This is a genomic window from Candidatus Krumholzibacteriota bacterium, from assembly GCA_016932415.1.
Taxonomy (GTDB): domain Bacteria; phylum Krumholzibacteriota; class Krumholzibacteriia; order Krumholzibacteriales; family Krumholzibacteriaceae; genus Krumholzibacterium.
Map to the genome: position 1 here is coordinate 1 of JAFGCX010000008.1, position 86,290 is coordinate 86,290.

The 86,290-nt window shown below is 50.3% G+C and carries 80 protein-coding genes and 2 rRNA genes; 56 read left to right on the forward strand and 26 right to left on the reverse strand.

Annotated elements, in window-relative coordinates; translation table 11 throughout:
• Both JW814_01935 and rrf read left to right on the forward strand, forming a co-directional pair.
• Positions 1-80 (forward strand): 23S ribosomal RNA (locus JW814_01935); the annotation flags it as partial.
• A 68-nt stretch (positions 81-148) separates the two neighbouring features.
• Positions 149-265 (forward strand): 5S ribosomal RNA (rrf, locus tag JW814_01940).
• Positions 266-390: 125 nt separating this feature from the next.
• Here rrf and JW814_01945 read toward each other — a convergent pair.
• Positions 391-2,046: a hypothetical protein gene (locus JW814_01945; protein MBN2070190.1), complete on the reverse strand. Its 1,656-nt coding sequence runs from the start codon at positions 2,044-2,046 to the stop codon at positions 391-393.
• Between the two features lie 111 nt (positions 2,047-2,157).
• Here JW814_01945 and JW814_01950 point away from each other — a divergent pair, with 111 nt between their 5' ends.
• Positions 2,158-2,442, forward strand: a complete 285-nt coding sequence (locus JW814_01950; protein ID MBN2070191.1) for a TMEM165/GDT1 family protein — start codon at positions 2,158-2,160, stop codon at positions 2,440-2,442.
• 63 nt (positions 2,443-2,505) lie between these two features.
• Here the strand turns inward: JW814_01950 and JW814_01955 are convergent, their stop codons facing one another.
• Positions 2,506-3,360, reverse strand: a complete 855-nt coding sequence (locus tag JW814_01955; GenBank protein MBN2070192.1) for an aminotransferase class IV — start codon at positions 3,358-3,360, stop codon at positions 2,506-2,508.
• A 169-nt stretch (positions 3,361-3,529) separates the two neighbouring features.
• Here JW814_01955 and JW814_01960 point away from each other — a divergent pair, with 169 nt between their 5' ends.
• The 32 genes from JW814_01960 (at position 3,530) to JW814_02115 (ending at position 33,984) form a co-directional block, all read left to right on the forward strand.
• Complete coding sequence (locus JW814_01960) at positions 3,530-4,756, forward strand: tyrosine--tRNA ligase (GenBank protein MBN2070193.1); 1,227 nt, start codon at positions 3,530-3,532, stop codon at positions 4,754-4,756.
• Positions 4,757-4,815: 59 nt separating this feature from the next.
• Positions 4,816-5,214, forward strand: a complete 399-nt coding sequence (locus JW814_01965) for a carboxymuconolactone decarboxylase family protein (GenBank protein MBN2070194.1) — start codon at positions 4,816-4,818, stop codon at positions 5,212-5,214.
• Positions 5,171-6,172, forward strand: a complete 1,002-nt coding sequence (locus JW814_01970; protein MBN2070195.1) for a hypothetical protein — start codon at positions 5,171-5,173, stop codon at positions 6,170-6,172. The genes JW814_01965 and JW814_01970 overlap by 44 nt, the downstream gene beginning before the upstream one ends.
• Positions 6,173-6,252: 80 nt before the next feature.
• On the forward strand, positions 6,253-7,431 hold the full coding sequence (locus JW814_01975; protein MBN2070196.1) for a hypothetical protein: 1,179 nt from the start codon (positions 6,253-6,255) through the stop codon (positions 7,429-7,431).
• Between the two features lie 136 nt (positions 7,432-7,567).
• Complete coding sequence (locus JW814_01980) at positions 7,568-8,956, forward strand: hypothetical protein (protein MBN2070197.1); 1,389 nt, start codon at positions 7,568-7,570, stop codon at positions 8,954-8,956.
• Positions 8,957-9,060: 104 nt separating this feature from the next.
• Complete coding sequence (locus tag JW814_01985) at positions 9,061-11,073, forward strand: hypothetical protein (GenBank protein MBN2070198.1); 2,013 nt, start codon at positions 9,061-9,063, stop codon at positions 11,071-11,073.
• A 236-nt stretch (positions 11,074-11,309) separates the two neighbouring features.
• Complete coding sequence (locus tag JW814_01990) at positions 11,310-12,548, forward strand: glycosyltransferase family 2 protein (protein MBN2070199.1); 1,239 nt, start codon at positions 11,310-11,312, stop codon at positions 12,546-12,548.
• Positions 12,549-12,657: 109 nt separating this feature from the next.
• Positions 12,658-13,974, forward strand: a complete 1,317-nt coding sequence (locus tag JW814_01995) for a polysaccharide biosynthesis C-terminal domain-containing protein (GenBank protein MBN2070200.1) — start codon at positions 12,658-12,660, stop codon at positions 13,972-13,974.
• A gap of 52 nt (positions 13,975-14,026) precedes the next feature.
• Entirely contained in the window at positions 14,027-15,238 is a 1,212-nt protein-coding gene (locus tag JW814_02000) for a glycosyltransferase (protein ID MBN2070201.1), read from the forward strand.
• A 101-nt stretch (positions 15,239-15,339) separates the two neighbouring features.
• Complete coding sequence (locus tag JW814_02005; protein ID MBN2070202.1) at positions 15,340-16,452, forward strand: PDZ domain-containing protein; 1,113 nt, start codon at positions 15,340-15,342, stop codon at positions 16,450-16,452.
• Between the two features lie 255 nt (positions 16,453-16,707).
• Positions 16,708-17,454, forward strand: a complete 747-nt coding sequence (locus tag JW814_02010; protein ID MBN2070203.1) for a YIP1 family protein — start codon at positions 16,708-16,710, stop codon at positions 17,452-17,454.
• A 114-nt stretch (positions 17,455-17,568) separates the two neighbouring features.
• Positions 17,569-19,644 carry an elongation factor G gene (gene fusA / locus JW814_02015; GenBank protein MBN2070204.1) on the forward strand — a complete coding sequence of 692 codons (2,076 nt, stop codon included), beginning with the start codon at positions 17,569-17,571 and terminating at the stop codon, positions 19,642-19,644.
• 27 nt (positions 19,645-19,671) lie between these two features.
• Positions 19,672-20,427, forward strand: coding sequence for a YebC/PmpR family DNA-binding transcriptional regulator (locus JW814_02020; GenBank protein MBN2070205.1), 756 nt, complete (start codon positions 19,672-19,674; stop codon positions 20,425-20,427).
• A gap of 90 nt (positions 20,428-20,517) precedes the next feature.
• Positions 20,518-21,012: a crossover junction endodeoxyribonuclease RuvC gene (gene ruvC / locus JW814_02025; GenBank protein MBN2070206.1), complete on the forward strand. Its 495-nt coding sequence runs from the start codon at positions 20,518-20,520 to the stop codon at positions 21,010-21,012.
• An 83-nt stretch (positions 21,013-21,095) separates the two neighbouring features.
• Positions 21,096-21,701 carry a Holliday junction branch migration protein RuvA gene (ruvA, locus tag JW814_02030; protein ID MBN2070207.1) on the forward strand — a complete coding sequence of 202 codons (606 nt, stop codon included), beginning with the start codon at positions 21,096-21,098 and terminating at the stop codon, positions 21,699-21,701.
• 21 nt (positions 21,702-21,722) lie between these two features.
• On the forward strand, positions 21,723-22,763 hold the full coding sequence (gene ruvB, locus JW814_02035) for a Holliday junction branch migration DNA helicase RuvB (protein MBN2070208.1): 1,041 nt from the start codon (positions 21,723-21,725) through the stop codon (positions 22,761-22,763).
• 21 nt (positions 22,764-22,784) lie between these two features.
• Positions 22,785-23,840 carry a tRNA preQ1(34) S-adenosylmethionine ribosyltransferase-isomerase QueA gene (gene queA, locus JW814_02040; protein ID MBN2070209.1) on the forward strand — a complete coding sequence of 352 codons (1,056 nt, stop codon included), beginning with the start codon at positions 22,785-22,787 and terminating at the stop codon, positions 23,838-23,840.
• A gap of 18 nt (positions 23,841-23,858) precedes the next feature.
• A complete protein-coding gene (gene tgt / locus JW814_02045; protein MBN2070210.1) occupies positions 23,859-25,010 on the forward strand; it encodes a tRNA guanosine(34) transglycosylase Tgt in 1,152 nt (383 codons plus the stop codon).
• A 32-nt stretch (positions 25,011-25,042) separates the two neighbouring features.
• A complete protein-coding gene (yajC, locus tag JW814_02050; protein MBN2070211.1) occupies positions 25,043-25,366 on the forward strand; it encodes a preprotein translocase subunit YajC in 324 nt (107 codons plus the stop codon).
• Positions 25,367-25,389: 23 nt separating this feature from the next.
• Positions 25,390-25,905, forward strand: coding sequence for a peptide deformylase (gene def / locus JW814_02055; GenBank protein ID MBN2070212.1), 516 nt, complete (start codon positions 25,390-25,392; stop codon positions 25,903-25,905).
• A 4-nt stretch (positions 25,906-25,909) separates the two neighbouring features.
• A complete protein-coding gene (locus JW814_02060) occupies positions 25,910-26,854 on the forward strand; it encodes a methionyl-tRNA formyltransferase (GenBank protein ID MBN2070213.1) in 945 nt (314 codons plus the stop codon).
• Positions 26,855-26,856: 2 nt separating this feature from the next.
• Positions 26,857-27,603, forward strand: a complete 747-nt coding sequence (locus tag JW814_02065; GenBank protein ID MBN2070214.1) for a PASTA domain-containing protein — start codon at positions 26,857-26,859, stop codon at positions 27,601-27,603.
• Between the two features lie 10 nt (positions 27,604-27,613).
• Positions 27,614-28,264 carry a ribulose-phosphate 3-epimerase gene (rpe, locus tag JW814_02070; protein MBN2070215.1) on the forward strand — a complete coding sequence of 217 codons (651 nt, stop codon included), beginning with the start codon at positions 27,614-27,616 and terminating at the stop codon, positions 28,262-28,264.
• Between the two features lie 95 nt (positions 28,265-28,359).
• Positions 28,360-29,685, forward strand: a complete 1,326-nt coding sequence (ffh, locus tag JW814_02075; protein ID MBN2070216.1) for a signal recognition particle protein — start codon at positions 28,360-28,362, stop codon at positions 29,683-29,685.
• A 31-nt stretch (positions 29,686-29,716) separates the two neighbouring features.
• Entirely contained in the window at positions 29,717-30,226 is a 510-nt protein-coding gene (rpsP, locus tag JW814_02080) for a 30S ribosomal protein S16 (protein MBN2070217.1), read from the forward strand.
• A 107-nt stretch (positions 30,227-30,333) separates the two neighbouring features.
• Entirely contained in the window at positions 30,334-30,573 is a 240-nt protein-coding gene (locus tag JW814_02085) for a KH domain-containing protein (GenBank protein MBN2070218.1), read from the forward strand.
• 8 nt (positions 30,574-30,581) lie between these two features.
• Positions 30,582-31,106 carry a 16S rRNA processing protein RimM gene (gene rimM, locus JW814_02090; GenBank protein ID MBN2070219.1) on the forward strand — a complete coding sequence of 175 codons (525 nt, stop codon included), beginning with the start codon at positions 30,582-30,584 and terminating at the stop codon, positions 31,104-31,106.
• Between the two features lie 11 nt (positions 31,107-31,117).
• On the forward strand, positions 31,118-31,813 hold the full coding sequence (trmD, locus tag JW814_02095) for a tRNA (guanosine(37)-N1)-methyltransferase TrmD (protein ID MBN2070220.1): 696 nt from the start codon (positions 31,118-31,120) through the stop codon (positions 31,811-31,813).
• 102 nt (positions 31,814-31,915) lie between these two features.
• A complete protein-coding gene (gene rplS, locus JW814_02100; protein MBN2070221.1) occupies positions 31,916-32,269 on the forward strand; it encodes a 50S ribosomal protein L19 in 354 nt (117 codons plus the stop codon).
• Positions 32,269-32,895 carry a ribonuclease HII gene (locus tag JW814_02105; protein ID MBN2070222.1) on the forward strand — a complete coding sequence of 209 codons (627 nt, stop codon included), beginning with the start codon at positions 32,269-32,271 and terminating at the stop codon, positions 32,893-32,895. The genes rplS and JW814_02105 overlap by 1 nt, the downstream gene beginning before the upstream one ends.
• Positions 32,896-32,909: 14 nt before the next feature.
• Positions 32,910-33,275, forward strand: a complete 366-nt coding sequence (locus JW814_02110) for a YraN family protein (protein ID MBN2070223.1) — start codon at positions 32,910-32,912, stop codon at positions 33,273-33,275.
• Between the two features lie 76 nt (positions 33,276-33,351).
• Positions 33,352-33,984 carry a hypothetical protein gene (locus JW814_02115; GenBank protein ID MBN2070224.1) on the forward strand — a complete coding sequence of 211 codons (633 nt, stop codon included), beginning with the start codon at positions 33,352-33,354 and terminating at the stop codon, positions 33,982-33,984.
• A 357-nt stretch (positions 33,985-34,341) separates the two neighbouring features.
• Here JW814_02115 and JW814_02120 read toward each other — a convergent pair whose 3' ends face one another.
• The 3 genes from JW814_02120 to JW814_02130 form a co-directional block, all read right to left on the reverse strand.
• Positions 34,342-36,051, reverse strand: coding sequence for an alanine:cation symporter family protein (locus JW814_02120; GenBank protein ID MBN2070225.1), 1,710 nt, complete (start codon positions 36,049-36,051; stop codon positions 34,342-34,344).
• A gap of 52 nt (positions 36,052-36,103) precedes the next feature.
• Entirely contained in the window at positions 36,104-37,450 is a 1,347-nt protein-coding gene (locus JW814_02125; GenBank protein MBN2070226.1) for a sodium-dependent transporter, read from the reverse strand.
• 145 nt (positions 37,451-37,595) lie between these two features.
• Complete coding sequence (locus JW814_02130) at positions 37,596-38,504, reverse strand: DMT family transporter (GenBank protein MBN2070227.1); 909 nt, start codon at positions 38,502-38,504, stop codon at positions 37,596-37,598.
• Between the two features lie 189 nt (positions 38,505-38,693).
• On the opposite strand from JW814_02130, the gene JW814_02135 reads away from it, so the two are divergent.
• Positions 38,694-39,020: a hypothetical protein gene (locus JW814_02135; GenBank protein ID MBN2070228.1), complete on the forward strand. Its 327-nt coding sequence runs from the start codon at positions 38,694-38,696 to the stop codon at positions 39,018-39,020.
• Positions 39,021-39,323: 303 nt separating this feature from the next.
• Entirely contained in the window at positions 39,324-40,640 is a 1,317-nt protein-coding gene (locus tag JW814_02140; GenBank protein MBN2070229.1) for an L-lysine 6-transaminase, read from the forward strand.
• Positions 40,641-40,782: 142 nt separating this feature from the next.
• Here the strand turns inward: JW814_02140 and JW814_02145 are convergent, their stop codons facing one another.
• The 4 genes from JW814_02145 to JW814_02160 all read right to left on the reverse strand — a co-directional run bounded on the left by JW814_02145 (position 40,783) and on the right by JW814_02160 (position 44,048).
• Positions 40,783-41,067 carry a hypothetical protein gene (locus JW814_02145; GenBank protein ID MBN2070230.1) on the reverse strand — a complete coding sequence of 95 codons (285 nt, stop codon included), beginning with the start codon at positions 41,065-41,067 and terminating at the stop codon, positions 40,783-40,785.
• The gene (locus JW814_02150) at positions 41,067-41,855 is read right to left on the reverse strand and encodes a class I SAM-dependent methyltransferase (protein MBN2070231.1); all 789 of its coding nucleotides are present in this window, start codon (positions 41,853-41,855) and stop codon (positions 41,067-41,069) included. Before JW814_02150 ends, JW814_02145 begins: the two co-directional genes overlap by 1 nt.
• 75 nt (positions 41,856-41,930) lie before the next feature.
• Positions 41,931-43,811, reverse strand: a complete 1,881-nt coding sequence (locus JW814_02155) for a carbamoyltransferase (GenBank protein ID MBN2070232.1) — start codon at positions 43,809-43,811, stop codon at positions 41,931-41,933.
• Positions 43,812-43,826: 15 nt separating this feature from the next.
• Positions 43,827-44,048, reverse strand: a complete 222-nt coding sequence (locus JW814_02160; protein ID MBN2070233.1) for a hypothetical protein — start codon at positions 44,046-44,048, stop codon at positions 43,827-43,829.
• Positions 44,049-44,219: 171 nt separating this feature from the next.
• Between JW814_02160 and JW814_02165 the strand changes: the two genes are divergently transcribed.
• Positions 44,220-45,164: an aminopeptidase gene (locus tag JW814_02165; protein MBN2070234.1), complete on the forward strand. Its 945-nt coding sequence runs from the start codon at positions 44,220-44,222 to the stop codon at positions 45,162-45,164.
• A 24-nt stretch (positions 45,165-45,188) separates the two neighbouring features.
• Here JW814_02165 and JW814_02170 read toward each other — a convergent pair whose 3' ends face one another.
• The 14 genes from JW814_02170 to JW814_02235 all read right to left on the reverse strand — a co-directional run bounded on the left by JW814_02170 (position 45,189) and on the right by JW814_02235 (position 60,576).
• Complete coding sequence (locus JW814_02170; GenBank protein ID MBN2070235.1) at positions 45,189-46,658, reverse strand: O-antigen ligase family protein; 1,470 nt, start codon at positions 46,656-46,658, stop codon at positions 45,189-45,191.
• A 67-nt stretch (positions 46,659-46,725) separates the two neighbouring features.
• On the reverse strand, positions 46,726-47,904 hold the full coding sequence (locus tag JW814_02175) for an aminopeptidase P family protein (GenBank protein ID MBN2070236.1): 1,179 nt from the start codon (positions 47,902-47,904) through the stop codon (positions 46,726-46,728).
• A 24-nt stretch (positions 47,905-47,928) separates the two neighbouring features.
• The gene (locus tag JW814_02180) at positions 47,929-49,965 is read right to left on the reverse strand and encodes a hypothetical protein (GenBank protein MBN2070237.1); all 2,037 of its coding nucleotides are present in this window, start codon (positions 49,963-49,965) and stop codon (positions 47,929-47,931) included.
• 23 nt (positions 49,966-49,988) lie between these two features.
• Positions 49,989-51,278: a UDP-N-acetylglucosamine 1-carboxyvinyltransferase gene (locus tag JW814_02185; protein ID MBN2070238.1), complete on the reverse strand. Its 1,290-nt coding sequence runs from the start codon at positions 51,276-51,278 to the stop codon at positions 49,989-49,991.
• 116 nt (positions 51,279-51,394) lie between these two features.
• On the reverse strand, positions 51,395-52,306 hold the full coding sequence (locus JW814_02190; GenBank protein ID MBN2070239.1) for a glycosyltransferase: 912 nt from the start codon (positions 52,304-52,306) through the stop codon (positions 51,395-51,397).
• Entirely contained in the window at positions 52,293-52,859 is a 567-nt protein-coding gene (locus JW814_02195) for a GNAT family N-acetyltransferase (protein ID MBN2070240.1), read from the reverse strand. Before JW814_02195 ends, JW814_02190 begins: the two co-directional genes overlap by 14 nt.
• Positions 52,860-52,889: 30 nt before the next feature.
• Entirely contained in the window at positions 52,890-53,579 is a 690-nt protein-coding gene (locus JW814_02200) for a WbqC family protein (protein ID MBN2070241.1), read from the reverse strand.
• On the reverse strand, positions 53,576-54,244 hold the full coding sequence (locus tag JW814_02205) for a PIG-L family deacetylase (GenBank protein ID MBN2070242.1): 669 nt from the start codon (positions 54,242-54,244) through the stop codon (positions 53,576-53,578). The genes JW814_02200 and JW814_02205 overlap by 4 nt, the downstream gene beginning before the upstream one ends.
• Positions 54,241-54,873: an acetyltransferase gene (locus JW814_02210; protein ID MBN2070243.1), complete on the reverse strand. Its 633-nt coding sequence runs from the start codon at positions 54,871-54,873 to the stop codon at positions 54,241-54,243. The genes JW814_02205 and JW814_02210 overlap by 4 nt, the downstream gene beginning before the upstream one ends.
• A gap of 43 nt (positions 54,874-54,916) precedes the next feature.
• Entirely contained in the window at positions 54,917-56,077 is a 1,161-nt protein-coding gene (locus tag JW814_02215; GenBank protein ID MBN2070244.1) for a LegC family aminotransferase, read from the reverse strand.
• 17 nt (positions 56,078-56,094) lie between these two features.
• Positions 56,095-57,081 carry an NAD-dependent epimerase/dehydratase family protein gene (locus tag JW814_02220; GenBank protein MBN2070245.1) on the reverse strand — a complete coding sequence of 329 codons (987 nt, stop codon included), beginning with the start codon at positions 57,079-57,081 and terminating at the stop codon, positions 56,095-56,097.
• A gap of 1 nt (position 57,082) precedes the next feature.
• A complete protein-coding gene (locus tag JW814_02225) occupies positions 57,083-58,600 on the reverse strand; it encodes a nucleotide sugar dehydrogenase (GenBank protein MBN2070246.1) in 1,518 nt (505 codons plus the stop codon).
• A gap of 6 nt (positions 58,601-58,606) precedes the next feature.
• A complete protein-coding gene (locus JW814_02230; protein ID MBN2070247.1) occupies positions 58,607-59,302 on the reverse strand; it encodes an NTP transferase domain-containing protein in 696 nt (231 codons plus the stop codon).
• Between the two features lie 278 nt (positions 59,303-59,580).
• Positions 59,581-60,576 carry a flippase-like domain-containing protein gene (locus tag JW814_02235; GenBank protein ID MBN2070248.1) on the reverse strand — a complete coding sequence of 332 codons (996 nt, stop codon included), beginning with the start codon at positions 60,574-60,576 and terminating at the stop codon, positions 59,581-59,583.
• Positions 60,577-60,837: 261 nt separating this feature from the next.
• On the opposite strand from JW814_02235, the gene JW814_02240 reads away from it, so the two are divergent.
• A complete protein-coding gene (locus JW814_02240; protein MBN2070249.1) occupies positions 60,838-62,568 on the forward strand; it encodes a hypothetical protein in 1,731 nt (576 codons plus the stop codon).
• 153 nt (positions 62,569-62,721) lie between these two features.
• The gene (gene murB / locus JW814_02245; protein ID MBN2070250.1) at positions 62,722-63,669 is read left to right on the forward strand and encodes a UDP-N-acetylmuramate dehydrogenase; all 948 of its coding nucleotides are present in this window, start codon (positions 62,722-62,724) and stop codon (positions 63,667-63,669) included.
• A 129-nt stretch (positions 63,670-63,798) separates the two neighbouring features.
• Here the strand turns inward: murB and JW814_02250 are convergent, their stop codons facing one another.
• The 3 genes from JW814_02250 to JW814_02260 all read right to left on the reverse strand — a co-directional run bounded on the left by JW814_02250 (position 63,799) and on the right by JW814_02260 (position 68,936).
• A complete protein-coding gene (locus tag JW814_02250; GenBank protein ID MBN2070251.1) occupies positions 63,799-64,827 on the reverse strand; it encodes a nitroreductase family protein in 1,029 nt (342 codons plus the stop codon).
• A gap of 186 nt (positions 64,828-65,013) precedes the next feature.
• A complete protein-coding gene (locus JW814_02255) occupies positions 65,014-66,246 on the reverse strand; it encodes an oligosaccharide flippase family protein (protein ID MBN2070252.1) in 1,233 nt (410 codons plus the stop codon).
• Positions 66,247-66,353: 107 nt separating this feature from the next.
• Entirely contained in the window at positions 66,354-68,936 is a 2,583-nt protein-coding gene (locus tag JW814_02260; GenBank protein MBN2070253.1) for a hypothetical protein, read from the reverse strand.
• Between the two features lie 309 nt (positions 68,937-69,245).
• On the opposite strand from JW814_02260, the gene JW814_02265 reads away from it, so the two are divergent.
• The 16 genes from JW814_02265 to JW814_02340 all read left to right on the forward strand — a co-directional run.
• Positions 69,246-70,502: a glycosyltransferase family 4 protein gene (locus JW814_02265; GenBank protein ID MBN2070254.1), complete on the forward strand. Its 1,257-nt coding sequence runs from the start codon at positions 69,246-69,248 to the stop codon at positions 70,500-70,502.
• Positions 70,503-70,622: 120 nt separating this feature from the next.
• The gene (locus JW814_02270) at positions 70,623-71,609 is read left to right on the forward strand and encodes an NAD-dependent epimerase/dehydratase family protein (GenBank protein MBN2070255.1); all 987 of its coding nucleotides are present in this window, start codon (positions 70,623-70,625) and stop codon (positions 71,607-71,609) included.
• Positions 71,610-71,628: 19 nt separating this feature from the next.
• Positions 71,629-72,231, forward strand: a complete 603-nt coding sequence (locus JW814_02275) for an N-acetyltransferase (GenBank protein MBN2070256.1) — start codon at positions 71,629-71,631, stop codon at positions 72,229-72,231.
• Complete coding sequence (locus JW814_02280; GenBank protein ID MBN2070257.1) at positions 72,228-73,190, forward strand: glycosyltransferase family 2 protein; 963 nt, start codon at positions 72,228-72,230, stop codon at positions 73,188-73,190. The genes JW814_02275 and JW814_02280 overlap by 4 nt, the downstream gene beginning before the upstream one ends.
• The gene (locus JW814_02285; GenBank protein ID MBN2070258.1) at positions 73,187-74,308 is read left to right on the forward strand and encodes a DegT/DnrJ/EryC1/StrS family aminotransferase; all 1,122 of its coding nucleotides are present in this window, start codon (positions 73,187-73,189) and stop codon (positions 74,306-74,308) included. Before JW814_02280 ends, JW814_02285 begins: the two co-directional genes overlap by 4 nt.
• A 2-nt stretch (positions 74,309-74,310) precedes the next feature.
• Positions 74,311-75,582, forward strand: coding sequence for a glycosyltransferase family 39 protein (locus tag JW814_02290; protein MBN2070259.1), 1,272 nt, complete (start codon positions 74,311-74,313; stop codon positions 75,580-75,582).
• A gap of 94 nt (positions 75,583-75,676) precedes the next feature.
• Positions 75,677-76,195 (forward strand): acyltransferase, encoded by a 519-nt coding sequence (locus JW814_02295; GenBank protein MBN2070260.1) that lies wholly within the window; start codon positions 75,677-75,679, stop codon positions 76,193-76,195.
• Between the two features lie 18 nt (positions 76,196-76,213).
• The gene (locus JW814_02300; protein MBN2070261.1) at positions 76,214-77,248 is read left to right on the forward strand and encodes an HAD-IIIC family phosphatase; all 1,035 of its coding nucleotides are present in this window, start codon (positions 76,214-76,216) and stop codon (positions 77,246-77,248) included.
• 14 nt (positions 77,249-77,262) lie between these two features.
• Positions 77,263-77,529, forward strand: coding sequence for an acyl carrier protein (locus JW814_02305; GenBank protein MBN2070262.1), 267 nt, complete (start codon positions 77,263-77,265; stop codon positions 77,527-77,529).
• Entirely contained in the window at positions 77,526-78,821 is a 1,296-nt protein-coding gene (locus tag JW814_02310) for a hypothetical protein (GenBank protein MBN2070263.1), read from the forward strand. The genes JW814_02305 and JW814_02310 overlap by 4 nt, the downstream gene beginning before the upstream one ends.
• Before the next feature lie 110 nt (positions 78,822-78,931).
• Entirely contained in the window at positions 78,932-80,911 is a 1,980-nt protein-coding gene (locus tag JW814_02315; GenBank protein ID MBN2070264.1) for an oligopeptide transporter, OPT family, read from the forward strand.
• Between the two features lie 50 nt (positions 80,912-80,961).
• Positions 80,962-81,915, forward strand: a complete 954-nt coding sequence (locus JW814_02320; GenBank protein ID MBN2070265.1) for a GNAT family N-acetyltransferase — start codon at positions 80,962-80,964, stop codon at positions 81,913-81,915.
• Between the two features lie 212 nt (positions 81,916-82,127).
• Positions 82,128-83,333, forward strand: coding sequence for a hypothetical protein (locus JW814_02325; protein MBN2070266.1), 1,206 nt, complete (start codon positions 82,128-82,130; stop codon positions 83,331-83,333).
• Positions 83,334-84,548, forward strand: coding sequence for a hypothetical protein (locus JW814_02330; GenBank protein MBN2070267.1), 1,215 nt, complete (start codon positions 83,334-83,336; stop codon positions 84,546-84,548). It begins immediately after the preceding gene.
• Between the two features lie 136 nt (positions 84,549-84,684).
• Positions 84,685-85,365, forward strand: coding sequence for a tetratricopeptide repeat protein (locus tag JW814_02335; GenBank protein MBN2070268.1), 681 nt, complete (start codon positions 84,685-84,687; stop codon positions 85,363-85,365).
• A 109-nt stretch (positions 85,366-85,474) separates the two neighbouring features.
• Positions 85,475-86,290: tetratricopeptide repeat protein (locus tag JW814_02340; GenBank protein MBN2070269.1), on the forward strand; the 816-nt coding region annotated here is incomplete at its 3' end.

Consider the following 86,290-nt stretch of genomic DNA (forward strand, 5'->3'; position numbering starts at 1 on the left):
TACAAGGTTGATAGGCCGGAGGTGTAAGCATGGCAACATGTTCAGCCGACCGGTACTAATAGATCGTGAGGCTTAACCAGTTTTTTTGACTTCTTATAAAGATAGCTGTCTTTTGTATCCCTGATTCATTGTCGAAATTTATAGATTTTTCGGTGGCGATAGCGAAGGGGAAACACCCGTTCCCATTCCGAACACGGAAGTTAAGCCCTTCAGCGCCGATGGTACTGCATGGGCAACTGTGTGGGAGAGTAGGACGCCGCCGGTTTTTTAAACAGACCGCCCGGATACGAGCGGTCTGTTTTTTGTATAAAAGGCGAAGTAGAAAATTATGAGAGATATTGATCGGAACTGAAGCGTGATCGGGGGAGATGATTCTTCGCTGCCTATGGTCTAATAGGTGAATATTCTCTCCCGCGGCAGATCGCTGAACAGGTCGAGAAATGCGATCTCCGAAGGAAGAAGGAGCGTATACCCTTCACCCTCTTTTTCACGGACAAGAGGGATGAGAGCCGGGGGGATAGTGTTGAGACTGAACCCTCTCGCGTCGGCGACGATCACCTCCGAATCATCTATCATGTAGGAATGGACGAAGACCCCTTCGACTATGTTACCTTCAGAGACCTTGATCAATCGCTCGGTGGCTGCCATCGAGTATACGAGGTATCCATATGATTCCCAACTGGCAGGAATGAAGAATCGCCCGGGCGGAGAAATCGCGCCGGTCTTTCCGATTGTACCCGCGAGGAGTCTCGTCTGCATATCGCCGTACCTGTCGATTCTCTCCATCACCCTTTCGTGGTAGTAAAAAAATGTTCCGTGAGGTTCTTTCATCGAGGCTGGAGCAGCGCTGTTGTACGCCCTGTAAAGGATCTCGGGAAGAAAGATATTTAATAGCAGAGCCGCGGCGACTACCGCGAAGGTCTTTTTGGGAGACAGGTATGCAAGGAATATCTTCGCAGCTATCCAGACGGCCGCTGGAATAATAATATAGTAATGCCGGATCACGGGAACGGGCCAGAGAAGCCACAGGGCAAGGGATGGAATGATCCAGAGCAGAGCGGGAAAGAAGTTCCCTGCCTCGATTCTTTTTCCAGCGAAGCTCCGCCTGGCCAGTGCCGTGGCGATCCCCGCAAAAATTATAAATATCGTTCCTGTCCCGACTCCGAGAGAAGCCCAGACGATAGTCCTCGGCAGGCCGCTTATGGAAAGAGTGTCGTGATACATATCGGAAAAGGAATCGATAAACCCGGAGATCCCGGTGCCCGCCCCACCTGTCCTCGATGGCAGGGCGCCGAGGAGGGCGAGATATCCAGCCGCCGCGATGACGAGGATCGCTGAAAGGGCGGCAGTATCTTTTTTCCTCTCTTTTCCCATCAGGACAGAGAGAAGGAGAGCTGGAGCGATCATGACGATCTCAGTCCGGATCATTACCGCCGCCGAGGCAAGTACGGAGGTCACGATAAAACAGAAGATGCCACGCCCTGAACGTGATATTCCCCGCCAGCACGACCATGCGCAGAGAAAAAGGAGTATCGAGGGAGTCACGGGGTGGAAATATGTGCCAAGTTCCCAGGCGATCGGGCTGAAGATCACAAGAATGATCACACTCGTAGAAACAGCCGTATTGAACCAGTTTCGCAGGATGATGTATCCTGGCCAGACCGCAAGTGAAGCGCAGACGACTCCGACAGAGTTGAGAAAAGCGATGACATGGCCCGGATCGTCGTAGAATAATGGATATATCGTTTTGAATATGAAATAGAATCCCGGGTTTAATTCTCTTCCATAAAGTAGACAATCGCTGAAGACCGCGCCAGGAGTAGACATCCATGCCATTCCCGCCGCCATTACCATCGAATCGGGTTCGCTCATCCCGTTTCTGTAAATGAATAGATATCTCGTGATGAAGGCGACGGCGAGCAGCAGGGCTACCGCCGCGATATCAGCCCTGTTATGATATGAGAACCCGGGTCCCCCGGGGCCGCCTTTTGTATATTTCTTTCCTGTCACGAAAAGAGGATTAGCACGTCTTCTCTTTTCTGGCAATCATTTTCCATTCGTTATATGATGAGGGAAAGCCGATCGCTGAAAGAGACATTCTTTTATTATTACCCGATCGGATGGAATGAGATCCTGATACGAGAGGTAGAAGATAGAATGGAAATGAAAATTTTCTTTACCGTTTTCTGGACTGTCCTGGTCGCCGAGCTTGGAGACAAGACCCAGCTCGCCACGCTGCTATTTGCCAGCGACAAGGATACGCACAAGTGGTCTGTATTTGCGGGAGCTTCTCTTGCTCTGCTGGCGACATCGGCGCTCGCCGTCTTTTTCGGGAGCCTTCTTTCAAACTATCTGAGTCCGAAGGTCATGTCGATAATAGCGGGAGCAGGATTCATATTGATCGGCATATTGATTCTCACTCGCGGAGTGTCAGGGAATTAGCTGATTGAAATGCCATGAAGCGTTTCAACTCGTGACATGAATCGAGTGACGTCTGTTCGCCTGTCATTTTTCGATATACCTGGTGTAAAGCTGCTGAAGTCTTCGCGTTATCTTACCCGGCTTTCCCGAGGTCACTTTCTTGCCATCGCAGATCGTCACAGGCATCACTTCCCTCGTTGTGCTCAGTATCATCATCTCGTCGGCATAGATCAGTTCTTCCTTTTTTATCGGGCGCTGATCGACCGGTATACCGGCCCGCTCGCAGAGATCGATGACGATCTTTCTGGTAATGCCGCCAAGGATCCGCGGCGATTCGGGGTGAGTGGCGAGGGCTCCTGAAAAAACCGCGGCGAAACTCGATGATGAGCCCTCCGTGATATCACTTCCAAGGACGAATACTGCTTCATCGGCGCCCTCATCTTCAGCTTTCTGCCTGGCGAGGATATTTGGAAGCAGCGATATCGACTTGATATCGCATCTTCCCCAACGGTCGTCGGGAACGAATATAATAGCTATTCCTTCCTTCTGTTTATTTACTGGACGATCAAGCCTGCTGGCGAAGGCATAGACAGTCGGTGACACGCGTGGGGACGGTACAGTGTGCGAGCGTGGGGCTGTTCCGCGAGTCACCTCTATGTAGACAGTCGAATCGCAGGAGGAGAGATCGTTAGACTCGATCAGTTTTTCCGATATATTCTCGATCAGTGCCGGATCAAATCCTCTGATATCGAGAGCTGCAAGGCTCCGCCCAAGGCGTTCGATATGGTGGCCCGGTTCGAACAACTTTCCCCGATAGCTTCGAACGACCTCATAGACGCCATCAGCGAAAATAAACCCGCGGTCATCGGGAGAAATGCGCGCTTCATCCCTGTTGATGTAGTTGCCGCTTAGAAAAACGATTTCTTTTTTTCCCGTCATAATCAAGAATATACCGCGGAATCGACTTCTCTGCCAGAGATCTCTTTTCCGTTTTAAAGTTCAGAAAATTCTTAATATCTGACGTTTAAAATGTTATCATCTTACAGATTATCCAGGATGCTGTATAAACATGGAACCGGATCGAGTCATAAACGGGGGCCTGAAATCAATGAACGTATTTGATGTTTTCAAGGAACGTGGATTTTTCCAGCAATGTACCGATGAAGAGAGAGTCAGGGCGCTTCTTTCAAAACCTGTCACATGTTATATCGGCTTCGATCCGACCTCTGACAGTTTCCATTGCGGGAGCCTCGTTCCGATAATGGCGCTTGCCCATCTTCAACGAGCCGGCCATAGGGTCATACCTCTAATGGGTGGCGGCACATCGATGATAGGCGATCCGAGCGGCAAGACTGAACTGAGGCAGCTTATAACGATTGAAGAGATCGATTCAAATTCGGCGGGATTAAAAAAGCAGTTTGCCAGATTTATTGACTTCTCCGGGGATAAGGCGCTGATGCTTAATAACGCTGAATGGCTAAGGCCCCTGAACTATATCGAATTCCTTCGTGACATCGGCAGGCATTTCAGCGTCAACAAGATGCTCTCGGCCGAATCGTACAGGATGCGCCTGGAGACAGGGCTCAATTTCATCGAATTCAACTACATGCTGCTGCAGGCCTACGATTTCCTTTTCCTTTACCAGAATCACGGCTGCAAGCTTCAGATGGGAGGAAACGACCAGTGGGGAAATATCCTTGCCGGTACCGATCTGATCCGCAGAGTCACCGGCGGAGACGCTGAGGCTCTCACATTCCCGCTTCTCACGACGGCATGCGGTACGAAGATGGGAAAAACGGAAAAAGGAGCTGTCTGGCTTGATGGCGAAAAGACGCCGCCATATGACTATTATCAATATTGGATAAACACCGATGATCGTGACGTCGGCAGATTCCTCGCCCTTTTCACCTTTCTTCCGATGGAGGAAGTCCACAGGTTTGCAGCTCTTGAGGGAGCCGACCTGCGCCAGGCAAAGGAAGTGCTCGCGTGGGAAGCGACAAGCCTGGTTCACGGCAAGGAAGCGGCTGATAACGCGCGTGAGGCGGCGAGGTCCCTTTTCTGCGGAGATGCAGCGCTCGATTCAGATTCGGTCCCGAGATTCACTATTGAAGAGAAAAAACTCAAGGAAGGTGTCCCGGCTTTCATACTATTTGCCGAATCCGGGATCGTCAGTTCGCGCGGAGAAGCGAGACGCCTTGTCCAGCAGGGCGGGGCTTACGTCAACGGGCGAAGGATCGAGGAATTCGACGAAAAGATCACACTTTCCGATCTGAATGAAGGGTGCATGCTCCTACGGGCGGGCAAGAAAAAATATATGAGGATCGACCCCGTTTGACGTGCTGTTCTTACTGGAAAAGATCGTTCTCTCTGAAAAAGACGGGAAAGGATTAGCATATGCAGGGCGACTGGAAAAAAGATTTTGAAACGGAAAGGGCGCGTCTCAACGGCCTGGTGTTTTCAGGGGGCAATCTTGGAATAAAGAGGTTTTTTGCCCTGGACGGGCAGGCATATCTTGATGGAGCCCTTCCGGCGAAGACGAAAGAATTGATGGGGCTCGCTTCCTCAATGGTCCTTCGGTGCAACGATTGCATAGCTTATCATATCGCCAGGTGCCGCGAGGAAGGAGTGACGAAAGAGGAGTTTTACGAGGCTTTCAACGTCGCTCTGGTGGTCGGAGGTTCGATCGTCATCCCGCATCTCAGGGTAGCGGCGGAGAAGATGGAGGCTCTTTTCGAGCAGGAGAATAATAATGAGGGTGATAACGGCGATTCTTGTCGTTCTGATAGTCGCTAACGGGTCGCTGGCTGCTTCCGAGAAGACGCTGGTATTCAGTTTCAGGGGAACGGGAGTCTATGAGGATCTGATCGACGCGTCCGAAGTGCTTTTTGCCCGGGCTCTGGATCAGCAGGGCAGGTATCAGGCAGTCAGAGCTATTGACGCGGTCGGCGACATCGATTGCCAGAATGTCATTTGCGCCGCGGAAACGGCGCGCCGCGCCGGGTATGAAAAAGCGCTTACAGGGAGCCTGACCAGGCTGGGGTCAAAGGTAATAGCCGGGGTGACTCTTATCGACGCTTCGGATGGCGAAGTACTCTTTACGGCCGAGGGTACCGCGTTGAGCGAGGAAGATCTCGACATTGTCCTGAAAAGACTCGCCATATCGATCTCCGAAGGAAAAAACAGCGATGATACCGCCCGGGTAGGACTTATAACGGAAAATGAATATGATGACGTGAGAAGAAGGAATTCGTACAGCACCGGCGGGCTTCGGGCCGGATTTATATGGCCTGTTGAGAGATCGTTCGGCGGAGTCGAGAGGATGACGGTGATCGATGTGGTATTTCAGCACGACACGAATGATTATTTTCTGGCCGGAAAATCAGGTCTTCACTGGGGCGGGGATATAGATAAAAAAGGGAACTCGGCCTTTGGATTGACGCTGTTCGAGGCGAAGATCGGAAGATACCTCAGCAGAAGCGACTTTGCCCCCTTTATAAGCGCCGGGATAGGAATATCCTGGGCGCGTATCAAGGAGGATGGTCCCGGGGGGGACGAGACAGACAGCGGATCGGGTCTCTCTCTTTCAGCGGGTACGGGGTTTGCCGCGTTCAGGACTTATGATTTTCAGTTTCAACTTGGAATCGATTATGTCATCCTGCTGGAAAGGCTCGGAACTGAATACAGTGAATTGAAAAATCCCCAGGGGATGTTTTTTACCTTCTGCATAAGAAGGAGTGGCGACGGGGATTGATCGAGGGGCCGGATCTGTTCGAAGCCTGGCAGATGGCCGGGATTGTCAGGGACAAGTACAAGATTAGCCGGGAGTGATCGATGAATTTCAGAATATTTCATTATCTGCTTATGAGAAGAAGGATGATCGGATATACCGGGCTTGTCCTGGCCATGGCCGCGCTGATCTATTTATTGATCGCCGACCCACAGTATAAATCGAAAGCACTCCTTATGCCTCCACTCGAAGAAGGGTCCGAAGGTCTTCTTGGAGCATGGATGGCCAAGATGAATCTTCCGTCCATGGTCGTTCCGATGGCCGCGGGTACGACGACGGCGGCTCTTATCGTCGATATTCTCGAGAGCCGCAGGCTGGCAGAGATGGTCATCGAATCAGTCGGCCTCATGGAATGGTACAAGGTGTCCGCGCTGGATGACGCTTTGAGAGAACTCCGTTCCAACACGGCAATATCGAGCTCGGCGACGGGGATGATCACACTCTCCGTGGGCGACCGCGATCCCGAGACAGCTCAAAAGATAGCCCTTGCTTATATATCGAAACTCGATTCCCTCAATCATCTTTTGCAGTATACAAGGTCGGAAAACACGATGGAATTCGTTGCCGTGCAGATCGACAAGTACAGAAAGAGACTGGAGAGATCGAGAATCGAGATCAGTCTTTTTCAAAAAGAGCATGGGATTGTCAATTTCGAAGAACAGGTACGCGGAGCGATAGACGTGGCGGCAGCCCTTAAGACAAGATCGGTCCTCGCCGAGATAGAGCTCGACCTGATCCGGGAATTTGCCACCGATAATGCCATCGAACTCCAGCGCAAGGAAATGGAATTCGAGTACCTGACATTGCAGATGAAAAAGCTGATGGATGATGATTCAACATCCACCGTCTTTTTTCCTCTTTCGAAGATGCCACAGATATATCAGCAATACGCGGCTATTGAGAGGGACCTTCAGGTAAATGAACAGATATATTCCTTCCTTCTGCAAAGGTATGAGGAAAGCGGGATCGAGAAGGCAAGGACAACTCCCTCAGTCCAGATAGTCGATATGCCTGATATACAATCTAGGCGCAGCGGCCTTCCGATATGGGCCAGTGTGATTCTCGCCGCGCTGGCTGGCTGGTTATGGGCCTCGATAGTGCTCGCCTGGTGGGGATGGATCAGTATGCGCGACAGGGCAGCTGAAGAAGAGAACGCGTTCAATGAGGTAGTCGCGCTTTTCAGGAAAGATATCGCGACTCTACGCGGAAGGTTCAAGCTCTGATCATATCGATCAGAGGCGCCTCGCCGCGATTTCCATCATAATATCCAGCTCAATACATTTCACCGCGGGACGGAGCGAGTCAACTTTGTCGATGAGCGCGTCCTTCTTGGAATATGAATTGCATGAAATACCTCTGATGAAGCATAAGATCCGCATAAAGACGATAATCTTCCCCCTGGTATTCACTTCCGCACTTTCAGCGGCCGTGCCACTGCTTGTTTCCGGAGCCAGGCCGTTGCCGTTTCTGGAATATTCGATCGAAATGAAAGATCCGCGACTCGATCTGATAACGGTGACTGGTACGATGCGAGGTCTTCTCGGCGAGGAGACCAGGCTGAAAATCTCACCCGATAACGGGGGAGGCAAACTTGATCCGATCGGTTTTGCCGCTTGCGGGACTGACCGGTCTCCCATGGAGGCTAAGAGAGAGGGAGATATATGGATCATCGGAAGCGGGGGAAAAGAACTGACTTTCTCCTATGACGTGGTATTGACAGTCGAAGACAGGTATTTGCCAGAAATCAGGGGGATGATGACTCTTGTCGACAGCGAAAGGTCACGGATCACCGGACGCGATATCTTTCTTGTGCCTGCCGATGAAGTCTCCGGAGGGATAATCATAGATATCGGCCTCTTTCCGGACAGAGAATTGAGGGCGACCTGTTTGAGTAATGGAAATCGCCTAATAGTTCCGGAAGCCTCTTCACTCGATGTCATGCTGGCTGTTTCCGGAGAATACAGATACTCGGAGGCCCGGATAGCCGATACCGATCTGGTACTGGCGATCGCTGGAGAATGGGCCTTTGATGACGGGGAATTTTTTGATGTGGTGAAGAATATAGTCGGCCGCGAGATAGATATGTTCGGTTCATCGCCGAGGAAGAAATATCTTTTTGTATGCGACCGGAATCCGGTGAGAGGGAGCAAGGGATACGATTTCTACGGAGTCCACTATGGTGGAGGGATGCTCCTGCTATTCGACTCGAAGATTGACAGAAGCCAGCTCTACGGTACCCCGATGGCGATAATATCACACGAATTCTTTCACAACTGGAACGGAGAATTCCTCGCGCCGGCATCTGATTCGTTCAGCTGGTTCACCGAGGGGGCTACGGTATTCTATTCTTACCAGGTGCTTCTTCAGGAGAGGATAATATCAGAAGAACAATATCTGGAAAAAAGAAGGGTAATAGAACAACGATACTTCGATAACCCGGAATTAGCATGTGTCCCGATCGGAGATGCCTGCAACAGCGATCTTTCCGACAAGGATATGGTCAACATGCTCTACGATGGAGGTTTCCTCGCCGCTGAAGCTATCGATGGATGGATATTGGAAAAGTCAGGCGGAAAGTATCATCTTATCGATATCATGAGATCGATTTACCAGAAGAATCCGGGCGGAGTGGTCATCGATGAGGAATATCTCTGCCTGTCGATCGGAGAGGTTGTCGGGTCGGATATCTCCCCATTCATCAGGGAACTGATACATACCAGCGCTACGGCAATACTGGCCAGCTCGTAAATTCTTGATTTTATCATCGTTCTGTACTACATTCTTCCCCGGAATCAGAGTCTTTGAATATCCGACCCGCGTATTCGGATATCTTCTGAAAGCAGGGACGCAAGATGTATTCTATCAGGATAAAAACCCTGGCAGTACTGCTCGTTATTTCAGTGATCATGATCGCGAGCGGATCGTTATGCCGCCTTGCCGCCCAGGACGAACTGCAGGCGCTTGAAAAGACCGAAACGGCAGGATGGTTGAAGTCGGGAAAAATAAGGGAGCTTTACCCTGTCTGGGGCAGCGGTGAAAGGCCTTCGCGCGTTTTCATCGAAAAGTACGCTTCATCTCTCAGGGTGGAGGCGCTTGTCTCGTACAGGGATACTTTGTGGATAGGAACGGAAGGCGGGCTTTACGCCTACAGCACCGTCCACGATTCTCTGTCTGGTGTCGAAGGGCCGTTCTTTGTCGCGGTAAAGGCTCTGGCTGTCGATGACGAAGGATCTCTCTGGGTCGGAGGGGATGAGGGAATAAGCGTAAGAAGAGGATCGGCCTGGTTCCATTACAGTTCAGACAACATATCCTTTTTGAAAAGAGTGACCGGCATCGTCAACGGCGACGGCAGGGTCTGGGTCACTACGTTCGGGAAAGGATGCGGCTACGTGATCTCTGATTCGTTGACAGTCCTTAGCAGAGCCGATTCCCTGCTTGATGACAGGGTCAACTGCATCATCGAAGAGAGAGATGGCATAATATGGTTTGGCACGGCGAGCGGACTCTGCAGGGCGGACAGTTTCAGCTGGCAGTCTCTTCGCTACGGAAGCAGGATTCCGACAGGCTCGATAAACGATATGAGTCTCGACGAGGAGGGAAATATTTTCCTCGCCGTTGAAGGCGCAGGCGTAGCGAGGTTGAACCTGGGACGCGTAACGAGATACGGAGCGAAGGATGGCCTTCCGGAAGGAGAGATCAACGCTTTCAGTCTCGATCCGGCAGGGCGGGTCTGGGCCGCGGGACGATCTGGCGTGAGCGTGTATGACGGGTCGGGGTGGATGCCTATGAGTTTTCCCGGGATGCAACTCTCGGAGTATGGTTTTCTCTCCATCTGCCACGATGTAGAGGGAACGGCATATACAGGCACAGACAGGGGTAGTTTTATTATCAGTAATATCGATTATGCCAGGGAGGTCGCGATCCCTCAGAGATTCCCCATTTCAATGGTATCGGTAATAGCTGAATATGATGGTGTGATCTGGATGATGTCCGGGTCGAGGATCTTTCGTTTTCGTCAGAAGATCGAGGAGATAAGACTCCCCGATCCGTGGTTTGAGGGAGCTCTGACAGGAATGACGATTGACCGGTCCGGGATCCTGTGGGTCTCTACCCGGTTCGGGATACTACAGTTCAATAACGGAGCATGGCAGATCTTCGACAAGAGGCTCGGACTCCCTACTGATCATTTCAGGTGGGTATCGAGAGGAGATGGAGATGATCTCTGGTTCGGGACATTCAACAAGGGGATCATGAGGCTGACGTCGAAGGGATGGACTCACTATACCGATCAGAACGGTCTTCCATCGAATATTATTACAGGCCTCGTGACAGATTCGGATCGCCTCCCCTGGATCCTTTCAGAATCCGGAAAGATAGCCAGATTCGTATCAGATAAATGGGAGTCGTTCGATATGTCCCCGCGCGGAAAGGCTTGGTCGACTCCCGTCGACCCCGAGCCGGAGCTCGATGCGGCGATCCGTTTCATCGGGGGGAAAAAAGATTCCGGGGTCGAGGTCTCGGCTTTGAACGGATTCGCGCTTGGAACTGACAGCGCCGGAAGGGTCCTCTTCTGCCGCTCGGATGGAATATTCAGATATTCAGAGAACAGCTGGCAGGTCATCGATATTCCCGACGCGGCAAGGAGATATTCCGTTTCATCGATAACTGGAATGGCAAACGGAGAATTATATCTCGGTACGAAGGGCTCCGGACTTCTGATCCGAAGGAGCGGGGGTTGGATCGGCCTTGGAGTGGACGATGGCCTTTCCGATGAAGATATACTGACGATCTGTCGCGACAGGAGCGGCCGTCTCTGGGCGGGCACCCGTAGTGGGGGCATAAGTATAATAAATACGGGCAAATAGAGCGCGGTCTATATTTAGATGATTGACAGGGGACTCCAACGATAATATATTATACGGGAAAAGGAGTTATATAGAAAGATCGTTACTGTTTTCTTGATTGTCTGTATCGTGTTTAAACGAGGGTGATTGAAGAGAACGATAACGTCTTTTTTTATCTGTCCTGACAGATAATGGTTGATTCCTGTTCGGCCAGGATGATACTTTACGGCCTTCGTTCATTTGCGGGAGAAAAATTAATGGATGTAATGGTCAAACTCCTTATCGCTGCGATAATATCCTATGTCCTCTATATCTATATCGGGTATCCTGCCATCCTCTTTATACTGGGTCTCTTTAAAAGACCTTCGATCCGGTCTGTCAACGGGGAACTGCCGACTGTGGCACTTATCATCTCGGCTCATAATGAAGAACGCATAATCAGGGAAAAACTCGAGAATTCACTCAAGATAGACTATCCCAGCCATCTTTTGAGAATAATTGTCGCGAGCGACGGTTCGATCGACGATACCGATAATATCGTTAGGGAATACGAAGACAGAAATGTGACACTTAAATCTTTCGATCGAAGGGAAGGGAAAAGCGCCACCCTTAATAAGGCTGTTCTCGGGATAGAAGAAGAAATCCTTGTCTTCTCAGACGCCAACGCTTTTTACCAGGAAGATTCGATCAGGAAACTTGTGCGTAACTTCGCAGACAGCGAGACGGGTTGCGTTGTTGGAAGACTTAGATATCTTGACAGCGATTCATATGTCGGACGCGGAGAAAGCCTCTATCAGAGGTATGAGGGGCTTCTTAACCGTCTCGAAAGCCGTTTGAAATCAGTCCTGATAGCGACAGGGACGATTTTCGCGATCAGGAGAGACCTCTTCAGGCCGGTAATGAAAGATGTCGCCAATGATTTTCAGATCCCCGCCGAGATCGCCACACAGGAATTCGGGATCGTATATGACGCTGAAGCGGTAGCATATGAACGATCCACCTACTTTTTTACCGAAGAATTCAACAGGAAACGCAGGATAGTGATCAGGGGATTGACCGGGTTCCGACATCTGCGCGGCGATTTTGGAGGAAGCTTCAGGATATACCAGTTTATTTCCCGAAAGATGCTGAGGTGGTGGGTAGGAGCGCTTCTCCCGGTCCTGTACATCGCAAACATATTTCTTCTTTCCGATCCGCCTTATCTTGTTTTTTTCGTCCTTCAGAATCTCTTTTATCTGTTCGCACTGACCGGAGCGCTGCTGAGAAGGGGACACATAAGGACCAGGATATTCTATATACCTTTCTATTTTGTGATGGTCAACTCGGCAGCTTTCGCCGCGATATTGACTTTCCTTGCAGGCAGGCGATTTTCATCATGGGAAAAAGCCGAGACTACGCGCGACGTCGAGAAAGACCAGTTTGAATCTCCCGCCCTGCGGGTCATCGAAGGAAAGAAAACTTCAAAACGGATCGAGAAACTAAACAAGATCACCTGACATCACCTGGTCTTTATGCTATAAAATTGCAGGGTCGGGACCTGGTTCGGCATATGATCCGGGATCCGGCCCTCTTCTGTTGTTGATACTTTATCAGGCGGGGGATCAGGTGTCATTTTTCAAAAACGCGTCATACACATTCGCTACAAAGATCGCGCTGCTGGTCATAGGCGTGGTGAGCAGCATTATAACTGTCAGGATCCTCGGAGCTGAAGGTAAGGGACTTTTTTCGCTCAGTATCATTTCGGCGTCGGTGATATTCAATTTCGCGAATCTGGGAATCGGGACCGGAGCCGGATATTATCTTGGAAAAAAAAAGGTCGATCTGGAGGTGCTCGCCGGTAACTGGCTCAGCCTGTCGGTCATCATCGGCATCTCCGTGACGATCGTCTCGATCTCGGCCGCCCCGCTGATAGCGGGGATAGTGCTGCCTGACGTACCTGTAAGGTTTATCATTATCGGATTGTTAACAATACCGTTTCTGGTATTGATCTACAATTTCCAGATGCTCAACAAGGCGAATTCCGATTTCAGGTCGTTCAACATAATAGAACTTCTTCAGCGTCTTTTCTTTCTCGCTGCTTTCCCTCTCCTTTACATTATCCTCACGCTCGATCCGATACAACTGGCGCTGGCTGTCTACCTTGTATCATTTGCCGTAACGGCATCTGTTCTTCTCGCCAGGTGGTCGAGGACAGTGAAGTTGCGTTTCAGGTGGGACAAGCGTCTTGCCGGATCATCGACGAAGTTCGGTATCCAGGGACATATGGCCAATTTTCTAGGATTTCTGAACCTGCGTCTTGATATGCTTCTGATCAACTATTTTATCGGTCCGGCAGCGGTTGGATATTATTCAATATCGGTGATGATAGCCGAGAGATTATGGTACCTGCCTGACGCCCTGGGAATAGTGCTCTATCCGAGGATAGCGCATGGAGGCGAAAAAGAATCGAATCTTGTCACGGCGGTCATCTGCAGGCAGACAGTGGCGATCTTAATGGGATCAATAACAGTAGTCCTTCTTGCCGCGAAGTACGTCATAAGCCTGTTGTACACCGATCTTTTTCTGGCCGCGCTGACCCCGCTCTTTCTGTTGCTTCCGGGAGTCCTTTCGGCCGGTATATCCAGGATCGTCTCGAATGACCTTCTGGCCAGGGGGCATCCCGCCGTTAATATGACAGCGGGAGGAGTGGCCCTGGTGATAAATATTATTTCGAATATAATACTAATCCCGAAAATGGGGATAAGCGGCGCCGCCCTGTCGACGTCGATATCATATTCTATACAACTGGCTGTTCTGCTGGCCTCTTTCAGAAGAATCACAGGGGTCGGGATGAAAGACCTTTTGATACCGCGCTATGAAGAGATGAAAGGTCTGGCCTTATCGGCCATGCGGAATATTGGTACGGGGAAGAGGCGGTGTTGATTCGGAGATCAGGTTGCGAATGTCGACATTGGCGCATAGAGGCGAAAAAGGAATGAGCGTGAGGCCAGAAAAGATACTTATTCTGACGAGTTCCCTCGGTGGGGGAGGCGCGGAAAGGCATATTCTTAACCTTTGCCGGTATCTCAACGCCTGTTCGGTAGAAGTCGAACTGATGACGATCTCTCCGGAAAAAAACCAGCTTGAGAATGAATTCCGGGAGGAAAAGATCCCTGTCAGGTATTTCCCCCTGTCATCGCTGAAAAAACTTTTGTTGCCTGGAAAGATGAGAGCCCTGAAAAAAACAGTCAGGGAGATATCGCCCGATCTTATCCACGCCCACCTTTTCCACGCCGAGGTCACCGGCGTTTTCGCGTCGTACCTTGCCGGGATCCCGCTGATAGTGACCAGGCACAGTTCCGGGATCGAGTTCGAAGGATTCAGAAGGGTCATCAGCAGGATAATATCAGGTCGGATAAGTCATGTTGTCGCGGTCAGTGCTGAAGCGGCGAGAGAAGCTTTAGCCTGTGGAAACGCCGGCAGCAGGGTGTCGACCCTGCCGAGCGGGATCGATACGGATATTTTTGTTCCGCTGGCGGAAGAAGAAAAAGTGAAAGCCAAATCGGAATGGCTCGAACGGCTGTTCACGGATAAAGCGTCAGGTAATGAGATCGTCGTTGGCACTCTGGCGAGGATGAGGAAGGAAAAGAATCACCCTCTGTTTCTGCGGATAGTGTCGAGGATCATCGAAGAACGGGGATCTGACGATCGTGCTGTCAGGTTTGTCATAATAGGTGATGGTCCGGAGAGGCAGAAACTCGAGTCGCTTCGCTCCGATCTTGGCCTGGGCGGGATTGTCTCGATGCCGGGATTCAATTCTGACGCGCCGGAGATATTACCCCTTTTTGATATATTCATCCTTACCTCCGATCATGAAGGAGTCCCTCTTGCCCTTCTTGAGGCGATGTCATGCGGCGCTGCGTGCGTGGCAAGCAACGTGGGCGGCGTGGCGAGCGTTCTGAGAGGCTCCGGGATCATCGTGGAGCCGGGTGATACCGACGGCTTTGTAAGGGAGGTATCGACCCTGATAGACTACCCCGAAAAACGATCCCTTCTCTCCAGAAAATCGAGGGGAAAGATAGTCCTCGATTATGATATCGCTGCCTGGGGCAGGAGCATGCTTGAGATCTACGGAAAAGTCAGCCGGATAGTGCCGGCAACCGGTAGCGCGCGAATAAAAATAATACGGAAAAACGGAAAAAACTGAAACTTTTATCTCCCTGATGGATATATATCTCAGAAGAGAGTTATCAGCCACTATTCATAGACCCCTGAGGAGGTGAGGGGCTGCCGGAAGCAGCCAATAATATGAGGAAGATCCTATTCATATCCCTCTCGCTGATGGCAGTGCTGACGCTGGCCATGACATCGTTCGCGCTGGCCGGCGAGAAAGTGATCATCAAGCGAGCCGGTGATTCCAAGGACGTAAAAGTCGATCTACTTGAGAAAAAAGGCGCCTATATAGGCATTTTTATGGAAAGACTCGAGAAGGAAGACAGCGGAAGACTCGACTATTCCAAATCGAACGGTGTTCTGATAGTAGAGGTAGTCGAGGACAGCCCGGCTGAGAAGGCAGGGTTCGAAGCGGACGATATCATCTACAAATTCGACGGGAAGAAAGTGGAAGACCAGGAGCATCTTCTTGAGCTTCTGGCGGAAAAATCTCCCGGTGATATGATCGATGTAGTCGTGTACAGGAACGGCGACAAGAAGGAATATAAGCTCGAACTGGGCGAACAGACGAAACAATACTATACGATAAATGTAGATGATGATGACGTCTATTTCGGCGATGAGATAGGTAAAAGAGTAGCGAAGATCAAAATGGACCTCTGCAAGGATGAATTCGGCCGAGCAAAGAAGATGGCCAGGATGCGTCTTTCAGGGGATGATGATATGGTATGGTTCTGCGAGGACAGGCTTTTCCTCGGAGTCAGGGTCGAACCTCTCAATGATGATCTTGCCGGATACTTCTCCATGAAAGGGGAGGAAGGCGTTCTTGTAATGGAGGTCTTTGAGGATTCCGCCGCTGAAAAAGGCGGTATCAAGAGCGGAGACGTGATTATACAGGTCGCAGATGAGAAGATAACCGATCCGGGGAGCCTTATCGAAGCTCTCAGTGATTTCGATGATGATGCAGAGAAAATAGACGTCACTTTGGTCAGAAAAGGCAAAAAGATGACGTTGACTTTCGATACCAAAGAGATGGAATCCGTCGATCAGGCGGCGTATTTTCCGAAAGATTTCGGGAAGTGGAATGATTCGTTCAAACATTTCAAGATGAAGCCTTTCGATGATGATCAGCATTTCCAGGTACTGAAAAAGGAGAAATTGATCGAACTCAGGGAGCTTGACGAGCTCAGGGAAGAACTTGAGATGATGAAGGAACGCCTGAAAAAACTCGAAAAAGAGCAGGATTAGTCTACGACGATCGAGAAGGCGGCCGGGGCATCGTTCCGGCCGCCATTTTATTCAACCTTTCCCAGCCACCTAACTACTTTGATATCAGACAGATCGGATATTTCGCCGACTCACCGTCCTTGAACGGTTATAAGGTGTTAAATCCTTTGACAGTCGAGGCAAAGTTGTCTATTTTAAAGCTTGTTCCCGACCTGCCGGGATCTGTCTGCAGGTGCGGCTGTTCAGATTCATTTACACTCTCAAAGGAGTAAGGAAATGGATGAAAACGGTGGAAATCGTATGGAAGGAAATGCAGTAGAGACCACCTCTGGATCGAAACAGACAGGGGGGCTTTTTGCTTCACTACTTGATATATTCATCGATCCCCCAAAGGTATTCAGGCGGATAGACCAGGGAATGGAATGGTGGAAGGGTTTCATTCCGCTTGTTATCATAAACATGGTGATCGCCTGGTTCTCGCTGCCGGTGCAGAGGGCGCTCGTAGCGCTTAATGAGCGCGGGTTGAGCGAAGAGCAGGTGCAGGCGACTATTGAAGGTATGGAGAAGCTTGGCTGGGTCGGTCTCATCGCCGTCCCGATCGTCATTATCATAATGCTTTTGATCGCTGCCGGCATCACCAACCTTGTAATCAATATCGTAAGCGCGAGATCCGATTTCAAAAAGTGTCTTTCACTTATGACTTTCGCCGGTTTTATCTCGGTCCTGGAACAGGCGATCTCGGTGATAGTCGTCAGAAGCAGGGGACTTGACGCCGTCGAATCGGCTGCCGATCTTCAGATCCAGATTGGACCTGGCGCGTTATTCACCGAAGCCGAGGGATTCATGGCGGCTTTGTGGAAGTCATTGAGTCTTTTTCAGATATGGTATTTCATAGTATTTGTTCTTGGATTGTCGGTGATTTTCAGGATCGACAGGAAAAAGGCGGCAGTCCCCGCGATAGTGATGTGGCTGATAGGCCTTGGTTTTATTTTTATCAGCCAGAAGTTTAACAGTATGGGGTGATTATTTTCCTCAGGCAGCTCTGAACCGGTATATCGCGAATAATCCTGATGGCCAGGGATCCGTTGTCTGAAAAACGAAATAAAAATCATAAATGGAAACCAGGAGGTAGTTCTGTTGAAAAAGTATGAAATCGACAACATACGAAACGTTGTTTTCGTTGGCCATCAATCCTGCGGCAAGACGATGCTCTGCGAGGCGATACTGTATAATACCGGCGTGACAAACAGAATCGGGAGGATCGAAGATGGAAATACCGTGATGGACGGATCTCCCGATGAGATAGAAAGGCAGATCACGATCAATGTCGGCCTCGCCTCCTGTGAATTTGAAAAATACAAGCTGAACCTCCTCGATACTCCCGGGTATGAGGATTTTGTCGGCGAAGTGGTGTCATGTCTCGAGGTAGCCGAGGGGAGCGTTGTCGTTATTGGCGCCGACAGCAGTGTGGAGGTCGGGACGGAAAAGAACTGGCGTTTCCTCGATCGAAAGAAGCTTTCAAGGATAGTCTGCGTCAACAGGATGGATAAGGAACATGCCGATTTCGAGAAGTGTCTGGCTGAAGCGCAAAGCAACCTCAGCTCCAAGATCATGCCACTCAACCTTCCCGTGGGAGAGGGTGAATCGTTCAAGGGGGTAGTGGACCTCGTCAACAGGAAAGCATATATTTATTCTTCCGGAGGAAAATTCACCGAGGAAGCAGTCCCTGCCGATATGGTGGATAAGGTGGATGAGTGGCGGCAGAAACTGATGGATTTTGCCGCTGAAGCGGATGATTCTCTCCTGGAGAAGTTTTTTGAAAGCGGCAAGCTTGATGACAAAGAGCTTGCTCAGGGCCTCAGCGCTGGTTGTAAGAACGGGACTCTGGTGCCCTTGGTGGTTGTATCGTCAGTCGAGAATATCGGCGTTAAACAGATGCTTAATACTATCGTATCGATGCTGCCCTCGCCCGCGTCAAGAACGGATATCGATATCAGGTCCGATTCGGGAGAGATCAGCAAAATCAAGATAGGTCCGTCAAAATCACCTCTTTCTTTCGTGTTCAAGACCCTTTCGGAGAAACATATCGGAGATATTGCATATCTAAGGACTTTTTCCGGGGATCTGGCCACAGGCAGCGAAATGTACGATTCGAATTCCGGAAATTCGGAGAGGATCGGCCAGCTGTACGTGATGCAGGGCAAGGAACGGATAGAGGCGGATTCCATTGCCGCGGGAGATCTTGGGGGCGCGGTGAAACTCAAATCGGCCAAGATCAACCATACTCTGTGCAAGAAATCGGAAAGCGTGATCCTCAGGGGAATCGAATTCCCCAAACCATCACTTCGCACGGCGATCGAGGCAAAGGCAAAGGGTGATATGGACAAGGTCGGAGCGGGACTGCACAAGCTCTCCGATGAAGATCCGTCTTTCACGATAGAGACCAATCCGGAGCTGAGGCAGACGATCCTTTCCGGACAGGGAGAACTGCATTTCGAAGTAATTCTCGGCAGGTTGAAAAGAAAATATGGAGTCGAAGTGGATATGATCCCGCCGGGGATTCCGTACAGGGAGACTATCTCGGCTGTCGCGGAAGCGCAGGGAAAACACAAGAAACAGAGCGGTGGACGCGGCCAGTTCGGCGATGTATGGCTGAAGCTCGAGCCGATGGAGAGGGAAGGCGGTTTTGAATTCGTCGACGGTATCGTAGGCGGAGTAGTGCCTTCGAAATTCATCCCGGCTGTCGAAAAGGGAGTAGTCGCGGCGATGGATGAGGGAGTAGTCGCCGGTTATCCCGTCCAGGACGTGAAGGTGACACTTTACTTCGGATCATATCACACGGTTGATTCCTCGGACGCCGCGTTCAAGATGGCCGGTTCGAAGGGATTCAAGGCAGCCGTAAAGCTGGCCAAGCCAGTGATACTTGAACCGATATATAATGTTGAGGTGATCGTTCCCGAAGAGTATATGGGTGATGTGATGGGAGATATGTCGATGAGAAGGGGCAAGATACAGGGCACGGAGCAGGAAGGTACGCGGCAGAGGATCAAGGCGCAGGTTCCTCTTTCCGAGCTTTACAAGTACGCGACATCGCTCAGATCGATGACCCAGGGAAGAGCATCGCATACGCGTGACTTCTCTCATTACGATGTGGTACCTCACGATATAGCGCAGAAACTTATCGCAAAGGCTGAAGCTGAAAAAGAAGAATAAACTCTTTTTTCCCTGATGGAGGCGTTTGTGTCTGGACATTCGAAGTGGAGTACGATCAAAAGAAAAAAAGGAAAGGCTGATGCCGAGCGAAGCAGGGTCTTTACCAGGCTGATCAAGGAGATCACGGTCGCGGCCAGAGAGGGCGGGGGAGACAAGGATTCGAATCCCAGGCTGAGAACGGCGGTCCAGAGCGCGAAAGACGCCAACATGCCGGTCGCAAACGTGGAGAAGGCGATCAAGCGCGGGACAGGGGAACTTCCCGGCGTCACTTACGAATCATGCGCTTTCGAAGGATACGCGAATGGAGGAGTCGCCGTACTGGTGGAGTCGCTTACCGATAACAGAAACCGGACGACAGCGGAAGTCAGGCACATCTTCTCGAAATTCGGAGGGCATCTCGGCGCGCCTCATTCAGTCTCATATCTCTTTGAAAGCAAAGGCCTGATAATCATCGATGAGAAAGATGCTGAAGAGGAAAGGGTCTATGAGATAGCTCTCGAAAACGGCGCTGAAGATGTAAGATCGGAAGGCGGCCAGTTCGAGATAATCTCCGCGCCCGATGCTTTTGAGAATATCAGGGAGAAGATATCCGAAGCGGGCCTGCCCTATCAACTGGCAGAGGTATCTCTGCATCCGAAGACCGTTGTCGACCTCGATTTCGACACGGGCAAATCGGTCCTCAAACTTATCAGCGCTCTTGAGGATAACGATGATGTTCAGCGCGTCAGCGCGAACTTCGATATACCGGATGATATCCTGCAGGAGATCGAGAAGGAGTTGTAGGACTTCCTGATCTTATCCGGCGGGAGCCTGTTTTTTCCGCAAGATTATTTGTGACAACTGATCGTAAAATATCTATATCGGGGTGAAAAGTTGTCTTTGACAATGGGAATTGATCCGGGAAGCCGTATTACGGGGTACGGCGTTGTGAGCAGAAAGGGAAGCAGCATAATCCATGTCGCGTCGGGAGTGATCAGGGTAGATACGAAAAACCCGAAACACTTCAAGCTCATGGAGATAAAGAAGGGATTGGATGAAGTCATAGGACGCTTCCAGCCGACTGCTATCGCCATCGAGGATATCTTTGTTGCCAGGAATCCCAAAAGTGCATTAACCTTGGGTGAAGCGAGAGGAGTTGCTCTCCTTTCCGCGGCCGAGGCGGGAATAGAACTTTTTGAATATTCTGCCAGGGAAGTCAAAAGGAGTGTCGTCGGGTCGGGCGCGGCTCACAAGAGCCAGGTCGCCCTGATGGTAGCAAAGCTGCTGGGCATGAAGAATGAACCCGCGACGGAAGATGAAACGGACGCCCTCGCGATAGCGTTCTGCCACATGCTGAGAATATCCGGTATCGCGGGAAGGATCCTGTAAGGCTGTTTTTCCGTCAGTATTCCCGAAAGGCTGGAGTAATGAACCGGTGGTGAAAGAAAGGCTGATCCTGCCGGGAGGTTGATTTGATAGCATCGATAGAAGGCATTCTGGCTAAAAAGAGAGAGAACGGTATTGTTATCGAGGTCGGAGGCCTGGGTATCGATCTGAGTGTCTCGGAGAAGACGATCTCTACCATAGGGGAGGCCGGAGAGAGGGTCCGGCTGGTTACCTGGCTATATGTCCGCGAGGATCAGCTCTCGCTATTCGGTTTCAGATCTGAATCTGAAAGAAAGATATTTCTTGCTTTGATAGGAGTCTCTGGTATCGGTCCAAAGGTCGCGATGGGGATCCTGTCGGCTGCGGACCCGGCCGAAATCGCCGCCTCGATACATCATGGCGATTCAGGGAAACTGGTGACTATGCCCGGGATCGGCAAGAAAACTGCTGAGCGGCTGATACTTGAACTGAAGGACAAGATCGATATAACACCTTTTGATCTTTCATCGGCAGAAAAAGAAAATATACCTGGCCGCCAGATGATGGATGAAGCCCTTGCCGCCCTGGTCTCGATCGGATTGAACAGAGCTGGAGCGAAAAAGGCGCTTGATGATATAGACCCGGAGGAACTTGGAGATTCATATCGAGTGGAAGATATAGTGCGTATTGCTTTAAAAAGAGTGGCGACGTAGAATCAGGGCAGGAGAATCCCGATGACTGATCGAATGATAACAGATCCCGCGCCGGCAGCGGAAGAACTGCAATCAGAGGCAAGGCTCAGGCCGGTCACTATCGCCGAGTTCGTGGGACAGGAAAAACTCAAGGAAAACCTCAGTATATTCATACAGGCGGCCAGGGAGAGGAATGAACAACTCGATCATGTTCTTCTCTATGGACCTCCGGGACTTGGAAAAACGACTCTTGCCCATATAATCGCGCGCGAACTGAACGTCAATATCCGGACTTCATCAGGGCCTGTATTCCAGTCGCCGGCAGAACTTCTGGGAATTCTGACCCAGCTCGAAGCGAAAGATGTTCTCTTTATAGACGAGATCCACAGGCTTGGCAGAGTGGTCGAAGAACATATATATCCGGCAATGGAAGAATTCAGATGCGAACTGATAGTCGACAAGGGGCCTCATGCCAGGCACTATTCTCTTACAATAGAACCGTTCACCCTTGTCGGAGCGACAACGAGGGCCGGTATGATCACTCCTCCAATGAGAAGCAGATTCGGCGTGATAATGCGGCTCGATTTCTATTCACCCGATGACATCCTGATGATAATCAAACGTTCCGCCGGGTTGCTGAATGTGTCGATCGAAGAGGAAGGAGCGGTTGAGATATCGAGAAGGTCGCGGGGGACTCCGAGGATCGCTAACAGGCTTCTGAGAAGAGTGCGTGATTTCGCGCAGATCAAGGGGAAAGGTATTATCGACCGCGAGATAGCTGACTATGCTCTCGGCATGCTCGAAGTCGACGGCAAGGGCCTTAATGAGATGGACCGGAGGATACTTGCCACGATCATAGAAAAATTCTCAGGAGGTCCAGTCGGAATAAGTTCTCTTTCCGTCGCGGTCGCTGAAGAGGGTGAGACGATCGAGGATGTCTACGAACCATACCTGATCCAGGAGGGATTGTTGCAGCGGACATCGAGAGGAAGAATAGTGACCGATTCGGGATATGAACATATGGAGATGGCAAGGGGTGGAGAGAAGGGTCCCCAGGGTAATTTCTTCAATCATGGCAGTTGATCCGGATAGCGAAGAATCTTTATGAATCTCAACGATTTCAATTATGAACTCCCCGAGGATCTGATCGCCCAGTACCCCGCCGAAAAACGCGACGACAGCAGGATGATACTATTTAACCGAAGCCTCGGCGAGATCCGCGAAACAAGGTTTTCCAATTTCGCGAGATATCTGCAGGATGGCGAACTGATCGTCGTCAACGAGACGAAGGTGATACCTGCGAGACTTTACGGTTCGAAAGAAACGGGAGCAACTATCGAGCTTTTTCTTACGCGTGACCTCGGTGGAAACAGATGGCGTGCGCTCTGCAGGCCATCGAAGAGGTTAAGGCCTGGAGATTCTTTGTACATAGGGGAAGCCGGGCACGAGGTCAAAGTCGATGAGGAGATAGGTGAAGGCGAATGGATAGTATCCCTGCCAGACACGACTTCGAACATGCAGTTCATAAAAAGGTTCGGGAATGTCCCGCTTCCTCCATATATAAAGAGGGAGATGGAAGATGATGATGTTGAAAGATACCAGACGATATTCGCCAGGGAAGACGGATCCGTAGCGGCTCCGACGGCCGGGTTGCATTTTACCGAAAAGGTCTTCAGGGATATAGCTCAGAGGGGCGGCACAGTCATTCCGATAACTCTGCATGTCGGCCCGGGGACTTTCAGGCCGCTCGAATCGGAGATCGTCGAGGAAAATATACTCTCTCCCGAATATATCATGATCAGAAAAGATTACTGGGACGCCGTCAGAGAGGCGAAAGATTCCGGACGGAGTATTGTCGCCGTCGGTACTACCGTGACCAGGACGCTCGAAGCCCTTGCTTCCGGAAAAATCATCGAAGAAAAGATAAAAGTGATCGATGAAGTGGAATACATAACCGGATGGACCGACCTGTTTATTTATCCGGGATTTGAATTCAAGGTGGTCGACGCCCTTGTGACGAACCTTCATCTTCCGATGTCGAGCCTTTTCGTTCTCGTCTCCGCCTTTGCCGGCCGGGAAAAGATGCTCAACACGTATAAATGGGCGGTTCAGAGAAGATTCAGGTTTTACAGCTACGGCGACGTGATGTTCATAAGGTAGGCCAGGGAGGGACCTCCAGTGCCATTCAGTTTCGATCTTATAGCCACAGACAGGTCCGGAGCAAGGGCGGGACGGATAACGACCGACCATGGACCGGTCGAGACTCCGATCTTCATGCCGGTAGGAACGCAGGGCAGCGTAAAATCACTTTCCTCGGCCGATCTCAGGGGAACGGGCGCCCAGATCATTCTCGCCAATACATATCATCTCCATCTTCGGCCTTCCGAAGAACTTATCCGCGAGGCGGGAGGAATACAGCGTTTCATGTCGTGGGATGGCCCGGTTCTTACTGACAGCGGCGGCTACCAGGTCTTCAGCCTTGCCGATCTTAACAGGATCACTGATGAGGGAGTCAGGTTTAAATCGCATATAGACGGTTCGATGCGGTTCCTCACCCCTGAAAGTGTCGTCAATATCCAGCTTGATATAGGTTCTGACATAATGATGGTCCTCGACCATTGCGTAGAGTATCCATGCAGCCGCCAATCGGCCGAAGAGGCTCTGGCCAGGACGACTCTCTGGGCGAAGAGGAGCCTTGTCGAGCACGGCGCCAGGATCACGAGAGATGGATATGAGAGGGTCTTATTCGCTATCGTCCAGGGATCGGTATTTCCCGATCTCAGGGAAAAATCGGCGAAGGAACTGGTTTCGCTTGATTTCCCCGGGTACGCGATAGGCGGCCTTTCGGTCGGAGAACCGAAGGATGAACTGCTCGGAATGACGAGGCTTGTGACAGCGATCCTGCCCGAGGAAAAACCGAGGTATCTCATGGGAGTCGGATTTCCCGAGGATCTTGTCGAAGCGGTCGCGAGGGGCATCGATATGTTCGATTGCGTCATGCCGACACGCAACGCGAGAAACGGGACGGTATTTACCGCCAATGGCCGGATGATTCTTAAGAATGCCGCGAATAGCAGGGATTTCGGCCCGATCGATCCGCAGTGCGATTGCCATACTTGCAAAAACTACTCAAGGGCTTACCTGAGACATCTTTTCATGGCCGGAGAGATGCTCGGTCCGAGGCTGGCAAGCTGGCATAATCTCCATTTTTACTTGCATCTGATGTGTCAAATGAGGCAAGTTATAAAAGATGGCGATTTTCTCGAATGGAGAAAGAGTTTTTACGCCGGTTACGGAGATTCTTTTATGAAAAATCGACCCCCGCTTTAGGCCAGGGGTGTACGGTATTTTAAGGAGGAAGTATGTCGGAGATCCTTTTTGCTCTCAGCGGCAGCCCACAGTCAGGCGAAGGTGGAAATCCACTAATGATGTTCGTGCCGATAATTCTTATATTCGTCGTATTCTACCTTATCCTGATCAGGCCGCAGCAGAAGAAGCAGAAGGAGCATCAGAACCTGCTGTCCCAGTTGCGAAAGGGCGACAAGGTAGTCACCAACGGAGGCCTTTACGGGACTATCGTTGATGCCAAAGATCATGTCGCCGTAATCAAGATCGCGGAAAACGTAAAGGTCGAGATCGTAAAAAGCGCCATTGCCACAGTGATCGAAAGGAAGGGCGACCAGTAGACCCGGTGACGGGGAGAGATCCAGTGTCGAGAAGAAATCTGAGGATAGTCGGTGACGGCATCCTGCGAAAAAAAGCCCGGAAGGTAGAAGTCTTCGATGAATCGTTGACCGTGCTTCTGGATGATATGGTCCAGACGATGATCTATGAGGGAGGGGTCGGTCTCGCCGCCCCCCAGGTAGGGGTCTCCGCGATGGTGGCTGTCGTCAATCCGGAACCAGAGAATGATGAGACTCTTCTGAAACTTATAAATCCCGAGATAATCGATACGGGAGCAGAGACTGAAAGCATCGAGGAAGGCTGTCTCAGCGTTCCGGGTATCAGGGGGAACGTGATCCGCCCGGTGGCCATAGTCCTTCAATACCAGGATGAAAATGGAGAAGAGAAGAAGATACAGGTCGAGGGGCTCGTATCGAGAATAATCCAGCATGAACTTGATCATCTCAACGGCGTGCTTTTTACCGACAGGCTTTCCTTTGCCAAAAAGATGATGATAAAAAATAAATTGAAGGAACTTGCCAGGAGGGCAAGACAGGAGTAACTCGATGCCGCGGGTGATATTTTTCGGGTCCCCCGATTTTGCTCTTCCTTCCCTGAAAATCCTGATTCCGACGGAATTCTGCCCCGAGCTGGTAGTAACGCAGCCGGACAGACCCTCTGGCAGGGGCAGGGCAAGCAGTCCAACGCCGGTCAAGGCCCTTGCCGTGGAGAACGGCCTTCCCGTCAGGGTCGTAAGCAGTTTCAGGAAAGAGGATGTTTTCGGATCATTTGCCGGGCGCGGGGCGGACTATTTCGTTGTAGTAGCTTTCGGGCTGATATTCCCGGAAAGATTTCTCAATATTCCGTCGAAGGAACCTGTCAACCTGCACGCGTCTCTTCTTCCCGCCTACAGGGGAGCGAGCCCGGTCAATATCGCTATCAGGGACGGTATTTCCTTCACCGGTATCAGTACGATGAGAATGGTGAGGGATCTGGATGCCGGACCTGTATTCATGCAGGCCGTTGAACCGATCGATCCGATGGAAGACGCGGGGTCTCTTTCCTCAAGGCTCGCCGAGAGGGGAGCCGGGCTGCTTCTGAAAACGTTGCGCGCCATAGAAGACGAAAACCTCTCCCCGGTCGAGCAGCAAGAGGATGGCGTTTCCACAGTCTCCCTGCTGAAGAAGGAAGACGGGGCGATACCGTGGAAAAAGACTGCCATAGAGGTGCATAACCATATAAGGGGTATGAATCCCTGGCCGGGAAGCCATACGCGCTACCAGGGGGAGTATATCAAGATCCACAGCGCGGAACCTTATGACATGATCCCTTCCCGCGCGGCGCCGGGCGGGATAGTTTCAGCTTCCGGTGATGATCTGATAGTTGCGTGCGGAACAGGCTCGATCAGGATAAGGACTATACAGGCGCAGGGGAAAAAGGTCCTGGAAGCGGGGCAGTTTCTCAGGGGATATCGCATTGAAGTAGGCAGTGTTCTGGGTCAGGAGGCATGATCGTGGAGGGTGAAAAGAAAAAACACTGGCATCCGGTCCTGTTTTATCTATTTGTCATAACGGGGGCGTTTATCGCCGGGGTCATCATATTCAATTTTATTATCCTGCCGGCCCTTGTGGGCAGGAGGGATATGGTCATAGTTCCTGATATTACCGGAATGCTGATACAACCGGCAGAGAAAGCCTGCGAGAACAAGGGGCTGAAAATGATGGTCGCCGGCGAAAGGCATTCAGATGAGTTTCCATCAGGTACGGTCATCGAGCAGATACCGAGATATGGAGAAAGCCTGAAGGGGATGAGGACGGTAAGGGTCTTCGTCAGCACCGGCAGGGAAACGGAAGAAGTCCCTGATATAGTGGGACTTTCGCTGAGACAGGCTGAGCTGATGATCGAAAACGCGCGTCTACAGAAAGGCAGGATCGTAAGGATCTTTTCAAACCGGAACGGTGAAAACAGGGTAGTATCGACGAGCCCGTCTTCAGGAAGTCGCGTACATCTCGATAAGGAGATCGATATTCTTCTGATGATGACTGGAGAACCGGAAGAATACCTGATGCCGGACCTGGTCGGCAAGGATCTTCTTTTTGTAAGAGAAAGACTCGAACGAAGCGGTTTCCATGTGACAAGGGTAGTAAGCCGGCGTGACAGGGACAGATTTCCCGACACCATCCTCTTCCAGACTCCTCCCGCCGGTTATTCGATCAAAGAAGGAGGCACTATTGAGCTCGTCGTTTCGACAATCGATTGACCAGGGCAGGATCGCCGTGGCTCCCTCAGTGCTGGCAGCCGATTTTTCGATCCTTGGCGAAGAGATCTCATCGGTGGAAAAAGCAGGCGCCGATTTTCTTCATCTTGACGTCATGGACGGCTGTTTCGTTCCCAATATAACTTTTGGTCCTATCATCGTGTCCGCGATATCCAGGCTGGCGAATACGCCTCTTATAACTCACCTTATGATCAATGATCCGGCAAAATATATCGATCCCTTTGTAGAAGCGGGTTCTTCGGTGATCAGCTTTCATCACGAGGCGGTAAAGTCGGGGCATCTGGCGATCATTGACCGGCTTCACGAAAGAGGATGCGCCGCGGGGATAGCTATCAACCCTGATACGCCTCTCTCTGCTATCGAAGAAGTGATCGAGCGCATCGATCTTTTGCTCCTTATGACGGTCTTTCCCGGATTCGGGGGACAGAAATTCATAAACAACGTTCTTGCCAAGATAGAGCAGGCTGCGGCGAAAAAAGAGAAGAACGGGTATAATTTCGCCATAGAAGTGGATGGAGGTATCAATGGCGATACCGCTGCGTCGGTGAGGGACGCGGGCGGCCAGATCCTGGTTGCCGGGACGGCGGTTTTCGGCAGTAGCGATTATTTCACGGCGATCAGCACGATCAGAGGACGGTCCTGACCGGCCTCGACCCGCTTGAGAGAGATAGTGATTTCACTTGCCTGACCCCGGAAATCGTGTTACTTTAAATCTTTTACGGCTGGGAGTGATTGCAGGTGTTCCAGGACCTGAGTGAGAAGTTCGCCCGCGTATTCAAGGAGTTGAGAGGACACGGAAAGGTCCGTGAAGTCCATATCCAGGCGGCGATGAAGGAAGTGCGAAGAGCGCTTCTCGAAGCTGACGTAAATTACAAGGTCGTAAAGGGTTTCATAGCGAATGTCAGCGAGAGGGCTCTTGGTGAGAAAGTACTGGACAGCCTCACTCCTGACCAGCAGATTATAAAGATTGTTCACGAGGAACTGATCAGTATCCTCGGTGGAGGGCCGACGGCATTCACGCTCTCCGGTTCACCGGCGGGAGTGATGGTGTGCGGGCTTCAGGGGGCCGGCAAGACGAGTTTTACGGCGAAGCTTGCCGTATATCTGAGAAAAAAGGGGAGGAATCCCCTGCTTGTCGCGGCCGATATTTATCGGCCGGCGGCTGTTCAGCAGCTGGAGGTACTCGGCAGGGAGATAGATACTCCGGTCTTCGCTCCCGGAATCGATCTTCCGGTGGAAGAGATAGTAAGAAAAGCCGTTATCGAAGCGAAGAAAAATCTTCGCGACACGATTATCGTTGATACAGCAGGGCGGCTTCACATAGACGGCGAGATGATGGATGAGCTGAGCAGGGTGAAGGAGATCCTCAGGCCTGAGGAATCACTTCTGGTGCTGGACAGCATGACCGGACAGGAAGCAGTGACTGTCGCTCGCGAGTTTAAAAAAGAGATAGACTTCACCGGTGTTGTCCTTACCAAGCTTGATGGGGACACACGTGGTGGCGCCGCGCTTTCAGTCTCCTCAATAGCGCGTGTGCCGATAAAATTCGTCTGTGTCGGTGAGAGAACGGGAGACCTTGAAGCGTTTTTCCCCGATCGGATGGCTGGAAGGATCCTGGGAATGGGAGATATCCTCTCCCTGGTGGAGAAGGCCCAGGATACTCTGGATGAGAAGAAGATCAAGGAGCTTGAAAGCAAGCTTCTCAAGGAGGCATTCACCCTCGAAGACTTCCTTGACCAGCTCCAGCGGCTGAAGAAAATGGGGCCGGTTGATCAGATCCTCGGCATGGTGCCAGGGATGAAGTTGAAGGGTGCCCTTCCGTCCGGTGTGGGCGAGAAGGAGATGAAGAAGATCGAGGCGATCATCCAGTCTATGACTCCTCTGGAGCGGCGTTCCCCGCAGCTTATCGGAGGATCGAGAAGGCGCAGGATCGCTAACGGAAGCGGTTCCAGCGTTCAGGACGTGAACCGTCTGCTGAATCAGTTTCAGCAGATGAAGAAGATGATGAAGCGATTTTCGAAAGCAGCCGGGAAGATGCCGGCAGGCTTTCCGCATTCACGATGAATCGAAACCAGGTATTTAACGGAGGTAGGAGTTGGCAGTAAAAATCAGAATGAAGAGGATGGGTTCGAAAAAGAACCCCTTCTTCCGTATTGTCGCAGCGGATTCCAGGTTTCCCCGCGACGGCCGTTTTATCGAGATGCTCGGATTTTACGATCCGATGACTGAACCGGCCAATATCAAGATCGACGAGGATAAACTTTATAAATGGCTTGATGACGGGGCCAAGCCGACTGATAATACGGCGGATGTGCTGAAAAAGGCTGGATTGCTCGAGAGATGGCAGCTTCTGAAGAGTGGAGTCAAGATCTCCGAACTCGATGAAGTCATTGAAGCGAGAAGAGAAAAACAGCCGAAACCGGAAGGGAAAAAGGTCGAAAAGCTATCAAAGAAAGCGGTAGCGGCGGCCCAAAAAGCTCAGGAGGATAAGGACAAGGCGGAAGAGGAAGCGGCGAAAAAGGCTGAAGAGGCAGTTCCCGATAGCGAGAAAGCTGCCGAAGAGACGCCCGCGGAGAATGAAGCGGGAGAGACTCCGAAAGAGTAGAACCGGAAGCGGAGAAAATTTATTCATATCATCGGGAGATATACTGAAAGAGATATCTATCGATACGGAGCATGCCGGCACTTAAAAGGAGCCAATAGCAGATGAATATAGAACCTATTAAGACGATGATACACAAGATCTGCGAGATGCTTGTCGACCATCCTGAAGCAATCAGGATCATCGAAGAGACTCGCGACGATACAATGATCATAGTGCTGTCAGTTGATAAATCCGATGTCGGCAAAGTGATCGGCAGGAACGGTCAGACAGCCAAAGCACTGCGAGCCCTGGTCAATGCCGCCGCTACCCGAATGGGTAACAGGGTGCTTCTTGAGATCAGGGAATGAGCATTCAGATGCGATCGGATACAGCGTATCTGGGCAATATCGTAAATACTGTTGGATTGAAAGGTGAAGTAAAATTACTTCCCAGCAGTGATTTCTGGGTCGAGGCTCTTGATGTGGAGAAGCTCGACCTGGTATCGCGAGATGGAGTCCGCAGGATCGTCCATATTGACAGATACAGGATAAGAAAAAATGTTTTTATCATCAAGTTTTCAGGGATCGAGGATATAGACGAGGCTGAATCGATCATGGGAGATGCCTTGGAGATCTCCGTCGACGCGCTGGATGAGAGACTTCTTCCCAGGGAGTTGAAACCTTTCCAGGTCAAGGGCGTGGAAGTCTTCAAGATCGATGGGACACCGGTCGGAACAGTCACAGGCATTCTTTCAGGGCCTCAGCAGGATTGCCTGATAGTAGAAAAAAACGAAAAGCGATGTCTTGTTCCGAATGTGCCGGAAGTCGTTAAGCTCATAGACCTCGACAGAGGCGTGATCGAGATAGATCCACCTGAAGGATTGCTCGATCTTACATGGTGAAAGGGCCCGGGATGGATTTTTATTTTATATCGATCTTTCCCGAACTCTTCGGCGGAGTCCTTGATACGGGAGTGCTGGGTATCGCTTCCAGAAAAGGCCTTGCCAGATATAACGTCATCAACCTGAGGGATTTCGCCGTCGACAGCCATGGTTCTGTCGATGACTATCCTTACGGAGGCGGACCGGGGATGGTAATGATGGCGCCACCGGTGGTCGAGGCTGTAGAATCGGTCCGGGGCGATGGTGACGAAGGGGATGTACGCGTCATAATGCTTTCGCCCGCGGGAAAGCTGTTCGACCAGGATATGGCAAGGGAACTCTCGAGCGCGGACAAGATCATATTTGTCTGCGGCAGGTACAAGGGAGTAGATGAAAGGGTCAGGGACCTTGTCGTGACCGACGCCATATCGATAGGCGATTATATTGTCAGCGGAGGAGAACTTCCCTCGCTCGTCATCGCCGATTCGATAGTGAGAAATTTCCCCGGTGTCCTGGGCGATGAGCGCAGCAGGGATACAGATTCGTTCGATATCGAACGGGGGCGCTCACTCGACGCGGCTTATTACACAAGACCGCCTGAATACAGGGGGATGGAAGTCCCGGAGGTGTTGATATCGGGCGACCATGCCAGGATCGATCGGTGGAGAAAGAGTTCGGCGCTCGAGCGGACGAAGAAGTTCAGACCCGATCTTTCCGGCAGCGAATGAAAAGGATGTAAATTTATTACCGCTGGTATATATTTACCAGACAGGCCGGGCGGGGCCCGGAAGTGGATTTGAATCAGATCAAAAAAATGAAGGAGAGGCAGAATGGATATTCTAGATCAGATCTCGGCCAGGCAGATGAAAAACTCACTTGGCGACTTCAGCGTCGGCGACACGGTCCGCATCGACGTAAAAGTTGTTGAAGGCAAGAGGGAAAGGATCCAGGCGTTTCAGGGAACAGTCATCCAGCGCAAGGGTAGCGGTGTCGGAGAGACGTTCACAGTGCGTAAAGTGACCCAGGGAGTGGGTGTAGAGCGCGTCTTTCCACTGCATTCTCCGAACCTTGCCGGCATCAAGGTGCTTCGCAAGGGAAAAGTCAGAAGGGCTAAACTCTATTATCTGCGAAATCTGAAAGGTAAAGCGGCCAGGATCCCCGAAAAGACAGACAGAGGAAAGTAATGTCCCGATCGACCCGGACCTCTTTCATCGATCTCACCGCATTCGATGAGATCAGGAAGAGACCTCCAGTCAGATTTCTGGCGGGAGTCGATGAGGCGGGAAGAGGAGCGCTCGCCGGTCCCGTAGTCGCTGCCGCTGTCATATGCGATCCGTGTGATGAGCTTTCGCGGGTACGCGATAGCAAGCTGTTATCGGAAAAGACGAGGGAAGAACTCTTCGACGAGATAAGGACAAGAGCTGTCGCCTGTTCGGTCGGGATCATCGGCCCGATGGAGATCGACAGGATAAATATCCTGCAGGCTACTTTAAAGGCTATGCGGATAGCAGTCGAGAACCTGCCGCTAGTGCCCTGCCATGTGATAATAGACGGATGTCAGATTCCACGCATAGATTGCAGTACAGAGGCTGTCGCGGGTGCTGATAACAAGAGTTTTTCAGTCGCAGCCGCGTCAATTATCGCCAAAGTCACCAGAGACAGGATATTAAGAGAAAAAGAAGAGGAATTTCCCGGATACGATTTTTCCAGAAACAAGGGATATGGAACAAAGAGTCATCTCGAAGCGATAGCACTCAGGGGCAGGACAGCCATACATAGAAGGAGTTTCAGGACAAAAGTGGATCTGTGACGGGAGGAGTGGATGTGAAGGGGAACCAGGTCTGCGGCGCGGCGGGGGAAAGAATAGCCGGCGAATATCTCGAATTGATCGGATACAGGATCATAGAGAAGAATTTCAGAACGGGACATCTCGAGATCGACATAATCGCGTCAGATGACGACTGTATCGTATTCGTCGAGGTCAAGACGAGGAAAAGCGACAGATTCGGCGAAGCATACGATTCGATAAGCAGGAAAAAGATTTCAAATATACGGAAAGCCGCCTGTAACTATCTGTCAAACAGGGAAGATAAGGCTTTTTTCCACCAGGTCCGGATCGATGTAGTGGCAATAGATCTTTCGGCAGTAAAGGGAAGACTGCTTTTAAGGCATCTGAAAGGGGTCTCTTAGAAAAATACTTGATTTGACTCTGTTTTACGTCTATTTTACAGATACGTTAAGATTTGATTTTTAAGGAGGGTTAAGGGTGTCTGACAAGAAAAAGTGCATTTCTATTGCGTTGTTGCTGCTGTTTATCTTCTCCGGTTGCAAGGTAGTAGAGACCCAGCTAAAGGATCTCTCTCTTGAGGAAATGGACGCGCTGGAAGAAAAATATATCGGAAAGACCGCCTGGACCAGGTCGCTTTTGATAAATATTGAGAACAATACCCGTACGGAACAACGCGAGGTCAGGGTAATCGACAGGGATATCGAAGTAAAAGTAATCGCTCTGGATATGCACTGGGGCGGGGCCGTGACAGTAAAGGGTCCCAAAAGAAGTGTAGTAAGACATGCGCTTAATATTGAAAGACCTGTGACAATGGAATCGTTCGAAGAGGCTCTCGGCAGGGCTCTCTGGTTCAAGAACCCCGAGTACCGCTACAGGATGGATCTCAGGAAATTCGGCAAGAAAACGGCAAAAGCTATAGCGAATCATGAGCTTTACAAGGGGATGCAGATTGATGCCGCTCTCGAATCATGGGGATATCCCGATGACAGAAACACGAGCGAGATCGGCGGTGTAGCGCAGGAACAGTGGATCTATAAGGATCCTCGTGACAGGACCAAGAAACGCTTTGTTTATTTTCAGGATTCTCTCGTAGCGAGCTGGGACGAGTAACCGCGGATTCAGAACAGACGCTGTTTGAAAGACAGAAGCCCTTTCCGGGCGGAGGCCGGGAAAGGGCTTCTGTTTGTTGACTCTAAAAAGAAAGCCCCCGTTCTAACCGTGGGGGTGGATGACTCTGGAGCAAACTCTGTAAGAGCTGAGCCCGCGGATTTTTCCCAAAATCATTCGCCTCACCAATCTAACAGGAGCTTTCATTTATATTATATACCTAATCTAATTACGTGTCAATGACGTGAATGGGATTATATCTTTGGGCGGATGTATATATCTTATTTTGTTCACACTTAGGCTTTTATATTATTTATGAAGAATCCGGTAGGCTGTTTGAGCGTCCGAACTTCTATTCAGCTAATTTCTTTTAAAAAGCGACGTTCGGTATCTTTTATGTTTCCTGGAGAAGTAATCATCGGTCAGTTTTTTCACCACCCCGGAAAGGGCGGCGATCGCTATAAGGTTCGGGATAGCCATAAGTCCGAGCGCGGCGTCGCCGAATCCCCAGACGATCTCGAGAGAGAATACGGCGCCGACGAACTGCATGACGCAGAAAACGAACCTGTAAGGCATTATAGCGGATGGTCCCAGAAGGTATTCGATGCTTCTGTCTCCGTAATACGACCAGGAGATTGCTGTCGAAAGAGCGAAAAGGAAGACGGCGATAGTAACGATATAGTTACCCCAGCTTCCCAGTGGAGAGAGGCCCGTTCCGAAAGCCCAGGCGGTCAATGGTGAACCGTTCTGAAGAAAGAGGCCCTGGAGGCGAATATCGGCAGCGGGGACAGGATCGCCATATCTGTCGGCAAAAGCTGTCGAGCCATCATCAGCCACGATGATCGAACCGGTAAAAGGATCGTCCCCGTGCAGCAGCACCGCGGAGTCGACAAGGCTGTGGTTTCTGACAAAATTTATATCCGGCGTTTCTCCTTTTGTTACGGGAAAGATACCGGCCTTTTCTATCTCCCCCGTTATCTTCCCGTTTTCTCCCACTACACCCGATGCCTCGACCAGGTGGATCTCCGCCTGCTTGTCGAAAAGTACAGACTCGAACTTCTTATCTTTCCATACACCGACTGTTATGATGACCAGCCCGGTGAGAGTACAGATCAGGAGAGTGTCGATATACGGACCGACCATGGCGACCAGCCCCTCCCGTACCGGTTCATCGGTCCTGGCAGCGGCATGCGCAATCGGAGCGCTGCCCTGTCCCGCTTCGTTCGAAAATATGCCCCGCCTCACTCCCCAGAGAAGCATGAACATGAAGGACGACCCGACAAATCCGCCGGCGCCCGCTCTAGCCGTGAAAGCGTCGGCGAATATAGCCCCGAACGCTCCGGGAAGTTTCGAAGCGTGCAGCAGAAGGACCGTAAGGGCGCCCACAAAATATATGATCGACATTATCGGTACGAGCCTGCTCGTGACCTTTCCGATCCTTTTGATCCCTCCGATTATGACCATGCCGACCAGAGATGCCAGTACCAGTCCGGTTATCCATGTCGGGATGCTGAATTCGCTTTTGAACGAATCGGCCACTGTAAAGGCCTGCACCGCGTTGCCGCTGCCAAATGATGATATGACGGCGCATATGGCAAAGATCACGGCGAGGAATTTCCAATTCCTTCCCATTCCTTTTTCTATGTAATACATCGGTCCGCCCGAGACAGTCCCGTCATCATGGATCCTTCTGAAATGAGTGCTCAAGGTGCATTCGACGAATTTCGACGCGGTACCCAGGATGGCTGTCACCCACATCCAGAACATCGCTCCCGGGCCTCCATAATGGATCGCGATCGCCACGCCTGATATGTTTCCGATCCCGATCGTGGCGGAAAGAGCCGAAGTGAGAGCCTGGAAATGGCTGATCTCTCCACTGTCGCGAGGATCGTCATAATATCCCGATATCACGGCAAGGCTGTGGGAGACTTTTCGAAGCTGAATGAACCTCATCCTGATCGTAAGGAATATGCCGACGCCGAGAAGAAGGACGATGAAATAGGGCATCGCTTCGGGGAATTCCCAGATATACTTGACGGCGGTATCGACTACGTTTTTTATCGAATCCATTGATTACTCCCGTTTATCAGAGTGCTTTAGCCGACATTGAAGATTTTTACTCTCATGCCCCTTTTTTAAATATGAAAATGAGTACGATAAGGATAACCACGGGGCAAAAGAATCTCAGCAGGAAAAAGAGGACAGGAGCGATCCGGTCGAATCCCGGATACCCCAGCCTGAGCTCCCTTGACGATGACTCCCTCTTCCATACCCAGCCTGTAAAGACCGCGATGAACAGAGCTCCCACACCAAGCATTATGTTGCCGAATAACCAGTCCATAAACCCGAGAAATGATGTTCCCAGTCCGGGGAGATCGACCAGCCAGGGAACCATTCCTTCCTGCGAGAGGACAGAAGGGAGGCCCAGGACGAATGTCGCGGCGGCGACCACCCATACGACATTACGCCGGAGCCAGTGTTTTTCATCTACCAGGTATGATGTCACGACCTCAAGAAGCGAGATCGTCGAGGTCAGAGCGGCGATCGAAAGGAGAATGAAAAAGAACGCTCCCACCAGCCTGCCGCCGGGGATCAGTCCGAATATCTCGGGCAGGACCTTGAAGACCAGTCCCGGTCCCGCGTCCGGGCTCATATTCATGGCGAATATCGCGGGAAAGATCAGAAGACCAGCCATGACCGCTATAAGCGTGTCGAAGAAGACGACGTAGCATCCTGATATGACGAGGTTGTCTTCCCTGTTGAGGTAACTTCCGTACGTGATCATAGCTCCCATACCGAGAGAGAGTGAAAAGAAGGCCTGTCCAAGGGCAGCCAGGACGGTATTGCCCGTTACCTTGCTGAAATCCGGCCTGAAGTAAAAAGCGAGGCCTTTTCCCGCCCCTTCCAGGGTGACCGATCTGATAATAAGGATTATCATCAGCACCAGAAGGGTCGGCATCAGTATCTTTGCCCATCTTTCTATCCCGTTTTTTACCCCTCCGTGGACGACAAGCACCGTAATGACTATGAAAGCGATAAAGAGCGGTATGGAAACAAAGGGATTCGACGTGAAAGCCTCGTAGGTAGAACTGTTTCCTGAAAGGGATTTTCCAATATATCCGACTGTATAGCCAGCAAGGACGGAATAGTACGAAAGAATACATAGTCCGGTTATTACACCCATGTATCCGATCAGTTTCCAGGGACTTCCCGGCCGGATAGTCTCGAATGCTCCGACAGGGTTGCGGCGGCTGAATCTACCGATCGTCAGTTCGGCGACCATGATCGGTAACCCGAGAAGAACAATACATATAAGGTAGAGAATGAGAAAGGCCCCGCCGCCATTTTCGCCGGTCGTATATGGGAATCTCCATATATTCCCCAACCCGATCGCCGAACCTGCCGCCGCGAGGATAAAACCGAATCTGGAACTCCAGAGACCGCGTGCTTCTGCGTTGTTATCTGGTATCAAAATCGATTCCTCCCGAGAATACGTCTATTCAGGCTTATCGTCAGAAAGATATATTTTAAGGAACAACCTACCCTAAATTATCTTCTGCTGGCAAGGATTTTCATAGGGACCCAGGATTCAAGGGAAAAACTCTCTCTCTTCACTATCGCTTTTGTCCGGAAGCGACGGTCTTCCTGATCCGCTGTCCGGTCTGGGAGAGGTACAATCCGGCAAGGAGTACCAGGCTACCCGCGGCAAAGAGTATCGTGACCTCTTCATCGAAAAAGAAGTATCCCGACAGCGCCGCCAGAGGCGGGTTGAGATAAATAAATGATGAGACTGAAGTAGCGCTCAGGCGGGTAAGGGCGAAATTCCATATCCAGAAACCCGCGAGAGTGCAGAGAAGAGTAAGGTAGGCAAGGGCGATCCAGTGCGACACCTCCATTAAAGCGATCTTCTCGAGAAAATCAGAGTCGAGAAGAACAAGAAACGGAAGGGTGCCTATGAGGGATGAAAGGCAGGTGATCGTAAAGGGAGAACTTTTTTCCGCCAGGCTCTTGCTTATTATAGTGTAAATGGACCAGCATAGAGGAGCAAGAGCCGTGATCAGCGCGTAACGCAGGTCGGCGCGCAAGATACCGGTAACAGCTCCCATCCCGATCTTTCCGTAATCGATCACGATATAAAGCCCGGCGAACGCGATGATAATGCCCAGCACCGTTTTCAGGGTCACTTTTTCCCTGAGAAAGATCACGGCCAGTATCAGAGTAAAAAGAGGAGCGAGGGTCGTGATAAGAGCGGCCGCACCCGGTTTGATCTCCGCCTGACCGGTATAGAGGAAATAATTGTAACCGGCGACTCCCGTCAGACCCATCAGAATCAGTTTGAGAAAGGAGTTCTTCAGGGCGCGGACCGACTCTCTTCGCCTCGCGGAACTGGTTGACAGATAGACGATTATAAACAGGGCAAATGGAAGAAATCTCGCCAGGACCAGTTCGCTCGCTGAAAATATCTCCCTGAGGTGCCTTATCGCCGTAAAAGAATTCGACCAGATGACAAAGAGAAGTACCATCAATCCTCTTACAGCAGCAACAGGCAGCAGAGGTCTGGAGGAATTATCAGGCACTACCGGAAACCTTTCGGAAGAAAAAGAAATTTTACGCAGTCACTTGAAATGACAGGGCGATGTATGATATAATAAACCACAGCAAGGTCGCAAGTACAGCAACATTTGGATACACATCAGGAAAGGGTGAGGACGATGTTAAAACGTTTGATCCTGTTCTTGGCACTTGCATCGTTTATAGCCTCAGCAGCTGATGCTGCTGCGGTTTATCGGGGGAAAAAGGGCCGCAGATATCTACGCCACAGTCTCCTGAGTTCGAAGCTGACTGCCGATAAATTAACCACATATAACACATATGGATATCCAGTCCATCGCCTGCGCGTGAATGGATACGGAAAGGTCCTTGAGCACTGGACCTATTACGAGATAGGAAAAGAGTTTATTTTCGACGAAGATTCAAAGCTGGTCAAGGTCAACAAATTCTGGCCTGAAGACAGGAGGGAGAGGTTCCGGCAGAACTAGGCCGGTCATATATTTTTTGCGGGAGCGTGAAGTGGTAATCACCTCACCAGGGAAAAGGAGAATGTAAAGGATAACTGTCCCATTACTTCTCCATTTCTCTTTTCCGTCCGGGTCGGACCCTGTACTGCAGCCGCAGGGGCAGACCCGGTTTTTTTATCTCTGAGCTTTCTGTTTTTCCTGAAAATTTTCAGGAAAACAGATTGAAAATATCCAGTAAAGCTGATATATTAATGGCGCGGTGATTGATTGCCGATTAGTGTTATAAGTCTTTGTCCTTATATGAATTATGATTGAGAGGTGTCTATGGGAAAGTCGAAGATCGCAGCGAAGGATGTTCACAAGACTCTTAAGAAAAGTATGCTTGTAGACGGGTATCCATTTGTACTTGATCTTGAGAAAAGTCACGGCACATGGCTCCACGACGCGGCCACGGGAAAGGAATACCTCGATTTCTTCACCTTTTTCGCTTCCAGCGCGCTCGGATATAACCATCCCGCCCTTACTACCGACGATTTTCTCAAAGAACTTGCGATTACCGCTGTGAACAAAGTCTCGAATTCCGATCTCTATACGCAGGAGATGGCTGAATTCGTCGATACATTTCATCGCATCGCGATCCCCGACTATCTGCCCAACCTCTTCTTCATAAGCGGCGGCGCTCTGGCCGTTGAAAACGCTCTTAAAGCCGCCTTCGACTGGAAGGTAAGAAAGAACTTCGAGAAGGGGATCAAGGAGGAGAAGGGCCACCAGGTCATCCATTTCAAAGAGGCTTTCCATGGACGCACCGGGTACACGATGTCCCTCACCAATACTGATCCGACAAAGGTCAATTATTATCCGAAATTCAACTGGCCACGGATCGAGAACCCGAAGGTCATATTTCCCGTGAAGGACCATCTCGCCGAGATAGAAGCGGCTGAAAAAAGAGCTGTAGATGCGATCGAGAAGGCGATTGCTGATAATCCCGATGATATCGCGTCGATTATAATAGAGCCGATCCAGGGCGAGGGAGGAGACAACCATTTCCGCAAGGAGTTCTTCCACCAGCTGCGAAAGATCGCCGATGAACGCGAGGTAATATTGATCTTCGACGAAGTCCAGACCGGTGTCGGAATGACGGGAAAGATGTGGGCCCATCAGAATTACGATGTCAAGCCGGATATCATCTGTTTCGGAAAGAAGACCCAGGTCTGCGGCATCGCGGCGAGCAATCGCATCAATGAGGTCGATTCGGTATTCAAGGTATCGAGCCGGATCAACTCGACATGGGGCGGTAACCTTGTCGATATGAAAAGAGCAATGAAGATCTTCGAAGTGATAGAAGAAGAGGGACTCGTCGATAACGCGGCGAAGATGGGAGAGATATTCCAGAAATCTCTGGGAGATATCCAGCAGCGTCATCCTGACAAGATATCGAATGTCAGGGGACTGGGCCTTTTCTGCGCTTTTGACTGCCCGGACGGGAAAAGCAGGAACGATTTCGTCAACAAGGCGATGGAAAACGGTATGATCGCTCTCAAATGCGGCCCGAGGACAGTCCGTTTCCGTCCGCCCCTCAACGTGAATGAGGCGGAGCTGTCAAAAGCTGTCGAAATCATAGAGATGACCCTTAAAGGTTGATAACCGGCAGGGGAGATCATCTTTCCGGCGATAGATTCGCGGGGAATCAAGGAACGGCCTCCGCGCCAGGCGCGGGGGCCGTCTCATTTCAGATTGAAAGCGGCCTTCAGGCATGACCGGCCGGTCGACGGGGCAGAATAAGTCAATCTGCCGAAGGAGTCTTCGCTTTCTTTGTCTTCTTTTTGTCCTTCTTCTCACTGACAGGCGGATCGGATTTTTTTTCGGCGAGTTCTTTCTTCCCATAATCTTCATCCCGGTAATCTGTCCTGTAAAATCCCGATCCTTTCAAAATATGACCAACGGGATGGATTACCCGGTAAACAGGCCCGCGGCATTTCGGGCACCGCTTCCTGGGCGCGTCCGATATCTTCTGGTCGATCTCGAATTCATGCTCGCATTTTTCACAAGCGTAATGGTACGTCGGCATCATTGCTCCTTTTTCTTTGCCAGGATGATTATCCCTCCGATAAAAGGCCTGAAGATCCTGTTGATCAGCCTGTCCGGTCTCGCGTGTGCGCGGGTAGTCGTTATCAGCAGAGTCTGAAGTTCGGGGAACTGTCTCATCTTTCTCTTCCACCAGAAGGTCGTCTTGAAGTCCTCATCTTTTCCGTGCCATCCTATACCGAAGTCAAAGACAGCCTTGTGTTTGGTAAGGAGCCATCTCAAACCGCCGGCTTTTCCTCTCGTCTCTATAAATCGTTTTACAAACATCCGATAAAAGGTCTTGGGATTGATCAGGTTTCCCACAAGAATAAGAAGGTGTCCGCCTTTTTTCAATACCCTGATCTGTTCGTTCATCCCTTTTTCAAAATCCCAGATATGTTCGAAGACATCTTTTGAATAGATACTGTCGAACGTCTCATCGCCGAACGGAAGGGCGCAGGAATCGCCCTGCATGGATTTTATGTCAAGTCCGTAATGTTTCGCCATTTCATGAACGAACTTCGGATCTCCCGGGCAGATGTCGACATTGAAACATTCCGTTCCGAAACCAGCCACCTCGTAAAGCGTAAACCCGACACCTCCGCCTATATTGATTATCCTCTGGCCTTTCCTCACTTCGAGGAGCCTCATGATCATTTCGATCTCAACGTGGAAGCGGTCGAGATCTTTTCTGTACTGAATATATCTTCGGTCGTATTCTACCTGTCTTTTATTGACGTTCAGAGATGGATTGGGTCTCTGGATTATCAGGTCTTCTTTTTTAATGAACATATGCTCCTCTTCTGCTGAAGAGATATTAACCGGAATGACACGGGAAATCAATATCCCCACCGTTAAAAAATTCAATCAACGGTGGTCCGCGAGGTCTTTCGCGCCGATCCTTTCCTCACGCGAGGTGTTGTCTGCCGGAGGGTCCCCCTGCAGGCGCTTGTCGAAAAGGTAATCTCCCACGACAAGGTAATCGATCCCTGCGCTTATGAAACACCTGTAGGCGTCATCCGGGGTGCAGACGATCGGTTCACCCCGCACATTGAAGCTCGTGTTGAGGACGATTCCATAGCCGGTCATTTGTTTAAACTGATCGATCAGGGTCCAGAAGCGGGGGTGATCTTCTCTTCTGACGCTCTGTATCCTAGCAGAGCCATCGATATGGGTCACTGCCGGTATGTCCGAGCGGACGGTATCGATCCTTTCCTGGAGAGGAATGGAAAGATCAGCGCCGTGGTTCTGAATGAGCCTTCCTTCGATGACAGGCACCACGAAGAGCATATACGGTGATGGCCTGTCCAGATCGAAATACTTTTCGATATCTTCTTCAAGTACCGATGGAGCGAACGGTCTGAAAGCTTCCCGCCGTTTTACGACCGCGTTCATTCTTTTCTGCATGGCGGGATTTCTGGCGTCAGCGAGGATGCTTCTGTTGCCAAGAGCTCTCGGTCCGAATTCCATCCGTCCCTGGAACCATCCGATTATCTTATCATCAGCTATCAACGATGCCGTTTCTCTCGCCAGTTCGTCAAAATCGTCGAAGTGTCTGAACGGAGCCCGGTACTTTTTTATCATGATCCCTATCTCATCAGCAGAGAACGCGGGGCCGAGACAGGCTCCGTTCATCGAATCGGCTCTGCCGTCGATTATCCTCGATTTATCCATCTGCGTATGCCACCCCGCGAAAGCTGCTCCAAGGGCGCCTCCGGCATCTCCCGCGGCGGGCTGGATCCAGATATTCTCAAAAATCCTTTTTTTAAGCAGTTTTCCGTTAGCGGAGCTGTTCAGCGCGACTCCTCCGGCGAGGGCGAGGTTGTCGCTTCCAGTAAGATCTTTCGCCGACCGGGCGAGCCTGAAAAGGATATCCTCGGTGATCTGCTGGGCTGCAAGGGCGATATCGATATATGCCTGGTCTACCGGTGAATCCGGCGGTCGCCGGGGTATGCCGAAAAGGTCTGTCCATTTCCGGTCGTCAGTCATCCCCGATCCGGTGAGGAAATCGAAATATTCAATATTAAGCAGTATCGAACCATCCTCCCTGATATCAATGACTTGCTCGAGAAACGATTTCCTGAACCTGCCCACGCGTTCTCCATCAGGATCGCCAAAGGGAGCGAGTCCCATCAGCTTGTATTCACCGCTGTTGACCCTGAACCCGGCGTATGAAGTCACCGCCGAATAAAAGAGCCCCACGGAGTGGGGAAACCGGAGTTCCCTGATCAGCGTAAGATCTTTGTTGTTACCATGCCAGATCGCCGTAGTGGTCCACTCTCCGACTCCGTCGATGGTGAGTATGGCCGCTTCCTCGAAAGGAGAAGGATAGAAGGCGCTGGCCGCGTGAGAAAGATGGTGTTCAGGAAAGAGGAGAGGTATCCCGGATATCCCAAGCGTGGCGAGCTCTCTTTTAATGGTATTTTTCAGAAAAAGTTTTTCCCTTGCCCAGACGGACATGGAGGAGAGGAACGCGTTTGATCCCGCCGGGGCTAAAGCAAGATGAGTCTTTATCAGACGATCGAATTTTTTCAGCGGTTTTTCGTAAAAAGAGATATAGCTCAGATCACCGGGAGAGATCCCCGATTCTTTCAGGAGTGATCTTATCGCCCGGCTGGGAAATGAACGATCGTGTTTTACCCTCGTATATCTTTCCTCCTGGGCGGCGAAGATATTTCCGCCGTCAATGATCGCCGCGGCGCTGTCATGGTAGTAAGCCGAAATGCCGAGGATAGTGTCAGAACTCATCGCGCCCTTTCCACTTCAATATGGCCTGGCAAGGTCGTTTTTTCCAATACGCATCTTCTTCCCGGTCATCACGGAATCTTTTCCCGCCTTGAATCTTTTCAGCATAAGGAGGTCTGTTCCGATCAATCTTCCCAGAAGGGCGAAGGGGGTGACGATCAGGAAATAAAACAAGATTAAAACGGCCCCCGCAAAATATTCGACAGCGAACCTTGACAGCGATCTTTTTTTATCGTGCATATCGTTTTTCCGAAAGAAGTGCCGGTAGAGCCGGGTCTTCCAAGATGAAAGTTGATTGTATCACATTATTCTCTTCATTTACAACCGAGTCATCTCTTGCCTTTAAAAACCCCGATGCGGTATCCTGAAGAGGTTCGTGGTCAGATGTTCTTGAAAAAGGAGATGGGAAAGATGGATAAACTCACAAGCGCCGCTAAAAAGGCTGTCTATGACGCGATGAAAGTAAGGAAGGGCGAAAACCTCCTCCTGATCACCGACAGGCAGAAGATGAAGATAGCTGAAGCTCTCGCTTTCTGGGGAAAGAAAAAGGGAGCCGAGGTCACGACTTACCTGATGACCGAGACGTTAAGGCCGATAACTGAACCTACGGCGATATTCAAGGGGATGATGAAAAAAGCCGACGTCTCCCTCTATATGCTCGACGCGAGAGTGGAGGAGAAACCGTTCAGGGGATACATGGTAGTCAACGGCATGAAAAAGGGTCGGATCTGCATGATGCCGGGAATAACCGTCGACATGATGGAGCGCCTTATCAATATCGATTTTAAGAAGATGGACGCGTTGACGAGAAAGGTCATGAAGATACTTAAAGATAAAACGGAGGTGCGCGTCACCAATTCACTGGGGACTGATATCAGTTTCAGCGTAAAAGGCAGGGAGTGGAAGAACGATAACGGTGATATAAGCAAAGAGGGAAGTCACGGAAACCTTCCGGCCGGAGAATGTTTTACCTGTCCGGTCGAGGAGACGTTCACCGGCAAGCTGGCGATAAGCCTGATCGACGACAAGGTCGGCCGCGGGACGATGGTCTTCGAAAAGGGAAGACTTGTCGGTTTCAGCGGGAAGGGCGTGACCGAGATAGTCAAGGGGATCGGCAAGGATATGACCGGCCGCATGATAGGAGAGTTCGGGATCGGAACGAACCGCGGCGCGAAGATATGCAGGAATATGCTCGAAGCAGAGAAAGCTTTCGGAACGGTACATTTCGCGATCGGAGACAGCTACGGCCTTGGCAGGAACAGGAGCAAATGGCACTTCGACGCTCTTGTCCAGAAGGTGACGCTGGTCGCCGGAGGAAAGACCGTGATCAGAAACGGCAACTATCTTATAAAGTGATTTAAACCGGCAGACGGGTCATTATCACGGTGAAGGAGCGGCGAGAGCCTGCTCCTTTTCTTTCTCGACAATGATATTCTTTGCCGCGACGATTATTCCGAAGAGAAGCCAGACGAAATAGATATATATATAGTTCCTCAGGTATTCGATCTTTATCTGGTCGAAGAGGAACATCACCAGCATCACGTGAAGGACCTTGCTGAACGCGTCGGGGAATGGAGATGAAACTATTGAGGCCTTGAACCTTATCATCGACGCTTTCATCAACCTGAATATGAAGAAGAGGAAAGAGAGAAGACCTACCAGACCGGTTATATTTAAAATATACAGATAAAGGTTGTGGGGAAAGAGGAGGAAATCCGATCCCTTCTTTTCGGTATCCCAGAAAGGGCCGTGTCCTATTATCGGGCTTCTCATCGCCCGTTCAAATGATGACGTCCAGGCGGCAGCCCTGTTACTCGGAAGTCCACCCTCGAAGCTTGTGGCAAAGACTCTTTTAAACAGGGATCCTGATACGGTATATCTAGCCACGACTGTCTCAAGGACAACTATCAGCGCGACCACCGTGATCGTCATTGTCACCAGCTTTACGAAGTTAAGGTCCTTCCTGAAGATGAACGCCATGTATGTATATCCGAAGAAGAGGGTAAAGAATGCTCCCCTTGTGATGGTCGTAAACATCATCCCGAGGTCGAATATTAATATTGCCGCGTAGATGATCTTTGAGGCGAGGCGTTTTTCCCTCACCAGCATCAAGAAGATCACCGGGACGTTGATCGCGAAGAACTCGGCGTTCAGTTCGAAATCATGGAAGGCCCCTCCCATCCTTATATCTTTCATAATAAGATGTGTCCGGTGGCTTGTATACAACCACATCGGCACGATCGTCCGCCCGGGAAAGAGCGTCTCGATCAGTGTGAATGTTACAACAAGGGCAGCGGTGATGACCATCACCCTTGCCATCGTGCGGAGTTTTTTCTCGTCGTCGAGAAAGTTGATGACCAGATAGAAGAGGAGAATAGCTCCCCCGACGTTTGCCGTATGATACGCCGCCGCCTGGTAAGCCCGGGCCGAAGTATCGAGGCTGTAGAACGAGAGGAGGTACGACGCCATTATCAGAAGTACCGGCAGGTTGAACTGCCTGTCAGAGCGAAACCGTTCGATCTTCGCAGATACCCTTACCATGAATATAAGGAATATGATGACTGTGAAGACAAGATTCGAGTTCCCGATGGCTATCGAGAAAGGGAAAGGGTACATGACAGCCATAAAGACGAGGGCGTGAAAGGTCGAGAACGACCAGAGGACAGAGACAAGGACAACTCCGACAACAGCCTGGATCATCCTTTTATTCGGAGCGGCTATCTGGCTTCCAGCAATAAGTCCTATGACGATAACGAAGATCGCGTCTCTCACTCTGGAGAAAGGGAGATTCCTGATCCTTCCCTTCAAAGAGGGTTTTTTCCTGTCGTCGATATTGTCAAATCTGTTCATAACAGCGGTCCAAGCAAGATTGATACCCGGGTATAGGATCATCCGTTTTCCATAGAGCGGGCCGGCTTTAAATCAATATGATCTCTCTCTGTGGATCAGAGAGAAATTCGCCTCCGCCGGGGCGGACGACGATGATCTCCTCCATCGTGGCGACTCCGTATCCCGGGATATTGATCCTCGGTTCGAGAGTATATACCTGGTTCTCCTCGATCTTCAGATATGGGAGATCGCCGTAGCGCTCCCATTCGGGGCACAACAGGCCCGCTCCGTCGTGAGTCGCCTGTCCTACCTGGTGCCCCAGGGCGTGGGGAAATTCATCGAAACCCCGGTCGGTGATATATCCACGCGCGATCGTGTCTATCTCTCTTCCTTCCATCCCCGGCCTGATCTTTTCGGCGGCGAGAGCGATCGAATCACGTATCGTATTGAAAGGCTCTATGACTTCGACGGGGGCCGCTGTCTCGGAGTCGCGGAGAAAATACCATGTCCTCTGAAGATCCGAGCAGTAACTTTCGCTTCTCGTGCCGAAATCTATATTCAGTACGTGCCCTTTCTCGATCTTTCTGTCGGTAGGCCCGGCATGGGCGCCGGCCGATTCAGGTCCCGTGAAAACGGAAGGACACTGCTCTCTTTCCCAGGAGGTCTCCACTCCTTCGCGCTCGACTTCGCCAAGGATGAAGGCGGCGACTTCTTTCTCGGTCATTCCAGGTTTTATCATTTCCGTCACGCGGCCGAATATGTCAAGCGTGAGGTCGACGTTCTTTTTTATTCTTCTGATCTCTTCGGGGCTCTTTCTGCCGCGGAGCCTGGACACAAGCTTTTCAGAACTGGTCAGCATGCCGGCGTACGGAGTGTCTTTAAGATATTCCGTGAGGATAAGGTACATGCCGTGAGAAAGACCGTCCGACATCAGGTCGTTTTTCGAGAAATTTATCGCGATGCTCGACGGGGAGAATCTGTCAAGCTCACCTAACAGTGATTCTCCTATACCCTGTTTATAACCGATAACCTTGTAGCCGCCGACCTCCTCGATCCGCGCCATGTCGAGGCTGCCTACCAGGGCGACAGGTTCGCCTTCAGCAGGAATGATAAAGGCTGACTGCCACGTGCAGTTCGCCCCGAGAATGAGATCGAGGACAGGATCGGGAGATACTTCGGTCTCACGGGCAAATGTGAGCCAGAGATCTATCTTGTTTTCGGCAAGGATCTTTTTCGCCTGAGCTATCTTTTCCGTGACAATCGACATGACATCTTCCTTTCCATATCCGGGTCATTGAATTTCAATATGAAAGACAGTCCCCGCGGCATTGGTGAAAAGTTCGGTGTATCTTTCCGGCTGAGATCGTATTGATTCGATCAGGCCGGGATTTTCAGAGATATCTTCCTGCCAGATGACGAGATAAATATCCCTTCCCGTCATCCGCATTGCTTCGATATCGTCTGGAAGCAGGGTCCTTTCGGAGAAAAGCCGGTCTCTGATCCTGCCATACCTTAGGATCTTCTCTCCACCATACCCCTGGATAAGAAGAAAATTCTCCGGCAGGGCGAATTGATGCCTTTCTCCAAGGACAGGCATCAGGCCATATATGTTATTTTCGATAAATACCGAGTTGATATCGGTGGAATCCTTGATCCATTGAAAAAGCTCTCTCTGCCCGTCGGTGATGTAGAACCTTTTTGTCTCTATCCCTTTTGGCCGGTCAAGGACGAATCCCCTCACAGTCATCGCGAATGGAACAGAAAAAAGAAACAGGATCACCGCGACCAGAATGGCGCGTTTTTTCCCGCTGGCATTATGAATGGAATCGATGATCTGCCAGCTTACCGGGAGTATGAGGAGAAGAAAAAGGATAAAAACAAATTTACCCTCGACCTCGCCGGGAAGATCGATAAAGATGCTCGTCAGCGCGAGGGTGACGATCGATCCGGCGAGGATCATCCAATCGGTCTCCCCGCGCGAAAAAAGCTCCTTTAAGGATCTTTTCATGAAGGGAAAGAGGATGATAACGGGGCAGATGATCGTCAGCAGCGGCACTATTCCTATATGGAAATAATCCGAAATCGATCCGCTGTCACCGCTAGAGCCGCCGGTCAGAGAAAGAAAATATGGAGCGCCGGCTATTCCCGCGCCGATGGCGAGAGCGGGGACGATCAGTGAATTGAGGAATTTACGTTTTCCCTCTCCCGCAATCCGGTCTTTGAGGTATATATAAAGGGAAGCTCCACAGAGCGTCATTATTAGTACGACCCCCGTGACGACGTGAAATATAAAAGTTCCGAAAAGGAGGATAAATATCAATACAACCCGTCTTACCTGCGGTCTTTCCAGCATCTTCCAGGCGCAGGCGAGAAAAAAGACAAGCAGGAAAAGATCGGTCGCGTAGTTGAATGTCGTGGTAGTATAGAATTTATCCAGCATGCTTACATGATAGGTATAGTCAGGTTTGAGAAAGAACATCACCTGGTGTCCGTTAAGTTCCATATTTCCCAGCCATCTCGATATTTCCGCCATTCCCCTTACTTCCCCGGTGAGCGCCCTTACCATTGAAACTGGAAAAAGGATCCACGATGGAGCCTGCAACCCGGCGGCGGAGAAGAGGGGAGTAAAAACAAGGTCTCTTTTTCTTGACGTAAAGAGGGAGGTCACGCGAAAGACGAGGTACGGAAAGATAAAGGCGAAGACTATATTCGATACGCCCATGGCTGTAAAGACCTGCAGGCGCGAAAGCACTGTCCACGAGGCCTGAAAGAGATGATAGAACCACATATATCTTATGCTGACGTCTGGAAGGAGGGGTTCAAGGGGAGGGAGCCCCCTGAAGATGATCTCGTTAACGATCGACGCGTGCATCCAGGCGTCAGATCTTTCCAGGAGGAAATGATTGAAGAGGTACGGAACGAAGATGACCGACGCGAAGGCGAAAGAAATAATCATTATTTCTCTGCTGCCGGTCTGATATTGTCCGTTGGAATTTTCCGGGCCCTTTGCGCTGAAGATAAATATTGCCGCCAGAAGAGCGTAGAAAGTGAGAAGTGAAGCTATCAGAGCCGTCTGGAGCGATCCGGTCACCTGGTACAATATATATACGAGGAAAGCCAGGGCGATAGGCGAGAGCATCGGGGGGATCATGATATCGTCCAGAAAAGGCCTTTTCCTGTCCCAGAGAAGGTGCAGGAGAACCGTTCCAGGAAGCAGGAATATCTGAAGGAACGCCGATGGTATCCTTATAAAGGCGGGAGTCTCCAGCAGGAGAGTCACCGAAGAGAGGAAAAGAAGAAGAAAGAGGTATTTTCTCATCCGCGACAAATCTATCACCCCGGCATTCTTTTTTATGATATTGAATACCTGATATTCATAGAGTCGAATTTATCGGCGAGATTGTTATACCCCCGGCGTATCGTGCTATAACCGTTGATTGTCGTTTTTCCTTCAGCGATAAGCGCTGTTATCATCAGTGCCGCTCCTCCCCTGAGATCAGGCGCAGAAACTTCAGTCCCTTTGAACCTTATAGGGCCTCTCATTTTCACTTCGCCCTTCTTCAGATCGAAGGTTCCGCCAAGTTTTTCCATCTCACTGACATAGACAAATCTTTCCGGGTACCTGTAATCGATTATTCTGCTGTTGCCCTCTGCCTGGGTGGCCAGGACGGTGAAGAACGGCTGCATATCCGATATTACTCCCGGGTGGACTCCGCAGGCGACTTCGAACGGATTGATATAGTGTTCGTGAAAGTCATGGTGATTGATATAGAGGGCGTCGCCGCTGGTATAAGAGTTTATGCCGATATCGCGGAAATGGATCATCGGTACTTCCATAAAAGAGAAAGGGACGTCCTGGATTATAAGCTCTCCACGGGTCACGGCCGCCGCCACGATCCAGGATACCGCCTCGATCCTGTCCGGTATCACCCTGTATGAAGTCCCGTTAAGGAGTTCGACTCCGTCGATCTCTATGAACGTATTCCCCTTCACCTTTATCTTCGCGCCCATCGATCGTAGCATCTGGATCAGGTCGAAGACTTCGGGGGAGATATAGGCATTGAAGACTCTTGTCCTGCCGCTCGCGAGGACGCCGCAGAGAAGAGCGTTTTCCGTTCCTCCGATCGTGGGGAAGGGAAATGAGATATCCGATCCCTTGAGATGGTCCGACTCTATCTCTATGAACGATTCCCTTTCCCTTACCACACATCCCATTGATTTCCAGAGCATGATATGCAGATCAAATTTTCTTTCGCCTATGGCGCAGCCGGAAGGATAGGGGATGCGAGCGATCCTGTTATGGCGAAGCTGCCCGGCGGCGAGAAGATACGTCGTTCGTATCGAAGTCGAATAGTCGTCGAGTTCGTTGCCTATCCGGGACGCCTCGATACGGACTTCCTCGGGACCGAGCTCGATCGTAACGCCGAGTTTTTCCATGATGGAGAGTTTGTTTTTTACATCTTCCAGGGAAGAGGGGAAATTACTGATTCTAACCTGCCTGTCAGTCAGCATGGCGGCGGCGATAAGCCTTGTCGCTGAATTCTTGGCCCCGCTTATCCTAACTGTTCCGGAGATCTTTTGGGCTCCGGAGATAGTCAGTATATCCGAACTTCCATTTCCGCTATTGTTCCCAGCTTCCATCTTTCCTCCGATAAGAGACCTATTCCTGTTCTGTTACCATAATTCAGCGATCGTCAACGATATTAGGATGCCTTACGGGTCGAGTCAATCTCAAAGGCTACCGAAAGATGCCTTTATTACTCTTCCGGGCCTCCATCACTCGAACTTGCCACCTCGAATTTCCCAAGCAGGTTGGTCCTCGAAAGCGAGATAAATCTGTAAATCAGGTAGATTGCGCCGCCGATCAGGATCGGCGCGGGATAGTAAAGACCTTTTACCAGCACAGCAGCTCCGGCGAGAAAAAGGACTGACACGAGGATCAGAAACCTCGGTACGGGGATTATCGAGAGGACTCCGCTGACAGCCAGTCCGGCAAGCCTGAGAAATCCATAACTGCTGACTCGCCCCTCCTTGAACCTGATGTCGAACGGTATCCTTTCCGCCTGGTATTTCTTAAGAAGCCTGTCGGATATCCGCATGAAATACGGCCAACGCCTGTTTCTGATCAATTCGTCCCTGACGTTTCCAGCGACCAGCCGGAAATATACGTTCTGTTTCTCAAGGTCGACTCCTGTCAGAAGGGAAGTGACTGTTGTGAAGAACCGTGATCCCGCTTCCCTGTACCTTACATCCGCCACCCTTTTCTTCCGGACTGCCTGGACTATCCGGCTCCCGGCGATGAAGCGTTCAATCATCAACGGGATAAGATCTACAGGATGCTCGCCATCGACATCCATCATGATCATCGCGTCGGCATTCGATTTTGAGAGTCCGAAAGCGACAGCGGCTCCCTGGCCGTAGCCTTTTTTCATCGCGTAGTACCGTATCGATCGATCGCCGGAGGATATCCTGGAAAGGAGCCCGACTGTGCCATCGGTGCTGCTGTCCTCTATGAATATTATTCCGATATTGACTCTTTCAGGGAGACGCAGGCCTCTGACAGATTTTATAAATTCAGGGATCTCGGCCTCTTCATTGAATACGGCGACAATGATATCGATATTTATGATCTTTTCCGCCCCTGTCTCCCTCGGGTCATTCTTCCCCATAGTACTCTTTTCTCAGGAGCGAAACGCTGGCAAAATCCATGAATTTTCCTTTCACGAAGGCGTAATCCCTTATTATCCCCTCGTACTTGAGCCCCATCTTTTTCGCGTTCGCTTCTGAAGCCAGGTTGCCCGGGATTATCATCCCCTCGATCCTGTTCAACTCCATCACTTCAAATCCGTATCTTAAAACTTTTTCCATCGCTTCGAACATAAGGCCCTGTCTCCAGTAGTAGCAAGAGAGGACATTGGCGATTTCAGCCTTCCTGTTTGCCGGATCGTATTTTACAAATCCCGCTGTCCCGATCACCAGCCGGTCTTTCTTGTGATAAAGGCCCCATTGGCTTGCCTGGTTATTCTCATATTTCTCGATCACTGTTTCCAGGAAGGCTCTTGTGTCCTCTACCGATCTGTGAGGCTGCCAGGTAAGAAATTCGCTTACCTGCGGTTGGGAAGTGAATATAAAAAGGTCTTCAGCGTCACTGACTTTCAACTTGCGAAGAAGCAGCCTTTCAGTCTCCATTTCAGGGAGGTCTCTGAAAATATTCGAAGGCATTATCGGACTCTCCTTGTTCGAATCAATTTATCACCTTTCGTGAAATATTTTTTTTGAGCGGTCTACACCATGGAAGAAAAAGAGGTCTAGACAACCAAGTCCCGCAATAAAGGGGGATGACGGGAACTGCTCGTAAACGGGATGGTTAAAATCCTGCCAGGTGATATCGATCCCGTTCCTTTTGAATTCGGAAGTATCATGGTCCGTGAAGTAGTCGAGGGCGCCTTTTCCGGAGAGGTAGATCGTGGCTCCGCTTTTCCTGAGGAGATCGAGGACGATCTCCGCCTTGCTTCCTTTTCCATCGAGGGCCGAGGAAAATAATATCTCCGTCTCTATCTCAAGGATCTTGAAGGAGAAATCCATCGTCGCGAAGATAAGGTCAACGGGCCTGTCGTAGCCAGCGCTGTAGAGAGTTTCGACCAAGGGGAATATTTCCCTGAAAAAAGGGGTTTTAAGGTAGTAATTCCTGAACCTGGCGAGATGGTCTTTTGCCCAGTCGTCGTTTTTAAAAGCGAGCTCGTTTATCCTCGTCCCCATCCTGTAATCGACGGGAAGGGTGATAAACTTCTCTTTTCCGTTGCAGTAGAAGATGTTTCTATACTGGTAAGCCGATTTGTTTGCTTCGACGTTATCAAGGACGATAAACCTGTCAGACCTGGATATTTTATCCAGTAGACCGAGCCATGGCCAGTAGCTCGGTTGATGGATGCTTACGATCATATGATTTCCTCGAGGATGACGAACGCTTCGGCGTATTCTCTGCCGATCCTCGACCCCCTGGACGCGGCCTGCGCCCTGATTGCCTCGGGGCTTCTGGGAAACGGGGCATCCATGACCTCGGAAGAGTAGATCTTCATGATCTCGATCTTCTTTTCGATTTGATCGGAGATATCGACAAAGAGGTTGGGGGAAAATACATTTCCCGGCAGAGGCGGAGCAAATTCCGTTTCGGAAAGAGTCTCGTACATCAGGATCTTTTTGATAAAGGGAGCCCTGAAATTTTTCATGCAGCTAATCGACGCCTGGAAGACTATCTGATGATCGGTATGGATATCAGACCTGTTCGGGATGTAAACGACAGACGGTTCAATGTCAGCCATGACTTTCGAGATAGAGGCAGTTATATCGCTCAGAGGCAACGTGTCGAGACGCACGGTGGGATAATCGAGTTTTGTCACGCTTTTAAAGCCATAGCTTTTTGAGACTTTTTCGATCTCATCCTGCCGCGCCGAGATGACTGATTTCTCCCATCCGTATCTTTCATCCATATTTGTCACGATCAGCCAGTGTGTCGCGTCTCCATCCGATCGATTTCTCAGGATAGTCCCGCCGCAACCGAGAGTCTCGTCGTCGGGGTGGGCAGCGATAAAGAGGATATCTTTCATTTTATTTTCCTCGCAGGTCTGCTGAGCCATTTACTGAAATCTTCACAGTCGTTTGCTATCATTGAATTCATCCCTATCATGCACGCCCGCCCGATCTTCAGATACTGAAGAACAGTCGAGCCCGCGCCTATCAGCGTGTCGTCTCCTATCCTCACTCCGCCGTTTACCGTAACGCCTGGCGCGATATGGACGAAATCGCCAATTTGACAATCATGGTCGACGGAAGCTCTCGTATTGATTATCGAGAACCTCCCTATCGAGGTGCATGTGTTTATGACAGCGCCATCCATCACTACCGTACCCCCACCGATATCGACTTGCTCGTTGATCACCGCGTCGGGAGAGATGATCGGCGGGAAGGAATATCCGAGATCGATGAGGAGAGATACGAGTTCGCGGCGTTTTTCGCTGCCACCGATCTGTCCAAGCCCTATCGCCGCTTCCGTTGCTCGCGATGAGCCTATCAGCCCACCGAGAGAACTGTCATCGCCGAGGTACGGAATGCCGAGCAGATCGCCTCTGCCTTCCGGGTCGACATATCCGGCGATATTGAATCCGCCTGATTTTTTAAGGATCGAGATCACGACTTTCGCGTGGCCTCCTCCTCCAACGATGACGATATCTTTCATTTTCCTTCCGTCACTTCCCGATTTAAGTACCTGTAGTGGCCCGTCATGATCCGAGCAGGTCCACTATTCTCCTTATATCATCATGGGAAAGGTTTGTCGAACATGGAATATTCAATGTTTTATCTAGCAGCTCCGGCGCTTTTTCGATCCTGTAATTCTGACATGAGATGAAAGGTTTCTGCAGATGGTTCGGAAACCATACAGGCCTCGTCTGGACACGGTTTGTCGACAGGTATGCCATGAGGGATTCACGGTCCCTGCCATATATGCCGGCGTCGATCTGAAGGGAGTAGAACCAGTAATTTGAACTCGCGTAAGACGGAGTAGGGGCGAGAGTGAGCCCTTCAATTCCGGAGATCAGTTCCCTGTATTTTTCATACCCGGCCCTTTTTATTTCGATATATCTGTCGAGATTCTCAAGCTGCGCCACTCCCATCGCGGCCTGTATGTTTGACATCCTGAAATTGTACCCGACTTCATTATGTACATACCGGACAGCGTCGTCCTTCGCCTGTGTAGTCAGGTATCTCGCCCTGTCGGCGTATTTGCTGTCATTGGTCACGAGCATTCCGCCCGCCCCTGTCGTGATGATCTTGTTCCCGTTGAAAGAATAGACGCCCATGGCGCCGATCGTGCCGGTATGCCTCCCGTCGAAGGGACCTTCGATATATCTGCTGCCGAGGCTTTCGCTGGCATCTTCAAGGAGTTCGATATTCATCCTGTCGCATATATCCACAAGCGCGGTGAGGTCTACCGCGTTGCCGAAAATATGGACAGGAATGATCGCCTTGATCCTTCTGCCGGTCTTCTTATTCCACGTGTGTCCTTTTTTGAACTCCGTCTCGTTTTTCAGGAAACCGATCGTTTTTTCAACATCGATATTATAATAATCGTCACAGTCCATGAATACAGGTTCGGCGCCGAGATAGACGATGACGTTTACCGGGGCGATAAAAGTTATCGTAGGGACGATCACCTCGTCGCCCGGCACGACATCGAGTATCCTGAGCGCGACCTGCAGGGCGGAAGTGCCGTTTACGCAAGCGGTCGAGAATTTTGCCCCGGTGTACTCCCTGATATTCTTCTCAAAGAGGTCCACATAGCTGCCGACGGAGGAGACCCATTCAGTGTCGAGGCATTCCTTGACATATTTCCACTCGTTACCCTGAATGGAGGGAACGGATAAAGGGATAAAATCGCTCATAGCTCACCTCGGTCAAATCATTCAAATCTACTGTCAAGCCTGTCTCTGTACCACTCATATGTTCTGGCGATCCCTTCACGCAGCGGGACAAGGGGCGTATATCCCGTCAAACGCGATACTTTCGAAATATCGGGGCATCTGCGCGCAGGTGATCCGGTCGTTGCCGGCAGAGGTCTTATCTCGATCTTCCTCTCCATTACTTCGCCAACGGTCCTTACCAGGTCGTCTATCCTGATCTCCTCGTCCGAGTTGCCGATATGGTATGTTTCCCCCGCTGAATCCGGAGACTCGCAGGCTCTTATGGTATATTCGATGGCATCGTCGATATAGCAGAAAGCCCTGGTGTGGTCGGGCGACGGGACATCGACAGCATCATTATCCCGGACCTTGATGAACATCTCGGGTATGACGTGCGCGAATCCCATCCTGGGGCCGTATACGTTGTGATACCTTACTATCGTAGAGGCTACGCCGTATTTCCCGCTCCATGCCGAAGCGATAGCCTCACCATACATCTTGCTGAGAGCGTAGGTCGTGCGCTCTGAACCGATATCGTCGATAGTGAGGATCACGTCTTCCGCTGTCGGAATATCGATCCCGAAATGTCTCAGTGTTCCCGAGTATATTTCGCTCGTCGACGAGAAGAGGAGTTTCTTCAGGCTGGTCAGCTGCCTGGCATAGTTGAAGAGATTCAGGGTCGAGACGGCATTAACTTCCAGCACCCTGTCAGGGTTTTTCATTACGTTTTTCACGCCGATCACCGCCGCGAGGTGATAGATATAATCGAACTCTCCACCGAGACTGCCGAGAAACCCGGGATCGGTCAGGTCCCCCTGGACGAAATCGGTGTTTTTCCTTTCAAGGAGTCCTTCAAAATCCGAATCGAACTGGCCTCTCAGGAGATTGTCAATGACGGTTATTTCATTCTCTGGATCACGCGAAAGTCTTTCCGCGAGAAAATACCCGATAAAACCTGCTCCTCCTGTAATCATTATCCTGTTCATCTTATCTACCGCCATCCTTCCAGTGACCTTTTCCTATTCCGATCATCTTTATTCCAGATTCCGCCAGGGCAGCGGCTGTCTCGTCATCTATGATATTATTTGCGTCGATTATTATCTTCACTCCAGGAAGCAGGGAAAGGATCTCGCCGCACTGCAGGTCAATATATTGAGAATGTTTTACTGTAAAGATCGCGATATCATGCTCGATCGAGCGGAGTTTTTCGATATCGGTATCGATCTCGATATCCTTTTCCTCCCAGTAAGTAACTATCGGATCGTGCAGGGTGATCGTAGCGCCCGCCTCAATACACAGGTCGTAGAAGTAGTGGGAGGGAGTATATCTCGTGTCAGCGACGTCATTCAGATATGATATCCCAAGCAGGGTGATCCTGCGTCCTTCCAGACCGCCAGCTTCCCTGCTGAGAAGCCTGAAAGCGTGCTGCGGCATGAGATCGTTGACGGCTACAGCTCCGAGCGACATATCGAGATGACCTGGGCCGTCGAAAAGCTCTTTATATGACCAGTCCGCGAGGAGCGAGTCTTTTGTCAGGCAATACCCTCCGACGCCGAACCCTGGATACATAAGGTTCCTGTGAGTCGGCCGTATCCTGATCGCTTCTATTACTTCGAAGAGGTTGACTCCGGCGGATTCGGCGTATTCGGTCCATTCCTGCAGGAAAGCTATATTCATCGCCCTGTACGAGTTTTCCAGCACCTTCGACATCTCCGAAGCGTTTGTGGAATGCATTTCGCTCAGCGGGAAGTCCTCAGTGTTGATGAACGATTCAAGAAAAATCCGCGCCCGCCTGGCTGATTCCGGATTGATACCGGAGAAAACCCTGTAGAAATCGGTGATCGATTTCAGGTAATTAAGTCCAGGCATGACTCTCTCGTACGAATGGGCGAGGTATAGCTTTGAGATGTCGAGGCCTCTTTTTTTGAATATACCGTCGAAGATCGGCAAAAGGACTTTCCCGGTCGTTCCCGGCGGGACGGTCGATTCGACGATGACGAGAGTCTCTTCCCTGATATTCTCCGCGATGACAGATACCGCTTTTTTATATCCTTCGTACGTAAACTCATAATTGTACGGATCGCCGAGGTTTTTTTTCTTTATGTCGAGGTTTATGTCGATTATCACTATGTCGGCTTTTGAATAGGCGTATTCCGAGAAGGTGGCCATGATATTATTATTTTCCCGGCCGAGGCTGAAAGCGGCGTCGATATTCTTGTCGGATGAGACTATCGGCGGCTTCCCCAGATTGGCGCGGGCGATCTTCCAGTAATTATTCTCGTCGACGAGATCTACTCCTATAACGTCGTAAAGGATATCACCATCAGAGTCCCTGGCCGAAGCAAGGGCAGCCATCATCGCCGATCCTACGAACCCAAGCCCCTGGACGATGACGCTCTGTCTTTCCCCTGATAAAAAATCGTCGATCTTCGACCTTTCTTCGGCCTCATCGACGTCGTAGACAAATTCATCTTTAAATGGGGATCTCGAGACAAGTCGATTCACGTAAAGCTACTCCTTGAAATGCTCTGAATATATGTCCTGGGCTTTTTCGTAATCATCGATCATTCCAATATCAAGCCAGTACTCATGGATCTCGTATTTGGCGACAGGCATATTGCTCGAGAGCATCTTTATGATCAGGGTATCCATACCCATCGGCTCGTTATGCGGAATCAGATCGAGTATCTCCGGTCTCATTATATATATCCCGGCAAGCACCTGGGTCCTGATATCGGGTTTTTCCTCTATGCCTGTAACGAAGTCGCCATCGTAGAAGATGTTACCGAACTGAAAAGGTGTGATGATCTCCTTGATCCCGACGGTAAGGATAGTCTCTCTTGTGATCGCGAATTCGTAGAATCTTGAGAAATCAAGTTGGGTGAGGATATCCCCGTTCATAACGACGAAAGGTTCATCGAGCTCATCGCGAAGAAGAGAGAGGGGGCCTGCCGTTCCCAGGCGTTTTTCCTCTTTGCTGACTTTCAGAGTTATCCCGTACTGCTTTCCGCTTCCGAAAAAGTTCTCGATATAGTCCGATTTGTAGTTCGTCGCCAGGTATATCTCGTTAAACCCGTATTTGGCAAGCTGTTCGATCTGTATCTCAAGGACTGCTTTTTCTCCTATAGGCAGTAGCGGTTTGGGTATTATCTGCGTAAAAGGCTTGATCCTCGTACCGAGGCCTCCGGCAAGTACTACAGCTTTCATTTCCATCCTTCACATAAGGCCGATAAAGAGAATAACAGACTTAAAAGTATATCATAGTGCGATATTATTCGCAATATTCGTCGATACCCTGATTCTGAGACGCTTCTTCAGAGATGGAACAGATCCGGAAACAACCTGAAGAGCTATTTTCCCCTATCCGGCCGGGGTGATCAGGTATCTGCTATATATATCAACAATTTTGACCGTTTAGCAATGCATCTTTCATACCAAATGGTGATGACGATGAATAAGCCGGGGAAAGACTTCGGCAGAGAGGCTCAGGATAAAGCCTTATCCTTGTTTTTTGAACTTATATCGAGAGAAGTGATGCTTGCTCCTTCCCACGTCAGGGAGATCGTTCCGACAATGATATTTATGAGAAATACCGGGATCTGTATAAGTAGAGATATCGCCAGGGCATCTGACTTGGCGACGCCGTAGAGCCCCAGGGCAAGGATGCAGGCCATCTGGTATGGCCCGAAATACCCCGGTGAGGAGGGGATCATTATCGAAAGGCTTATAAAGACCATGCATACGATCGAAGCATCGATCAGATTGATTGGAAAGTCGTACGAAGAGATGATCACGTAGCATGTCAATATATAGATGGCCCAGACAGAGACAGAAAGAAACATGATGGAGAAGAAATATCTCCAGCTGTTAAAAACTGTGAGCCCCTTGTGGAAATTCGAGACTTTCCCAGCGATCGATTCTCTTATCCTGGCCGGAATAAAGGTGGCACGGTCGAGAAAAGGGATCTTAATAGTCTTTTTCCTCGATATGAAAAAGAAGAAGAGCAGAAACAGAAGGGAGAGGGAGATCAGAATGATGCCTCCTCTTTTGACCCAGGCTGGAGCTTCGACTACGAGGAACGCGTAAAGGAGAAATATCAGCATGGCGAGGATATCGAAGAACCTCTCCAGGATTACGGTTGTCAGTATGGTTATCTTGCTTGTCCCTGTCTTTTGCGCGAAAAGGACCGGCCTGATCACTTCGCCGGCTCTGGCGGGGAGGACGCTGTTGGCAAGGAACCCGATATTTGAATAGTTAAAGCAGTGTTTGAAGCTTGCCGGGAGAATATCCCTGAGCAGCAGTTTCCACCTGTAAGTCCTTATGAACACGACAGCCATCGTTATCACTACGATAAGCGATATTCTGACCAGCGATATCCTCTTCAGTGCGTTGAGAAAATCGTTCCAGTCGACGCCTCTTACCGACCACCAGACCAGTACGGCGCTTATAATGAACCCCAGGATGATCCTGAACTTTTTCATAAATCTCCCTTGCTACCCAGTCTTTTATTCCAAGATCTGCAGGGAGTATAGTTGCATTCAAGTCTCAAGTCAATCGGTGGTTAAGAGGGTGCCTGTATATTTTTTTCCTGTAGCGGAGAGGTCAGGAGCAGCAGTTTGATCGGACGAAAGAGAGAGTCGTTTTTTGAATTTAAAGTTTTCTGTGGAGTTTTAAAGCGGTTAATGCTATAATCACTCCGCCTAAAGGGATAATGTTAAAAGTAATAACTTTGAGGAACCGTCGTGAAATTGCGGAAAGAGCAATGGATCGTCCTCGTTGCTGCCGGTCTGGTAATCCTCTCTGGAATCAGGTGGGGGCTCCCCGATCGGAAGCGGATGGAGTTACTTACTCCAACAGAAGGATTTAGCAGGGACCAGATTGATCTGATGAATTCTCTTAGAGGGGAATTCAGCATTAAAAGAGTTATTGCCGATTCGATTGCCATCAGAGCATTGACAGAGGAAGGAATACTTAAAACAGATTTTAAAAAGAATGTTCTTATTTCAAATCATATTTTATCAGAAAAAAACAAGGCTTTTGCGCTGAGGGGATATATTCTTGGAAGCGGCGCGATCGACGAAATGAGCGTTCCCCAGAGCCTTGGAAGAATGAACCCTTCGAAACTTGATTTTGATCCGAAATCATATATCTATGGTGGCGCGTTTCTTTATCCGATCGGTGCAGCGGTCTTCGCTTTCAGGACTCTGGGGCTGTTCACAAGTACGACGGATTTCTCCTATTATCTAAAAAACCCGGGAGATATCGCACTTCTCTATCTGCCTGGAAGGTTGATGAACTTATTTGCTTTTTTGGGAACACTGGCGATTCTGGCAGTATTCGGAACCAAGCTGGCCGGGCGTCTGGCGGGAACAACAGCGATGCTTGCCTATTTATTCTCGACTCTTCCCATGGGATATACTGCCATAAGCAAGCCCCACGTATATTCCGCATTCTGGGCTCTTCTGGCGGTATATCTACTATATTTATATACAATCCGGAGGAGGAAAAAGATTCTGGTTTTCAGTGCGATCTCGGCGGGTATCGCTTTCAGCAGTTCATTTCCTGTCGGAATCATATCTATTATCTATCCTGTAATCCTGTTTGAAAGAAACAGGCTGAAAAAGGTGCTTGTGGAGACTTTATTTTCCTGGATAACTATCCTGCTGGTATTTACCATTTTCAATCCATACGCGTTGATAAATTATGATAAATTGTGGTTCACGATAGTATATCACGGCAGTAGAGAAGGACCCGGGTACGCAGTTTTTTCAATCAAGAAAATGACGGGGTTCATGACTCAGTTGTTTGTACAGGGGCTTTCATTTCCACTGTCGATTGCTGGACTCGCAGCAATGTTCTGGTACGCTTTTAAATCGCAGGGATTTGCCAGACGGCTGGCATGGATCTTCATTCTATTTCTTTTTTGTATTGGCTCGACATTGTGCAGGACACGGATATCGATGTTTCTCTGCCCGGTGATCTGTCTCTTTTCCGGTTTGAGCGTGGAACTGCTGAGCAATAGAATTCCAGTATTTGCGAGGCGTATTGTTTATATCGTGATATTTCTCCCCAGCCTGGTTTTTCTGGGGTTTCATGTCAGGGATTTCGTCTTTGATGATCACTGGATCGAACAGACAGAGAACTGGATACGATCTGATGAATTCAATTCGGATACTACTATCGGAGTATTCTCTATTCCTGCTCCCGTCGATACACCTCCCTTTCCTTTCATAAACTGCACGTTGATTAATATGAATAATTACAATGGCGGATCAGCAGATCCAAAGTATGTAATCGTCGGAAATTATTCGCAAAGAGCAATTAAAGACTGGAACAGTCATCCAATCAGGTACAAATATGATCTTGCATATAATCTCGGGTACAGAAAATCTTATGAATGGATGCGCAATTTCCGCATGAGGACAAATTCACAGGTTTCCGGATTCGTGTACAGGTTGAATAGCGATTTGTAACATGTTTTGATTTTCTGTCCCTGTTCCACGGCCAGTATTCGATATAAACATTTTCCTTTTCTTCACTTGCAATTATCATCGATGGGTATCAGAATGGGACCGATATATGGTTCAGCAAGGTCCTGATCCTTTGGTATACTCTTTGTAGGTTATATGGAAAAGATATTACGGGCACTCGCCGACAAGATCAAAAAAGAGACAAGGGCCGCAGTTTTCGAGTGTGGCAGTCTCGCCGAATATACTACCTACAGGGTAGGTGGAAGTGCCGAATATCTTGTCCAGCCGCGTAATATCGATGAAGCGCGTTGGATATGCCAGAACGCCTGGCGCGAGAGGATACCACTGACTATTCTCGGAGCCGGGTCGAATGTCATAGCTCCCGATGAGGGGATAGAGGGGATAACGTTAATACTCAACGGGAGCGATGCCGCGCCTGTTTTTTCCAGCGAAGGTATCCTGGAAGTCGAAGCGGGGATCAGCCTGATCGATCTGGCGATGTTCTCCGCGGAAAATGGTTACTCCGGGTTCGAGTCGGTCGCGGGAATACCGGGAACGGTTGGCGGCGCGATAATGATGAACGCGGGGGGCGACGACGGTAATATCTCCGATATTATTACCAGAACAGAAGTGCTTGTTCCGTCGGGACGAAGGATCATCCTTACGAACAGGGAGATGGCGTTCGGATACCGCAGGAGTATTTTTCAGCATTCCGGCTGGCTGATAATGAAAGCGCAATTCAGGCTCTGCCAGGGAAATAAAGAACAGCTTGTTAGAGAGACAGAAAGAATACAGGATGAGCGAAGGATCAAATTTCCCATGGATTTTCCCAATGCAGGGAGTGTCTTCAAACGCCCGCCTGGCGATTACCCGGGAAGGCTCATCGAGCTGGCCGGATGCAAGGGTATGAGCGTAGGAGGTGCTATCGTAAGCCAGCGCCATGCCAATTTTATTCTTAACAATGGCGGCGCGAAGTCAAAGGATATCATGGGTCTTATACACAAGATCCGGGAGACTGTATACAAAAGTTCAGGAATTCATCTTGAACTCGAACAGATACCTCTATGCAGCCGCCCTGAATTATCGTGCAGCGGCCAGTTCTAGCTCTTCTATATATATCTTCTCCATTGATCCCGAAACGGGGAATCATATAGAGATTTGCCGCAAAGTATTTCTATCGTTTATACTTTTCCTGGCAAGCATCTGGTTTTGAGTTGAATGTATCTGGAGTGATTAATCTACAATTATATTTGTTTCTTCCAAACTATTTCTAGGGGAAAGGGCAATTTTAAATTTGACTGGAGCCACACCGCAAGCCACCATCGCTACCAGAACCTCAGATTCTTTTATTCCGGAGAATTCTTTTATTTCGTGCTCTTTCTCAAAATCAAAACTGCAATTCAAAATACACGCGGCGATTTCGTTATAGTGCAAAGCATATAATAGATTCATGGCATACATCCCGCCATCAATAAAAACCTGGTTTCTTTCATTGGTATTACAAAATACTCCCAACTCTCCGGTTATGACAATCAACTTATTTGCTAAATGACCAAATCCTCTGTTACCCCCCTGAGCTTCAAGTATTTTTGCGATCTTTTTTTTATCAGAAAAGACATAGGTTCTCCAAGCCTGCCGGTTACACGCAGAAGGAGTGTTGCGAGCCAGCTCTAAAGCATCTAAAATTTTTACCAATGATAAATCTTCTTTGGTATAATTTCTTATACTTGATCTTGAATTTGAAAATTCAAGAAACGGACTATTGACCTTTTTAAAAAACGCATTTTTTGTTGTTTGAATTTGAGCCGTACTTTCAATTCCTTCTCTTATTAATTCTTTCAATTGGCTTATCACCGCAGTAACTTCATCGTCCAATATGAAACTTCTGCTTTCATGGTGTTCCTCATATTCCAAAATAACACCAATTGCATGATCTAATTGTTCATGGTTTTGGCCATATGTAGTTATATACTCCATGCATGATTTACATAACGCGATAACACTTATCTTTCCAAACCCCAATCTTGTTTCAGGTATTGTCAATCCTTTTTCGATCACATGATATTGTACTATTATTGTTCCCATCATTTTGGCAGGATTATCATTACCAAATGTTCTCGAGTATTTCGAATACCGCAGCAGATCATACTTATACGATCTTTTCAATTTCTGACGTATTTTCTTTCTGTGAAAGAAAATAAACACATTTTTTAAAATTTGGATGAAATAATCCGGAAGAATCTTCTTTGCAAAATCTTTCATAATTAAAACCAACTCAGGGCCATCTTATTAGTAAACCTGACAGTTTCAAGAGCATACTCCGTGGGCTCAAGATTGTCCAGTGAACTGTGTGGTGGCAGACCAGTATCGTACACAACCGTCCCGGCTCACACCTTGAGTTTGAGCAGATACCTTTGACCAGTCGCCCGGGATGATCGAAGACTATGGTCAATTTTGCCGCCTCAATATATATATTTTCCATGCTTTTACTGCGCCATTGCGATATCCGATGAATTCCTGGCGTTTTGGGATGAAGAGGTCTCGCAGGGGCAGACCATTCTCCTTTTTGAATATCGCCATCAGGATTATCGAAAGAACGCTATATGAAAGGCTTGTCGATATCCCCGCGCCGACGATCCCGAAACGGGGAATCATATATATATTGGCCGCAAGATTGACGGCGATCCCTATAAAGGAAGCTCCGACACTGAGACCGAGCCTGTTTTTAGAGGCAAAATCGATGGAGAGGAATCTATAGACAGGAAATATGACGATACCCCACAGGATCGAGTAAAGGGCCAATGAAACAGATTCATACTCTTTTCCATACATAAAGACGATAAGAAATTTGGCTGATATCAATATCGCGACTCCAAGCACGATCATGATAAAGAAGTTATTCCTGCATACCTTTGCGGTAAATTCGGAAGAGCCTTTGTTCATCGATAAAAGTGTGGGGAAAAGCACAGCTCCGATAGCATTAGGAACGTACCAAAGCCTCTCGGAGACATTGACGGCGATCGAGTAATAACTTACATCGCTGGCGGTGAGAAAATATTTAATCAGAAAGAGGTCAAGGCGGAAATTTATGAAACTAAAGACGGAAAGCATGTACGCCCTGGCTCCCATATTGAACATCGGGCCGAACATTGTACTATTTATTCTCCATCCTTTTCTCATATCACCGGTAAAAAAGACAAAACTCAGAACACTCGCCACTATTGTAGAGAGGGTGAACGCCAGGATTGTTTCTTTCAGGGATCCACCCCGTATCAAAACCAGGATTATGATCAGGATGAGATAGCTCAGGTTCAGAAAGAGTTTAGCTATATTACTTTCTTTTACCCTCATAAGGGCAAAAAGGAAGCGCAGGAAATAGTTATGGAAGAGAATAAAGGGAGCGGCGATCAACCCGGTTATCATCACAGGTTTTGAAATCTCAGTCCAGATATTAGGGAGATGCGGATATATTAAATACATAAGGATCGCGAAAAAGGATCCTATAAAAAACGCCACGAGGGTGAAAAAAGCAAGGATATCAGAATTCGCGTATGTCTTCTTTCCGGTAAAATATGTAATCGCTGTTCCCAGGCCAAAATGTCCGAGTGAAGCTATCATCGAAGCTGCCATTACAGTCAGGCCGTAATAACCCCGTATTTCCGGACCGAGCGCTCTAGCCACGATTATTCCCGAGATGACAGCTAGAACGGTCGAAAAAATATTGGTCGCAAAGATCTCACTTGTTTTGCGAATGAAACTGATATCGTTACCTCCATAAATCCGAGTGACTATTCTATTACGATCCTTCCCATTTCGACACCCTGAAAAATATCATCATCGGTGAAAAGGTCGGAGAGGGTGTAATTAGGATACTGTGTCCTGCGAAGCAGCTTTACAGCGACAGAGTACTCGCCAGATTTGATATTTTCCGGTACGCGGACCTTTATTTTTTCAGTGATAATCCTGTGTATCGGCCACTTGTCAGGCGGAAATAGCCCATTGAAAGGCGTGAGCCCGACCCCGAACCTGTATTTCGTATGATTACTGATCTCGAGAATCTTTCTATATATTTTCCCGTACGACTTTCTATACAGGCGCCCCTTATCGAATGGAGTGTTGAATCTGACATACGTGTAGTAACCTGCCGGTTCACAGCTGGAGGCAGGGCTCCATTCTATTGACATTTCTATCGTGTCACCGGGTTGGGCTGTCTCTTTGCCGATGGTGATGTCAATTATATAAATCCCTTCTTCACCCGAATGTTTTAAAAGGAGCGACTGCTCTGCCGATATTTCCGGCCATTCCCGATCTTCAGTCGTTGACCGCCCCATTTTTTCATAATCACTGTCGAGTCTGTAAATGGAAAGCGATCTGTTTGAATAAAGTCTTTCGAAACCGGATGCGCCGGACAAGAGAGAATCGACACGAGTGAAACTCTTGATGTCTGGTTTCCAGAAAATGGGCTGGATGTTGTCAGGGATCCTGCCGTTTATAACAATATATTCAGATCGATATTTTTCCATAAGACCGGCGATATCTCCTGGACTGGCGGCAAACTGGAATATTTCCCTGCTGGCAAGTATCCTATCCATTGCTGTCGAGTCATTGGGGATCGAATGCTGATCGAGCGTACAGATAACGAACTGGTCCGTAAAAGCGGGGATCGAATAGCTTGTCACGGGATCTGAAGCGATGACGTTTCCCGGCGGGATCTGATTGTTGACAACGTCGAACATATCAACGAGATCACGGGCTGTTCCGCTGATATGCCTGTTATAGGCGAACCGGGATGGATAAGAGGAAAGTATCGATCCGACGACGGCGATCAGGATGATCCAACCGGTGATCAGGCCTGTCCAGGAGATATTGTTTTTCTCTCCCCTGGCAGTTCTCCACAATGACAGGGTGAAGATAGCCGCGACTATAGCAGACGGGACGGCGAATTCCATTCGAATAAGCAGGTATGATATCTTCGTCATCAGGAACTGGACCCAGAGAGGATTGAATGTCAGTACAATTATCGCTATTGTTCCGCATAGCAGAAGTCTGAGTGCCAGGTCTCCTGCTGATCTTTTCCAGAGAATGAATATCGCCGCCAGGGAGATGATAAACAGCGGTCCGGCCGACTGGTAAAAAACTATCGGATTAAGAACTGCCAGTCTGTCGGTAAGGAGAAGAAGGCCCTGCGTGTGCGTGTGAAGGATATTTGCCGGGGAATAATCGCGAATATATCTGAGGATGAGGTAGGGAGTATTTATGCAGATCACCGAGGCCGTGGCTGACGGAATATTAATAAACCACAGCTGGTTCCTGTCCTTGAGTGATTTCATGAACGATATGGAAATGGCGAACACAAGGATAAGAAAACCCGATATCAGCAGATGCCCGATATGAGTTCCGGCACCGCAGAATGAAGCGATGGCAAGCAATCCGAGGTGGAATCTATCTCCCGTCTTCAGATAGAGAAGAAGGTTCGAAATAAAGAGGACTGTAAATATCTTGCCGAACGGAAAGCTGTACGCGATTGTGATCATCTGGAGGCCGGTCAGTCCCCCATGATAAAAAAGGAGAAAAAAGAGAGCGGAAAGAATACCGGCGGCATGAGACCGAAAGAGGAGAACCCCCGAACAATAAAGGGAAAGAAGGATAAATATCGCGCCAACGATCGAAATCAGCGGCCAGACAGGCAGCACGGAGGTCCTGCCTGTGAGAAGATTTATTGTTCCCCACATCCCGTGATAAAGACCCTTTCTGATGTCTCGTGTCAATTCCCCGCCATTGCTGTAAAGAAACTCCGAGGGGAAGACCTCGTGCGACCGGGAGATCGTCCTTATATAGGAGATAGCGTCCTGAGAATCACTCGTATAGATGAGGGGATCGTTGTAATGGAGAAGAAGGGCTGATACCACTACTATCATTAATACTATCAGAATTGTGATAAAGGTCGGAGTGTACGCCTGAAAGGGCAGTTTTTCATTATAAAATGTGTCTTCGTGGGATCTGGACAGTTGTTGTATAACAAGGACAAGCAGAGCGGTCATCGGTATCAAAAGCCCGATCCACTTTATATCCCATCTGAAAATCGCGAAGATGATCAACGACGCGTATACGGCAGCAGTCCCCGTCAGGAAGGAAAAGACGATCCTGAAAAAAAACGATGCCGGTGGGAACAAAGCTCTGAATATTATATATCCGGGGATGATCACCATTGTGATAAAGAAAAAGACAAAAAGGATCTTGTGGTATGGCAATGATGGGGCGACCCGAAGTAGAATAAAATGTAATATGATAATCAAACCGGTGATTATGGAACCGGATGATATTCGGCGGAACGAGAATCTTTTTTCAACCATTCTTCGAATTCTGTTCATCCAGGATTTCCTGCCGATAATCTTAAGTAAATATGTCGGTTCAGTGATCAGCTTCGACTAGCATATAACTTGCCACAAGATCATACTATAATTAAATCGCGCGTAAAGCCGGATTTTTTTGAACCTGGTGAGGGGTGGGCTCCAATCCTACTCCGTTGAACGGGTCACCCGTGAAGGTCTATGTTGACTCCGATGTTAATACTGTTCTAGTATCGGAGAGCCTCGCATATCGGTAGCAGTGAAGGTTTGATATACGGCTGCAAAAAATTGAAGATACCTGTTTGAAAAATCAACAGAAGGAAGTTATTAATGAGGATTCTTATCTGCTACCCGTGGCTTGACCTGGGAGGAGCTCCCAATACGACTCTTTCCATAGCCAAGGGGTTGAAGGAACTCGGGCACGAGGTCGTTTTCTTCACGAAGGCGGGCGGGATCTATGAGGACAGGTTACGAAAGCTTGATATACCAGTTGTTTCAGTTCCCTACGATCCGATTCTTCCCCACCTGTATCATCTCAATATAAAAGCTTTAAGGATGATGGAGAGAGTAATCGATGAATATTCCATCGATCTGATCCATACTTTTCACTATAACCAGTATTTTCTGGCCCAGTTTGTCGCTTTGAAAAAAAATATCCCCCTTGTCTTTACTTCCGTCTTCTTTGTCGACGGACCGGTATTTCCCGTATACCCCGGAAGGCTTATTTTTGTCGCCAGGGAATTCCTCGATGATACCGCAAAAAAGGTAAAGGGGGACCCGAAGGAATTGGTCGTGATTCCGAACAGGGTCGACCTCAGCCAGTTTCACCCGGGGATAGACTCTTCCGGTTTTCAAAATGATAAACAGCTTCCCGGCGCTGGCTGGAAGATCGCTTTTATGAGCAGGATAGACAGGAAAAAGTTCGGTTCCCTCCGGCATGCTGTCGCAGCTGTGGAATTGCTGATCGAAAAAGGGAGAGATGTGACTCTCGTTATCGCGGGAGGCGGTGTCTGCTTCGAGGAATTGCAGCGGATCGCCGATGAAGCCAATACCAGGACGGGAAAGAAGGCAGTCATTCTGCTCGGGCCGATAACAGACACCCCGCAGTTCCTTTCCTGGGCCGATATTGTTTTTGGAATAGGCAGATGTACATGGGAAGGAATGGCCTGTGGAAAACCAACTATAGTAGTCGGTGAGAACGGGATCGCCGGCATAGCGGATCCGGCGACGACAGAGATGCTTCAGTATTATAATTTTGCCGGCAGGAACGTAAGTGAACCAGTAGACCCTCGGGTCCTGGCAGACACGATCGAGGAGTTGATGATCGACCAGGCCCGTTACGACGAACTGTCAGAATATTCCAAAAAGTATGTCATCGATAATTATGACTACAGGACCGGAGCGGCCCGTGTCGAAGAGATCTACAGGAAGGAACTTCAGGCTGAACCTCTTTCGCGCGCCACAAAGATAAGAGTATTCATTAATGTTCTGGTCTTCGGTTATGGATACAGGCTGTATATCGCCTGGAGGATAAAGCTCCGGGGGATGCTGGGGCGTGGAAAACCGGAGGATAAGACTGGACATTGACGATCATATATCCTCAAGGCGGTCAGGATCGGCGGCGGGAGGCGTTTCCGGCGGGCTGGACATGGAGACGATCGTCTGATATACTTTAAAAATTGGCAAGGAGTTAAATGGTGAGGACTTATGGATAGGTTCAACGGAAAGAAGACGCTGATAACGGGAGGACTCGGATTCGTAGGCTCGAACCTCGCCGCGCGTCTCGCGGGGCTCGGAGCCGAAGTGACGATCGTCGACGCGATGCTTCCCGGATATGGAGGCAACCTCTTTAATATCAATGGGATCGAGAATGAAGTGATCGTTAATTTTTCCGACATCCGCGACAAACATTCAATGAACCATCTGGTCAAGGGAAAGGATTATATCTTTCATCTCGCCGGACAGGTCGATCATATTCTGTCGCTGACCGATCCGTATCCCGACATAGATATAAATATCAGGGGGTCGGCCGTTCTGATGGAGGCGATAAGGGAAAATGCTCCCGAAGCCCGCGTAGTATATACCGGAACGAGAGGACAGTACGGCCCCGCCGTTCATCTGCCCGTAAATGAAGAGGCGCAGATGAATCCCAAGGGGCTGTACGAATTGACAAACCTGACCGCCGAGAAGATGATGCTTATTTATAACGATAATCACAATATCGCGTCGACAGTCCTGAGACTTACCAATATTTACGGTCCAAGAGCCCAGATGCGCCACAGCAGGTACGGAGTGGTAAACTGGTTCGTGCGAGTCGCCCTGGATGGCGGGACGATAAAGGTCTTTGGAAAAGGAGACCTCAAAAGAGATTTTCTTTTTATAGACGACGCCGTCGACGCCATACTCCTTTCCTCTCTCGATGAGAAGGCTGTCGGCGAAGTCTTTAACGTGGGAAGGGATATTCCGTCGGATTTTCTCGAACTGGCTAAAATGATAATATCGATCGCGGGTACGGGAAAATGGGAATTTGCCCCCTTCAGCCCCGAACGCGCCGCCCAGGAACCGGGGCATTTTTATTCAGACATAACCAAGATCAGGAATACTCTCGGCTGGCAGCCTGAAACGGACCTTGAAACGGGGCTGCGAAGTACGATAGATTTCTACCGGGCCCACCGCGGCCATTACTGGGAATGATAATCACGGGAGATGAAAAATGATCGACCCCGATGCCTTTATCCATCCTCAGGCTATCGTCGAAAACGATGATATCGGCCCTGGGACAAGGGTCTACGCGTTCGTGCATATACTGCCGGGGGCGGTGATCGGATCCGATTGCAATATCAATGATCATTGCCTGATCGAGGGCGACGTGGTGCTTGGTGATCGCGTAACTGTAAAGTGTTTCAACTATCTCGTGGAGGGGATCACCGCCGAGGATGATGTGTTCCTTGGTCCAAGCGTCGTCTACACGAATGATATCAATCCAAGAAGCAAGAGATACCCCGAGAAGTTCGAGAGGATCTATATAAAGAAAAATGCTTCGATAGGGGCGAACTCTGTCCTCCTCGGAGGGATCACAGTCGGCCGGTACGCTCTGGTCGGGATCGGTTCGGTCGTGACGAGGGATGTTCCCGATCATGCCCTTGTCTATGGTAATCCCGCGCGGCAGCATGGTTGGGCATGCCATTGCGGGAACCGGCTCATTCCCGCAAAAGAGGGAAAAGAAGGAAGCTTCAGCTGCTCCTGCGGAAATTCTTATACCATAGCAGGCGGAGAGGTGACCCTGACCGGGAGCGGGAGTGGAGGAGAGAGATGAAGAACCTTTCGATCCTTGTCCCGGTCTATTATAACGAAGCGACTCTCGAAGCTCTCTACGCGAGGTTTCTCGGGGTAGAGCAGAAGCTTGCGGCAAAAGCGAAACTCGAGTTCGTCTTTGTCGACGACGGATCGAAGGACGGTTCTCGCAAGGTCCTGAGAGGGCTTCACGCGAAGGATCCGGAAAAGGTCCGCCTGATATTCCTTTCTCGCAATTTCGGATCGTTCAACGCGATCCTTGCCGGGTTGAACCATGTGGAAGGAGACTGCACGGCGATAATATCGGCCGATCTCCAGGATCCTCCCGAAATACTGGTCGATATGTACCAGCGCTGGGAAGAGGGAGAGCAGACGGTGATGGCGGTCCGCGAAGACCGCAAGGACCCTCTTTTTTCCCGTATATTCTCCGCCGTCTCCTATACGCTTCTTCGAAGACTCGCGCTTCCTGAATTTCCCAGGGGCGGTTTCGACTTTGTCCTGATCGACAGGAAGGTCAGAGAGGTGCTGGTGGATATAAATGAGAGAAACACCAGCCTGATGGGGTTGATCGTATGGGTGGGGTTCAGGCAGTCGGAGATATCATACACCAGAGGAGAAAGAGGCGGCGGCAAATCGATGTGGACGTTCTGGAAAAAGGTTAAGTATTTCATCGATTCGATCCTGGCGTTCAGCTTCGCTCCGATACGGACGATGTCGGCAATTGGATCTGTGCTTGGCATCCTCGGAATCGCCTACGCGATCTTTCTGATAATAAGCAAATTTACTTTCGGTATAGCCGTTCCAGGCTGGACGGCACTGATGGTAGCGGTACTGGTCCTTTTCGGAATACAGTTCATATCGCTCGGCGTGATCGGCGAGTATATATGGCGGACCCTCGACGGTGTCCGTGACCGGCCTGCTTTCATCGTTGATGAGATAATAGAAAAAGAAACCGAAGACTCGCGGGAGGAGGATCGATGACCGGAGAGCGAAGCAGGGTGAAACTCCTCGATCCCGCGAGGCAGTTCGAGCCGTTTATCGAAAGGCTCGAGCAGACAGCGGCGAAAGTCATAAGAAGCGGCTGGTATCTTCTCGGAAAAGAGACTGAATCATTCGAGAAAAGATTCGCCGGATGGCTCGGAGTCGATGATTCCGTTTCGTGCGCCAACGGTACGGACGCCATCGCGCTTGCTCTCGGCAGCGCCGGAATAGGGAAAGGGGACAGGGTAATAACAGTCCCCAACACCGCTTTTCCCACGGCGTGCGGGATCTCCATGACAGGAGCGGAACCGTTATTTGCCGACATCGACAGGGATACATGGCTGATCGACATTGAGAAGACAGCCGGGCTGGTCGATGATTCCGTCAGAGCGGTGATCCCCGTCCATCTGTACGGTCATGTAGTCGATATAGAAGCTCTGAGAAAAGCTCTCCCGGACGATATGATCATAATCGAGGACTGCGCCCAGGCGCATGGAGCCCTTCTCGGCGAAAGAAAAGTCGGGACGATCGGAGATATCGGAGCCTTCAGTTTTTACCCTTCCAAGAACCTCTGCGCCCTTGGAGACGCCGGCGCCGTAGTCTCGGCGGACACGCAGTACCTGAAAAAAGCACGGGAGCTTCGTTTCTATGGCCAGGAAAGACGCGATCATCATACGTCGATAGGCAGAAACAGCAGGATCGATGAGATACAGGCGGCATTTCTTTCTGTAGAGATGGAATATATCGACAGATGGATATCGCGCCGGAGGGAGATAGCCGCCATATATGATTCTCAGCTTGACAGGGAGGTCTTTCGAAGGCCGATCGAGACTCCCGGCACAAGACCGTCATACCATCTTTATGTCATCAGGGTCGATGACAGGGAGAGATTCAGGAAGATCCTCGATGAGGACGGCATCGATACGGGAGTGCATTATCCGGTCCCTGTCCCTTTCCAGCCCGCCTATAGCGGGCTTGGAACCGTTCCTGGCGACCTGCCGAACGCCGAGTCGCTCGCTTCCGGTATCGTGTCGCTTCCAGTAGCTCCCCACCTTGATCAGAATGAAGTTGAGAGGGTAATAGAATCCTGCCGGCGATACGCCGGCTCGAAGGGATGACGATGAGACGCGGAAGTATCGTTGCTGTCATCATGATACTTGCTCTTGCCGCGAGGCTTCTTCTCGTACCATCAGGGCTCAGGCAGGCAGAGTCGAGGGGGATGGGGTATTACGACGAATATGGGGGAATAGCGAAAAACATCTCCGAAGGAAGAGGGTTCTCATACGACTGGTACGGCGAACTTCGTCCCACATCTATCCATTCGCCGGTCTATCCGTATCTGCTCGCGGCGATCTTTTCCCTTGCCGGGACGGGAAAAGGGGCTGTCTTCGCGATAATCATGGTAAATATCATCCTGTCGATGGTCCTTATCTATTTTCTCTTCAGGGCATCTGAGGCCCTGTTCGGCCCACTTGCCGGCATCGCAACGCTGATACTGGTCGCGTTCTATCCGGGCCAGATATACTATTCCGTCTCCGGATTACCGACGATCCTCTATACGTTGATCCTCTTTTCAGTGATCACCGCCGCGTGGAGGCTCAAAGAGAGACTCTCCACGGTCAACGCTCTTGTCTGGGGCGCCGCCATAGGGTTCTGCGCCCTTTCGTATTCGTTTGTGATGGCGCTCGCTCCGGTTCTCGCGATCTGGCTCTTTATCACTTCAGGCAGGCGACGGTTCGGGAGGTCGGCGGCGGTGATATCGATATCAGCCCTTACCGCCCTGATTATCCTTGCTCCGTGGACTGTCAGAAATTACCAGGTGCACAAGAGGTGGATCCCCGTCCGCGATCAATCGGGGACGAATCTATGGTGGGGGAACGGCCCCCAGGCTACCGGAGGGGTCAACGGGCTCATGGCCAATTCAGACAATCTCTTTACCGGGGAGATCACCGAAAAGCTTCATTCATTCGCCAACGAGGTAGACGGAGACAGATATATGAGGAAGCTTGCCGTCGATTTCATGAAAGAGAACCCGGGCAGGACAGCGCGGCTCTGGATGCACAAAATACTGATATTCTGGTGGTTCGATACAGGGCCGGTCGCGGCGGGATCGGGGATCGGCCGATTCCTGCCCGTCCTTAAGTTGCTTAAAGGGCTGCTGTTACTCCTGTCGGCCGGCGGATTCTTCATCCTTGTAAAGAGGCGCCCCGACCTCGCGTCTCTCGGGCTGGCGGTATGCGCCGTGATGACGATGGTGTTTATGATCTTCTTTTCAGGAAGACTGAGATATTTTACTCCCCTGGAGCCTGTCCTTTTCATGTCGGGAGGATATCTTGTCTATAATCTGCTCTCGCGGTTCGAATTCGCGAGAACCCTTGCGGAAAAGATCTGAATTTATTTGACCAATGGTATGAATATTGATACGTTTTTCGCTGGAATGGAATTATAACTAAAGATATTCCAGCGGTTTAATCAGGTGGAGAGAATTGAGGGAGCTGCCGTCCGGATTGAGATTCCTCCGAATCCCCTGCCAGATATGGCAAAGGACCCTTCATGTGATCGCCAGGATGTCGCCGGGGGCCGAATCGCTCAGGGTCTGGCTGCACAAAGGGCGGGGAGTGAAGATAAAGGGAAAGATCTTCATCGGGGCGAACGTATATATCGATGATGAATACCCCGAGTGCGTCACGATCCATGACGGCGCGGTGATAGGGATATCAGTCATAATAATAGCGCATTTTCGGGCAAAAGGAGTCGTCGAGATCGGTCCCGATTCGTTCATCGGCCCGGGAAGCATTATTCTTCCGAATGTCCATATCGGAGAGGGCGCTGTGGTCTCTGCCGGTTCAGTCGTCAACCGCGACGTCGAGCCGTATACCTTTGTCGGGGGTAATCCCGAAGCGATACCTATCGCCAGGGTCACGAAGACCCTTGGAAGAGGAAAGAGCAACGAAGATTTTCAGAGAGGCCTGAGACCGCTGAGGGAAAAACGATCTGACCGGTGATATCAGGAGGTCTGCCAGTTGGGTAACATCAAATGCGTGATATGGGATCTTGACAATACGATCTGGGAAGGGATATGTCTCGAAGATCCCGATGTGAAACTAAGGCCGGGAATCAAAGAGGTCCTGCAGGAGATCGGGAGCAGGGGTATCGTTCAGTCGATCGCCAGCAAGAACGAGGAGAAGGCCCTTGATTTTGTCGAAAAGTTCGGGATAGGGGAGTTTTTTGTCTACCCCCAGGTGAACTGGGAACCGAAAGAGGATAATATACGAAAGATCGCCGGTATCCTTAATATAGGACTCGATTCTGTCGCTTTCGTCGACGACAATCCGTTCGAACGGGAATCGGTAGAGGCGATGGCGTCGGGGGTCAGGACTTATGACGCGGCCGATTACCTCAGCCTGACGGGGCTTCCCGAGATGCAGCTCAAGTATGATACGCCCGAGGCGAGGTTGAGGGGAAAGATGTACGTCGATGAATCGGTCCGTATGCAGGAGCAGGCTGGCAACGAGGAAAAGAAGGAGAAATTCCTTAAGTCACTCGGCATGGTGGCGACTCCAAGGTTCGCCGAAAAAGAAGACCTGACAAGGATATGTGAACTGGTGACGAGGACGAACCAGTTCAATTCAACAGGCATCAGGTATTCCGACGCGCAGATCGGGGAGTTCTTCAACGATCCGGGATATCGGTTTCATATCGTATCCCTCACAGACAAATACGGAGATTACGGCAGGTGCGGAGTCGCTCTTATCTCTCAGGGGGCCGAAGAGTGGAATCTCGAGATCCTCCTGCTTTCGTGCCGCGTGGCTGGCCGGGGGTTGGGGAGCTCTTTTCTCTCGTATCTCAGCGAAAGCGCGAAAAATGCCGGCGCGAGGAGATTCAGGGCCAAGTACATAAAGACAGACAGGAACCGGCAGATAGGGCTTCTTTACAAGATACTCGGATTCTCGAAGAACCGCGACCTCAGCGACGACGAACTGAGCGTATTCGAATATGATCTTGACAGCGGCCCCATACCCCAGCCCGACTGGATCAGGCTTGAAACACCGAAATAGGGATGGAGGAGATCTTGACTGACAGAAAAAAAGTCGAAACCGAGATCAGGAAGATAATTGCCGGACAGATGAGCGACCACCCCGATCCGGAAGGGATACCGGACGATATCCCGATATTTCAGAAGGGCCTCGGCCTCGATTCGATGAGCGGTCTTTCGCTGCTGACGGCGATAGAGGAACGGTTCAAAGTCTATATCGACGATGACGATTTCGATATCTTCGACAGCCTGAAGCTCCTCGTCGATTTTGTCGCTGAAAAATCAACGGGAACCGATCAATGAATCTTTCTCTCCTCGGCCGCGCGGTCAACCGCCACAGATATATGAAGGACAGGCCCGCGTACACCGAATTCCTTCAGCAGATCAGCAGTCATCAGGATACCTGGAAATGCACTCAGCATGATATCGCTTCCTGGTGGGAGCGGAGACAATCGGCCTCCATGCAGCTGGAGATAAGCGGATCCGGAATACTCTCGGTCAGTACCGGTCTTCGCGGGGCAGTGATAGAGATAGACGGGGAAAGGCTTGAAGCGGCGCCGCTTTCGATTCCAGTCCCCTCCGGCCTGCCTGCCGGAACGGTCAGACTCAGATTGTCGGTTGGGGAAAGATATATCGACTTCCTGAAGGAGGTCCTTGGGCATATCGGGTATGGCCATATAGAAGCGGTGAGGGAAGGGAGCCTCTCCGATGCCTGCGAGGCCGAGCTTCTTCCTCTGCTTTCGAGACTTCATGATACCTCTGTAGTGCACCAGAAATATTCGAGCGACGACCTGGAAGGATTCCGCGCCCTTGTCGCTTCGATACACCACAGGAAGCAGATCCCCGAACTCAGGATATGGCCTCTCCCGCGCAGGGAGCGTGTGCCGTACAGGGCAGCCGTTTCGACGAGGTACGATGTCGACAAGGCGATCATTAATCTCCCCGCCATCGATGAGCTCGAAGGGCGCTTCGGGTTGAAAAGCACGGTATACTTGAGGCCGGCAGGATATTTCTACGGCAAAAAGGAGATTACCGGGTATATCAAACGTGGGTGCGCCCAGGAGATAGCGCTTCACGGAGAGTTCATCACTACGGCTGAAAGGTACGGGGAAGATGAACGGTCGGCAGCGGCAAGAGAGAAGAGACTGCTTGAAGATATGGCGGGGCAGGAAGTATTCGGCATCTGCATGCACGGAGGGGAGCTGAGAACGAACTCTTCTGAAAACACCCATATTTCAGCGGCTGGAGCGGGGTTTCAGTACGACACATTTTACCGCAACAGTTACTATCATCCGATACATACGGCGAAAGACTGGAAGGTCTCAGGTCTGCTCTCCATGGGCCAGCATTACGCCGATATCACTGTCAGGCCGGAACCTGATTTCTCAGAGCGTCTTGCCGGGGCTTTTCTGGAAAGGTTCGACCAGGCGCGAAGCGTCGGCGGTATCTTTGTCCCGGTCCTGCACCCGCTTTATTTCGATTTTTCAGCATATATAATCGACCCGAAGAACCTCTTCCGGTTGCTGAGATTCTTTCCACGGTATGTGATCGAACTGGGCAGGATGCGAAAGGGCCAGACGTACTACAATTCCTGATAGCGCGATGGTAGAACGAAGTTGACAACAGATAGCCGCTCCGTGTTAGAATCCGCGAAATATCAAAAGATCCGCTTTTTCCGGCGCAATCATTCCGACAAGGAGGAAAAATGGAGAAAAGTCAAGGGACAAAGAGGCTTCCGGAGAACGCCTACAAGGTCCTCAAGCCGGGGGAGGAGTACACACCTTATATCCCCGCCGGCAAAATCATCCCCGAGATAACTGTCCGTTCGGTATTGATCGGACTTTTTATGGCGGTCATCTTTACCGCGGCCGCCGCTTTTCTCGGACTGAAGGTGGGACAGGTGTTTGAGGCGGCTATCCCGATCGCCATCCTCGCCGTCGGACTGTCGGGGATATTCAAAAGACGCAATACGATCCTCGAGAACGTGATAATACAATCGATAGGATCGGCTTCGGGCGTAGTCGTAGCGGGGATGATCTTCACCCTCCCGGCCTTGTTCATCCTCGACCTGGAACTGAAATTCTATCAGACATTTCTAGCCGCCCTTCTGGGTGGTTTTCTAGGCATACTTTTTCTCATTCCGCTGAGGAGATATTTCGTAAGGGAACAGCATGGGCATCTGCCCTTTCCTGAAGGAACGGCGATCACCGAGGTGATCGTTACGGGCGAAGGGGGCGGAGACCAGGCCAAGGTCCTTCTCGTAGCCGCTATAATCGGAGGTATCTACGATTTCTGTATCGGCACCTTCGGGTTATGGAGCGAGGTCATATCGACCCGCGTCATCCCGGCACTTGCCACTGTGGCCGACAAGGCGAAACTCGTCGTCAAGGTCAACGCCGGGGCGGCTGTGGTCGGACTCGGCTATATCATAGGACTCAGGTACGGCACGATAATAGCGGCTGGTTCGTTCCTTTCATGGCTTGTCCTGATCCCCGCCGTATGGTTTTTCGGACAGCATCTCGAAGTGCCGGTCGGCAACGTCACTATGCTGATCTCCGATATGAGAGCCGAGGATATATTCGATAACTACATAAGGCATATCGGAATAGGCGGTATCGCCGTAGCAGGTATGATAGGTATACTGAAATCGTCGAAGATCATCGTCTCCTCGTTCAGCGTGGGATTCAGGGAGATGTTCTCCGGTAAGAGCAGATCGGGAAGCGATACCGAGAGGACCGACAGGGACATCGACATGTCGATAGTGATCGGCGCTCTAATCATAACGCTTCTTGTCGTCTTCCTTTTCTTCGGGTTCCTTGTAGTCGATTCATGGAAGATCGCCACGATAGCGCTTGTCGTCGTAGCGGTAATAACATTCCTTTTCACGACGGTCGCCGCGAGGGCGATAGCTATAGTAGGGATGAACCCCGTTTCGGGGATGACACTGATGACCCTGATCCTCTCCAGCGTAATCCTAGTAAAGGCGGGGCTTTCCGGACCGGCCGGGATGGTCTCGGCTCTTATAATAGGAGGGGTGGTCTGTACAGCCCTCTCTACTGCCGGAGCCTTCATAAGCGATCTGAAGGTCGGATATTGGATCGGCTCGACTCCAAAGAAACAGGAGATGTACAAATTCCTGGGTATCGCTGTAGCGGCGGCGAGCGTGACCGGCGTCATTCTTCTTCTGAACAAGACGTACGGTTTTACCGGGCCTGACAAACTCGACGCTCCACAGGCCAACGCCATGGCCGCGGTGATCCAGACCCTTATGTCAGACGCCAGGGCGCCATGGGGGTTGTATATAGCCGGCGGTTTCATGGCGATAATCCTCGAGCTTCTCAAGATCTCTCCGCTTGCCTTCGCGCTTGGAATGTATCTGCCGATACATCTTAATACGCCGATACTTATAGGCGGGCTGGTAGCTCACCTGGTACAGAAAAGCAGTTCAAATGTGGAAGTGGCGGAAAAGAGAAAGAACAGGGGAACGCTTATCGCTTCAGGATTTATCGCCGGGGGAGCGCTGATGGGAGTCGTAAGCGCCCTGCTTGCCCTTCCGGAAGGATGGAGCGAGAAACTTCTCACCGGCTTCGGAGAAACGGCGGCAGGGGAGATTCTCAGCGTCTTCCTGTTCGCCGGGCTCTGTTTCTATATTTATTTCGACTCCAAACGGGGCGCGTCCGAATAACGCCTGCATGGCGGAGCGGGTCTTTCACCCGCTCCGCCTTCTTGTAATATATGAACATCATAACAGGCACCCTTTCGCGGGATCAATTAAGCAGCACACGGGATCTTCTGCGGCAGACAGCCGCCGCGAGCGTCACCGCTCCTTTTGCCGGGTTCGATCCGGCAAGTGAAGAGGGGATCGAATTCGCTTCCGGGGTATTGTCAGCGCTTGTCGAAAGCGGACTGGTCAATATCTGCGCCGCCGAAAGAGGTGGAAAAGTGGAAGGGCTCCTTCTCTGGGAAAAGCTCGGCTGGGACACGCGGATCCTCGGAAGAGAGTGCGCGCGGGTCATCCTGGCGGGAGGAAAGGGAACAGGGACTCTTATCAAACACCTTCTTGACCGGGCCGAAGATGAAGGCATCACCTACATTACGATCAGGGTCGCTGACAGTAACTGCCCGGAAGGAGTCGGTGAATCCGACCTTGTTTCGGTTGGATTTGAAAAACTCGAGAGGATAGTATATCTCAGAGCGGAGACGGACGGCAAGACGCCTGGCTGGCCTGTCGTGCCATCAGTCCCAGGGGACCGGCAGCAGCTTATCGACCTGGCCGGATCGTCTTACAGCTATGACCGCTTTCATATCGATCCGCTTATAAGCGGGGGGGACGCTGATCGATTGCACCGGGAATGGATGAGCGGTTCGATCGACGGCAGAGCCGACAGGATACTCGTCACCCGCGGCAATGAACCCGATATCGCGGGATATTGCGCCTGTATTCTGCCGGACCGGCTCACCGGCGGAGCGGGTTGGATCGATATGCTTGCCGTATCGCCCGAAAGGAGAAAATCAGGCCTGGGTCGTTCGCTGGTCGAGGGAGCGCTGGAATATTTCAGGGAAGAAGGAGTGGAAAGCGCCGCGCTTTGCACGCAGGAAATGAACCTTCCCGCGCTTCGTCTATACGGGAAGACCGGTTTCAGCGTCTTCGCGTTCGCTGACACATACCGCTGGGCCAAAGTCGGTTGAACCGGCCGGGTCGATTTTGATCCCGGCGGATTTCTTTTGGAACTGGCCCTTCCGTGAAGTGTAACAGGGTCATGACGATCGGGATCGCCCGGTTTTATCGCGGAAATATGCCGGAATCGCGATTGTGGCTGATTTTAGCGTCTATTCATCTTGACTGGCTTCCGATTTCCGTGTAGTTTCTTCAGGCGCACTGTTACTAGAAAGAAGATCAATTGAACAGATACTGTAAAATATCAGCGATCATGATACTTGCCGTCTTTGCCATGGCGCTTGGAAGTTGTGGTTCGGACCCCGAGGGGCCGGTGACAAAGATCTTCATAGATGACGGATCGTATCCGCCTGAAGCAGGGGAGACGGTGCGGCTTGTCGATACGCTGGCGAGCGTGTCGATAGTCGACTTTCCACTGGGGATAGGAAAATCCTCTCTTTTAAGGATAGGCGAGGTCGAGGGGATTCGATTCGAATCGATTCTGATGAAATTTGATTTCGACTCGATCGGGAATTACGCCGATCTGACCGTTGATTCTGTCTATCTGGATCTCCCCGTCACGATCATCGAGGATACCCTTTTTCACATGAAGGTCACGTTCAACGAACTTCTTGAGGATTTCGATGAGGAAGACACCTTGACCGTCATCCCTCTTTTCGATCCCGTTGCTATTCAGGGTGAGTACGGGGAGACTGTAAGGGACATCAACATAGAGAGGAATTCTTTCAGCCTGGACAAGGAGATGGTCCAGGGATGGATCGACGGTGGGACTCCGTGGCCATTCGGAATATCGATAAACTGGGCCGGGGAGCCGGATACCCTCGGATTGATCGAGATGAAATCGCACAATTACCGTTCCGACCCTCCCGTTCTGAAGGTGATATTTTCCGACGAGACTGTCGCCACCTTTCCCGTGACGGAGGATTACGTGATCACCTCCTTCACCGGGAGCAGCGACCGGCTCGATTGCGTGGGTGGAGTCGCCACAAGGATATTCTTTGAATTCGGTCTTGAGGATCTTCCCCCGGACGCGATGATACATTATTCAGCTCTTGTACTGCATACCGATGGTTCAAACGGACTTGGCGCGACTGGCGGAGACCTGCTCCTGGGACTGACATCCGATTTTATTTATTATCTTTATACACCCGACTCGGGAGATACCGGGGATCCCGGATTTTTCAAGGGGACAGGCGTAGCTGTGAACACTTTTCTTCCGACGATCTCGGAAGAGATCCGCATCCCTCTCGTAGGGTTCACTCTGGACCTGCATGAGGGACTCAGGGAAAATACCGGCCTGGTCCTGCAGTCGAACCAGGAATATTCGCGTTTCCAGAAAGCTTCCTTTTACAGCATGTCAGCGGCCGATTCGTTGAGGCCGTATATAGAGGTCGTATATTCCCTTCCGCCTGATTTTTCCGGAGAATAGATGCAAGGAATGAAGTATAAAATATCGCTGTCAGTCGTCGCGGCATCACTCCTTTTCAGCGGACAGCTCTGCGCGCAATCGGTATTCGGGCTGAATTTCATCGGTGAGCACAAGTTTTCCGGCAATGCAAGAGCCGCGGCTCTGGGATACTCTGCTCTCGCCCTGCCTGACACGGCGAGCGCGATAAGCATGAATTCCGCTTCCCTTGCCGATATCAATAATGTGACCTTCTCTCTCTTCGAAGTCCTCAGCTTCAGCAGGATCGGATATGATGATATCAAGTCTGATCAGACGAGGTTCCAGATGCCGATAGTCAATCTCGCAGTCCCACTGAGGAAAGGGTTGGTATTCGGCCTCGGATACAGGACAAGGTTCGAGGGGAAAGCCGATTTTTCGTACCCCCGCGAATTTGAGACGACTCCCGCGCCGAATGAACAGTACAAGTTGAACAGCTCTCTTTTCACGACACCGTTGATCCTCGCCTGGAGGCCGGTATCGTGGCTCAGGATATCGGGAGAGTTGCAGATCGAACGGGGTTCGATCAAGGACGAAGTATCGGTTTACTTTGATGATCCTCTTTACAATAGTGTCTCTTCGATCAGAACGAGAAGTTTTTCCGGTACTTCCTGGGCGGTCTCCATGCTGATGAGGGCCCATCCAAGGTTGTGGATAGGCGGTTCCTATGACGAGGGGATAGAATATTCAGTCGACGAACAGATCAAGCACACGCTGAGTTCGCTCAATCAATCATCCTCGTGGGATTTTTCTCTTCCTGCCGCGGTGAGCGCCGGTTTTGGGGCCGGGATGACCGACAGATGGTGGATCACGGGATCGTACTGGAGGAGAGAGGGGCCGGAGCCGACCGGGTTCGCCCAGCTCGATGGCGCTATAGGTGACGAGAACCTCATTGCCTTCGGCGTCGAAAGAAAAGGATCTGTCAGTGGCGGGTTATTTTCAAGGATCCCTGTCAGGGCCGGTTTTTACAGGAATCAATGGCACCTGGAATTTCCGCAGGGAAAACCGGTAATTTCGAATTTCTTCACGCTGGGATCGGGATTTCCCCTTCCGGGCGGTCCTGGCGACCTTGATTTTACGCTTGAATTCGGGAAGATCGGCTCGGCGACTGATAACGGGATTGACGAGAAGGTCTTTCGCCTCGGTATCAGTATGAGTTTCTCCGAAAGCTGGACGAAAAGAAAGATCGACAGGCATTGATATTTCCAGCCTGCCTTTTTATTATGAATATATAGAGGACGATCAGAGCTCCCAGGCGGCGCGCGCCGCAGTTCCCGGGATTATCCGGTGATGTCCCGGCAGGCTCTGATGTTGATAAGTGATCCGCGGGAGAGAGATGAGAAGGATTTACAGTGAAACTGCGATTGTCGTTCTGGCCATTGTAATGATGACTTCCGGAGCCGCGGGCGTCAGCGAAGAGACCGGCATACCTCTGGCCGAGCAGATTGACGGTCTTCCCGCGCAGGCCAGGATCGCCTACCTGAGGCATCTTATCAGCAACGGAAGGGATGACGCCGAGGTCTTCTTCCAGCTCGCGATCTCTTTTCACGGTCAGGGGGAAGCAGATTCGGCTGTCGCGTGGTATGAGGCTACCATCGCCAGGGACCCCCGGCATTATAAATCATATGTGAATCTCGGAGTACTCTACGACGAACAGCAGCGCGCCAGGCTGGCAGAGAATTGTTTCAGGAAAGCAGTCGATCTCAAACCGGACGATCTGCTCGCCAATTCGCATCTCGCCTTCATGCTTCTTCAGAGAAAAGAATATGAGATCGCGTGGGAACATCTCGCGCGAGCACTTGAAATAGATCCCGACCACCCTCAACCAAGGTACTATCTCGCGATCTTTTTCTGGGAAAACAGGATGTACAGGGAAGCGCTTCTCGAATGGGAAAATGTCGCGACTCTCGATCCTGAAGGTCATCTCGGGAAAAAAGCCGGCGAGAATATAATAATGCTTCAGAAGGCTCTCAACAATCCCGCCCAGGCCGAAGGCGAAGCAGGCTGGGATAGGTAAAGGTGATATTGAACTTGAACTTGACACGGGGAAGACTCTTCCCTAGATTGTTTTCAGGTAAGGATATAATAAGGAATAGAAGATCCATTCAAAAGGAAAGGAAAGTCCAATGAAGAAAATCATTGTTTCTGTCATGCTGGTCGCGATCGCTTCACAACTGGGGTGCAATTCCAGTACCGGCGGGAATGTCAACACTGACTACACCAGGGCTGAAACGGCGACGGTCAAGGACGATAAGGGATTTGACAAGCAGCTTGGCCCTGCCGAGATAGCATTCCAGTCAGCACAGCAGTTTCTTTCGGCAGGCAAATATGCCGAAGCGATACAAAGCCTTGAGAAAGCAGTCTCGATAAAACCGGCATATCTTTCTGCATGGTCGCAACTCGGTTCGACCTATACGAGGACGCAGGACTATGACAGGGGAATAGCGGCATATAAAAAAGCTCTTGAGCTCTCACCCGGAGATGAAAGCCTCATCACCTCGATAGGGTACAACTATCTCAATCTGAAAAAGTGGGACGAAGCCGAAGTCTACTATTTGATGCTGATCGAAAAAGACCCCGACCATTACAATGGAAACATCAATCTCGGTTTTATCGCCCAGAGCAGGGGCAACCTTCAGGATGCCATAAGGTATTACGAAGCTTCTCTTGTTTCAAATCCCAATGACGCCACGACGATGGGCACGATCTCCGATCTTTACGACAAACTCGGCAATAAGGAAAAGAAATTCGAATATCTTAACAGGGCGATCGAGGCGGATCCGGAGAACCATGCTTTCAAGAAGAAACTGGCAAAGGCATATTTTAACGACAGGGACTACGCGAAATCGGTGCCAATCTATGAAGAACTGGTGACGATCTATCCCGACCAGGCCGATTTTCACCAGAGGCTCGGATATGCCTATTCCCAGTCGGGACGCGAA

Excerpts from the sequence above, each read along its gene's own strand:
- JW814_01950 (MBN2070191.1), top strand. The coding sequence starts at position 2,158 with ATGGAAATGAAAATTTTCTTTACCGTTTTCTGGACTGTCCTGGTCGCC.
- JW814_01955 (MBN2070192.1), bottom strand. The coding sequence starts at position 3,360 with ATGACGGGAAAAAAAGAAATCGTTTTTCTAAGCGGCAACTACATCAAC.
- JW814_01960 (MBN2070193.1), top strand. The coding sequence starts at position 3,530 with ATGAACGTATTTGATGTTTTCAAGGAACGTGGATTTTTCCAGCAATGT.
- JW814_01965 (MBN2070194.1), top strand. The coding sequence starts at position 4,816 with ATGCAGGGCGACTGGAAAAAAGATTTTGAAACGGAAAGGGCGCGTCTC.
- JW814_01970 (MBN2070195.1), top strand. The coding sequence starts at position 5,171 with ATGAGGGTGATAACGGCGATTCTTGTCGTTCTGATAGTCGCTAACGGG.
- JW814_01975 (MBN2070196.1), top strand. The coding sequence starts at position 6,253 with ATGAATTTCAGAATATTTCATTATCTGCTTATGAGAAGAAGGATGATC.
- JW814_01980 (MBN2070197.1), top strand. The coding sequence starts at position 7,568 with ATGAAGCATAAGATCCGCATAAAGACGATAATCTTCCCCCTGGTATTC.
- JW814_01985 (MBN2070198.1), top strand. The coding sequence starts at position 9,061 with ATGTATTCTATCAGGATAAAAACCCTGGCAGTACTGCTCGTTATTTCA.
- JW814_01990 (MBN2070199.1), top strand. The coding sequence starts at position 11,310 with ATGGATGTAATGGTCAAACTCCTTATCGCTGCGATAATATCCTATGTC.
- JW814_02000 (MBN2070201.1), top strand. The coding sequence starts at position 14,027 with ATGAGCGTGAGGCCAGAAAAGATACTTATTCTGACGAGTTCCCTCGGT.
- JW814_02005 (MBN2070202.1), top strand. The coding sequence starts at position 15,340 with ATGAGGAAGATCCTATTCATATCCCTCTCGCTGATGGCAGTGCTGACG.
- JW814_02010 (MBN2070203.1), top strand. The coding sequence starts at position 16,708 with ATGGATGAAAACGGTGGAAATCGTATGGAAGGAAATGCAGTAGAGACC.
- ruvB (MBN2070208.1), top strand. The coding sequence starts at position 21,723 with ATGACTGATCGAATGATAACAGATCCCGCGCCGGCAGCGGAAGAACTG.
- queA (MBN2070209.1), top strand. The coding sequence starts at position 22,785 with ATGAATCTCAACGATTTCAATTATGAACTCCCCGAGGATCTGATCGCC.
- yajC (MBN2070211.1), top strand. The coding sequence starts at position 25,043 with ATGTCGGAGATCCTTTTTGCTCTCAGCGGCAGCCCACAGTCAGGCGAA.
- JW814_02060 (MBN2070213.1), top strand. The coding sequence starts at position 25,910 with ATGCCGCGGGTGATATTTTTCGGGTCCCCCGATTTTGCTCTTCCTTCC.
- rimM (MBN2070219.1), top strand. The coding sequence starts at position 30,582 with ATGCGATCGGATACAGCGTATCTGGGCAATATCGTAAATACTGTTGGA.
- trmD (MBN2070220.1), top strand. The coding sequence starts at position 31,118 with ATGGATTTTTATTTTATATCGATCTTTCCCGAACTCTTCGGCGGAGTC.
- rplS (MBN2070221.1), top strand. The coding sequence starts at position 31,916 with ATGGATATTCTAGATCAGATCTCGGCCAGGCAGATGAAAAACTCACTT.
- JW814_02105 (MBN2070222.1), top strand. The coding sequence starts at position 32,269 with ATGTCCCGATCGACCCGGACCTCTTTCATCGATCTCACCGCATTCGAT.
- JW814_02120 (MBN2070225.1), bottom strand. The coding sequence starts at position 36,051 with ATGGATTCGATAAAAAACGTAGTCGATACCGCCGTCAAGTATATCTGG.
- JW814_02130 (MBN2070227.1), bottom strand. The coding sequence starts at position 38,504 with ATGGTACTTCTCTTTGTCATCTGGTCGAATTCTTTTACGGCGATAAGG.
- JW814_02135 (MBN2070228.1), top strand. The coding sequence starts at position 38,694 with ATGTTAAAACGTTTGATCCTGTTCTTGGCACTTGCATCGTTTATAGCC.
- JW814_02140 (MBN2070229.1), top strand. The coding sequence starts at position 39,324 with ATGGGAAAGTCGAAGATCGCAGCGAAGGATGTTCACAAGACTCTTAAG.
- JW814_02145 (MBN2070230.1), bottom strand. The coding sequence starts at position 41,067 with ATGCCGACGTACCATTACGCTTGTGAAAAATGCGAGCATGAATTCGAG.
- JW814_02150 (MBN2070231.1), bottom strand. The coding sequence starts at position 41,855 with ATGTTCATTAAAAAAGAAGACCTGATAATCCAGAGACCCAATCCATCT.
- JW814_02155 (MBN2070232.1), bottom strand. The coding sequence starts at position 43,811 with ATGAGTTCTGACACTATCCTCGGCATTTCGGCTTACTACCATGACAGC.
- JW814_02160 (MBN2070233.1), bottom strand. The coding sequence starts at position 44,048 with ATGCACGATAAAAAAAGATCGCTGTCAAGGTTCGCTGTCGAATATTTT.
- JW814_02165 (MBN2070234.1), top strand. The coding sequence starts at position 44,220 with ATGGATAAACTCACAAGCGCCGCTAAAAAGGCTGTCTATGACGCGATG.
- JW814_02170 (MBN2070235.1), bottom strand. The coding sequence starts at position 46,658 with ATGAACAGATTTGACAATATCGACGACAGGAAAAAACCCTCTTTGAAG.
- JW814_02175 (MBN2070236.1), bottom strand. The coding sequence starts at position 47,904 with ATGTCGATTGTCACGGAAAAGATAGCTCAGGCGAAAAAGATCCTTGCC.
- JW814_02185 (MBN2070238.1), bottom strand. The coding sequence starts at position 51,278 with ATGGAAGCTGGGAACAATAGCGGAAATGGAAGTTCGGATATACTGACT.
- JW814_02190 (MBN2070239.1), bottom strand. The coding sequence starts at position 52,306 with ATGGGGAAGAATGACCCGAGGGAGACAGGGGCGGAAAAGATCATAAAT.
- JW814_02195 (MBN2070240.1), bottom strand. The coding sequence starts at position 52,859 with ATGCCTTCGAATATTTTCAGAGACCTCCCTGAAATGGAGACTGAAAGG.
- JW814_02200 (MBN2070241.1), bottom strand. The coding sequence starts at position 53,579 with ATGATCGTAAGCATCCATCAACCGAGCTACTGGCCATGGCTCGGTCTA.
- JW814_02205 (MBN2070242.1), bottom strand. The coding sequence starts at position 54,244 with ATGAAAGATATCCTCTTTATCGCTGCCCACCCCGACGACGAGACTCTC.
- JW814_02210 (MBN2070243.1), bottom strand. The coding sequence starts at position 54,873 with ATGAAAGATATCGTCATCGTTGGAGGAGGAGGCCACGCGAAAGTCGTG.
- JW814_02215 (MBN2070244.1), bottom strand. The coding sequence starts at position 56,077 with ATGAGCGATTTTATCCCTTTATCCGTTCCCTCCATTCAGGGTAACGAG.
- JW814_02220 (MBN2070245.1), bottom strand. The coding sequence starts at position 57,081 with ATGAACAGGATAATGATTACAGGAGGAGCAGGTTTTATCGGGTATTTT.
- JW814_02230 (MBN2070247.1), bottom strand. The coding sequence starts at position 59,302 with ATGAAAGCTGTAGTACTTGCCGGAGGCCTCGGTACGAGGATCAAGCCT.
- JW814_02235 (MBN2070248.1), bottom strand. The coding sequence starts at position 60,576 with ATGAAAAAGTTCAGGATCATCCTGGGGTTCATTATAAGCGCCGTACTG.
- murB (MBN2070250.1), top strand. The coding sequence starts at position 62,722 with ATGGAAAAGATATTACGGGCACTCGCCGACAAGATCAAAAAAGAGACA.
- JW814_02250 (MBN2070251.1), bottom strand. The coding sequence starts at position 64,827 with ATGAAAGATTTTGCAAAGAAGATTCTTCCGGATTATTTCATCCAAATT.
- JW814_02260 (MBN2070253.1), bottom strand. The coding sequence starts at position 68,936 with ATGAACAGAATTCGAAGAATGGTTGAAAAAAGATTCTCGTTCCGCCGA.
- JW814_02265 (MBN2070254.1), top strand. The coding sequence starts at position 69,246 with ATGAGGATTCTTATCTGCTACCCGTGGCTTGACCTGGGAGGAGCTCCC.
- JW814_02270 (MBN2070255.1), top strand. The coding sequence starts at position 70,623 with ATGGATAGGTTCAACGGAAAGAAGACGCTGATAACGGGAGGACTCGGA.
- JW814_02275 (MBN2070256.1), top strand. The coding sequence starts at position 71,629 with ATGATCGACCCCGATGCCTTTATCCATCCTCAGGCTATCGTCGAAAAC.
- JW814_02280 (MBN2070257.1), top strand. The coding sequence starts at position 72,228 with ATGAAGAACCTTTCGATCCTTGTCCCGGTCTATTATAACGAAGCGACT.
- JW814_02285 (MBN2070258.1), top strand. The coding sequence starts at position 73,187 with ATGACCGGAGAGCGAAGCAGGGTGAAACTCCTCGATCCCGCGAGGCAG.
- JW814_02290 (MBN2070259.1), top strand. The coding sequence starts at position 74,311 with ATGAGACGCGGAAGTATCGTTGCTGTCATCATGATACTTGCTCTTGCC.
- JW814_02310 (MBN2070263.1), top strand. The coding sequence starts at position 77,526 with ATGAATCTTTCTCTCCTCGGCCGCGCGGTCAACCGCCACAGATATATG.
- JW814_02315 (MBN2070264.1), top strand. The coding sequence starts at position 78,932 with ATGGAGAAAAGTCAAGGGACAAAGAGGCTTCCGGAGAACGCCTACAAG.
- JW814_02320 (MBN2070265.1), top strand. The coding sequence starts at position 80,962 with ATGAACATCATAACAGGCACCCTTTCGCGGGATCAATTAAGCAGCACA.
- JW814_02330 (MBN2070267.1), top strand. The coding sequence starts at position 83,334 with ATGCAAGGAATGAAGTATAAAATATCGCTGTCAGTCGTCGCGGCATCA.
- JW814_02335 (MBN2070268.1), top strand. The coding sequence starts at position 84,685 with ATGAGAAGGATTTACAGTGAAACTGCGATTGTCGTTCTGGCCATTGTA.